This window comes from Cupriavidus alkaliphilus, assembly GCF_900094595.1.
In the GTDB taxonomy this organism is placed as follows: domain Bacteria; phylum Pseudomonadota; class Gammaproteobacteria; order Burkholderiales; family Burkholderiaceae; genus Cupriavidus; species Cupriavidus alkaliphilus.
The window spans coordinates 1-112,481 of record NZ_FMAD01000015.1; the positions used below are offsets into that span (position 1 = coordinate 1).

Sequence of the window (112,481 nt, forward strand, 5' to 3'; positions counted from 1 at the left end):
TCGAGTCGCCGCCGAGTTCGAAGAAGTTGTCGGCGCGACCGACGCGCGGCAGGCCAAGGACTTCGGACCAGATCGCGGCGAGCGCGGTTTCGGCGTCGCCCTCGGGCGCAACGAAGTCGTGCGCACTGTCGAAAGCCGGCGCGGGCAGCGCGCGGCGGTCGAGCTTGCCGTTGGGGGTCAGCGGCAGGGTGTCGAGCACGACGAACGCGGACGGCACCATGTAGTCGGGCAGTTCGGCGGCCAGCGCGGTGCGCAGCGTGGCACCATCGACCGGCGTCCCCGCAGCGGGCACCACATACGCCACCAGCCGCGCACCCGACGGTCCCTCGGCGGCGATCACCGCCGCATTGCCAACATCGGGCTGCGCCAGGATGCGCGCCTCGATCTCGCCCGGTTCGATGCGGAAGCCGCGGATCTTCAGTTGCTGGTCGATGCGCCCCAGGTATTCGAGCTGACCGTCAGGCAGCCAGCGCGCCAGGTCGCCGGTGCGGTAGAGCCGCGCGCCATCGCCGGCGAACGGATCCGGCACGAAGCGCTCGGCGGTAAGCCCTGGACGATTCAGGTAGCCGCGCGCCAGCCCGGCGCCCGCAATGTAGAGTTCACCGGCCACGCCGGGTGCGACCGGGTTCAGCCCCGGATCCAGCACCCGCACGCCCAGGTCCGGAATGCGTTCGCCGATCGGGCTGCGCGCGCGGCTGGACGGGTCCAGGTCGGCGCGCGTGATCGGGCGGTAGGTCACATGCACCGTGGTTTCGGTGATGCCATACATATTGACCAGCCGCGGCGAAGCATCGCCGAAGTGGTCGATCCAGGGCCGCAGCGCCTGCGGATCGAGCGCCTCGCCGCCGAAGATCACATGGCGCAACGCCAGCGGCGCGCCGTACAGCTCGGGCTGGGCCAGCAGCGCGCGGAAAGCCGACGGGGTCTGGTTCAGCACGGTGACGCGTTCGCGCTGCAGCAGCGCGATGAATTCCTGCGGCGCGCGGCTGACGTGGAACGGCACGATCACCAGTTGCCCGCCATGGCACAGCGCGCCAAAGATCTCCCAGACCGAGAAATCGAACGCATACGAATGGAACAGCGTCCAGACGTCCGCGGGGCCGAAGCCAAACCAGTGCTGCGTCGCCGCCAACAGGCGCGACAGGTTGCCGTGCTGCAGCTGGGCGCCCTTGGGCCGGCCGGTGGAGCCGGAGGTGTAGATCACGTAGGCGAGGTGCTCGGGACGGACCTCGACCGTGGGCGCATGGTCGGGCCAGCCGCCGCCGTCCTGTGCGTCGAGCACCAGCACCGGCAGCCCATCACGCTGCGGCAGCAATCCGCGCAGCGCGGGCTGGGTCAGCAAGGCGGCAATGCCGCTGTCCTCAAACAGGTAGGCCAGGCGCTCGGCGGGGTAGGCCGGGTCGAACGGCACGTAGGCGCCGCCGGCCTTCAGGATCGCCAGCAAGCCGACGACCATCTCCGGCGAACGCTCCATGGCAATGCCGACGCGCACTTCCGGGCGGACGCCGAGCGCGATCAGCCGGTGCGCCAGCCGGTTGGCGCGGCGCTCCAGTTCGCCGTAGGTCAGCGTGGTATCGCCATGGCGCAGGGCAATGGCGTGCGGCTGTTGTTCGGCATGACGCTGGATGCGGCGATGGGCGGGCTCGGCGGCAACGTGCCGCGCCGGCTGGCCGGCAGCGTGCTGGTGCGCCAGCGTGGCGGCGTCGTCGCCGCCGAGCAGGGGCGTGGCCGCCAGCGGCAGTTCGGGGTGGTGCAGCAGCCCGCCCAGCTGGGCCAGGTAGTGGCGCAGCATGCGCTGCGCCGTGGCGGCATCGAACAGCGCACAGTCGTACTCCAGGCTCAGGGCAAGGCTGTCGCCACGGTCCTCGGCGTCGAGGATCAGGTCGAACTTGGCGCCGGTCTGGCGCGCTTCCACGGCCTGCACCTGCAGCCCCGGCAGCGCCAGCGCGGCGGGTGCCGTTGCCGTGCGCAGGTTGAACATGACCTGGAACAGCGGGCTGCGGCCGGCGTCGCGCGGCACCTGCATGCCGTCGAGCAGCACTTCGAACGGCAGCTCGGCGTGGCTGAGCGCCCCCAGCGCGTCAGCGCGCAGCTGCTCGCACAGCGCGCGGCCGGTGCTGCCGGGTGCGGTGCGCGAGCGGTAGACATGGGTGTTGGCAAAGAATCCGACCACATCGTCCAGGCCGTCGCCGTCCCGCCCCGCGTGGGGCACGCCGACCGCGAAATCGTCCTGCCCGGCATAGCGGCTGAGCAGCGCCTGCCACGCGGCGAGCAGCGCCACGAACGGCGTGCAGCGCTGCGATGCGCAGAAGCGGCGCAATGCGCCGAGCCGTGGCAGGTCCAGCGCCGCATCGATGCGCCGGGCAACGCGCGTGGCCGCGTTACCGTAAGGGCGGTCGGTGGGCAACTGCAGGGCCGGCACGTGATTGCCCAGCTGGCGCTGCCACCATGCGCGCTGCGCGTCCAGGTCGCCGCTGGCCAGGCGCTCGCGCTGGCGGCTGGCATGGACGGCGAAGGTCGTGGCAGGCGCCGGCAGCGCGATCTCGCCGTCGTCCGCGAGCGCCTGCGCATAGGCCGTGCCCAGGTCGCGCGCGATCACCGCGTTGGAAACCGCATCGGAAACGATATGGTGCAGCGACAGCAGCAGCACGTGGTCGTCGTGGCCACGCGTGAGCAGCGTGGCGCGCAGCAGCGGCGCGTGCCCGAGGTCGAACGGCCGCGCGGCCTCGGCGTCGAGGCACGCCTGCAGCGCATCCGGTCCGGCGGGGAGCGTTGCTTCGGCCAGCGCAAAGGACGGTGCGGACTCGACCACCTGCCGGGGCAGGCTGCCGGGCGCGGCGTCGTCCGCGACGAAACGGGTGCGCAGCGCGGGATGGCGGGCGATCACGGCGCGCAGCGCGGCCTGCAGCGCACGGCGCTCGAGCGCGCCGCGCAGCACGAAGGCGCGGGTCTGGTTGTAGGCCGTGCTGCCGGGCTCGTATTGCAGCAGGAACCAGAGGCGCTGCTGCGAGAAGGACAGCGGCGCCGCGGCGGGGGCGGGGCTGGCCGGCGTGGCCGCCGGCTCCGCGTCCTGCTCCAGCAGCAGCGCCAGCAGCGCTGCCTGCCGGGCAGGGGTCGGGGATTGCGTCATGGATGCGTTCCAGGGAAAAGACGTTATGCGGTGGCGCTGGCCGTGGCGGAGGCCCGCAGCGCTGCGCGCGCTTCGGGCGACATGGCCGCCAGCTGGCGCTGCAGGCCGGCCAGTGTTTCCAGGCCGTCGGAGTCGGGGCTGGCGCGTCGCAGCGCCCCCGCCAGCGCGGCCGCGTCGGGCGCGTCGAAGACCATGGCCGGGGCGATTTCCAGCTTCAGCAGCTTGCGGATGCGTGCCACCAGCTTGATCACCAGCAGCGAATGGCCCCCGGCCTCGAACAGGTCCTGGTCAACCGCCAGGCCGGGCGCACCGAGCAGGTCGCGCAGATGGTCCAGCAGCAGCGCTTCCAGTTCGCTTGCCGGTTCGCGCGCGGAGGCGGCAGGCGCCGGGCTTGCCGCTGCTGCCTGCGCCAGCGCGCGGCGGTCCACCTTGCCGTTCGGCAGCCGGGGCAGCGTCGGCACGGCGAACCACAGTGCGGGGACCATCGCTTCGGGCAGGCGCTCGGCCAGCGCGTGGCGCAGGGCATTGCGCAGGGCGGCGGCGTCCGTGGCCGTGGCATCGTCGGGGACGATCCACGTGGCGAGCTGGGGCACGCCACCGGCCGGAGCGGCCAGCATGACCACCGCCTGCCGTACGCCGGGCAGCGCCGCCAGCGCCTGCTCAACCTCGCCGCATTCGATACGGAAGCCGCGCACCTTGACCTGATGGTCGGCGCGCCCGACCAGCTCGATGCCGCCGCGCGGCAGGTAGCGGGCAAGGTCGCCGCTGCGGTACAGGCGCTGGCCCGGACGTTCCGGGTGCGCGACGAAAGCCGTCCCGGACACATCGCCGCCCAGATAGCCTGCGCATAATTGCGCGCCGCCGAGATAGAGTTCGCCGGTTTCGCCCACGGCGGCCAGGTGGCCCGTGGCGGTGCGCACGTAGGCCTCGCAGTTGGCCAGCACCTGCGTCAGCGGCAGCGGCGCGTGCACTGCGCCCGCCGCGTCCGCCGCGCGGCCGGCATCGTGGACCAGGATGCCCACCGTGGTTTCGGTCGGCCCGTAGTGGTTGCACAGGCGGGCCTGCGGCATGCGCGCGCGCAGCCGCTGCAGCAGCGCCGCGGATGCGGCTTCGCCGCCCAGCACGATGGTGGCATGCGGCGGCAGCGGCAGCGGTGCGGTGTCGCCTTCGAGCAAGGCATCCAGGTGCGAGGGCACGATCTTCAGGCAATCGACATGCTCGCGCGCCAGGAAGGCGGTGAAGGCGGCGGCGTGCTGCATGTCGGCCTCGTCGGCGACGCACAGGCAGGCGCCATGCCACAGCGCGCCGAACAGGGTGGTGTTGCCCAGGTCGGCGGCGACGGTGGAGGTCAGCCCGAAACGCTGGCAGCGGTCGAGGCGCAGCGCTTGCCCGGAGGCCGCCGCGTAGTTCAGCAACTGGCCATGGTCAATGGCGACGCCCTTGGGCGTGCCGGTCGAGCCAGAGGTGTAGAGCACGTAGGCGGGCTGCGCGGCCTCCACCACCGGCAGCGCCTTGGCATTGCCCGCGTCGCTGTCCGCCGCCAGCAGCGCGGCGATCTCGGCATGCGGGAGCGGCCCGGCGCAAGGCGCATGGGCCGCGTCGGTCAGCACCAGCGTGGCACCGGCGTCGGCCAGGATCTGCGCGCGCCGCTGCGGCGGCCACGCCGGATCGAGCGGCAGGTACGGCGCACCGGCATGCATCACCGCCAGCAATGCCACCACCAGCTCGCCCGAGCGCGGCAGCAGCAGGCCGACCGGCCGGCCCGGGCGCAAGCCTAGAGCGGGCAGCTGCCGCGCCACTGCGTCCACGGCGCGAGCGAGACCGGCGTAGTCCAGCTGCAGGCCCGGGGCCGACAAGGCCGGCGCATGCGGGCGCTCGCTGGCCCAGTGGGCCAGCCGTTGCGGCAGCATCTGCGCGCCGACATGCAGCGCCGGCGCATGCATGGCGTCGGCGCGCGCGCGCTCGGCGGCGGTAGCCAGCGGCAATGCGCCGACGGCGGTGTCCGGAGTTGCGCGCAGCGTGTGCAACAGCGCGCGGTACTGGTCAAGCAGGCACGCCATCGCATCCGAGCCATGGACGCTGTCGGCATGGTGCAATACCAGCTGGCGCGGCATGCCATCTTCCAGGTGGACCTGCAACGCCAGCGCCAGGCCTGGCAGCAGCGCCCGCGGTGCGTCGGCGCGCCAATGCAGCTCGCCATGCCGCCATTGCAGGCTGGAAGGGCCGCTGCAGCAGAAGCCGACCTGCGCAGGCGCGCCCGCGCCGGCGTCCGCCGGGCAATGCTCGCGCCAGTCGAGGTGCTGCTGCAACTGCGCGCCGAAGGCGGCAAGCCAGTCGGCAAACGGCGCAGCCATGTCCGGCTGCACCGCGACCGGCAGCAGCGCTTCATAACGGCCCACCGCGCCGGCCAGTTCGTCGAAGTCATCGCGGCAGTCGTGCTGCCAGCCGGCGCAGAACGCCGCGGCCGGATCGAGACGCGCCAGCAGCAGCCACCACGCCGCCTGCAGCACGTGCGCCAGCGGCTGGCCCAGCGCGGCAGCCCATTCGGCCACCGCAACGGCTTCGGTCGCGGAAAGCCCGACACACCGCGCGGCCAGCGGTTCGCCTGCATGGCCTGGGCGTTGCCAGGGCAGCCTCGGTGCATCGAGGCCGGCCAGCCGTTCGCGCACGGCTTGCCAATAGCCCGCGCCGGCTTCGGTGTTGTCCTGCGCCAGCCCGTCGGTCCAGTCGAGGTAGTCCGCATAGGGCAGCGGCGCTTCGCCACTAAGGGCGGTTTCGTCGGCGTAGGCCTGGACCAGTTCGCGCAGCAGCGTCACCAGGCTGGTGCCGTCGGCCGCAAGCGGGTGGGCGGTCAGCGTCAGCTGTGCGCGGTTGTCGCCGAGCACCTGCAGTGCAGCCTGCAGGGCTGTTGCGGGCGTGCCCTGGTCCGGGCCCGCCGACGACCATGCCGGCGCTGCACCGGCGAAGTGCTGGCGCAAGCCGCGCAGGCCCTCGACCCGGCCGAACACCAGGCCAGTGGCTGGATGGCGTGCGGCGACCCGGCACAGCGCTTTGTGCAGGCGCTGGGGGTCCAGCAGCCCCTCGATGGTTGCCGACAGCGTAACCGGCGCGGCTGCGTGCGCTGACAGCGCGCGCTGTTCGCGCCCGAGCGCGCGGGCGTGCCGCGCGAAATCCTGGGTGTTGGCGTCCATCGGTTCAGCCCTCCAGCGCGGTGTCGGTCGCCACCGTGGCGTCCTGCGCGTCGGTGCGTGCCGCCAGCGGCGGCAGGTCCTTGCGCTCGAACATGTCGCCCATCGCCACCACGATCTTGCGCGGGCCCTGGTAGGGGTCGCGCGCATGGGCGGCCAGCATGTTGTCCAGCATCACCACGTCGCCCTGGCGCCAGGCAAAGCGCACGGCGCAGGCTTCATACAGCTCGCCGATCAGGGCCATGACGTCGTCACCGATCGGGCTGCCGTCGCCGAAGGTCACCTGGCGCGGCATCCGCTGCGGGCCGACGATGTCCAGCAGGTCGCGCCGCACCTCCGGGTCCAGGCAGGCGGTGTGGTGCAGCTGGACCTGGTTGAAGAAGCTGCGTTCGCCGGTGACCGGGTGCGCGATCACCGCCGGGCAGTGCTCGCGCGTCTGCAGTGTGTCGGCGTCCAGCCAGGAAAAGTCGGTGCCGGAGGCGCGCAGCCGCGCTTCGACCTCGTCGCTCGAATCGGTCTTGAAGAAGTCGCGCCAGCTCACGTCGAGCTTGTCGTTGAAGGTGCGCACATAGCGCAGCCCCTTGCGCTCGAAGCGTTCGGCCAGTTCGCGCGGCAGCCGGCGGTACATCTCGCGGCAATCGACGATGGGCGTGGCGCCGCCGACTGGCGACGGCAGCTCGCAGAAGAACCATTGCTTGCGCGGCCAGCGCGGCAGGTGCGCGCTTTCGTTGTGGAACAGGATCATTTCGCGCTCGGGGTACGGCGTGGAACGGTAGGTGTTGCGGCCGCCTTCCTTCTTCGGCAGGTCGCCGTAGGCGCCGTACAGGCCGGGCTCGATCGATTCGGCGAACTGCTCGAATTCCTGCGGCGTGCGCAGGCCGAAGCCGCGCAGCAGGATGCCGCCGTGGCGGCACAGCGTGGCCTCGATCTGCTCGCGGTGCGCCAGCGCCCATGCCACCGGATCGAGATCGGGCGAGGCGGGCTCCATCACGATCGGGAAGGTCTGGCCAGGTGCCAGGAACGAGGTCCGCACCAGCGGTGCGGCGGGCGCGGCAGGAGTTGCCTCGGCGGCGCGCCGGGGCAGGCTGGCGAGCTTGCCGAGTTTGTCGAGCTTGCTGGGACGAGGCGCGGTGGCAGTCATGGCGGGCAGTTCTGGAGCGGATTCGCAAAGGCCGGCCGGCACCTGGAAGCCGGCCAGTGGAGCGTCGGGGGCGGCCAGCGCCTGCGCCAGCACGGCACCGTAGGCATCGGCGAGGCGTTGCATGGCGGCGCGCGGGAACAGCGCGGTGGCATAGACCCATTCGGCGCGCAGGCCGTCCTCGCACGGTTCGAGAAACACGGCCAGGTCGAACTTGGCCGCGTGCACCGGCGTGGGCAGGCGCGCGGCGTGCAGGCCGTCGAAGCCGCGCGCCTGGCCGGGGGTGTTCTGCAGCACGAACAGCACCTGCACCAGCGGATGCCAGGCGCGCTCGCGCGGCACGCCGGCGGCTTCGACGATGCGCTCGAACGGCAGGGACTGGTGGTCGAACGCGGCCAGCGTGCGCGTGCGCACCTGCGCCAGCAGTTCGGCAAAGCGCAGCCCGCCGTGGCATTGCGCGCGCAGCGGCAGCACGTTGACGAAGAAGCCGACCAGTTCCTCCAGCTCGCGGCGCGGGCGGCCGGCCACATCGATGCCGACGAGCTGGTCTTCGGCGCCGCTGATCCGGTGCAGCAAGGCGTGGAAGGCGGCCAGCAGCACCATGTAGCGCGAGGCGCCATGGGCCTGCGCCAGCGCGTCGGCGTGCGCCAGCAGCGCGGCGGGCAGGGTGGTGCAGCATGCGGCACCGTCGCTCGATGCCACCGGCGGGCGCCGGTTGGGCGTGGGCAGGGTCGGCAGCTTCGGCGCGTCCCGCAGCGCGGTGCGCCAGTAGTCGGCCTCGGCCTGCCGTTGGCCGGTGTCGGCGCCGCGCTGGTGCGCCGCGTAGTCGGCGTACTGGATCGGCAGCGGCTCCCAGGCGACCCCGACGCCGGCCCGTGCCGCGTTGTAGGCGGCGGCAAGCGTATCGAGCAGGATGGCGACGGACCAGCCATCGCCAACGATATGGTGGAGCGTGAGCAGCAGCGCGTGGTCGTCGGCGGCCATCCGCACCAGGCGCGCGCGCAGCAATGGCGCCTGCGCCAGGTTGAACGGGTCGCGTGCCTGGCCTTCGGCCAGTTCCTGCAGCGCGGCATCGCGTTGGCCCGGGCTCAGCGCCGAAAGGTCGCTGAGGGGCAGGTCGAGCACCAGTTCGGCTTCGATGTGGGCGTACGGCGCGCCCTGCGCATCGGCGGGATAGCCGGTGCGCAGGATCTCGTGGCGCGCGACCAGCGCGTTCAGGGCGGCGTGCAGCGCCGCAGTGTCCAGTGTGCCGGTGAGGCGCAGGCCGCCGGCCATGTTATAGGTCCAGCGGTCGCCTTCGGCGGCGATGCGGTCGGTGAGCCAGAGGCGCTGCTGCGCCGGCGCCAGCGGCATTTGCGGCAGGCGTGGCACGGGGGCAAGCGGCGCTTCGGCGGCATCGCCTTGCAGCTGGTCGAGCGCGGCGGCGCAGGCTTGCAGCGTGGGATGCTCGAACAGCAGGCGCATCGGCACCGCGGCGCCATATTGCTCGCGCAGCCGCGCCACCAGCCGCGCCGCGCTCAGCGAGTTGCCGCCGCTGGCAAAGAAATGCGCATCGCGGCCGGCCGGCGCGGTGCCCAGCAATTGCTGCCACAGCGCGGCCAGCGCGAGTTCGGTTGCGCCGCGCGGGGCATCGGCTGGCGCGGAGGCCGGGTCGGCGGCAGCGGTGCCGCCGCGCGCAAAGCTGCCGTGCGCCCAGACCGCGCACGCGTCCAGGCTGTCGTCCAGCCAGCCGGCGCGGCACGCGCTGCGCTGCAGCTTGCCGCTGGTGGTCTTGGGCAGGCCGCCGGGATTGAGCAGCAGCGCGACCGCCAGCGGTTCGCCGCAGGCGTTGCCGACCGCCTGCGCCAGCGCCTGCACCAGGGCCACGTGGCCGACGCGCTTCTGCTCCGGACGGGAGATTTCCACGGCGATGCCGATGCCCTCGCCGTCGGGGCCTTCAGCCGCAAACGCTGCCACCCGACCGCGGCGCGCGGCGGGCACCTGCTCCTCGACCGCGCGCTCGATGTCCTGCGGATAGAGATTCTGGCCGCGCACGATGATCAGGTCCTTGCGGCGCCCGGCGATATAGAGCTGCCCGCCATGCCGCAGGCCGAGGTCGCCGGTGCGCAGCCAGCGGTCTGCGCCGGCATCGCCGCCATAGGCCGCGGCACTGGCTTCGGCATTGCGCCAGTAGCCGCCGCACAGGCTGGGCCCGGCGATCTCGATCTCGCCGATCTGACCGTCCGGCAGCGCTTGCCCGTCGGCACCGGCGATGCGGATGGCATGGCCCGCGCGCGGGAAGCCGCATCCGACCAGTTCCATGCCGTCCTGCGCCGGCTCCGCGTTGCCGCGCGCCAGCGCGGCCGCATCGAAGCGCGTGCTGACCATGCCGGCGCCGCGTTCGGAGCCCGTGGCGAACAGGGTGGCCTCGGCCAGGCCGTAGCACGGATACAGCGCCTGCTGGCGGAAGCCGGCCGCGGCAAAGCGCTCGACAAAGGCGCGCAGGGTGTCGGCCCGCACCGGCTCGGCGCCGGAGTAGGCCACCGCCCAGCTCGACAGGTCGAGCCCGGCCAGATGGCTGTCGCGCACGCGTTCGACGCACAGCCGGAAGGCAAAGTCCGGGCCGCCGGACAGCGTGCCGCGATGCTGGCTGATCGCCTGCAGCCAGCGCACCGGGCGCTCCAGGAAGAACTGCGGCGACATCAGCACCACCGGAATGCCGCTGTGGATGGGCTGCAGCAGCCCGCCGATCAGGCCCATGTCGTGATAGAGCGGCAGCCAGCTGACCATCACGTCGCCGGGCCCCACGCGCATGCCTTCGGCAATCGCCACCTCGTTCGCCATGACGTTGCCATGGCTGACCATGACGCCCTTCGGCGAGGCCGTGGAGCCCGAGGTGTACTGCAGGAAGGCCAGCGTCTCGGCACGGACGGGGTAGGGCTGCCAGGCTTGCGCCGCGGCGGGCAGCGTGGCATCGGCAGCTACCACCGCCGCGCCGGGCGCAATCTCGGCCAGCGACTCGGCGTGGTCGCGGGCCTGCGCGCCGGTGGTCAGCACCAGCGCCGGCTCGGCGTCGGCGGCAATCGCGCGCAGCCGCGCCACCTGCGCGGAGCGCACCGCGCCCGGCTCGAACGCGGGCACCGCGACCAGCCCGGCGTACAGGCAGGCGAAGAACGCGGTGACATAGTCGATGCCGCTGTCCATCAGCAAGAGCGCACGCGCGCCCGGCTCGGCCTGCGCGGCCAGGTGCGCCGCCAGCGCCCGCACGCGCGTGTCCAGCGCGGCGTAGCTGTAGCGGGTTTCGCCGGCGGCGTCGACGATGACCAGCGCCGTGTCGGCGCCGCGCTGCGCGGCCAGAAGGCTGAGATGGGCCACCAGCGTGGCCGGTAGATTCGGATCGGACTGCATGCTTGGATCGGCTCTTCGGGAAGACGGTTGGCGTTGGGTCCTGCGTGGCGGGGCGGGTCAGGCGGGCAATAGCGGGGCGGATGTCGCGGGCAGGGTTGACCCCGTGCCGGCGGCGGGCGCTGCGTCCAGGCAGGCAATGAGCCGGCCGACCACCTCGGCCTGGCTGTCGTGCAGGAAGAAGTGGCCGCCGGCGAACCAGTCGAGGGTGTGCCCGGCGCGGGTCTCGATGGCCCAGGCGTGGAGGTCGGCCGGTGCAATCGGGTCGTCAAGGCCGGCAAACACATGCACGGGCAAGGGCAGGGGCGGCACTGCGCCGCACCGGAAGCTTTCACACACGCGATAGTCGGCGTCGAGCACATCGAGCGTCAGGCGCAGCAGCTCGGCATCGGCAAACACCGCCTCCGGTGTGCCGCCGTGCTTGCGCAGGTCGGCGCTCAGCGCGGCGTCGCCGCGCAGTGCCGCCAGCCGGCCCGGATCGCGCCGGGTCGGGGCGGCGCAGCCGGACACCACCAGCCGCTGCGGCAGCGCGTGGCCGCGCTCGCGCAGCAGGTGGCAGAGGCGCCAGGCCAGCAGCCCGCCCATGCTGTGGCCGAACAGGACGTACGGACCGGCGCGGCGCTCGAGCTGCCGGCACAGCACGTCGGCCATGTCAGCCGCGAGCGCCTCGAAATCGCGCAGCAGCGGCTGGTCGAGCCGCGCACCGCGGCCCGGCGGCTCCAGCGGGACCAGCTCGACCTGCGCCGGCAGCAGGCGCCGCCAGCGCAGGTACGCCGTGGCGCTGGCTCCCGCGTAAGGCAGGCAGTACAGCTGCAGGGGCGCCATGGTCAGGCGCCCGCCTGCGCTTGCGCCTCCATGAAGCGGCGCAGGCTGAGCGGACGCATGTCCACCCAGATGCGCTCGATATAGTCCAGGCAGGCCTGCCGGTTGCCGCTGAACCCCGCCTCGCGCCACCCGCCGGGCACGGCCTTGTAGTCCGGCCAGATCGAATACTGTTCTTCGTGGTTGACGAGGACCAGGAAAGTGGCGTCGTCGCGGTCGAAACTCATGGCGGGCTCCCGTTCAGTGCAAAGTGTGTGGCGCCATCTGGCGCATCACCCTGTTGGACGAAGGCGGAACGGGAATATTTAGGCGGGAACGGGCCGGGGCGGCGGCCCGACGGGCATGGCCGGGTCCTGGCGGGAGAACCGGGCGGAAACCGGATGGTGTCGCGGCCTGCCGGCCAGGCCGCGACCGCGCTGGTCACGACGACGCCGTCATGCCCGCGCCTCGATGAACTCCTTGAAGCGCTTGAGGTCGCCCTCGACCTTGCGTTTGAGCACGCCGGCGGCATCTCCGACCGCCTCGACCACGCCCTCGGTTTCGTAATTCATGCGCACCGACACCCGGGTCGCACCCGCATCCAGCGGAGAAAAATTCACCTGGCCCGAGTTCTCCGCCCCCGCCACGCTGCGCCACGCGATGCACTGGTCGGCGACATTCTGCGTTATCTCGGCATCCCACTCCTTCTGCTTCCCGCCGACCTCGGCGCGCCAGTGCAGACGGCGGTCATCGAGCTGCCTCACCTCTTCGACACCCTCCATGAACCGCGGAAATTCCTCGAACCGGCACCATTGCTGATACGCGACCTGCACCGGCACCCGGACGTCGATCGACTCTTCGATGGTTGACATAGCACCTCCTTTTTTAAAAAGGCGGGCGAACCGGTGCAAATCTCGTTCCAGAGGCGTGGCGCGGCGCCGGCACCCGCCAGGGCGATGGGGGCACGAGCGGTGCAGAAATTACGCGCAGCACTGGCAGAACAGGCCGGGAATGCCGGACACTGGGGGAATCGCGGCGTGCGGATGCCGCCACACAGGGGTACCGGCGGGGATCAGGCGTCTTGCCGGTATCCGGGAAGAGGGCAGGGATGCCGCCCCGCTGCCCGACTCATTCCCCTTCCCCACCCGGCGACGCATGCCCTGGCGCACGCCGCAGCAACTGCGTGCGCCGGTCGGCGGCCAGCGACAGATAGCGCTCATAGTGGCGCAGGATGTCCGCGATGATCTCTTCCTGCCGCAGATACTGGATGTCGTAGCCTTCGCGGCCATCCTCGAAGAACGTCACCGGCGCATAGGCGTGCTGGCGCCGCGCCTCCGGCTCGGCCGCCTCGCGTACCAGGAACGAGGGCAGCGGCTGGCGCCGGCAATGCACGCCGTAGACGAAGTCGCGCATGTCGGCCACCGGGATGGTCAGTCGCGCGCCTGGGCCGCCCGGCTCGCCCGGCTCGGTATCGTCAGCGTGCAGCCGCACCGTGCTGGCGACGCCGCGCCGCTCCAGCTCGGCCGACACGTCGCGCATCGCCGGCACCACCGCGCCTTCGATAAACTGCCGCACATCGGTCTCGCTGGGCTGGTGGACGATCTGCGCCAGCCGGCGGCGCCAGTGCTGGCCGCTCCAGAAGCTGGTGGCCGGCGCCAGCTCCTGCGATGAATGCGCGAGATCCGCCTGCAGTCCCTGCCATAGTCCGTAGCACAGCGCCAGCATCACCAGCGCCACCGGCAGCGCCGCCACCAGGGTCATGGCCTGCAATGCCTTGAGGCCGCCGGCCACCATCAGGATGGCCGCGGTCGCGCCCAGGACCGCGGCCCAGAACAGGCGCTGCCATACCGGCGAGCCGCTCGCGCCCTGCGAGGCGATGGTGTCGATGACAAAGGCGCCGGAATCCGCCGAGGTCACGAAGAACACCGCGATCAGCACGATCGCCAGCCATGACAGCACCGTGCTGAACGGGAAATAGCCGAAGAAGCGGAACAGCAGCGCGTCGACATTGCCGGCCGCCTGACCCAGCGCGCCCGCGGCGGCATGCATGTCGAGCCAGATCGCGGTATTGCCGAAGGCCGTCATCCACACCAGGTTGAACGCGGTCGGCACCAGCAGCACACCGATCACGAACTGGCGGATCGTCCGTCCGCGCGAAATGCGCGCGATAAACATGCCGACGAACGGCGACCACGAGATCCACCAGGCCCAGTACAGGATGGTCCAGTCGCCGAACCAGCCGGCATCGCGCGTGGGGGCATAGGCATAGGTCCGCAGCGACAGGCCCACCACGCTGGACAGGTAGTTGCCGATATTGTCGCTGAGCGCGCGCAACAGCGTCACGGTCGGCCCCTCGACAATGATGAAGGCCAGCAGCACGAAGGCGAGCGTAAGGTTCAGCTCGGACAGGCGCCGCACGCCCTTGTCGAGTCCCGTTGCCGCGGAGATGCCGGCCAGCGCCACCACGGCGGCCACCAGCCCGACGCGGAAACCCGCGCCGCCGGTATCCCAGCCGACCACCTGCTCCAGCCCCGCGCCCAGCTGCAGCACGCCGTAGCCCAGCGTGGTGGCAATGCCGGCGATGGTGCCGACCAGCGCAAAGGCATCGACGGCATGGCCGGCAACGCCGTTGATGCGCTGATGCAGCACCGGATACAGCCCGGAGCGCATGGTCAGCGGCAGGTTATAGCGAAAGCCGAAGTACGCCAGCACCAGCCCCATCACGCCATACACCGCCCAGGCATGGAAGCCCCAGTGGAAGAACGTCATCAGCATGGCCTCGCGCGCGGCCCCGGGCGTGCCGCCGGCGGCGGTCGGCGGCTTCAGGTAGTGCTGCATGGGCTCGCCCACGCCGAAGTACATCAGCCCGATGCCCATGCCGGCGGCGAAAAGCATGGCGGTCCACGAGACAAAACTGAACTCGGGCCGGGCATCGTCGGGCCCCAGCCGGATGTCGCCGAATCGGCTGCCCGCGACCAGCACCAGGAACAGCAGGAAGATGGTGACGGTGAGGGTGTAGAACCAGTCGAAATGGCTCGTGACCCAGGCCTGTGCTTCGGAGAACATGGCATCGGCCTGGCGCGGGTACGCGGCGCAGAACCCCAGCAGCAGGCCCACCGCCAGCAATGCCGGCACGACCACCTGGGGCTTGAGCGTGGTGCGCGGGCGCGCGGGGGCCGGGCCGGAGGTGCCAGGCGCGGCGGCGTGCGGGTCGTTCATGCAAGCTCCTGTCGCGTTGTGCCAGCTTGCATGATGCCAGAGGGATGGGTATTAACGGGGCGACGAGATTGCCGCCACTGATGGTTCGCTCCCCTCCGCCGCGTGCGGCAAAGGGAGAACCCCGGGCGGCGGGTAGCGCATAGCGGCTGTCGCCGTGTGCGGCCCGGTCGGAGATTTAGCTTGGGCGCTCACGCCGGTACCCCGCCACCAGTTGCTTCATCGCGCGGAAGGCGGTGGCGCGATCGTCCCCCAGCAGGAAGGCGTGCACGCCTTGCTCGCGCCATTGCTCGCATTGTCCGGCCGCGCGCGGAATGGCGCAGAAGGGCACCCCGCGGGCCTGGCAGGCCTGCGCGATGCGGCGGATCGCAGCCTGCACGGATGGATGCTGCGCGTCGGCGGGAACGCCCAGGCTTTGCGACAGGTCGATCGCGCCCTCCAGCACCATGTCGATGCCCGGCACCGCCACGATCTCGTCGATGGCGTCGACGCCGGCGCGGTCCTCAATCATCGCCACCACCATCAGCTCGCGATTGGCCCGCTCCATGTACTCGGGCAGTGCCAGCGTACCGAAGCCAGTGGTCCGGCCGCCGGCGATGCCGCGCTTGCCGAGCGGGTGGTAGCGCGCGCTGTGGACCGCCAGTTCGGCGGTCGCGCGGCTGCATACGTGCGGCACCACGATGCCCTGCGCGCCGGCATCCAGCACCCGCAGGATGATGTCCGGCGCTGCCCATGGCACCCGGACCAGTGCCGTGGTGCCGGCGCATTCCGCGGCGCGGATCATGTTCTCCAGCGTCTGCGGGTTCACGCCGACATGCTCGAGGTCCAGGATCACGAAATCGAAGCCGGCGTAGCCGATCATCTCTGTCATCAGCGGCAACGGCAGCGAGTTGATCAGACCGAACACATCGCGCCCGTCCGCGAGCGCGGCCTTGAGACGGTTAGGCTGCAGCATGGGCATCCTCCACCGGCAGGTAGCAGTGCCGCGGGTGCGGGTGGCGCAGGAAGTCGTGGTGCGAGATATGCCAGGCATAGGCGCCGGCATACGGAAACACCACCAGGTCGCCGGCGCGCACGCTGTCGACGTACGCGTCGTGCGCGAGGATGTCCTTGGGCGTGCACAGCTGACCGACCACGCTGACGCGCGCCTCGCGCACGCCGGGGCGGGCGAACGGATAGCGCCAGGACGCCACCGGCAGCACCCGGAACGGGTGGCTGTGCCCCTGCGCATAGGGCGTGCGGAAGTGGTGCGTACCGCCGCTGGCCACGGCGAAGGCACGGTCGAAGGCGTGCTTGACGTCGATCACCTCCATGGCGTAGTAGCCGCAGAACGCGGTGATATAGCGTCCGCATTCGAAGCGCACGGTCAGCCCGTCGCGCTGCTCCGACAGCGCCGGCAGGCCTTCGGCAAAGCGGGCCCAGTCGAACTGCCGTTCGGGCTCGCGGTAATTGACGCCGATGCCGCCGCCGACGTTGACCTGGTCGAGCATGTCGAGCCCGTATTCTGCGCGCCAGCGCCTGACCTGCTGCAGGTAAGCATCGAGCAGGCGCAGGTGGGCGGCGGCGTCGAGCTGGTGGGACATCAGGTGGAAATGGAAGCCGCGCAGGCGGATTTCAGGGTGCGCGCGCAGCCATGCCAGGCATGCGGGCAGCTGGTCCCCGGCGATGCCGAACGGCGTGGGCTTGCCGCCCATCATCAGCGTGGTGGCCTGCAGCCCTTCGAGCGCCAGGTTGACGCGCAGCAGCACCGGGGCCGTGGTGCCGCGCTCTCGCGCGAGCCAGGCCAGGCGTTCCAGTTCATGCAGGCTTTCCACATGCAGCGCCTCGACCCCGAGTTCCAGCGCGCCGGCCAGTTCCGCATCGGTCTTGCCGGGGCCGCTGAAGATCAGCGGCACCTCGGCAAAGTGCTCGCGCACCCAGGCCAGCTCGCCGCCAGAGGAAATCTCGAAGCCATGCGCCAGCGGCGCCAGGGTCTGCAGGATCGGCAGGTCGGAGTTGGCCTTGATGGCGTAGAACAGCTCGAAGCCCGGCGGCAGGCTGCCCGCAATGGTGGCGGCGTGCGCCCGCAGCGCCTCGAGGTCGTAGACGTAGGCGCTGAGCGGGGCGCCAGCGTCGGCGAGCGCCCGGTGCAGGTGGTCGGCGACGTGCGACCAGCGCAGTACGGGGGCGGTCATTGCCATGCCGCCTCCATGCCGGCGAAGGGAATCGGGTTGGCGACGGGCACGTAGGTCGAGGCGCGGTCGGCGCGCTGGAAGAAGCGGTTGCTGAAATTGGTCTTGGCCGGGAACGGGCGGCCGGCCAGCAGGCCGTTGATGCGCCGCGCCGACGCCGCATTGCCGTGGCGATGCTGGTAGGTGTGCAGGTGATGGCGCACCACCGCCCACAGCCGCGCCGTCAGGGCCTGCCTGCCGGCACCGAGCTGTGCGATCACTTCGCACAGGTTGTTGACGAACACGCAATAGGCGACGCGGTTCCAGCCCTGCTCCTCGTCATACCATAGCGACGACCGGGCGCGTTCGCTGATGCCGGCCATGGACGAGGCGGGATGGCGCGCAGGCGTCAGCTTGACCCCCTCGAAGTCGCGCAGGAACAGCTGCGCCGGCATGTCCTGGCGCAGGCCCAGCACCACGTTCTGCAGGTGCGGCTCGAAGATGATGCCGTGCGCGAAGAAAAGGTGGAACACCGGGTAAACCAACTGTTCCACATAGGCGGAGAACCAGCGCTCGGTCATGGCATCGACCGTGGTCCTTTCCTGCGCGGCGAGCGCCGTGAGCAGGCGCTGCATGCGCGCATCGCCGTAATAGTGGTTGCCGAACAGCGAGCCGGCCAGCAGCGGCACGCAGTCGGGCGCGCGCAGCGTATCCACGCTCTGGCGCAGGATCAGGCCGAAGCCTTCGATGACCTGGCGGTTCTGCTCGATGTCGGCGTGCCCGAGATCGACCGACAGGAACGCCGGCTCTTCCATCAGCGCCAGGCCAGGGAACTCGCGCGCCAGTTCCGGCAGCAGCGGACGCAGCACGCGGTTGACGTGCATGGCGCTTTCCAGCTCATACCATGCGTTCTTGCGCACACAGTTGGTAATGCGGATATTCAGCGACAGCTTGTAGAAGTACGGATTGCCAGGCTGGTACAGGGTCCGGATCGACGAAGTGGGAAAGAAGTCCGCGCCCTGCGTGCCCAGGTCTTGCAGGCGTCCGCTTGCCAGCGCATCGCGCACGAGCGGATGCTCGCGCAAGTAGCCCGCCTGCCACGGATGGACCGGCACCGCGACGCGATCGGCGGCTACGGCCGGGGCATTCGCTGCGATCAGCTGGTCGCAGCTGGCGTCGAGCAACGACTGCTGCGCGATGTCATCGCGCGGCACCGCGAACCATGCCAGCGCAAAGCGCGTGCGCAACTCAGGCGAGTAGCGCAGCAGGTCCTCGTCGGAAAAGCCCTGGCGGCTTTTCGGCGTGGGATGGAAGGGGTGGCCAAAGGTCAGCGATTGTTCGGAATCGATATAGGCGTCGACCGGATCGGCCGGGATCGTCGCGGATACCGGCACCGACAGCACTTCGGTGCTGACGGCGACGCTGTTGCGGATCTGCTCCATCAGCTCGGTGTTGGGGGGCAGTTCATGCTGTTGCGCCATCTCGCGCAACAGCAGCGCGGCCAGCGCTTCCCAGTCGAGCAGCGCCCACGGCTTGTTCTCGGCCTTGTGGAAGACCGGCGACAGGTAGCGGTAGTTGCCGGTCAGCCAGGCACCGCCGACCACGGCCAGCAAGCGGTCGTGGATATGCGGCAGCTGCACTTGCAGCACCTGGGCCGGTTCGCGCTGCAGGGTCATGGCGATGGTCGCGGGCCAGTCGTTTTGCCCGGCCGGCGGGCCGACGCGCAACTGGCCGGCCGGGGCCGCGACCTCACGGCAGTAGCAGTTCAGCAGCGTTTCCTGGCAGCGCCGCGCGGCGGCCAGTCCGGCCAGTTCCGCCATGTCAGCCAAGGGGCGGCGCGTGCCGGCAGGTTCCATCTTGCTTTGCGTTTGCATTGTCTTGTGACCTCGTTCTCGGGAGGGATCAGAGCGGGCTCATCCGCTGTCGGGCGGTAAGAAGGTAGGCGACGGCCGGCACCAGCAACGCCGCGCCAAGCAGGTAGGGCGCACGCTGGCCGGCCAGGCTGACAGCGGCGCCGGCGCCAAGCCCGGCCGCGACGCCGCCCCATTTCGAACTGCTTTCGAACCAGCCGAAGGTGCGGCCGGCGTTGCCCGCGTGCACCACGCTGGCCACCAGCGCATGCAGCGCGATAAAGCCGACCGTCATGGCGATGCCCATCAGCACCCGCCAGGCCACCAGCGCGGGCAGCTCCAGCGGCGCGGCCTGGGCCAGCAGCGCGACCGCCAGCGTGCCGTAGGCGGTGGCAAGCAGCGTCAGCGATGGGGCCAGCCCCAGCCGCCGCGAAAGCAACGGTGCCGCCGCCAGGTACACCAGGTGCGGCAGGCCGAACAGCAGCCCGGCGGCGGCCGTGGAGAGGGCGGGCATGCGGTGCTGCAGGTCCGGGATGAAGTAGGGGAACGTCGCCACGGTGGCAAGCACGAACGCGAACTGCAGCACATAGATTTGCCGCGGCGTCGCCGGCGCCGCCACGCCGGCGCCGGTGGAGCGTGCCGCCGGCCGCTGCGCCGCGCCGGTGGCGTCGCCCGCCGGAAGCCAGGCGATCAGCGCCGCGGCGGCCAGCGGCAGCAGCGCCAGCCAGCGGTACAGTTCGATCGGCGATCCGGCCCCCATCCACAGGCCGAGGCAGGCCGGCGCCGCCACCAGCGCGGCGCGCGCCGACCATTGCATCGCCGTCAGGCTGCGGGTGAGGGTGGTGCCGCTGGCGACCGTGGCCAGGTAGGCGTTGGAGGCGGAGAACGTTCCGCCCAGCACGCCCTGCAGCACCAGCGCCGCCAGGAACGCAGACGAGCTGGTCGCGTAGCTGGCGAGCAGGAAGCTTGCCGCCAGCCCCAGTTGCGCGCGCATCAGCAGCGGCTTCTTGCCGAAGCGGTCCGCGAGCCGGCCCCACCATGGCGCCGAGATCGCCGCCAGCAGCGTTGGCACCACGTAGAACGCGCCCGCGAGCCACGGCACATCGTTGTGCAGCGAGCGCTGCAGGATCAGGGCGAAGAACGGCGGCATGCCCAGCGCCGCAAACGCGGCGATGAAATGGCACAGCATCACCACCGCGACCACCCGGCGCGTGCCGGCGCTCATGCGGCCTCCCTGAGGAAATTGGGGGCACGCTTGCCGTAGAACTTGTTGACGTCGGTCGCGCCGGTCTGGGCCTTTTCCGCCAGCGACGCGGCGGTCAGCAGGTACTTCAAATGCAGCCGTTCGTCGTCGAGCAGCACCTGGCGCGCGCAGGCGGTGTCTTCACCCGCGGCGGCCAGGTCGGCAAGGACGGCCTCCACGTGGCGCCGCACGCGCGCGTAGCCGGCGGCCGGGTCGGTGCCGCGACGCTGCGCCAGGCCTTCCACCAGCGCCGCGATGTTCAGTTGCAGCGTGATGGTGACGAACATCTGCGCCAGCGGCAACGCCGCGTCGACGCCGATGCGCTGGTCTTCCAGGCCGTCCAGGCGCGCCGCCAGTGCCGGCCAGCGGCGCGCGAGCATGGCGCGGTCGATGCGCGCGGCATCGTTGTCCTTGAGCATCAGGCGCAGGCCGTCGTCGCCGTAGACCAGCATCGAGTTCTGCTGGTTCGATTCCAGCGCCACGCCATAACGCAACCACAGCGTCAGGTGCAGCTGCAGGGTCAGCGCCAGGTAGGCGTCGAGCCAGGCCTCGAGATCGCCGCCGTGATAGCGGCCAGCGAGTTCCTCGGCCACGCACTGGCCACTGGCGGTTTCGGCCAGCAGGCCCGCCACCGGGACCACCGTCTTGTCCGCCAGTTGCGGCTCGGGATAGCGGCGCAGGATATAGCCCAGGAACGGGCGCTGGTCGACATGGGCGCCGTTGGCCTCGTCGGTCAGCAGCACCTGCCCGTGCAGGGCGGGTTCCTGCCGGACAATGTCGCCAAGCAGGGTCTGGATGCGATGGCCATCGCCGATGGTGCTGGGCTTGATGGTGCGGATGTTCTTGGCGCCCAGGGTGCGGATCGTCAGCGGCAGCTTGATATGCCAGGCGGGAGCGTCGAGCACGACCAGCGAGCGCACCGACAAGGTGGGCGACACGCGCAGGCAGGCGCGCGGTGCGCGGATGACCTGCCCGTCAAGCCCGGCATCGGCGAGGAAGCCATCGAGGTGATGCTGCCAGACGAAGGGATGCACCGGCACCAGCGCATGCGAACGGGCCAGCGCGGGATCCAGGCCGACCTCGGCGAACTCCGGCCAGCAGGGTGGCAGCGCGTCGCCGCTGGCATGATGGCACTCGCGCGGGACCGCAAGCCAGTTCAGCGCGAATGCCGGCTGGAACTCGGGCGCGTAGCGGGGCAGGTCGGTGGCGGCAAAGCCCAGCTTGGCGCGCGCGGTGGGGTAGTAGGGGTGGTCGAGAAAGCCCGCGACGCGATCGTAGTGCAGCATGCGCTGGTTCCAGGCGGGCAGCGCGTGGCCGCCAGCGCTGCCCGCCTGCGCGAACCAGCGTGCGCGCTCGGCCATCGAGACGGTGCGATGCTCCGCCGCGGCACGGCATTCGTCGAGGTAGGCGGTGAACAGGCGCGCATCTTCCCCGGGCAGGCCGTCCGCGAATGCGGCCAGGATGGCGTCGACCTCATGCAGCGCGGAGAACGCGCCGGCCGCCTCGCGCAGCACGGGCAGGCGAGTCAGGCGCCATTCCTGCATATAGCGCGTCGGGGTGACCGGGATCCACAGGGTGCCGGCGCCGAGGTGCGGGACGCGCAGCCACTGCTGGCTCGCATCGAAACCGCGGGCATCGGCGGCGGGTAGCGCTTCAGCGCCGCGGATTTCGCCCCGGCTGACGCAGGCGCGCACGTCTTCGCGCAGCAGGGTGTCGACCACGCGGACGCAGATATAGGCCGCATCGGCATGGGTCGCCGTGGCGGACTCGCTCGTCTGACCAGGCAGGCGGGCGGTCATTGTGCGATCTCCCAGGCCAGCTTGCTGCTGGCCAGTTCGACCGCCGCGGCAAGACCCGCGCTGTCGGGACCGCTGCCGCGCAGCACGCCCAGGTAATCCTTGTTGGAGTGGGTCAGCTGGATCGCGTCGCCGACCTTGCGCAGCGGCTGGTAGGTCAGGCGAACGCCTTCGCCTTCATGCTGGCTATGGGCGGGCGCGTGCCGCAGCGTGCCTTCCGCCTGCGCGGTGAAATAGCGGATCCACGCCGCCCGCCTCGGCACCTCGAGTGCTGGCAGCGCCTCGCCCAGGTGCAGGCGCAGGACCTGCTCGAACAGCGGGAACTGCAGGGTGTCGGACAGCAGGAACTCGCGGTAGTCGCCGATGCTGCGGTAGTTGATCTCGATCAGCCGCGGGCCCTTCGCGGTCAGCACGTATTCGGTATGGCAGGCGCCGAAGCCGATGCCGAAGCGGCGGATGGTGTCCAGCACCTCGGCTTCGACCGAGGCGGGCAGGCCGGTGCCCCATACCGCTTCCAGCTCGACGAAGTACGGCGGCGGCGACAGCGTCACGCGAAAACCGCCCAGCGCGCGCAGCTCCTTGCCATCGCCCAGCGTTTCGAGCGTATACAACGGGCCCTCCAGGTATTCCTCGAGCAGCAATACCTGGCCCGGGTGCCGCGCCCAGATCGCGCCGCAATGCCCGGCCAGCTCGGCGTGGCTGCGCGCCAGGCTGACCTGCTGGCTGGCGACGCCTTCGCGCGGCTTGACGATGCACGGCATCGGCACGTCGGCCAGCGCGGCCAGGCTGGCGCTGTCGCAAACGACCGCGTGCCAGAGCGTGTCGATGCCCGACTCTGCCAGGCGCCGCCGCATCTCTGCCTTGTTCTTGGCGGCGTAGGCGGTGCGCCAGTCCTTGCCTGGCAGGCCAAAATAAGCCGCGGCGATCGCCGTGGCGGCCTGCAGGTGATCGCTATTGGAAAACACGGCCGCGGGCTTGCCACCGCGGCGCGTGATGGCATCGATCACCGCCAGCGGGTTGAAGACATCGCACGGGACGATGTCATCCGGGTAGGCGGGCAGGCCGGTGCCGGCAAAGTGTGCGCGATGGGCATCGGCACAATCCGTCAACAAGACGACGGAGTGCCCGAGCGCGCGCGCCGCCGGCAGGAATCCCTCGTTGACGGCGGGGGTCGGTACGTGTGCGAGTACGAAAATCTCTTGCATGAGTCGGGCCTCAGGTGGAGTGCGGGGGAGCGCAATGTGCAACGCAGGGGGTACGCAGCAGCCGAATCATGCTAATGCGACTCATTCTCACGCTCAACGCAATCGAGGCCTGGAAGCGGCATTTGCCATGGCCCTTCGGGCCGTTTGTTCCGTACTCGGGTGCCATCCAAAGCACACCATCCGGGCCCGGTACATATGTCCGGTAGGAACTTTGTGCTAGCCAGGCCACTTGTGCGGGCGGTTTTGCCGCTACGGGTCTTGGCCTGTTATTGAGAATCAGTTACATTACGCGTCCGCCGTGATGCGCGTTTCCCGCAGCCGGCACTGTCATGGTTGGCCCGAGACCGAACGCCTATGCCCCCAAAGTTCTTGCTCATGCTTGCCGTCTTCCCGCTTTATCAGGCATGGGACCTGTACCAGCTTGTCAGCAGCGGGCCGTCGTTCCACTTTTACGCCGAAACCGCGGCGACGCTTGCGTTCCTGGTGATCCTCGGGATCGTGATCGGAGAGCGTCGGCGCGCCTTGCGCGCGTTCGAAACGCTCAAGCATTCGGCCGATGCCGCAGTGCGCGCGGCGGCCGAACGCGACGCGGCCGCACAGCGGTCCACGCGCGACTTCCTGCAGTCGATGCAGGAGCAGTTCGAGCGCTGGGGCCTGACCCCGGCCGAAAGGGACGTCGCATTACTGCTGGTCAAGGGCCTGTCGCTGGAAGAAATCGCCGGCGTGCGCGAGACCGGGGCCAAGACCGTGCGGCAGCACGCCGCCAACCTTTATGCCAAAGCCAAGGTCAGCGGACGGCATCAGTTGGCGGCATTCTTCTTCGAAGACCTGCTGGCGCCGCGTCCTGGTAGTGGAACATAGGTCGGCCAGCCCGGCGCGCGTCTTGACGCCGCCATCCCTTGGCTACACCGCGGCCAGCAAGTCGTCGGTATGCACCATGAGTTCACGGACCTGCCGCAACACCGCATACTGATTGAGCACGGCACGCCAGCCGGGCGCTTCCAGCAGGGCATGCCAGACCGGCTCGAGCGCGCGCGCGTCGACTGGCGTGCCCGCCATCAGGGCGGCGGCGAAGTCCAGCGTCGGCGTTGCCGACAGCAACTGCATCCGGGCGGCGGCGCTAAGCAAGCGTGGCGCCGGCTCGGGAGGCGCATCGCAGCAATAGAGCACCGTGCGGGCCAGCGCCGTGGCTGCCGAGGGCAGGGCGCACAGCGCAGCGCCTCGCAGCGGCACCGTGCCTTCGCGGGTCGCAAACGGATAGACGGCGTCCTTGTCCGCATGCGCGAGCAGGCGCAAGCCGCGCAGCAGCCGCGGAAAATCCGTGGTCGCAGCATCGACGGAGGCCTTGACCTCGACCAGCAGGCACACGTCCCAGGCCGGTGTGCCGCCCGCGGTGTCGCCGGTCGCCGCAACTTGCCTGAGCAGCACCACATCCCATTCGCTCTTGGCGTGCTGGTGCGCCGCCGGGATCGCTGCCGGTACGCGCATCGACGTCACCACGCGGTAGGGTGACGGTGCGCCCACCGCAGCGTTAAGCCGCTGCGCCAGCGCCTGGAGCGCCTGCGCGGCCAGCGCCTCGGCGGCTTCGCCACGCTGCCGTGCCGACAGCCCCTGCGCGACGGCGGAGGCGCTGCCCGAGCGCGGACCGTACCGCTCCCACAGCGTCCGGTATTCCACGACGAGCGCGTCCGACGCCAGCGCATCCAGGCGCCGCAGGCGTGCCAGAGCCGGATGTTCCAGCAGCTGGATCACGCCGCGCGCCGCCGGCGCTTCGCCCGCCGACGCAGGCGTCTGCGATATCTCCAGCAGGTGCTGCGCGGCATCGTGCAGTTCGTTCCAGGCGCCAGCGCCGGCGCATGCATGCAGCCGCGCCAGCGCCTCGCGTTGCGGGCCGGGGCCGAGGCGTTGCTGTTTGCCGGGATGGGCGAGCGCATTGACGGCGGCGTGGACGAGGCGGCGATCCTGGTCCGCACGCACGGACAGCGACGCGTACTCCCGCACCGGCGCGGCCCGATGCCGCAGCACCATGGCCTGGAACACCGGATCCCCACCATCCGCGCGCGTCGCTTCGCGCACCATGCGCGCCAGCGCGCCAGTGAAGCGGTCCTGGCACGCCACATCCGGCGTCTCGCCCCGCGCCAGCGCGGCGCGGGCCTGTTCGATCACGAGCGCGAGCGTCGTTGCCGGACTGGCATCGAGGGCGGGCTCGCAGGCACTGTCGAGCTCTGGCAGGCGATAGCGGCGCGGAACGTCGTTCAGCATCGCGTCGAGCAAGGGGTGTGGTGGCAGAGGGGGCTTGTCCATGTCGGGGGCGCATCGCGCAAATCAGGCGCGAGGGCGACGCTTGGCGAAACATTGTGCAAACCGTGCCAGGTGCCGGGCAGCGGGTCAACACGTGGAGGTCGAGTCCTTCCTGACGGTGCCCGGTGTGAAAGCACGCCGTGGCCGGATGTTGCGGTCCACTCTCTCGACAGGAAAGCCGTCCGTCACGGATGCCAGGTCGAAGGCCGCTCCATGCGTGCCACTGGCCACTGACTCCCGGCCATGGCGTAGGACAGGCGATTTGCCGCCTCCACCACCGTCTGGGCCAATTCGAGCAGACGTTCCTCTCCGAGGCGAGCGGTTGGACCCGATATGCACATCGAACCCAGCAAGCGCCAGTGCAGCCCAAAAATAGGCGCTGCGACGCTCGAGACTTCAGGCTCGCGCTCGCCCATGGACAGATGGAAGCCGCGTCGGCGGATCAGTTCGTACGGTTCTCCCGACGCCCCCGAAAAAGCCAGGATGACGCGCCCGGGCGCGCCGCAGTCCAGCGGCAGCGTCGCCCCGATCCGCACATGATGACGGATGGCTTGCGGGCCTTCGACGCGCAGCAGGCACGTCCGCTCCTGGCCTTCGCGCACGTAGAACGACGCGCTTTCCCCGGTCTTGATGGAAAGCTCGCGCAAGGTGGGTTCGACAACTTCTTGCACGTTGAACGTTGCCTGATAGCAGGCACCCAGCCAGCCTGCGGCCCGTCCTAGCCGCCAGGTCCCGTCCTCCTTCTGCACCAGGTAGTTGAACGTCGCCAGCGTCCGCGCAAGACGAAGCACCGTGGTCTTGTGGATGCCAGTGCGCCGGCTGATGTCCGCGAGGGACAACTCTGGGTCGGTCACGTCAAAGGCGCCCAGGACCTGCAGCGCCCTTTTCACTGCAATGACGCCGCCGGCACTTTCTTCGGAGTTTTGCGTTCCTTCCTGGTTCATGTGGCGAAACATGTTGCATGCTATGAAACGGCATTGTATGCCTTGAAACGATGGAGAACAATTGGCGCACACATAACACCACGGAGACGAGCGTGAATTCCCTGTGCCGTTTGATCGCCATTGCCTGTATGGCGACTGCCTCTCTGGCCTCTGCCGCGGCCCCATATCCCGGCAAGCCCATCCGCGTCGTGGTCCCGTTTCCCGCCGGGGGCGGCACCGACATCATTGCCCGGGAAATCACCAATCGTGTGGCGTTGTCTACGGGCTGGACCTTTGTCATCGAGAACAAGCCGGGTTCGGGCGGCAATCTCGGTATCGACGCGGTCGCAAAGGCGCCCCACGACGGTTACACCATCGGCATGGGACAGACCAGCAACCTGGCCATCAATCCCACGCTGTATCCCCGTTTGCCGTACGACCCCCTCAAGGACCTCGTGCCCATCGGCATGGTGGCAAGCGCGCCGCTGGTCCTGGCGACGTCGATGTCGTCGCCGTACAAATCCCTCGCTGACGTCATGACCGCCAGCCGCACCAAGCCCGGCGCCGTGAACTTCGCCTCGCCGGGGAACGGCACCGTCGCACACCTGGCCGGCGAGCAGTTTCAGCGGAATGCCGGCCTCAAGCTGACACACATTCCCTACAAAGGCGCCGCGCAGGCGGTGAATGACCTTATCGGAGGCCAGGTCGATCTGTATATGGCCTCTGTCCCGAGCCTGCTCGGCCATATCCGCAACGGCAAGCTACGGCCGCTCGCTGTGTCCTCCGCCGCCAGGGTTGGGGACCTGCCTCAGGTGCCCACGTTCGCCGAGTCCGGTGTCAAGGGCTTCGACGCCGCGACCTGGTTCGGTTTTGTCGCGCCCGCCGGCACACCAAAAGACATCGTGATTCGCCTGAACGCTGAGTTCAACAAGGCCTTGAAGCTGCCGGAACTCGCCAAAAAACTTAACGACCAGGGTGCCACCGTACTGTCGGGTACGCCGGAGCAATTCGGCGCACTGATCCGGCAGGACATCACGCGCTGGTCGGCGGTCATCAAGGCGTCTGGCACCACGCTGGACTGACACCGCCTCAATTCCCTCCCATCTTTCCGAGCCCCATCATGAGCTTGCCCAATATCGTCAAATCTTTCGAGCGTGTGCCCGCTGACATCGTCTCCCGCGCCGCCAAATTCCAGCCCGCCATCCTGGCAGACGTTGCCGGGCGTCGCGGCGCCTTGCACGGCCGCATCAAGGCGCTGCGGCCGGACATGAAACTGGCTGGGCCGGCCTTCACCGTGGAAGTCCGCCCGGGCGACAACCTGATGATCCATGCCGCGCTGGCACTGGCGCAGCCTGGAGATGTGCTGGTCATCGATGGGAAGGGCGATCAGACCTCCGCTCTGATGGGCGCCATCATGATGAATGCGGCGCGACAGCGTGGCCTGGCCGGCGTGGTGATGGACGGCGCCGTGCGCGACAGCCTCGAGATTGAAGAACTTGGCTTTCCGGTGTTCTCGGTCGGCACCAATCCGAATGGTCCCACCAAGGAAGTGGGCGGCCGCCTCGGCCATCCCGTTTCGGTAGGCGGCGTGACGATCAACCCAGGCGACTATATCTGCGGCGACGCTGACGGCCTCGTCGCGGTCGAGCGCGAGAAGATCGAGGCGCTGTTGCCGCTGGCCGCCCACAAGGAAGAGGCCGAAGCGCGGCGCATCGCGCAGATTCGAGAGGGCAATACCAACGCGCCGTGGCTGTTTGCTTCACTCGTCACTGCCGGCGTGATCAAAGAAGGTGAGGTGCTCTGATGTCCCGGCCGAGCATTCTCGTTACGGCCGCCGACCTGGCGCCCGAGGCAGTGGCGCTGCTGCATGACTATGAAGTGATCTTCGCCGGCAAGGCGCCCCAGCCGGATGAACTCATTGCATTGGCAAAGCAACACGATCCGGTGGGCATCATTGTTCGATACGGCAAGGTTGGCGAGCCAATCATGGATGCAGCCCCGGCGCTGAAGGTGATCTCCAAACACGGCAGCGGTATCGATGTGATCGACCAGAAGGCCGCCGCGGCGCGTGGCATCGCGGTCAAGGCGGCGGTGGGCGCCAATGCGGCGGCTGTCGCGGAGCACGCATGGGCCCTGATCCTGGCCTGCGCAAAATCTGTCCCGCAGCTGAACGATCGCATGCGGGCCGGCCATTGGGACAAGGCAACGCACAAGACCATCGAACTGTCAGGCCGCACCTTGGGCGTCGTCGGCCTCGGTGAGATCGGGCGGCGCGTCGTCGCCATCGGCCGGGCAATGGGCATGCGCGTGTTGGGCTTTGACCCGTTTGCCAGCACTGCCCCCGAGGGCGTCCAGTTGGTGGAACTGGCGCAACTGTTCCGCGAGTCGGATGTGGTGTCCCTGCATTGTCCGCTGACCGAGGAGAACCGGCGTCTGCTGAACCGAGACACGCTTGCGTCTTTCAAGGACGGTGCCATCCTGGTGAATACAGCGCGCGGCGGCCTCATCGACGAGCCCGCTCTCGTCGACGCCATGCGCAGCGGCAAGCTGTACGCGGCTGGCCTGGACAGCTTCGAGACCGAACCGCTGCCGTCGCCGCACCCGTTCCGCGACGTGCCGAATCTGATCCTGTCGCCGCACATTGGCGGCGTCAGTGATGCGGCCTACGTGAACATGGGCCTGGGCGCCGCCAGAAACGTCCTGGCCGTGCTGGAGGGAAGCAGCGTCGCCTGACGCCGCCCTCCTGATATGCGCGCCTTTGCTGTCCATAGGCGCGCTTCCGACTTGCCTTCCAAACAATCGCCGCGGCGAGCCTGCTGCCTCCACCCTGGGGCAGGGCAGTGCGCCGACCGCTGCGCAAGGAGACCGAAGTGAACCCTGTTCAATCCCTTGTTGCCGCCATGGTTGGCGCACTGGCCTTTGCGTTGTCAAGCCACTCTGCCGTTGCCGCCTACCCAGACAAACCGGTCCGCATCGTCGTGCCGAACCCTCCGGGCGGCGCGGTAGACGTCGTGACGCGCAAGATCGCGCAACAGTTGTCTGTCCAGCTGGGCCAGAGCTTCGTCGTCGAGAACAAGCCCGGTGCGTCCGGGACCATTGGCACCAGCATGGTCGTCAATGCGCCAGCCGACGGTTACACGCTGCTTGCGAACGACAATTCCTACACGACGCTCCCTTATGTCTTCAAGAAGCTGAGCTGGGACCACGCCTCAGCCCTGGTTCCGATCGCTCCCTTCGCCTTCTCACCGGTTGTGTTGGGGGTCAAGGCCGACTCCCGTTTCAAGGACCTGGCATCGCTCGTTGCTTACGCCAAGGCGAATCCCGGCAAGGTCACGTTCGGCACCGGCGGTCCCGGCAGCGCGCCGCACTTCGCCACGGAGGCGTTCCAGCAGGCAGCCGGCATCGAGTTGATGCATGTTCCATACAAGGGAGCGGGGGATGCCATTGTGGGCTTGCTGTCAGGCAGCGTCGATCTGTTGGTCCTGTCGACGCCAAGTGTGCTGTCCCAGGTAAAGGGAAAGCAGATGCGCCTGCTAGGCATCAGCGGCAAGGAGCGGGTTGCGGCGCTGCCTGAAGCGCCAACCTTCGCTGAAGCTGGTGTTCCCAACTTCAATCTCTTCAACTGGTCCGGACTCGCGGCGCCGAAAGGAACGCCAGCCGACGTGGTCCGGCGGCTCCAGCAAGCCGTCAGCAAGGCGTTGGAAGTGCCAGATGTCAGAGCCTTCCTCGACAACATGGGCTCCCGGCCCGGCAAGCTCGACAGCAATGGCTTTGCACAGCTGATTCAACGTGAGACGGCCCAGTGGGCATCGGTGGCACAGAAAGCCAACATCGAGAAGCAATAGCGAACGCAGGGCAGACCCGTCCAAACGAGGATCCATTCCATGTATCTCTTGCAACCGCCCGCTGTGCGGAACGCCGACGTGTTCACGACGATGCCGAATGCCTTGCGCCGCCGCGATGTGGACACGGACTGGTCGCGCGCCAACCGCGGTGGCGCGCGTATCGACGCCTTTCTCGAGGGGCCGGTCTGGGCAAATGGTTACCTGTGGGTGACCGACATCCCTTTCGGACGCATATTCCGGATCTCCACCGCGGGAGATTGGGAACTGGTCGCCGAGTATGACGGCGAGCCCAACGGCATGAAGCGACTGTCGGGCGACCAATTCCTGATTACCGACTACCGCAACGGGTTGATGGTGCTGGACGCATCGACGGGCACGGTGCGCCCCTGGCTTGAACGCCGGAACAGCGAGAGATTTCGCGGACTCAACGACCTGGTTTTCGACTCCCGCGGCAATCTGTACTTTACCGATCAGGGGCAGACCGGCATGCACGACCCCACCGGGCGGGTGTACCGGCTAGCAGCGGACGGGCGCCTGGATGTGCTGATAGCAAACGCGCCGAGTCCGAACGGACTGGTGCTGTCGTCCGACGAGAAGGTGCTCTTCGTCGCCATGACGCGGGGCAACTGCGTGTGGCGGGTTCCGCTACAGGGCGATGGCTCCGTCAGCAAGGTAGGCCAGTTCTTTACGAGCTACGGCCCAAGCGGGCCTGACGGCCTGGCCATGCGCGCGGACGGTCACCTTCTCGTTGCCAACCCGGGCCTGGGTTACGTCTGGGTGCTGAATCCGCGCGCCGAACCGGTCGAGGTCATTCGTGGCCCCGCCGGCGCCTCTCTGACCAACCTCTGTTTTGGCGGGGAGGAGGGCAGGACGCTGTTCATGACGGAATCCACCGGCAGCAGCGTATTGCGCGTCGACATGCCCGTGCCAGGCGCTCCGGTTCATGGGGGCGCGGCGGGGAAATACCATGCGTGAGCCGGACCCGTTGTTTGCCGATGCGTGTGACTGCCATATGCATGTCTATGACAGCCGCTATCCGGCAGCGCCGGGCGCGACGCTGCTCCCGCCCAACGCGACCCTATCGGCGTACCGTGCGGTCCAGCGGCGCCAGGGGACCACGCGCACCGTTGTGGTCACGCCGTCCACCTACGGACGCGACAACGCCTGCACGCTCGATGCCATCGCGCAACTGGGCAGGGATGCGCGTGGCGTTGCGGTAGTTGGACCAGATATTGGCGAAGCCGAGCTCGAGGCACTGCATCGCGCCGGCATTCGCGGGATTCGCTTCAACCTCACCATGCCCGGGCCACTCGATCTTGCTGCGCTACCCGGTCTTGCTGCCCGTATCGCTCCGCTGGGCTGGCACATTCAACTCAATATCCCCGCGGGATGGCTTACTGACATCGCGGCCACCCTCCGCGCGCTTCCCGTTGCCGTGGTCTTCGATCACTACGGGCATCTGCCATTCGGCCGGCCCGAAGGTGAGAAGGGGTATGCCGTGATCGCTGACCTCGTTCAGTCGGGCAGGGCATGGGTCAAGCTGTCCGCACCATATATCGAAACGGTTGAAGGGCCGCCCACGTACCGGGACGTGGCAGGGCTGGCGTCGCGGTACACGCGCCTGGCGCCCGATCGCATGGTGTGGGGATCCGACTGGCCGCATCCCACCGTTCAGGCGGCCGGCGGCGATCCCATCGACGACGCGAGCATGCTCGCACTCTTTCGGGAATGGTGCGGCAGCGATGCAGTGGTCCGAAAGGTGCTGGTGACCAACCCCGAAACGCTCTACGGCTTCGGCGACTGACAGACATTCCGCGTTCGCACTGTGGTTCTACGAGCCACGGGCAGTTCGCGCAACGAAAACATAGGGAGACTCCCATGCAACAACTTAGCCGCTTCCGTGGCCACGCCCGGCTGGCCCTGATCCTGGCGCTGACCGTCGCCACCGCCGGTGCGCCTTTGACCACGGCTGCGCAATCGGACTGGCCGAGCAAGCCCATCACTTACGTGGTCCCGTACCCACCGGGGGGCACCACGGATATCCTGGCGCGGCTTATCGCCCAGAAGCTGGGTCAAGCCTTGCACACAACGGTTGTCGTCGAAAACAAGCCGGGCGCTACCGGCGCCATAGGCTCCGCGTTCGTCGCCCGGGCTGCTCCGGATGGGTACACCATCCTCGGCGCATCCACCGCCTCCCACGCCATCAATCCTGCATTGAATCCCAGGCCGACCTACGACGCAGTCAAATCCTTCGCGCCGGTGGCCCTGGTTGGAACCATTCCGAGTGTTCTGGTCGTCGGGGCAAACAGCCCCTATCGGGACGTCCGTGGTCTGCTGGCGGCGGCAAAGCGTGAACCGGGAAGACTGAGCTACGGTTCGGGCGGTACCGGAACCATCCTTCAGATGTCAGCCGAATTGCTCAAGCAGCAGCAAGGCGTGCGCATGACTCACGTGCCTTACAAGGGCGACGTTCCCGCGATCCAGGACGTCATGGCCGGCCATGTCGATTTCATGTTTGCGCCTACCGCGCCCATTCTGCCCCTTGTCAAGGCCGGCAAGCTGCGGGCGCTTGCCGTCGCCACGAAGGCACGCGCCGCCAGTCTTCCGAACGTTCCGACCATGGCCGAGGCAGGTGTGGCCGGTTTCAAGGCCGAACAATGGCAGGGCATCTTCGCACCTGCGGGCACTCCGGCAGCTGTAGTGCAGAAACTGAACGCCGAAATCAACCGAGCGCTAAAAGATCCCGAGGTGCGGGCTCAACTCGATGGCCTGGGCATTAATCCAGCGAGTGGTTCGCCCCAGGCGCTCGCCGACTTCCAGAAAGAAGACATTGCGAAGTGGACGCGTGTCGGCAAGGCCGGCGGCATTGTACTGGAGTAGTGCGAAGAAGGCTTTCGTGCTCTCGCGTCCCGTGAACGAGTCCAATGCGCGCAAGAAGATGATGGAGACAACGATGCAACCCAAGACCTCGCACGTTATCAACTCCGAAAGCGCGAACTAGGCGGTGGTAATTCGCGAGAGTGGTGTCCGCCTGGACTAAAGGAGACTGACGTGTACATCGGATCGATCATGAGCGGGAACGGATGCCGCGGCAAAACGAATCCTCGTGCAGAACGCCGAGACGCTCTATGGCTTCGAGCCGCTTTAGCTCCAGGGGTTGATCCCCGCATGCCGGTGGCATAGCGGGGAGTGAGCTTGATGTACGGGCACTGGGGAGTGGGCGAGTTGCATCCCTCAGGTTCACGTTCAATTTGACATAACACTTATTATGCGAAGAAAGGATGTAGCGGCTAGGTTGTAATGTCTGGTTCTGGCTAAGTTCAAATGTCCGAGTTTGGCAGGCGCAAGCTTGACAGCTTCCACCTTGGGAGCCCGTCATGCCAGCAGGAGCCATTACCGCGACGATGCGGCAGATCGAACGGCTTAAGTTTGTTCAAGCGCTGGCCCGCTTGGCCGATCGACACATTGCAAATTTGCCGCCTGGAAATCCCGCATGCCTGGCAGGAAATGTCCGGCGCTCCTCGCGTGGAGTACTTGGCAGCGATGTAGCCGACAACGCCTATCCTCCCCGCGCGCGCCCCGCCTGCCGGGTGCTACCATTGCGCGGCATTCTGTACAGAAAGACAGATAGCCAGTCACCCGTCGCTGCGGCGACCGCGTGGTGCGATGCCATCAGATATTCCATGGAACTGCGTCAACTCCGCTATTTCGCCAAGGTGTGTGAGCTCGGCAGCTTCGGCAAGGCAGCGCTCGAACTGGGACTTGCGACCTCCGCACTCAGCCAGCAGGTCAGCAGGCTCGAACGCGAACTGTCCACGCGCCTGCTGCAGCGCCAATCCACAGGCGTGGTGCCAACCGATGCCGGACTGGCATTCCTGCGGCAGGCCCAGCTGACGCTGCGCCACGCCGACAATGCGGTACGGGCCGCGCAGCAGGCGCGGCTGTCCGGCCATGTCAGCATCGGCCTGGCGTCGACTACCGCCGCGGTGCTGGGCGTGCCCCTGCTGCGTGCAATGGCTACGCGTTATCCCGACGTACGGGTCCACGTGGTCGAGGCCCTGTCCGGGCATCTGAGCGAGATGCTCAACGCGCGCAGGCTGGATCTGGCCATCGTGTTCCGTACCGAGACCGCGCGCCGCTGGAGCGTGACGCCGCTCCTCGATGAAAAGCTCTATGTGCTCGGCGCCGCGGGCCTGCCGGGCCTGCCGGTCAGCCAGCGTGCCCGGCTCGCGCAACTGGGGGAGCTGCCGCTGATCCTGCCGAGCGTTACCCACGGTCTGCGCGCTCTGCTCGATGCGGCCTTTGCGCGGGTGCGCGTGACGCCGAACGTGGTGGTGGAGATCGACGGCCTGTCGATGCTGATGGACGCGGTGCGCGCGGGCTTTGGTGCCACCATCCAGCCGGGCGCAGCAACCGCGCGCCTCAATGATCCGACGCTGGTCCGCTCGCTGGTGGTCGACGCCCAGCTTGGACGGCACAACCTGCTGGCCAGCCTTTCCGATGATGAACTTTCGCCCGCGGCACTGGCCGCGCGGGTCGTGCTGGCCGACACCGCGCGCGGCCTGGTTCGCGACGGCGCGTGGTTCGGCGCGACGCTCCACAAGGATTGAGATCTGGACGACCGCGCCGCAATCAGCCGCCGTTCACACGCGCCGGCGCGATGGTCCGATGGCCGGCCTCAATCGACCGTAATCTTCCGCTCCCTGACGATCGCGCCCCACTTTGCGCTCTCCTTCTTCATGAAGGCAAGCAGTTCCGGCCGCGTGGTCGGCTGCGGTGTCAGGCCATGCTTGTTCAGCGCATCTTTCACCTGCGCATCGTTCAGCACCTTGACGACCTCCTGGTTCCAGCGATCGAGGATGGGCGCCGGCGTCGTGCCCGGGGCCACGAAGGCGTACCAGTTCAGCGCCTCGAAGCCGGGGTAGCCGGATTCGGCCACGGTGGGGACGTTCGGCAAGTACGCCGGCCGTACCGGACCGGTGGTGGCCAGCGGCACCAGCTTGCCGGCCTCGACTTGCGGCATCGCGGTCGGCGGGGCCGCAAAGTATGACGTCACGCGCTGGCCAAGCAGATCCTGGAGTGCTGGTGCACCACCCTTGTATGGAATGTGGACCATCTCGATACCGGCACGCTGGTTGAACAGTTCTCCCGCCAGATGGGAAGCAGAGCCAGCGCCGGTCGACGCATAGTCCACGGCGCCGGGCTTCTTCTTTGCCAGCGCGACCAACTCGGTCAGGTTGTTCACGCCGGCCCCCTTGTGCACCACCAGCATATTGGGGAAGTTCACGCCGCCCGATACCGGCGCCAGATCCTTGAACGGATCGTAGGGCAGCTTCATGAGATGTGGCGCGATGGTCAGCGGCCCGATCGAGCCGAACAGCAACATGCTGCCATCCGCGGGACCGCGGGCCACCAGTTGGTGGGCAATATTGCCGCCAGCGCCGCCACGGTTGTCGACGACTACCGGCTGGCCGAGGTTGTCCGCCAGCTTCTTGGCGATCAGCCGCGCGGCGGCATCGGCGGCGCCGCCGGCGGCGAAGCCCACCACCAGCGTAACCGGCTTGCCGCCGGCAATGGGCTGCGCTTGCGCAACACCCGATGACAGGGAAAAGCAGAGCGCGGCCAGCAAGGTTGCGCGCAGGGTCGGTCGACGGTCCATCGAATCGGTCTCCGTATTGTCGTTCTGGAAAGGGTTATTCTGGAAAAGCTTGGGGACTGGCCAGCTGCCGGGCAGCCGCTCAGTCCGCCCCGAGCCCGACCGGGTTCGGCCGGCGCTTCTCCACCGCATGGCGCAGCAGCGCGGCACTGCGGAACACGCCGTGGGCGAACTTGCCGTAAGGCATGGTGGCGAACAGCGCCATCACCGCGCCCAGGTGCAGGCACAAGAGGATGGCCATCGCCGGCGTGCCGCGGCCCAGCCACAGCGCCAGGCCGCTGGTGGCGGTAAGGAACAGCAAGGCGATGAAGCCGAGGTCCATTGGCCGCTGGCCGTGCGCCAGGTGCAGGCGGTGGCGTTGCAGGTTGAGCCAGCCGAGACCCGCGGTGCCGATCGCGAGACCGACACCACCGATGGCACCGAGCAGCTTGGGCAGGCTCGGCAGCTCATATGGCGCGTGCCAGCCGAAGGCATAGTGATAGACCGTCGCCACTGCAGTCGCGGCAAAGCACAGCAGGAAGCCATAGAACGTCAGGTGATGGAAACGCCGGCGTGACAGCGTGAAGGCGTCGTCGGCATTGTTGCAGCCGGCACCATGCCCGCCGTCGAGGTATTTCAGCCGCAGCACGGCGGCACCGGCTTCCGCCGCCGCCGGGGCGCTTACCGCGGCACCACTGGTCGCGGGGGTGATTTCGCGCCAGAACCTGCGTATCCCCATTGCCAGTGCAAGCACCACGAACCCGAACACCGGCGCAAACATCGACACCAGCAGGTTATGCGGGAACAGCGCATAGAAATTGCCAGTGGCCGGACCGGGCCACAAGGTGCCGTTGAGCGCCACGGCCAACAGCAGGAACAGCGTCAGGCCGAGTGCCAGGGCCAGCGACAAGGTGAGGCCATTGCGCCGGTACAGCGCGCCGAGCCTTGGCGGCCACGCATAGTCCTGGTAGGTCTGGCCACGGACCTCCGCCATCGCCACCGGGATGTTGACGGCAAACTCGTGCGGCGGCGCGTACTGGCAGGCATGCAGGCATGCCCCGCAGTTGTGGCACAAATTGGCCATATAGTGCACGTCGGCACGGCCAAACTCGAGCCGCCGCGTCATGGCGGGAAACACCGCGCAGAAGCCTTCGCAATAGCGGCAGGCATTGCAGATCTGCAGGATGCGCGCGACCTCGCCTTCTGCAGCCGTCAGCGGCAATACGGGATGGATCGGAATCACGCGTCGGTCAGTGCCACCCACGCCTTGCGCGTCGGCATGCGCCTGATCGACCAGTTCAGCTAGCGATGGCATCGGCCTGCTCCATGTCGAAATCGGGATGTCGGTAATCACAGGCACGCGCGGCGTTCACGCCGGCGATGCGGCCAAAGGCTGTGCCGATCGCCATGCCGACGCCCGCGGTATAGCCCTTGCCCAGCACGTTGCCGGCCATCATTTCGCCGGCGACGAACAGGTTCGGGCTAGGCCTGCCATCGAAATGGACCTGCGCCCGCTCGTTGACCCTGAGGCCGAGGTAAGTGAAGGTCACGCCGGGACGCAGCGCGTACCCGATATAGGGAGGCGTGTCGAGCGGCCGCGCCCAGTGCGTCTTGGCCGGTGCGATGCCATCGGTGGCGCAATCGTCCAGCACCGTGTGGTCGAAGGTACCGGGCCGGCAAGCAGCGTTGAAGGCTTCAACGGTCCGCACGAAGGTGGCTTCCGGCACCCCGAGCTTGCGCGCCAGTTCGTCCAGCGTATCGGCGGTCGTACCCGGGAACACCGGCGGCATGAAGCGGCCGATGGCCTTCTGGTCAATGATCGAGAAGCCGATCTGCCCTGGCTGCTGCGCGACCAGGCGTCCCCAGATCGCATATCGCTTGGGCCAGAAGTCCTCGCCCTCATCGTAGAAGCGCTCCCCGTCGCGGTTGACGACCACGCCGAGCGAGACACAGTCGATCCGCGTGCAGATGCCGCCGTCATAAAGCGGCGCGCGTGCGTCGATCGCCACCATATGTGCCTGGGTTGGATCGCCGATCGCATCGGCCCCCGCGTCGATCATATGGCGCAGCAGCACGCCCTGATTGAAGCGCGTGCCGCGGATCAGGAAGTTGTCCGACGGCCATTCGCCGCGTTCGTTCTGGCCCCAGGCTTCGCGCAGCCAGTCCCGGTTCGATTCGAAACCGCCGGCGGCCAGCACGCAGGTCCTGGCCTCGATGCGTTCGCCGGTAGCGGTCACGGCGGCGACGAAACGGTCGCCGTCGCGCTCGATGGCGGCAACCGGGGTGTCGTAGCGGATCTCGACACCGAGTGCCTCGGCGCTGCGGAAATAGGCGTTGACCAGCGCCTTGCCGCCGCCCATGAAGAAGGCATTGGTGCGCGCCACGTGCAGCGCCCCTGACAATGGCGGCTGGAAATGGACGCCGTGTCGGCGCATCCAGCCGCGGCATCGCGACGATGCACGGATCGTCATGCGCGCGAGTGGCTCGTTAGTGATGCCACCCGTCACCTTCAGCAGGTCCTGCCAGTATTCCTCTTCCGGGTAGGCATCGACCAGCACATCCTGTGGGGCCTTATGCATGCAGCGCAGGTTGCGGGTGTGCTGCGAATTGCCCCCGCGCCATTCGCGCGGCGAGCCTTCCAGCAGCAGCACCGAGGCACCCGCTTCGCGCGCCATCAACGCGGCGCACAGCGCGGCATTGCCGCCGCCGATCACCAGCACATCTTTCATGGGGAATCTCCTTGTGGGCTCGACTGTATGCAAGGCCCGACGGAGACGAAAGGTGACGGCGATTAAGACGTGTTAAGTTATTGTGAAGGGTCGGGGGTGGTGACCGGCGCCGCCGGACGACAGGGCAAGATCCACGAACTGGGGATCCCTACTCCTTCGCGTTCACGGCTGATGTCCCCATCCAGCCTGGGCAGATTTCCCCATGCCCGAGCCCCGAGGTCGGCGCTCTTCATCCGCCCGCTCAGCTGAGCGCCTGCGCCACCCCGGCCTGCGCATGGAGCGCCGTGGTATCGAACACCGGCAGCGCTACATCCCCCTGGCCGATCAGCAGCGTGATTTCCGTGCAGCCAAGGATCACGCCTTCGGCGCCTTGCGCCGCGAGACCGGCAATGATGCGCTGGTAGTCAGCCCGGGCGCCGTCGCGCACGATGCCGTGGCAGAGTTCTTCATAGATGATTGCATGAGCCTGTTCGCGCCCGGCCAGGTCCGGCACGACGACGTCGATCCCGTGCATGTCGCGCATCCGCCCGCGGTAGAAGTCCTGCTCCATGGTGAAGCGGGTGCCAAGCAGGCCTACGCGTCGGATACCGGCCGTGCGCAAGGCGTGCGCAGTCGGGTCGACGATATGGAGGAACGGGACGGTAAGCGCCGCTTCGATCGCCGGCGCCACCCGATGCATGGTGTTGGTACAGAGCAGCACGAAATCGGCGCCGCCGGCCTGGACCCGCCGCGCGGCTTGCTGCATCAACTGCGCAAGCTCGTCCCATTGACCGGCGTGCTGCAAGGTCTTGATCTCTTCGAAGCAGACGGTGGCCATCAGGCTGCGGGCGTTGTTGTGGCCACCCAGCCGTGCTTTCATTTCCTGGTTGATCAGTCGGTAGTATTCGGCCGAGGATTCCCAGCTCATGCCGCCGATCAGGCCGATGGTCTTCATGTTCCGCTTCTCCTTGCGCAAGGATCTCGTAATCTTGAAAAAGACTAGCAGCGCAGGGCGATGTCAGACATGAACAGTTTCGCTGAATTCGCCCTGACCAGTGCTGGCTCGAATCGCGATAAAGCGAGATTCATCGGCCCCGGCTCTCGCAAGGCAATGGATGCGGCTTGCGACATTGTAAAGGTGACGCACATCCTGGCTCCGCGCGCGCCCTTGCCACCGCGATGCCATCCCAATGCCAACAGCGGGGACGGCCGAAACCGTACCCCGCTGCCCTCTTCCCCCAAAAAAACTCAGGGCTTGACCGCGATCGCCCCGATCTCCACGGCGACATCGCGCGGCAGGCGCGCGACCTGCACCGTTGCCCGTGCCGGCGCGACGCCGGTGAAGTAGGTCCCGTAGACCTCGTTCATCTTGGCGAAGTCGTTCAGGTCCTTCATGTAGACGGTGGTGGAAACGACGTCGGCCATGGTCATGCCGTCGGCCGCCAGCACGGCCTTCAGGTTATCGAGCACCAGCCGGGTCTGGGCTTCGATGGGGGCATCCTTGAGCAGTTCGCCGGTCTTCGGATGGATCGGGATCTGGCCGGCAAGATACAGCACGTTGCCGGCGCGCACGGCCTGGGAGTATGGGCCGATGGCCTTGGGGGCATCGGCCGAGGCGACGGCGCGCAGCGTGCCGCCGTGCTGGGCGCAGGCCGAGAGCGATGCCACGCCGCACAGCGCCGCGGCCATCAGAGCAATAGATCGTTTCATGGGCTTGACTCTTGTCGTGTTGAAACGGGACCGGTTACGCCATGGCACCGGACAGGGTCCACATCGAATCGACCAGCCGGTCGATGTCGTTCGCGTCGTGCCACAGGTGCGTGGAGATGCGGATGCCATAGTGCTGGGCCGGCGCGCCGATGACCTCGAAGTTCACCGAGCGGATCACGAAACCCGGCGCAAAGTCGCTCAGCATGCGGTTCACGAACAGCGTGGCTTTTTGCTGGTTCATGGCATCGTCGCGATTGCGGAACGGGTTGAAGCAGGTCAGCGCGGACAGCAGCTTCGGATCGTCCTTGGGCGAGTACAGCGACTCGACGCCCCAGCGCTCGACGATCTTCTCCTTCAGGTACGACGACAGCGTCAGGTCGTAGGTCTCGATCTTCTTCCGGCCGATGGTGTCCCACATCTCGCACGCGCGGGCCAGCGCACGGAACATCGGCACATGAAGGCTGCCGCAGGACGTCACCGTGGCGGCGATGTCATAGGCACCGCGCGCCTGCCGGACATAAGAGCTGGTATGGATCGGATACCACTCCGGCAGCGGCAGCGGATTGGACGGGCGCATCTTGTTGCGGATCACCAGGATGCCGGTGGAACCCGGGCCGCACTGCCATTTGTGGCCGGCCCCGGACATAAAGTCCATGCCCAGCGCGCCGTAGTCGTACGCCATCATGCCAGGCAGGTGGGCGCCGTCGACAATGCTGATCAGGCTGTGCGCCTTCACCACCTGCATCAGGTCGGCGATCGGCAGCATGGTGCCGGTCTTGTAGGTCGGCGACGACCACATCATCGCGCGCACCCGCTTGCCCTGCCCCTTGAGCGCACGGATGCGCTCGTCGAACAGCTGGACATAAGTGCTCGCGGTCTGATTGTTGCCGACCGGCAGCGCAATGGTCGAGATCTCGATGCCGTAGCGGTCCACCGCGATATTGAGCGGAGTCAGGCCGCCGCCGTGTTCGTGGTTGGTGGTGACCACCACATCGCCCGGCTCCCACTTGATGCCGAGGATCGCATGGCACATGCCCGACGAGGTATTGCCGGAGAATGCCACTTCGTCGCCGTCGACGCCGAAGCCCTTGGCCACCGCCGCGCGCAGGTCGGCGAGGTTGCCGTAGCCGCTCGATGAATCCGCGGCCTTGGCCAGGTTTTCCTGGCTGAAGACGTCGAGCACCACCTTGGGCATCGAGCCGCCGGTGCCGATGTTCATGTAGACCTTCTCGGGCTTGAGCACGAACATGCCCTGCACCTCGTTCCAGAAGGCTTCGTCCTGCGCCAGCTGCGAACGCAGGTCAGACGATGCCGCCGAGGCGTCGTCCGAACAGGCGCTGATCAGCGGCGCCAGCGCCAGCGAGCCGGCGCCGTAGGCCAGCATGCGCAGGAAATCGCGCCGCTTGGGCGTCCACGTCGCCAGTTCTTCCGGATGCGGTGGCGTCGCGACAGCCGCTCTCTGCTTTTGCTTCAGCTCGTCCATGGTGCTCTCCCGTTGTGTCCTACGTTCGGCGCATCGGCCGGCCAGCATGCCCGCATGCCTGGCGCCTGTTCTGGGGAAAAGTCTATGCAAACAAAGGCGGCGACAGCAGCACGACTTTCCCCTACGCAGTAATACAGAGAGCCCGTTTTGCGCGGCGATGATGGTGCGCACCACCGCCCTGCCGCGGTGCAAGCGCACCAGGCATGAACACATCGCACGGCTAAAGGGCAGTCAGCAGTCCGCGGCCAGCGCGGCGTCGGCCAGCTGGATCGCGTGCAGGTCGGAGAAGTGGACCGCGTACTTCACCAGCTCGGCGCGGCCGCCAACCTGCAGCTTGCGGCGCAGGTGCAGCCGGTGCGTTTCGACGGTGCGCACCGAGGTGCCGAGCCGCTCGGCGATCTCCTTGTTGGAGCGGCCCTCGGCCAGCAGCTTCAGCACCGTGGCTTCCTTCGGCGTGAGCGTGCGGCGCGAGGACGGCGGCGGCTCATCGGTCTGCAGGAAGGCCTGCAGTTCGGCGTTGAGGTAGGTGCCGCCGGCCGCGACGGTGCGGATCGCGGTCACCAACTCATGCGCGGGGGCTTCCTTGAGGACGTAGGCGGCGACGCCGAGGGCAAAGGCGCGCCGCACGTATTCCGGATCCTTGTGCATCGACAGCGCGATCACGCGCACCGACGGGAAGCGTTCGGCGAAGCGCGTGGCAAGCTGCAGGCCGTTGGCATCGGGCATGTGGATGTCGGATACCACCAGGTCCGGGTCGTGCTGTCCGGCCAGGACGACGGCTTCTTCCACGCTCGCCGCCTGGCCCACCACCGTCATTTCCCCGGTGGCCTCCAGGCGCAGGCGGACGCCGTCCAGCACAAACGGATGGTCGTCGACCAGCAGCACACGAAGGATTGGGGTCATGCAGCAGGCCTCCTTGCGGGGGAATGATGGCCCAGGCCGCGTTCTGGCCGGGTCCTGATTGGTACTTCGGGCTCTGGCGGCGGCAAGCGCAGCCGTGCTTCGACACGCGTGCCGTCGGCGCCGCTATGCACCGCAAAGTCGCTGCCTTCCAGGCTTTCGATGCGCTCGCGCATATTGCGCAGGCCGATACCGCCCTTGCCGTCGGCGCGGACCTTGTTGAGGTCGAAGCCATGGCCGTTGTCCTCGATCGTCAGCGCAACATGATGGGCGCCGCCGGCGAGCGTAACCTGTACCCAGCCGGCCTGCGCGTGCGTGAGGGCATTGTTCAGGGCCTCCTGCGCGACCCGGAACAACGCGGTGCGCTGGGCCTGCGACAGCGCCGGCACGGCGCCCTGCTCGGTGAAGCGCAGCTCGACGGCACGCTGCGGCCGCAACTGCTCGACCAGCATGCGCAGCGCGGCGGCCAGTCCCAGGTCGGTCAGCAAGGCCGGATGCAGGCCGTGCGAGACGCGCCGGATTTCGACCAGGGCTTCCTGCAGGCGGCCCAGGCCCTGCGCCAGCAGTGCCTGCGGGGCGTGGCGGCGCGACGGCGGGTGGTCTTTCGCCTGGTTTTGCTCCGGGGCCTTTTCCGTGTCCTGTTCCAGATGAACCTGAGCGGTCTCCAGCAGGTACTTGGACGACACCAGCACCTGCACCACGCCGTCATGCAGCTCGCGTGCCACGCGCGCGCGCTCCTCTTCCTGCGAACTCACCACGCGCCGTGCCAGGCGCCGCAGTTTTTCTCCGGAGATGCGGGAGTTGCGCAGGTTCCAGGCCAGCCCGGCCAGGCTGATCAGCATGACCGAGCCGATCGCGAAGGCCGTAAGCCGTATCTGCGTATCGCGCAGCGTGCGCGCGGCATTGGCATCGAAGGCCGCCAGCTCACGCTCGATGTCGTCCATGTAAAGGCCGGCGCCGATGATCCATCCCCAACTGTCGGCCGTCTTCACATACGACATCTTCGGCGCCTCGGCCCGGGAGGACGGCTTGATCCAGTTGTATCGGACAATGCCGCCGCCGGCGTGCGCCTGGTTGATCAGCATCCTGGCCTGGTCGCTGCCGGTATCGGCCGGATCGCAGAAGTCCACCCCGTCGATTCCCATGCTGCCCGGGTTCAGCAGCACGTTGCCGAAGCGATCGTAGACAAAGAAGTAGCCGTCATTGCCGAAATGCATGCGCGAGAGTGCGGCAAGCACTTGCTGCTGCAGCGCAGCTTCCTCGCCGTTGCCCTGCGCGATGCGCGACAGCGTGGCATGGCCGAGTTCGACGTAGTGGCGCAGCTCCTTTTCCTTGCTGGCCACGTAGACGGCCTGGACCTGTTTGCGGTCCTGCCGGGAATGGCTGACCATCTGGTACGAGACCGCCCAGGTCACCAACAGAAAGACCACCAGCATGAAGGCGGCCGCCAGGGCAACCGTTCTCATGCGGATCGTCACGCTTTGCACGCGCGGGGGCAATTGGATCATCGCGGGGGCCCAGGGGAGCCGGTCATACTCGAGCTGGCGTACCGACTGCAAGGCCGCCGACGAAACACCGAAGCGGCGCTGGCGAGAACGCCGACGCCGCCACGACAAATCGATTCCTCCCAATTCGATTCATCGAAACCGCCCCGTACGCGCGTTCTGGTGCCGCGCTTTGCCGGGTGGTTTCTCGACCCCTGATGCAGCCGGCGAACGGATGGGCTCAACCGATATGCATGAGGAAACCTATGACGTTTTGTGGCAAAAAGCAAGCAGCGTGCCCGAGCACGCGGCCCAGGATGCAAGCGCGACAGAACGTCGATTGGGGCGACTACCGATAACAATGCAGACATGGGCCGCGCGCGCGCAAGGAAATGCACCGGAAATATGTGCTGGCGTACTAAGCCGCGGCCGGAAAGCTGCCAAAGTCCACCGGGCGGATGTTTGCGCCCCACGATTTTCCGTTGCGCCGCATAGAGACTCATGCCTGGAAAACGCTTGCCATCGCCCGACACTGCCACGCGCCGGGCCATGAACCTGACGTTGGCTGCCTGCGCCGTCGTGCTGGCGATGGCCGGCTGCGAACGGGAAGCCGACCGCCGCGCCACGGCGCCGGTGCCGACGGGCACCGCATCGGTGGCGGCGGCGACCAGGCCGGTGCCCGCGCAGGTGCCCACCGAACAGGCGCCGCCCGCACCGCCAGTCCCGGCAGCACCGCCGCGGCCGTGGTTCGACGATATCCTGGACGCCGAAGGCAAGCTGGTGCGGGAAGCCTACGTGGCCATTGCGTCCGATTACAGCAGCGACGAGGCCATCGCCTATCGTTATGGCGCGGCCAATACCAGGCCGGTGGCGACGGCGCCGACCCACTGGCAGCCGGACGACAAGACCTTCTATCCGCACGCCAATCCCTGCTACCAGAAGGAATTCCCGAAGGCGGAGCCGGATTACAACCTGAAGGTCATCTATCAGCTGGGCCAGCTGGATTGCGCGCGCAATGATTACGGCAGCAATATGGGGGATGTCATTTATCGCGCCGATGCGGCGTCGGACCCTGGGGTCACCTCGCTGCTGACGCTGGCCCTGAGTGCCGGGACGATTGCCGAAAAGCCGCAACTGCCGTGGGTTTACGGGCATGTCGCGACCGACCCCCAGCTGAACAATCATGTTGCGGCCAATGGCGGCGTATTGCCCCGGCGCCCGATCGCCATGGGGCGCTGCAGCGAGCACGATTGCGCCCAGGCCCTGATCGCTTTCCAGAACGGCCTGATTGCCTCGGTCGGCAGCAATACCGCCTCGCACTCCGCCGCGGTGAAATTGCCTGCGGGCAAGGTGCCCACGGCGATTGCGATCACGACCAATTCGGAGTTCGCGCTGGTCACGGTATGGGATACCGTGAGCTTCAAGGGCCAGCTGGCCGTGCTGGCGCTGGGCAGCCTGGCCGATGGCAGCAAGGTGGGCGGGCCCTATGACCCCAGCGCAGGCTCGTGGCCAGGCCTTTACCCCGGCCTGCGCAACATATCCAACTTTGTCTTTATCAAGCTGCTGGGCTTTGTCGACCTGCCCGGGATGGTGGCGCCCACGGAGGTATCGGCCGTGACGGATTTTGCCGTGATGCAGGACAACAGCACGCAGGGCTGGCTGATCGACCCGGTCGGCCGCCGCGGCGCCAGCCTGACCATGACCGAGGTAAACCCCGCCACCAGCAGCGTGAACCAGAGGAGCTTCACGCGTGCCGGCATCAACGGCAAGCTGGTGTCACGCGCGGGCGTGGCCGCGGTGATCTCGAAGTCCGAGAAGAAGGTGATTTTCCTGGACCTGAAGCCGCTGTTCGACAAGGTCAACCGGGCCTACTTCGAAGGCAGCCATGCTGCGCTGCAATCGACGCTGGCCAACACCGGCCTTGGCGATGCACAGTGGCCGCCGGTGTTTGCCGTCGACAACTACGCGCCGACCATCGTCAAGTCGGTCCGCCTGCCGCAAAAGCCCACGGCGGTCAGGATCTCGATCCTGCCGGTTCCCGGCCGCGCCTGGGTAGCGACAGAGGAAGGCAAGATCCGCGCGTTCTCCGTGGCGGGGCTGCAGTCCGGCCGCAATCCGGACCCGAGGCTGATCGAGGAGATGCTGAGCGTGCAGGTCGGCAAGAATCCCACCAGCATGAAGCACCATGTCAACGTGGGGCTGGGCAATTCCAACACCCGGCTGTGGGTGGTCTCGCGCGGCGCGCAGAAGATCCAGCTGGTCGACATGGTCGGCCTGACCGTGGAAAAGACGCTGCAGGACTCGCGCATCGTCGATCCCATCGCGGTGGACGAGACGCAGCAGAACCCCTTGCTGACCAGCGTGATCACCATTACGGACTACACCGGCAGGCAGGTGATGAACTACCGCTACGCGCCGATCTCATTGCAAGGCGGCAATACGCCGCTGCAAATGGGCGTCGGCAAGTCGGGCAATGCGCCGTTCGAGTTTGGCGGCGCCTATGACGTGCCCGGCAAGCCGTTCGATTTCACCCAGAGCAATGTTCCCTGAGCGCCCTGCCCGGCTGCCGGCAGGCGGCGCAGTGCCGCCTGCCGTTACGGCGCGCTGAGCAGCACCGCCGCGGCCGGGTCCGGCGGCGCGTTGCCCTCCATCACCATCAGTTGCACCGGTGACGGCGCCTGTGGCGACAGCGTCGATACCACCTCGCGCAGCGGACCGATGGCAGTGCCATTGGCCATGCCGGCCGGGTTGGTCCTGAAGCTGGCCACCGGCGCCTTCTGCGCGCCCACATAGACGCTGTAGCTGGTTTGCGGCTTCAGCTTGAACAGCGAAACTTCCAGCGCGTCGACCACGCCCAGGTTACGCGCCACCACGAAACCCTTGGCCTCGCCGCGGGGCGGCCTGAGCGCGACGTTGACCGGTTCGCTGTTTGCCCGCGGCACAAGGTTGTCGGTGCCGGCTCCGGCGGGCACCGCATTACTGACATAGACCAGCGCCTGTGGCGCCTGGCCCACCGGCACGCGCGCCGCGACGCGGTTGGAGGCGGTGTCGATCACATCCACCGCGTCGCCGTTCTCGAGGCCGACATAGATCCGCGAGCCGTCATCGGCGGCCCAGATGCCATGCGGCAGCGCGCCGACCGGGATGGTCCCGGCCAGCGTGGGCGTGGCGTCGGTGGTGAACACCTTTACCACGTTCTCGCCGCCCACCGTCACGTAGGCGAGCGTGCCGCGGGCGGTGCGGGCAAAGGCCACGTGGTTGGTGATGAAGCCGGTGTCGAACACGCCCTTGACGGTCAGCTTGTCGGTGTCGATGCACGTGACCTTGCCCACGTCCTTGTGCGTCATCCAGACCTCCTTGAAGTCCGGCGTGAATTGCAGGAACGGCGAGAACGGGCTGGCCACGTCCAGCCGCTTCACCACCTTGCGGGCCCTGACGTCGATCACGTCGACCACCGGATTGAAGCTGGACACGACGAACGCAAGCTTGCCCGCCGGATGGAACAGCACCATGCCCGGCCCCGCCGTGGTCGGGATGCGGCGGGTTTCACGGAACGTGGCGGGATCGATGACCGAGATGTAGTCCTCGCCGCGCACCACCACCCATACCTCCTTGCCGTCGGCGGTAAAGAAGCCCTCATGCGGAGAGCGGCCGATATACGCGATGCCCTTGACCCGGTTGGTGGCGGTATCGATGAACGCGACCGAGTTGGAGCCATTGGAGATGGCGATCAGCGTCCGGTGGTCAGGGGAAAAACCCAGGCCGTGTACGTTGAGTTCGCCCTTGTACAGCGGCGACAGCACGTCGGGCCGTGCATTGCCCAGCCGGATCTGGCCCAGCAACCGGTTGCCGGCGGGGTCGATCACCGACACGGTGTTGCTGTTCTGGTCCGCGGTGTACACGCGGTCCTGGGGTTGCGGGGCGGCGCCCGCCAGCGGCGCGCCGAGCGAGATGGCCAGGGCGACAAGTGTTTTCTTCTTCATGGCGGTCATGGAACTGGATGCGGTTGGCTCGGGTGGCGGGATTGGCCTGGTCAGCGCGGCGTGGCCTGGGGCGGCTGCGCCTGGTGGCGCTGCAACCACGCCTGCATCAGCCGTATCTCGTTCTGCTGCTCGGTAATGATGGCCTGGGCCAGGTTGCGCAGCGCCGGATCCTTGCCGTACAGCAGCAACGCCTTGGCCATGTCGATGGCGCCCTGGTGGTGGGGGATCATCATGGCCACGAAGTCATGGTCCGGCACGCCATTGGTCGGCGCCTGGGTCATGCCGTGGTGCATCACGCCCATGGCGTCATCGATCAGGCCCGCGTAGGGCTTTGCGGTGCTGGCCACAAAGGGCGGCGGTGCCGCCGCGTGGGCAGGGTGCTGGTGGGCATTCTCGGCCGGCACGGCAAAGCTGGCGGCCGACAGGCACAGCGCCGCCAGGGCGCGTGCCGCGGTGGCGGCACCATGGCGTGAGGAACTCCGTTGCATCGCGGGTCTCCGGTTGGCCCGGCCTGGCGTGTGCCTGGGCCGGGATGGTTACCTGCGTATACACGCGGGACGCCGGGACTATTCCGTCACGGACGAAAAAAATCTTGGTCAGGGTTCGGAGTTTGATTTGTTTGTCGTGTTTGGCGGGCGTGGCTGTTTCGCCGGCGTAGCCGGCGACTTACTCTTTTGTCCGAGCGACAAAAGAGTAAGCAGAAAAGCGCGTCGCCTAAGCGGCTGGCTAAGGCGGCGTTGGTCGCTCCAGTGGTGGTGACTTGCGGTCAGGTGTGCGGTGGTTCGACTCTGCTGACGCTACCTGGAGGTGCCTGGCGTTCGAGGGCGGATGGACGAACCCGACTTTAGGTCGGTGGCAGCCTGCTGACGACGTTATTGGTGGGACGCCTACGGCTGCGCTGCGCGCGCCCCCAATCTCAGGTCGCGGGCTCGGGCACGGAGTGCGTCGCTGCGCTCGTACCCGTTGTCGCGGAAGAGCCCAAAAGGCATATTTCTCCCGCTGGCTTGCTCCCCTCTCCCGCTTGCGGGAGAGGGGCGGGGGTGAGGGCCGGCGCCCCCACGAAGTCGGCCGCATCAATTCTTGCGTACCTGCATCATCCACGGAATTCGGCGATGAACCAAATTTTTGGCGTCGCGGAGCCTGGGCCGCTACTGGCAAGACCCTGTCATGGCTTCCGCTCCCCCGCGGCCTGGCCCTCCAGGTATGTCAGCACCTGGAACGCCGCCTTCACCCGCTCCGCGACCGGGTAGTTCTTGTTCGCCAGCATCACGATGCCGATGCGTTGCGATGGCACGTAGGCGACATAGGCGCCAAAGCCATTGGTAGATCCGGTCTTGTTGACCAGCATGCCGCTGCGCGCGGCCTGCGGCGGCTCCAGCCGCGCCACCGGGTTGGCCTCGAACACCACCTGCTGCGAACTGCCGGCCAGCACGCTGTCGCGCTGCGCCGGCCAGGCGTACATTTCCCAGGCCAGCCCCTGCACCATGTCGCCGACCTGGAAGTAGCCGGTGCGGGTCGCCGCCAGCGCGCGCCGCAGGGTCTCGTCGAGCCCGGTGCTGTCGATGTTGGCCCTGACGAAGCGCATCATGTCGGCCGACGTGGTCTTCACACCGTAGGCCTCGGCATCCAGCACGCCGGGCGTCACGCGGGTCGGCTTGCCGTCCCTGGCGTAGCCATAGGCATAGTCACCCATGCGCGCTTTCGGCACCGTGATGTAGGTGCTGCGCAGCCCCAGCGCGGGGAACAGGGTCTTCTCCATCAGTACGTCGAACGGCTGCCCCATGCTGCGCGCGGCCAGGAAGCCGAACAGGCCGATGCTGGGATTCGAATATTGCCGGTAGGTCCCCGGGGCGTAGCGGGGGCGCCAGTTGCGGAAATAGTCGACCATCTTGCCGGTATCGGTGACGGCCGCCGGAAACTGCAGCGGCAGCCCGCCGGCCGCATAGGTGCCCAGGTGCAGCAGGCTGGTCGCGCCCACGCTGCTGCCGGCGAGTTCCGGCAGGTACTTCGCCGCATTGTCGGCCAGCGACAGGTCGCCGCGGGCCTGCGCATAAGCGGCCAGCGTCGCGGTGAAGGTCTTGCTGACCGAGCCGATCTCGAACAGCGTGTCGGCGTCGACCTTGCGGCCATCGGATTTGTCGGCCACGCCGTAGTGGAAGTCGTACTGCTTGCCGCCAACCGTAACGGCCACGGCCATGCCCGGCACGTCGTGCGCCTGCATCACCGGCTGGACCGCAGCATCGACGACGCGCTTGAGCGCACCGGCATCGACGCCGGCATGGGCACTGGCGCCGCAAAGCAGCGCCGCAGCGGCGGCAATGCCCTGCATTGCCCTTTGAAGAATTTTGTTCATATCAGATCGTCGAGACCGTGGTGTGCCGGAAAATCAGCGTAGCCGGCGCAGCGAAATAAACGAGACTTTACCGGGTCCCTGGCCTGGCCCCGGGGAAATCGGTGTCCGATGACCGCTCCCGATCGGTCCGCCAGTCATCGTTCTGTCATCCACCCCCGCCAGAATGCGCAGGTCATTCAAGTCAGGGGAGTCGACATGACGCACGCAATTGAAGTCCGCGGGCTGAGCAAATCGTTCCGTGCGGACCGCAAGGCGCTTGACGATGTCACGCTGCAGGTCGCACCGGGCGAGATGGTCGCCCTGCTGGGCGCATCCGGATCCGGCAAGTCTACGCTGCTGCGCCACGTGGCCGGCTTCGTCACCGGCGACGCCGGCGCCGGCGAGATCCTGGTCAACGGCCGCCACGTGCAGCGCAACGGCCGGCTGGCGGGCAACGTACGCCAGGTGCGGCGCGAGATCGGTTTCGTGTTCCAGCAGTTCAACCTGGTGGGCCGCCTGCCGGTGATCACCAATGTGCTGGTCGGCATGCTGTCGCGCGTACCGAAGTGGCGCGGCCTGCTGCGCGTGTTCAAGGCCGATGAAATCCGCAGCGGGCTCGATGCCCTTGCGCAAGTTGGTATAGACGACTATGCCTTTCAGCGGGCTTCGACGCTGTCGGGCGGCCAGCAGCAGCGCGCCGCGATTGCGCGCACGCTGGTGCAGAACGCCAGCGTGATCCTGGCCGACGAGCCGATCGCCTCGCTCGACCCGGAATCGTCGCGCCGCGTGATGTCGCTGCTCAGGCAGATCAACCGCACCCGCAAGGTGGCGGTGGTGGTGTCGCTGCACCAGGTGGACGTGGCCATGCGCTACTGCCCGCGGGTGGTCGCGCTGCGCCACGGCAAGGTGGTCTATGACGGCCCGTCGGCGGCGCTGACGCCGGCCATGCTGCGCGACCTCTACGGCACCGAAGCCGACGAACTGCTGCGCGATGCCGTGCCTGAAGACGACGACGCCACCGCGCCCATGCCGGCGCCGGCGCTGGTCACGATGAACCTGGCCGCCGCCTGAGCGGTTGCCGCAGACCCATTCACCCCAAACCGCATTCCACCGGAGTTGCCCATGCTTCGCAGAACCTTCATCGCCGTCGCGGCCTCGGCCGCGGTTGCCCTGCCCGCCCTGCCCGCCTTTGCCCAGGAGGCCAGGAGCCTGAGCATCGGCTTTATCTCGACCGAATCGTCGTCGAACCTGAAGACCGCGTGGCAGCCGCTGATCGACGACCTGAGCAAGACCCTGGGCGTGCCCGTCAAGCCGTTCTTCGCCTCCGACTATGCCGGCATCATCGAAGGCATGCGCTTCAACAAGGTGCAGATCGCCTGGTTCGGCAACAAGTCGGCCATGGAGGCGGTGGACCGTGCCAGCGGCGAAGTATTTGCGTCGGTGATCGACAAGGACGGCAACCCGGGCTACTGGTCGGTGCTGGTGGTCAACAAGGACAGCGACCTGAAGAGCGTCGAGGACGTGATCAAGCGCGGCAAGGACCTGACCTATGGCGCCGGCGACCCGAACTCCACCTCGGGTACGGCGGTGCCGGGCTTCTACCTGTGGAACGCCAACAAGGTCGAGCCGAAGACGCTGTTCAAGGCCGTGCGCATCGGCAACCATGAGACCAACCTGCTGTCGGTGCTGAACAAGCAGGTCGACGTGGCCGTCAACAACACCGAGAACATGGAGCGCTACCGCATCAACACGGGCAAGAACGCCTATGACCAGGTGCGCGTGCTGTGGAAGTCGCCGCTGATCCCGGCCGACCCGATGGTTTACCGCAAGGACCTGGCGCCCGAACTGAAGAAGAAGATCCAGACCTTCTTCGTCAGCTACGGCAAGGGCACCGACGCGGCGCGCGAGAAGCAGGTGCTGGCGGGCCTGACTTACCAGGGCTTCCGCGCCTCGAACGATGCGCAGCTGGTGCCGATCCGCCAGATCGAGCTGGCGCGCGAAAAGGCCAAGATCGAATCGGATACCACGCTGGCCGCCGCCGACAAGGAAAAGCGCCTGTCCGACGTGACCCGCCGCCTGGCTGAGCTGGACAAGGCCGCCGGCAGCGCCAGCAGCACGCAGTAATCCGATCGCCACTGCCACACTGTTCATCCTGTCTCACCGAGGCCGGCGGTCCGTCGCCGCCCGCCTCGCCCCGCATTCCCATTCCCCGTTGCATCCGGACCGTTCCATGACAGTCACCGCCACGCCTGGCCTGCCTCCCTCGCCCCAAAGCCATGTGCGCCCGCCGCGCACATCCCTTGCCGTGCCGCTGACCTGGGCAGTGCTGCTGGCCATGCTGGCCCTCTCGTGGCAAGGCGCCGACATGCGCCCGCTCGACCTGCTGCGCGATTCCGACAACATGGCCAGGTTCGCGGCGGATTTCTTCCCGCCCGGTTTCCGCGACTGGCGCCATTACCTGGACGAGATGCTGGTCACCGTGCAGATCGCGCTATGGGGCACGGCACTGGCCGTGGTGATGGCGGTGCCGCTGGGGCTGCTGTGCTCGGCCAACATCGTGCCAGCCTGGGTCTACCAGCCCGCGCGCCGCGTCATGGACGCGTGCCGCGCCATCAATGAAATGGTGTTCGCCATGCTGTTCATCGTCGCCGTCGGACTGGGCCCGTTCGCCGGCGTGCTGGCGATCTGGATCCATACCACCGGCGTGCTGGCCAAGCTGTTTGCCGAAGCCGTCGAAGCCATCGACCCGCGCCCGGTCGAAGGCGTGCGCGCCACCGGCGCCGGCCCGGTCGCGGAGATCGTCTACGGCGTGATTCCGCAGGTGCTGCCGCTGTGGCTGTCGTTCGCGCTGTACCGCTTCGAATCCAACGTGCGCTCGGCGTCGGTGGTGGGCATCGTCGGCGCCGGCGGCATCGGCACCGTGCTGTGGGAAATCATCCGCAGCTTCCAGTACGGGCAGACCTGTGCCGTGATGATCATCATCATCGTGTTCGTCTCGGCCATCGACATCTTGTCGGCCCAGATCCGCAAGGTGCTGGTCTGAACACCATGCCGACCGCCGAAGTTTCGCTGGCGCTGCGCGAAGTGCGCGGCTCCGACGCGGAGCTGCTGCACCTGTCCGCGCTGCTGGCCGCGATGGACGGCGAGGCGCCGCTGCCGCTCGCCACCATGCGCGAGCGCTATGCGACCATGCGACGCTACCCGGACTACCGCTGCTACATGATGGTGGGCGCCGATGAGGTGCCACTGGGCACCTTCAGCCTGCTGGTGTTCCCGGTGATGGTCCACGACGGGCGCCCCGAGGCGATTGTCGAAGCGGTGGTGGTGGCGCCGGCCGCGCGCGGCATGGGCATCGGCAAGGCCATGATGCGCGAGGCGATGCGCCTGGCGCGCGAGGCCGGTGCGGCCAAGCTGGCGCTGTCATCCAATGCGCGACGCCTGCGCGCCCACCAGTTCTATCGCCGGCTCGGCTTTACCGAGCACGGCATCAGCTTCAGCATCGAGCTCTGAACTCAGGCCTGGCGTGCCGCTGCAGGTGAGGCGCCCGGCGCCGCACCCACCAGTTGCGCCAGCGCCGCCACCGCGCTCTCCAGCCCGCCGCTGTTGTCGATCTCGACCAGCCGGCATCCCGCCGGCACGGCGAACGCCTGCCGTGCGCGGGCCAGCCGCCTGGCAATCGCGTCTTCCGCTTCGCGTCCGCGCTGGCGCAGCCGCGCGGCCAGCACCTCGGGCTGCACCCGTACGTGCACCGCGCACAGCCTGGGGTAGCGTGCCACCGCCTGGGGCAGGTACTCGCGCGAGCCGTTGACGATCACCGTCAGGCCGCGCGCCAGCCACTGCTCGATCTCGATGCCGATGCCGTAGTGCAGGCCGTGGCTGTGCCAGTCCAGCGCCAGGCAGCCCAGCGCCCGGCGGCGGTGGAATTCCTCGGGCGTCAGCGCCACCGAGGCCTCGTTGGCGTCGGCGGCGCGGGTGATGTAGCGATGCGCGATGACGATGCGGTGATCGGCGCCCAGGCGCTCGCGCAGCGCGCGCAGCAGCGAGTCCTTGCCGCTGCCGGACGGTCCCATCAGGTAAAACAGGCCGTCTCCGTCGGCCACGGTCGCGGCGCTCATGTGCTCAGGTACGCCGCGCCGGCGCCGTCCGCGGTGCTGCCGTCGAAGCCGTAATGGCGGGCGACGACAAAATCCTCGCCCGCGGCGGGCTGCACGAAGACGCTGATGCGGTCCACATGCAACGGCGATTGCAGCAGCTTGCCGCTGGCTGCTTCCAGTTGCGCGATCGCGGCGCGCTGGCTGGCGACGTCGAGCATGCCAGTCAGGGTGATATGGAACACGAAGGTGCCGAACACATACGGATAGCCCCACGCGTCGAGCATGCGGCGCTCTTCATTGCTCAACTGGTCCGGCGCGCGCCTGGCCAGGTCTTGTGCCGAAGGCGGCGCGCGCAAGGGGTCGAAAGCCTGCACGCAGGCATCGGCCAGCGCCTGCATCGGCGGCGAGCCGCCATCCGCGAGCGTCCACGCGATAAAACCCCGCAGCGCGCGCAGCGCCAGCGCTGCATCGAACGGCGTTTGCCGGCGCGCAAGAGCCCGCGCGGCGGCATCGACCATCGCCCCACTGGCGCCATCGGCAAGCCTGAACGGCGGCTTCAGGGTGGCATGCAGGCCGTAGTGGGCCGACGCCTTGATCCAATCCGCCGGCGCGGGGGGCATGTCGCCGGGCGGAGGCAGCGTGGCGCCGGTGTCGGCGTCGCGCCCCAGCCAATGTTTGCCGAAGGTGCCTAGCGGGCCGGATGGCGACAGGTAGATGGCGTAGCGGTACGCGGCTTGAGTCATGCGGCAAGGTTACCAGCGGCATCACGCGCGCGCAGGCGCAGGCTGCCCCGGTTTGGTGGGGTTGACCGCAGACAGTAGCGCAGGCAGATGACAGCCGGATGTCTAGACCAATCCCGCGCGGCCGCCTCAGTCACGGTCGGACACCGTCAGCTGCACCCAGTCGCCGGCGAAGCGCACCACGCTGTACTGCACCGGGTTGCCGTCGATATCGACGTTCAGCGCCTCGACCTGCAGCACCGGGCGCGTCTTGGGCTGGTTCAGCATCCGCGCCACCGGCGCGCTCGGCATCGTCGCGGTAATGCGCGACCACTTGCGCGTGTAATCGGCAATGCCGTAGTGCGCCAGCGCGCGCGATACGGATTGCCTGGCGCGCAGCACCTCGTCGATGCCGGGAAAGCGCTTGAGGTCGAAGTAGTGCTCGGCCACGTCGATGGTGCGGTCCTCGGCCTTGCCGATCATCTGCGCATGGAGCAGCTCGGCGGTGCGTGCCAGCCCCAGCTGCCTGGCCACGTCCGGCGCGCGCACCACCTGGCTGGCGACCACTTCGGTATGGCCGCGCACGCCCTGCGCCGCCAGGTTCTGCGAGAAGCGCGTGCGGCGCCCGATGGCGTAGTCGATCGCGTGCTCCTGCACGAAGGTGCCGCGGCCCTGCTCGATGCGCACCAGCCCGCTCAGTTCCAGCTCGCCCATGGCGCGGCGGATGGTGTGGCGGTTCACGGCGAAGCGGTTGGCGAGCTCCGGCTCCGGCGGCAATTGCTCGCCCGGCAGGTACAGCTTCTTGCGGATGTCGTCCGCCAGCGCCTCGCCAATCTGGCGCCACACCGCGACGCCCGAACCCCGTTCCACTTCTCGATCAGACATCTTGCGCTGTCCTCTTGTCATCAAGCGTTAACCCATGTCGTGCGATTGTGCCTGAGTCATGCCGCGCTGGCAGCGTGCCCGAGCAATCCCCTGCCCCGTCATGAAACGTTCATTTGGCTGTGGTCTAGTAGCTGCGTGTTCCAGCAACGACATCTAAACGTATAGACGTATAGGGGTGATGATGCAAAGCGAAACCGCGCGGCCCGAGGCGCCCGCAGCCCATGCTGCCCGCGCCGCCTGGCTGCGGATCCTGGCGACCGCGCCAGACGAAGCGCTCGACGGCGCCTACCAACGGCTTGCGCAAGCGCAGGCCCTGCCCCCCTACCGGCTGCTGCGCAAGCCCGAGGCCGGCATGGCCATGGTGCGGGGCCGTGCCGGCGGCACCGGGGCCCAGTTCAATCTTGGGGAAATCACGGTGACGCGCTGCGCGGTCGTGCTCGAGGCTGACGGCGCCGATGTTGCCGGAGCTGCTGCCGCGGGCATCGCCTATGTCCAGGGCCGCAGCGAGCGCCATGCCGAGCAGGCCGCGGTGCTGGACGCGCTGCTGCAGCGTCCGGCCTGGCACCAGCGCGTGCAGGACCTGGTGCTCGCGCCGCTGGCCGAGGCCCACGCCCGCCGCGTCGCGCACGCCGCGGCCACGGCCGCGCAGACGCGCGTCGAGTTCTTCACCATGGTCCGCGGAGAAGACTGAGATGGACACCACCCAAACGATGCTATCCACGCCGGCCGCCGCGCTGCTGCCCGGCTTCGACGATCCGGTCGACGATGCCCAGCAGGTGTTCCGCGCCGCGCTGCAGGCGTTTGCCCACCCGGGCCAGCTGCAGGCGCTGCCGGCCCGCAGCGGCTTGCCCGAGGGTATGTCGCCGGCGCTGGCCGCGCTGCTGCTGACGCTGGCCGATGCCGATACGCCGGTCTGGCTGCCCGCCGCCGTGCCGGCCGCGGCGCGTGCCTTCCTGCGCTTTCACTGCGGCTGCCGGCTGACGGATGATCCCGGCGCCGCCGCCTTCGTCTGCGTGCCGGCCGGCCATGCCATGCCGGCGCTCACGGACTGCGCGCAGGGCGACCCGGCCTTCCCTGACCGCTCGGCCACGGTGCTGATGGAAGTGGCCTCGCTCGCCGACGGCGACACCCTGACGCTGCGCGGTCCCGGCATCGAGCACACCCAAGTGCTGCGCGTTACCGGCCTGCCCGCGGACTTTCGCGCGGCCTGGCGCGCCAACAACGCCGGCTTACCGCTCGGCGTGGACCTGCTGCTGTGCAGCGGCGACCGGTTCTGCGCGCTGACGCGCACCACCATCGTGGAGGACTGACATGTACGTAGCCGTCAAAGGAGGCGAACGCGCCATCCTCAATTCCTACCGGATGCTCGACGCCTATCGCCGCGGCGACACCGCGGTGCCGGAACTCACGCTGGCACAGATCCGCGAGCAGATGCCGCTGGCGGTGGCGCGCGTGATGGCCGAGGGCTCGCTGTACGACCCGCACCTGGCGGCGCTGGCGCTCAAGCAGGCCGCCGGCGACCAGATCGAGGCGATCTTCCTGCTGCGCGCGTACCGCACCACGCTGGCGCGCTTCGGCTATACGCAGCCGCTCGATACCGGCGCGATGCGCCTGCAGCGCCGGATCTCGTCGACCTTCAAGGACGTGCCCGGCGGCCAGGTGCTGGGGCCCACCTACGACTACACCCAGCGGCTGCTGGACTTCTCGCTCGACGCCGGCCGCGCGCCCCAGCCGCTGCCCCCTGAGCTGGAACCGCTGTCCGACACCATGCCGCGCGTGACCAGCCTGCTGGAAGCGGACGAACTGGTCGAGGCCGACGAGATTCCCGCTGGCGACCCCGCGCCGCCCGACCTGACGCGCGAGCCGCTGACCTTCCCCGCCGGCCGCGCCGCGCGCCTGCAGAACCTGGCGCGTGCCGACGAGGGCTTCCTGCTGTCGATGGGCTACTCGACCCAGCGCGGCTACGGCAATTCGCACCCGTTCGCGGCCGAGATCCGCTACGGCACGGCCGAGGTCGAGCTGTTCGTCGAAGAGCTTGGCTTTGCCGTCACCATCGGCGAGATCGAGCTGACCGAATGCCAGATGGTGAGCCAGTTTGCCGGCAATGCCGACGAGGCGCCGCGCTTTACGCGCGGCTATGGCCTGGTGTTCGGCTACAACGAGCGCAAGGCGATGTCGATGGCACTGGCCGACCGCGCCATGCGCGCCGAAGCGCTCGGCGAGGCCGCCGACGCGCCGGCCAACGACATCGAATTCATGCTCTACCACAGCGACAACGTCGAGGCCTCGGGCTTCGTGCAGCACCTGAAGCTGCCGCACTACGTGGACTTCCAGGCCAACCTGGAGCTGCTGCGCCGGCTGCGCGCCGAAGGCGCCGCCCATGCGCCGGATAGCGCCATGCCTGCGACCGCGGCGCCACCTCCGCAGCCGCAACCCCAGCCACAGCCACAGCCGCAAGAGGAGACGCTGGCATGAGCGCCGCCGACACCACCCTGGCCGCGGGCATCGCCCGCGACGAGCACTACAACTTCGGCTATCTCGACGAATCGACCAAGCGCATGCTGCGCCGCGCCTTGCTCAAGGCGGTGGCGATCCCGGGCTACCAGGTCCCGTTCGGCAGCCGCGAGATGCCCCTGCCGTACGGATGGGGCACCGGCGGCATCCAGGTGACCGCCGCGATCATCGGCAAGGACGATGTGCTCAAGGTGATCGACCAGGGCTCGGACGACACCACCAACGCCATCAATATCCGGCGCTTCTTCGCCCGCGTCACCGGCGTGCCGACCACCGAGCGCACCACCGAGGCCAGCATTATCCAGACCCGCCACCGGATCCCGGAGACCCCGCTGCGCGCGGGGCAGACGGTGGTGTTCCAGGTGCCGATTCCCGAGCCGCTGCGCTGGCTGGAGCCGAGCGAGGGCGAGACCCGCACCATGCACGCGCTGGCGGAATACGGCGCGATGCACGTCAAGCTGTACGAGGACATCGCCCGCCACGGCCACATCGCCACCACCTACGACTACCCCGTGATCGTCAACCAGCGCTACATGATGCGGCCTTCGCCGATCCCCAAGTTCGACAACCCCAAGCTGGACCGCAGCCCGGCGCTGATGCTGTTCGGCGCGGGCCGGGAAAAGCGCGTCTATGCGGTGCCGCCATACACCGCCGTCAAGAGCCTGGACTTTGCCGACCATCCGTTCACGGTGGAGTCATGGTCCAACTGCTGCGCGCAGTGCGGCGCCACCGACAGCTACCTGGACGAGATCATCACCGACGACGCCGGCACGCGCCGGTTCGTGTGCTCGGATACCGAGTACTGCGCCGGCCGCCAGGCCGCGCAAGCCGTCGAGAGCGCTGCCGGAGGTGCGCAATGAGCGCCGCCCCGCTGCTGTCGGTGCGCAACCTGACGCGCACCTGGGACGGCCTGCACGGCTGCCATGACGTCAGCTTCGACCTCTATCCAGGCGAAGTGCTGTGCGTGGTGGGCGAATCGGGCTCGGGTAAGAGCACGCTGCTGCAGGCACTGTCGATGCAGGCGCCGGCGCAGCGCGGCACGGTCAGCTACGCCATGCGCGAGTCCGGCGTGACCGACCTCGCCACCTTGTCCAGCGCGCGCCTGCGGCTGCTGGCGCGCACCGACTGGGGCTTCGTGCGCCAGCACGCGCGCGACGGCCTGCGCATGCAGGTCAGCGCCGGCGCCAATATCGCCGAACGGCTGATGGCCGTGGGCGAGCGCCACTACGGCAACCTGCGCGAACTCGCCGGCAGCTGGCTGGAGAAGATGGAGATCGACCTGGCGCGGCTGGACGACGTGCCCGGCACCTTTTCCGGCGGCATGCAGCAGCGGCTGCAGATTGCGCGCAACCTGGTCACGCACCCGCGCCTGGTGTTCATGGACGAGCCCACGGCGTCGCTCGATGTGTCGGTGCAGGCCCGCCTGCTGGATCTGCTGCGCCGCCTGGTAGCGGACCTGGACCTGGCCGCGGTGCTGGTCACGCACGACCTGGCCGTCGCCAGGCTGCTGGCGCACCGCACCCTGGTAATGCAGGGCGGGCGCGTGGTCGAGCAGGGCCTGACCGACCAGATCCTCGACGATCCCCAGCATCCATACACGCAGTTGCTGGTTTCTTCCATCCTGCAGGGCTGAGCACGATGCACGCAGAACAACCACAGAAGCTGGTCGAGGTGCGCGGCCTCGGCAAGATGTTTACGCTGCACAACCAGGGCGGCATCCGCCTGCCGGTCTTGCGCGCGATCGATTTCGATGCCGCGCGCGGCGAATGCCTGGTCCTGTCCGGGCCGTCCGGCACCGGCAAGAGCACGCTGCTGCGCTGCCTGTACGGCAATTACCTTGCCACCGAAGGCAGCATCCGGCTGCGCGATACCAGCGCCGACGGCGCGCCGTGGGTCGAGCTGGGCCACGCCAGCGAGCAGCGCGTGCTGCAGCTGCGCCGCGACGTGATCGGCTATGTCAGCCAGTTCCTGCGCGCCATCCCGCGCGTGGGCGCGCTCGACGTGGTGGCCGATCCGCTGCGCCAGCGCGGCGCCGGCGAGGGCGAGGCGCGCGCCCGCGCGGCTGAACTGCTGGCGCGGCTGAACCTGCCGCGCCGGCTGTGGGACCTGCCGCCCGCCACCTTTTCGGGCGGCGAGCAACAGCGCGTCAATATCGCGCGCGGACTGATCGGCGGCCATCCCGTCCTGCTGCTGGACGAGCCCACCGCCTCGCTGGACCCTGAAAACCGCGCCGTGGTGGTCGCGCTGATCCGCGAAGCGCTGGCCGAGGGCCGCGCGCTGATCGGCATTTTCCACGACGAAGCCGTGCGCGATGCGGTGGCCACGCGCCTGCTGCCGCTGCACCCCGCTACCGCCCTCGCCTGAACCGAACCGCCCAGAACGGAGCCAGACATGCCTGCGACCTACCTGACCCACGCCACCCTGGTGCTGCCGGACCGCGTGCTGCATGACAGCGCGCTGCTGATCGAGGATGGCCGCATCGTGGCGATCGAGCCGGCACCCGCGGCCGTGCCCGCGCATGCCGCCGTGGTCGAACTGCATGGCCACACCGTGATGCCCGGCCTGGTGGACGTGCATTGCGACGCCATCGAGAAAGAGGTGGAGCCGCGCGCCAGCGTGCTGTTCCCGCTGGACTTCGCGGTGGCGCAGGTCGACCGCCGCAACGCCGCGGCCGGCATCACCACCCCTTATCACGCGCTTTCGTTCGCCGGCAACCAGTTCGGCGTGCGCAACGTCGACACCGCAGCCACCGTGGTGCGCACGATCGCCGCCTACCGGCAGCACAGCCTGGTCGACAACCGCATCCATTGCCGCTACGAGGTCACCGACGCCGGTGCCGTGCCGGTGCTGGAAGCGCTGATGGCCGAAGGCGTGGTCGACCTGCTCTCAGTGATGGACCACTCGCCCGGCCAGGGCCAGTTCAAGACCATGGACGCCTACCTGGCCTACATGATGGGCAACCACGGCATGAGCCGCGACGCCGCCGCCGATGCCGCGCGCCAGAAGGCCGCCGCGCTGGAGGGCGCGCATGAGCGCATCGACCGGCTGGTGGCCGCGGCGCACGCGCTGGGCATTCCCACCGCCAGCCACGACGACGATTCGCCGCAGCGCATCGCCGCCATGCACGCGCTGGGCGTGCGCATGAGCGAGTTCCCGATCAACCTGGAGACCGCGCAGGCCGCCTGCGCCCGTGCGCTGCCGACCATCCTGGGCGCGCCCAACGTGCTGCGCGGCAAGAGCCAGAGCGGATCGATGCGCGCCATCGACGCGATCCGGGCCGGCGCCGGCACCATCCTGTGCTCGGACTACCAGCCCTCCACCCTGATCGCCGCCGCGTATGCCGCCGGTCGCCAGGCCGGGCTGCCGCTGAACCAGGCGCTGGCGCTGGTCACCGCCCACCCCGCCGATGCCTGCCAGCTGGCCGACCGCGGTCGCCTGGCGCCGGGCCTGCGCGCCGACGTGATTGCGGTGTCCGAGGTGGCGGGCCAGCCGATGGTCACGCACACGTGGTCGCGCGGGCGGCTGGTGTTTGCGGCGGGTTATCCGTCGCTGCGGCCCGCTGGCGATGCAGCCGTGCCGCGCCGGACGGTGCTGCGCGAGGTGGCATGACCGACCGGGTGCGGCCATCGAGCTTGCCTCGTATTGCGAATCATTATCATTTGAGCATACAATGCGAGGCTGTTTGTCCGTGCCCGAGTTTTCCGCGCCATGCCCGCCGCCGAGCCTACGCTCAACGATGAAGTCCGCACGCTGTACCTAGACCATCACGGCTGGCTCCACGGCTGGCTGCGCCGGCGCCTGGCGAGCGCGGGGCAAGCGGGGCACGCGGCCGACCTGGCGCACGACACCTTCGTGCGGCTGCTGGCGCGCGAAGCGCCGATCGCCGCGCGTGAGCCGCGCGCTTTCCTGGCCACGGTGGCGCGCGGGCTGGTGGCGAATTTCCACCGCCGCCAGGCGCTGGAGGCCGCCTACCAGCAGGCACTGGCGGCGCTGCCCGAAGCCGAGGCCCCGGACCCGGAAACGCGTGCGCTGCTGCTCGAGACCCTGGCCGAGCTCGACCGGCGCCTGAACACCCTGCCCGCGGCGGTGCGCCGCGCCTTCCTGCTGTTCCAGCTCGACGGCATGCCGCAAGCGGCCATCGCCGGCGAACTGAGCGTGTCGGTGGCCACGGTGCAGCGCTATATCGTCAAGGCGCTGCACCAGTGCTGTTTTTCCGCCTGAGCCGCGCCGCATGTCGTTACCCGGTGCACCCTACCCGCCGATCGATGCCGCCATCACGCTGCGCGCCACGCAGTGGTGGCTAACGCTGCAGTCGCCCGAGGCCTCGCCGGCCAGCCGCGCCGGCTGCGCCCGCTGGCGTGCCGAGCATCCCGACCATGAGCGCGCCTGGCAACACCTGCACGACTGCAGCGCCGCCCTGGCTTCGATGCCGCGCGGCGTGGCGCGGGCAGCGCTGGCAAGCCCGCCGCCGCGGCGCGGCCGGCGCCGTGCCATCGCGCTGATGGCCGCCACCGCGGTTGCCGCCGGCTCCTGGCAATGGCAGCGCGGCGGTACGCTGCTGGCATGGCGGGCCGACCATGCCACCGGCATCGGCGAGCGCCGGCGCGTGACGCTGCAGGACGGCACGGAGATCGACCTGGATACCGACAGTGCCATCGCCGTGCACTACGGCGCTGCCGAGCGCCGGGTCACGCTGCTGCGCGGCGCCATCGCCGTGGCAACCGGGACGGACGTGCTGGCCAGGCCTTTCCGCATCGGCACCGCGCAGGGAACGTTGCGCGCGCTGGGCACCCGCTTCACCGTGCAGATGCACGACGATGCGACCGCCGTCGCGGTGCAGGCGGGCGCCGTCGAAATTCGCCCGGCCGATCCGGCCGCGGCGCCGCGCGTGCTGCAGGCCGGCGAGCGCACCCGCTTCAGCCGCGCGCGGATCGATCCGCCCGAGGCCGGCGACGTTGCCGATACCGCCTGGACCCAGGGCATGCTGGCCGTGCACGACATGCGCCTGGACCGGTTCCTGGCGCAACTGGCGCGCTACCGCCATGGCCGGCTGGGCTGCAGCGGCGATGCGGCGGACCTGCGCGTGTCGGGCATCTTCCCGCTGGACGACACCGACCGCGTGCTCGATGCCCTGCCCCACCTGCTGCCGGTGAGCGTCGAGCGCTGGACGCGCTACTGGGTCAGCGTGCGGCGCAGGGCGTGAGTCCAGGCCGGACATCTATCAGCCGGCATCGCCAATAGAAATTTTTGTTGCGCTGAACTGAGGGGTTTGCCTGTTTCAAGTGGCCTGACAGAGGAAAGGCTGATTTCCGGCCGCAATCTGAAAGGACTGTTTCATGGGCAAGCTTCATCTGCCATCCCCGCCCGCCGGCACGCGCCGGCACCCTGCGCTGCGCATCCGCCGCAGCGTGCTGGCCGTGGGCCAGGCGCTGGCCCTGTCGGCCGCCGCGGCCCCGCTCGCTGCCTTTGCCGCGGAACCGGTGCCGGCACCGGCGGCCGCGGCACGCAGCTACACGATCCCGGCCGGCGCGCTGCAGCCGGCGCTGACGCGCTTCGGCCTGGAATCCGGCGTGCTGGTGTCTTACGACGCCGCCGACCTGGCGGACCGGCGCACCGAGGGGCTGCAGGGCCGCTACGCGCCCGAGGACGCACTGGCCGCCCTGCTGCGCAACACCGGCCTGCACGCGGTGCGCGTGCCCAACGGCTTTGCCGTCAAAGCCATGCGCGCCGCTGCCCCGGAAGCCGGCGGCGCCACCCTGCCCGCGGTGACCGTGACCGCCGCCCGCCACGACGCCGAAGCGCTGACGCCGGCCTACGCGGGCGGACAGGTGGCGCGCGGGGCGCGGCTGGGGCTGCTGGGCAATGCCGATGCCATGGACTCGCCCTACAGCAGCGCGGCCTATACCGCGCAGGCCATCGAGGACCAGCAGGCCCGCACCATCGGCGACGTGCTGGCCAACGACCCCACGGTGCGCTTTACCACCTCGGCCGGACACCTGTACGAGAACTACACCGTGCGCGGCTTCGATATCTCGTCCAGCGACCTGGCCCTGAACGGCATGTACGGGCTGGCGCCGTACGGGCATGCGCCCACGGAATTCGTCGAGCGCGTCGAACTGCTGCGCGGCCCCACCGCCATGCTGACCGGCATGGCACCCAGCGGCGCGGTCGGCGGCGTCATCAACCTGGTGCCCAAGCGCGCCGCGGATACGCCGCTGACGCGGCTGTCGGCCAACTATCTGTCCGAGGGCCATGCCGGCGCCAGCGTCGATATCGGCCGCCGCTTCGGCCCGGACAATGCCTTCGGCGTGCGCGTGAACGGCGCCTATGGCAATGGCCGCACCGGCATCGACGGGCAAGCCAGGCGCCGCGCACTGGGCGCGGTGGCATTGGACTATGCCGGCGAGCGCGTGCGGGCCTCGCTCGACGCCTACGCCAGTGAAGAGGAAGTGCGCAACGGCAGCGCTTGGATGGCCTCGTTCGCCAGCACCGTGCCGGCTCCGCCCAAGGCCGGCACCAATATCCTGCCAGGCACGCATGGCCGGCTCGACAACAACGCCGTGGTCGCGCGCGGCGAGGTCGACCTCGCGCGCGACTGGACCGCGTACGCGGGCCTGGGCACGCTGCACTACAAGTACAGCGGTTTTATCAACGGCACGCGCGCCAACAATGTCCGGCCCAACGGAGACTACACCGGCATCACCTACAACCAGAAGGGCTACACCGATACCGTCTCGGCCGAGGCCGGCGTGCGCGGCACCGTGCGTGCCGGACCGGTAGAGCACCGCCTGGTGCTGGGCTACACCTACCTGGGCCTGCGCAGCGGCACGGTCAACGTGGCCAGCCGGTCGTTCCTGTCCAACATCTACGCCCCGGTCACGCCGATCCTGGCGGCATCCCCCGGCAACGTGCCCAGGACCGCCGACACCACGCTGACCAGCCTGGCGCTGGCCGACACGCTCGCCTTTGCCGACGACAAGGTGCAGCTGACCCTGGGCCTGCGCCACCAGCGCGTGCAGGCGCAGAGCTTCAGCGCGACCACCGGCGCGCGCACCGCGGACTACGACGAAAGCGCCGTCACGCCCTCGGTGGGCCTGGTGCTCAAGCCGTGGGGGCCGCAGCTGGCGCTCTACGGCAACTACGTCGAAGGGCTGAGCCAGGGCGATACCGTGACCGACGTGACCGCGCGCAACTACCAGCAGGTGTTCGCGCCCTACAAGACCCGCCAGGGCGAGCTGGGCGTGAAGTGGGACAGCGGGCGACTGACGCAGACCCTCAGCGTGTTCCAGATCACGCGTCCGACGCTGATCAAGGATGGCGCCACCAATACCTACGGCCCGGACGGCGAGCGCCGGCATCGCGGCGTGGAGTGGAACGTCTACGGCGAAGCCGGCCGCGGCGTGCGCGTGCTGGGCGGCATCGCCTATACCCGTGCGGTGCTGACGCGAACGGCCAACGGCGCCTATGACGGCAACACCGCGTTCGGCAGTCCCACCTGGTCCGGCAACCTGGGGGCGGAGTGGGACCTGCCCTGGGTTCCGGGGCTGACCGTCAGCGGCCGCGTGACCTACACCGGCTCGCAGTACGTCAACACCGCCAACACGCAGAAGATCGACAGCTGGACCCGCTACGACATCGGTGCCCGCTACGTGACCAAAATCCAGGGCAAGCGCGTGGGCTTCTACGCCAGCGTCGAGAACCTCTTCAACCAGAGCTACTGGGCGGGCTCGTTCAACGACGGCTACGTCACGCAGAACGCGCCGCGCCTGTTCAAGTTCACAACCTCGGTGGATTTCTGATGCGCTTCCCTGTCCTGATCCTGCGCCGCGCCGCCTGGCTGTCGGCGTCCCTGATGCTGTCGCTTGCCGCCATCGCCACGCCGGCTGCCGCATCCGCTCCCGCCCTGGCCGTGGGCCAGCCTGCGCACGGCGTCTGGCAACCCGGCGCACCGCTGCACTACACGCTGTCCCTGCAGGCAGGCGACGTGGTGCGGGGACTGCTCGACGGACCGGCGGCAACGCTCGACCTTGCCGATGCCGGCGGCAAGCCGGTGCGCCGGCTGCTGGGGCCGACCACGCTGTCGCGCAGCTTCCTGTTCGTGGCCCCCGGCAGCGGCGCGTACCGGCTCACCGTCAGCGGCGACCACGCCGACGTGCCCGGCGCGGTCGGCGGACGGCCCTTTCCCGGCGCGCCTTACGTGCTGCGCATCGACGAGATCGTGCCGCGGGCCGCCCAGCACGCGCCCGCTGACCTGCCCGACAGCCTCGCCCTGCGCGAGCTGGCGCAGACCCTCGCCAACGGTGGCAACACTGAGGCGTTCTGGCAGGACATGGCCCGGCGCGGCACGCCCCTGGTGGAGTCCCTGCCCGCAACCGGCAGCGGGCAGGAAGCGATGGTGCGCGTGACTTTCCTGTGGCGCGGCGCGCGCGACAACGTGCGCCTGCTCGGCAGTCCCGCCGGCGACCATGATGCGCTGCTGCGCCTGGCCGACAGCGACGTCTGGTACCGCAGCTACCGCGTGCCGGCAACCACCCGCATGAGCTACCAGCTGGCGCCGGACGTGCCCGTGCTCGACCAGCCGGCCCCGCAGCGCCGGCGCGCCATCCTGGCCACGGTGCAGCGCGATCCGCTCAATCCGCGCACGTTCCCGGACCAGGGCGCGGATCCGTTCCAGCTCAAGTCCGTGCTGGAACTGCCGGCCGCCCCGCCACAGCCGTGGCTGGCGCCGCGCGCGGGAGTGCCCGCCGGCACGGTCACGCCCTACCGCATCGACAGCCGCATCCTCGGCGAGGCGCGCGACATCTACGTCTACCGCCCGGCCCGCGCCCGGCCCACGGCCACGCTGGTGCTGTTCGACGCCCACGCCTACCTGTCGCTGGTGCCCACCCCCACCCTGCTCGACAACCTGATCGACGCGGGCCTGCTGCCGCCCGTCGCCGCGCTGATCGTGGCCAATCCGAGCGCCGCGGCGCGGGCCGCGCAACTGCCGCCCAACCCGGCCTTCGCCGACTTCCTCGCCAACGAGCTGATGCCCTGGGCCGCCACCCTCGGGCTGTCGGCACCGGCGGAGCGCACCGTGGTCGCCGGTTCCAGCTACGGCGGGCTGGCGGCGGCGTACGCGGGGCTGCGCCATCCGGAGCGTTTCGGGCTGGTGCTGAGCCAGTCCGGCTCATTCTGGTGGGGACCCGGCGGCGCGCCCGACCAGCCGCCGCGCCAGCCGCAATGGCTGATCCGGGAATACGCCGCCAGCCCGCGGCTGCCGCTGCGCTTCTACCTGGAAGCCGGGCGTTTCGAGGACGGCCGCGGTGCCGTCAACATCCTGACCACCACGCGGCACATGCGCGACGTGCTGGCCGCCAAGGGCTATCCGGTGGCGCATGCCGAGCATGCCAGCGGGCACGACTACCTGCAGTGGCGCGGCACGCTGGCGTGCGGCCTGATCGCGCTGCTGGGCCGGCCGGAACGCGTCGACGCGGAGGTGGCAAGCGCCTGCCCGGCGTTGCGCGCGGGTACCTCTGCGGCAATCCCGGATGCAGACAAGCGTCCGGCGCCCGGCGTCACGCCGCGGGGTTGAACCCCAGCGCCGTGCTGACCGCGCGCGCCTCGCGCCGCACGGCGCTGCCGATGGGTCCGTCGATGGCGGGGTCGAAGCCGCCGGTGGCGCCCAGCGCGGTCAGCACCGCGCACACCCGCCCGGTGTAGTCGCGCACCGGCGCCGCCACCGCGCTGATGCCGGTCAGGTTGGTGTCGCGCACCCAGGCGCAGTCATCGGCCTGCACCGCGCGGCGCAACGCGCCGATGGGGTCGCTGCCATCGAGCTGCGCCAGCCGCGCCGGGCTGGCGGCCGCAAGCTCTTCCCTGGCCTGCGCCAGGACCCCTTTTTCATCGAGCAGGCCCAGGAACACGCGCCCGGTGGCCGACCACAGCAGCGGCATCACCGAGCCCGCGCGCACGTTCACCGTCACCGGCAGGCCCGGCTCCTCGAAGCGCATGATGGTCGGCCCCTTGTTGCCCATCACCGCGATGAAGCAGGTCACCTCCAGAGTCTCGCGCAGGCGCACCAGCGACGCCTCGGCCAGCCGGATCGGGTCGGCCTGGCGCATCGCCGCCATGCCGATCTGCAGGGCCTCGAAGCCAAGGTGGTACTGCTGCGTGCCCGGCTCCTGCGCCACCAGGTCTTCTTCCACCAGGCTGACCAGGTAGCGGTGGACCTTGGCCGGGCTTTCGTCGATATGCGCGGCCAGCGCGGTCAGGCTGGCACGCCCGCCCAGGCGCGCCAGGCCCTTCAATACGGCCATGCCGGTGACGGCCGACTGCACGCGCTGGCGCCGTTCGCGGGCGCGGGCCGGGGTGGCTTCAAGGATGGGTTCAGGAGCTTTGGATCGGGGCATGGCGGAACGGAGCTGCGCGACGGGGTACGGGTCTTCACGGCGACAGCGGACGATGCCACGCCGTGACGCGGGGCCGGTTCAAGGTTAACCCGCATTCAATCGTTACGCAATGCGTATATGATTTACGCAAAACAGAAAACGCCGGTGCCAGGACACCGGTCCACCCATCAGGAGACAAAGACCCATGCCCCGCCCCCGCCTTGCCCTTTCCGTGCGCCTGGCCCTTGGCGCGCTGACCCTGCCGGTGCTGGCCGCCGGCCCAGCCCACGCCGCCGATGCCTATCCCGCCAAACCGATCCGCTGGATCGTCCCGTACGCCGCGGGCGGCGGTTCGGATTTCCTGGCACGCACCATCGGCCAGGGCCTGTCGGCCAAGGTGGGGCAACCGGTGGTGGTGGACAACAAGCCCGGCGGCAATACCGCCATCGGCGCGGCCGAGACCGCGCGCGCGGCTGCCGACGGCTATACGGTGCTGTCGGCCGACAACGGCACGCTGGTGTTCAATCCCGTGCTGTACAAGTCGCTGTCCTACCATCCCGCCAGGGATCTGGCCCCAGTGACGCTGCTGGGCCGCTTCCCGATGATCCTGGTGGTGGGCGCCGCCAGCCCGGCCAAGACCGCCAAGGAATTCATCGCGCAGGCCAAGGCTACGCAGGGCGGCATCAACTACGGCTCGGCCGGCGCGGGCAGCCCGCACCACCTGGCGATGGAACTGCTGAAGGTGGAAGCCGGGCTGCCGATGACCCATGCGCCATACCGCGGCGCCGCGCCGGCGCTGTCCGACGTGGCCGCCGGCCAGGTCGGCGCGATGATGGTGGACTACGCCGCCGGCGCCGGCTTCATCAAGGGCGGCAAGGTGCGCCCGCTGGCCGTGGCCAATGCCACCCGCCTGCCGCAGCTGCCCGACGTGCCGACCTTCGCCGAGCTGGGCTATCCGCGCGTCGAAGCCGCCGCGCTGGTGGGCATGGTGGTGCCGGCCGGCACGCCGCCGGAGGTGATCAACACGCTGAACAAGGACGTGGTCGCGGCCATCCGCGAGCCGGCGGTCAACAAGCGGCTGGTGGACTTTGGCGTAGAGCCCGTGGGCAACACGCCGGCGCAGTTCAGCGAGCTGCTGCGCAGCGAGTCCGGCCGCTGGACCAGGCTGATCCGCGACCTGAAGATCACGCTGGACAACTGAGTCCGGCCGCAACACCGCGGGCCGTCCGGCGCGCCCGGACGGCAGCGCTTTTTGCCAGGCATCGATGTCTGCCAGGAGTACGTAGCATGACCATCCCCTTCCCCGGCGCCGCGCGCGGCGGCTGCCCGATCGACCACAACACGCTGAGCGCGCCCAACGGCTGCCCGGTCAGCCACAACGCGGCGCAGTTCGATCCCTTCGGCGACGGCTACCAGCAGGACCCGCCCGAATACGTGCGCTGGTCGCGCGAGCAGGAGCCGGTGTTCTACAGCCCGCAGTTGGGCTATTGGGTGGTCACGCGCTACGACGACATCAAGGCCATCTTCCGCGACAACCTGACCTTCAGCCCGTCGATCGCGCTGGAAAAGATCACCCCCACCGGCGACGAAGCCAACGCCGTGCTGGCCAGCTACGGCTACGCCATGAACCGCACGCTGGTCAACGAGGACGAGCCCGCCCACATGCCGCGCCGTCGTGCGCTGATGGCACCGTTCACGCCCGCCGAACTGGCGCACCACGAGCCGCTGGTGCGGCGCCTGACGCGCGAGTATGTCGACCGCTTTATCGACGATGGCCGCGCCGACCTGGTCGACCAGATGCTGTGGGAGGTGCCGCTGACGGTGGCGCTGCATTTCCTGGGCGTGCCCGAGGAGGACATGGACCTGCTGCGCCAGTACTCCATTGCCCATACCGTCAACACCTGGGGCCGGCCGAAGCCGGAGGAACAGGTGGCGGTGGCGCACGCCGTCGGCAATTTCTGGCAGCTGGCCGGCCGCATCCTCGACAAGATGCGCGAAGACCCGTCCGGTCCCGGCTGGATGCAGTACGGGCTGCGCAAGCAGAAGGAGCTGCCCGAGGTGGTAACCGACTCCTACCTGCATTCGATGATGATGGCCGGCATCGTCGCCGCGCACGAAACCACTGCCAACGCCTCGGCCAACGCCATCAAGCTGTTGCTGCAGCATCCCGACGCGTGGCGCGAGCTCTGCGAAGACCCCGCGCTGATCCCCAACGCGGTCGAGGAATGCCTGCGCCATAACGGCTCGGTGGCGGCGTGGCGCCGGCTGGTCACGCGCGACACCGAAGTGGGCGGCATCCGCCTGCCGGCGGGCAGCAAGCTGCTGATCGTGACCTCGTCGGCCAATCATGACGAGCGCCATTTCGCCGATGCCGACCTGTTCGACATCCGCCGCGACAACGCCAGCGAGCAGCTGACCTTCGGCTACGGCTCGCACCAGTGCATGGGCAAGAACCTGGCGCGCATGGAGATGCAGGTCTTCCTGGAAGAGCTGACGCGCCGGCTGCCGCATATGCGCCTGGCCGCGCAGACCTTTACCTACGTGCCCAACACCTCGTTCCGCGGGCCGGAGCACCTGCTGGTGGAATGGGATCCCGCCGAGAACCCCGAGCGCCGCGACCCGGCCCTGCTGGCGGTGCGCCAGCCGGTGCGCATCGGCGAGCCGTCGGCGCACACCATCGCCCGCACGGTGGTGGTCGAGCGCGCCACGGCGGCCGCCGACGGCGTGCTCCGGCTGCGGCTGGTGGCGCCCGACGGCAAGCCGCTGCCGCGCTGGGCGCCGGGCTCGCATATCGACGTGGAATGCGGCGACACCGGGCTGTCGCGCCAGTATTCGCTGTGCGGCGACCCAGACGACGCGGCCGCGCTGGAGATCGCGGTGCTGCGCGATCCCGCCAGCCGCGGCGGCTCGGCCTGGGTCCATGGCAGCGTCAGCGCCGGCGACCGCCTGCGCATCCGCGGCCCGCGCAACCATTTCCGCTTCGACGAGCAATGCCGGCGGGCCATCTTTATCGCCGGCGGCATCGGCGTCACGCCGGTGAGCGCGATGGCGCGGCGCGCCCGCGCGCTTGGCATCGACTACACCTTCCACTACTGCGGGCGCTCGCGCCAGGCCATGGCCATGCTGGACGAACTGCAGGCGCTGCACGGCGCGCGGCTGCACTTCCACGCCAGCGACGAAGGCCGGCGCGCCGACTTCGGCAAGCTGCTGGGGCAGCCTGACGCGGATACCCAGATCTATGCCTGCGGGCCCCAGCGCCTGCTCGATGCGCTGGCCGGATGCTGCGCCGCGTGGCCGGCCGACGCGCTGCGTGTCGAGCATTTCGTCTCCAGGCTGGGCACCCTGGATGCGTCGAAGGAGCAGCCCTTTACCGTGGAGCTGAAGGACTCCGGCCTGGTGCTGGACGTGCCGGCGGGGCAGACCCTGCTGGGCGCGCTGCGCGGCGCCAATATCGACGTGCAGAGCGACTGCGAGGAAGGCCTGTGCGGCTCGTGCGAGGTGCGCGTGCTGGCCGGCCAGGTCGATCACCGCGACGTGGTGCTCACGCGCGCCGAGCGCGACGCCAACCACCGCATGATGGCGTGTTGCTCGCGCGCCTGCGGCGGCGGCCGGCTGGTGCTGGAGCTTTAAGCGCGCCAGCCTCTGGCCGTGGCGTTGAGGGCAGGTACCCGGGGACGGATCTGCAGGGACATGGCGAGGCGTTGCGGCGAGCGCTTCGGGCAAGCCGCGATGCTGCCGCTGGCATACCGGCACCGGCACGGCAAGCGCGCCGTTGCAACGTAGGACAAAACCTGACAACGGCCGCAAGGACACAGGGCTAAAGTAGCAGCGCAACCGCCGCCCCCGCCCTGTTTGCCTCATGCCCCCTGATCCCGCCGCCGTCCACGCCGTTCCCACCGCTGATCATCGCCGCTGGCGCCGTACCGCTGTGCTTTTGACTTTGTCGCTGGTGGCCACGACACTTGCCGTTCCCGCCACGCAGGCAGCCACCATGTCCGCGCCGCCGTTGTCCGAGCTTGCCACATTGCTGCTGGGCACGGTGCGCGGCAAGCCGACCGGCATGCACGGGGTCACGCGCCTGACCACCGGCGACGCCGACCGGCAGCTGCGCCTGGCCTGCCAGGAGCTGATGCGCGCGGGACCGGTCGACCTCGACGACACCACGCGCTTCGACGGCTGCGTGGCGCGACCCGGCAAGATCGTCGACTTTCACCTGAAAGTCTCCGGCATCGATGCCAGCCGCGACGACACCCGTGATTTCATGGCCACGGCCAAGCCGATTCTGGAGCGCGGCATCTGCCGCAATCCGGACGTGCCGGTGCTGGGCAAGCTGGGGATCCGGCTGCGCTATCACTATGCGGCCGGACAGAAGCCGCTGGTGCTGCTCGACATCCCGCCCGAGCAGTGCCGCGGCAAGTGAGGCGACGGATTCAGCCCGCCCGCCCGTTCCCGTTGCCCAGCACCTCTTCGCACACCGCCAGCCACGCCCGCGCCGCGTGCGACAGGTAGCGCCCCGGCGACCAGATATGGGCCATGGTCCAGTCCACCGCGGGTTCGGTCAGGCGCGCCATGGCCAGTGTGTCCTGCGCCTGCAGGCGCTCGGCCAGCGGCTGGGGCAGGAAGGTGGTGCCCAGCCCCGCCGCCGCCATCGACGCCAGGAAGTCCCAGTGCCCGCTGCGCGCCACCACGCGCGGCTCGATGCGGGCTTCCAGGAAGGCCTGCCGCAGCTTGCGCGTCAGCGAGAAATCCTCGGTCAGCATCACCAGCGGCTCGTCGCGCAGCGCCCCCAGCGACACGGTGCGCCCGCGCGCCCAGGCCGCCTTGCGCGGCCCCACCGCCCAGATCGGATAGCGGCCGAACTGGCGCGTTTCCAGCGCCAGGCCGCTGTCGCCCGGCAGCACCGTCGCTCCCACCTCCAGCTCGCCGCTGGCCACCAGTTGCTCCACCACCTGCCCGCCGTGTTCGTCCAGCGTCAGTGACAGATTGGGATAGCGCTGCCGGAACGCGCTGACCGCCGGCGAGAAGAACAGGTTGACCATCGGCGGGATGCCGACCGTCAACTGCCCCCGTCCCAGCGAAGACAGGTCGGAGACCTCCAGCGTCAGCCGGTGCACCACGCCCAGCGCCTCCTGGCCGCGCTCGTAGACCACGCGGCCGACGTCGGTCAGGCGCACGCTCTTGCCTTCGCGGATCAGCAGCGGCTGGCCGACTTCGTCCTCGAGCTGGCGCACCATCTTGCTGATGGTCGACTGGGTCACGAACAGCGACGAGGCGGCCTGGGTAAAGCTGCGCAGCCGCGCAGTCTCGACGAAATAGCGCAGCGCGCGGATATCGATGGGCATGGTGGCGTGGACGGAGCGTGCGCCGGCGATGACGACCGGGGGTGCTAGCGACTCCATGAATAACACGAATGGAAAAGCCAATATTAAATCATGAATGGAATGCGAAAGGTGCGGCTACACTTCGCTCCCAACATGTCGCCCCTGCCCAAACCGCGCCCCCGATGAAGCGCGGAGCGGCGGGCGGCGGCAAGCGCCCCCAACCTTCCCTTCAAGACCCCGCTCCATGGCTAGCTGGCCGAATGCACGACAGTGGCTGTTCTCGCTGAAGGCATTCGCCGCCGCGATGCTCGCGCTCTACATCGCGCTGGCGCTGGGGCTGGCGCGGCCGTACTGGGCCATGGCAACGGTGTATTTCGTCTCGCATCCGCTCACCGGCGCGACCCGCTCCAAGGCGGCGTATCGCGTTGCCGGCACGGTGCTGGGCGCCACCGCGGCGGTGGCGACGGTGCCGCAACTGGTCAACATGCCGATCGTGCTGATGGGCGCGATCGCGCTGTGGATCAGCGTGCTGGTGTACCTGTCACTGCTGCAGCGCACGCCGCGCAGCTACGTGTGCCTGCTGGCGGCCTACACGCTGCCGATCGTGGCCTTGCCGGCGGTCAGCCAGCCGGCGCAGATCTTCGACATCGCCGTGGCACGGATCGAGGAGATCGTGATCGGCATCGTCTGCGCCGGGCTGGTGGGCTCGGTGGTGTTCCCGGCAAAGGTCGCGCCGGCGCTGCGCGCGCGTGCCGATTCGTGGCTGGCCGACGCCGCGGCGTGGGCCTCGGACATCCTGCTGGGCAGCCCGCGCGCCGACCACAGCCGCCACCGGCTTGCCGCCGACATCCTGCAACTGGACCAGCTCATCAGCCAGCTCGCCTACGACACCGAAGGCAGCCACACACTGCACCACGCGCGCGCGCTGCGCCGCCGCATGACCATGCTGATGCCGCTGCTGTCGTCGCTGGAGAGCGTGCTGCAGGCGCTGCGTTGCCACGCAGGCGGCATCCCGCCGGGCCTGCGCGCAGCGCTGGGGGCCACGGCTGCATGGCTCGACGACAAGGCGGCCACGGCACCATCCGCGGCCCCCGAAGGCTGGGCGGTCACGCCCGCAGCCGACTCGAGCGGCTGGCATGACCGGCTTGCCGCCACCGCGGCCGACCAGTTGCAGCGCCTGTGCGCCCTGTACGGCGAATGCCGCGCGCTGCAGCAAGGCATCGGCGACCACCGTGCCGCCACGCCACTGCTACGCGGCGAACGCGGGGCGCAAGCCGCCGGCCATCACCACGACCACGGCATGCTGCTGTTCGGCGCGGTGTCCAGCGGACTGGCGGTGTTCTGCGCCGGGCTGCTGTGGATCTTCTCGGGCTGGGAGGACGGCGCCGGCGCGGTGGTGGTGGCTTCGATCGCGTGCTGCTTCTTTGCCGCCGTCGACGAGCCGCGGCGCATGGCCGGGGCCTTCGTGCGCTGGAGCGCGATCTGCCTGCTGATTTCGTCCGGCTACCTGTTCCTGGTGGTGCCGCATGCGCACACCTTCGAAGCGCTGGCCGCGCTGCTGGCGCTGCCCTATCTCGGCATCGGCCTGCTGGTGGCGCGGCCGGGATTCCAGCTGATCGCGATGCTGCTGTCGGTCAACACCGCCGCGTTTGCCAACGTGCAGGCCGTCTTCGACGCGGATTTCCTCGCCCTCTTCAATACCTGCCTGGCCAGCGCCGCGGCCATGGTGTTCGCACCGCTGTGGTCAGTGGCGGCACGCCCGTTCGGCGCGCGCGTGGCGGCACGGCGGCTGGTGCGCGCCAGCTGGCACGACCTGGCGCAGGCTGCCACGCTGCGCGCCAGCGATGGCGATGCGCGGCTGGGCGCGCGCATGCTGGACCGGCTGGGCCAACTGGTGCCGCGCCTTGGCGCCGCCGGCGATCCCTTGTCCACGGACGGCTTCCATGCGTTGCAGGTCGGCTATTGCGCGCTGGCGCTGCACAAGGCGCTGCCGGACTTGCCGCCGCCGGCGCGCAAGCCGGTGCGCCGGGTGCTGGCCGCGGTGGCGCGGCATTTCCGCGCGCAAGGGCGCGCGGGCCGGCGCGTACCGGTACCGGCGCGCCTGGCAGCCGCCGTGGGCGAGGCCATGGCCGCGGTGGCGGCCAGTGGCCGCGCCGGCCAGCGCGGCACGCTGGGCGCGCTGGTGGTGCTGCAGGTCACGCTGCTGCCGGCTCCGGCCTCGTCCCTGTCCCGCTGATCCACGTCCTCTGCGCTGCGCCTCATGCTTAGTGAAATCGACCTCTACGGCGTGTTCGTGCCCGGCGTGCTGGTGCTGGCCGTGCTCGCCTTTGCCGTGGCCGCGGCAATCCGCATGGTGCTGGCGGCACTGGGCGCCTACCGCCATATCTGGCACCGCTCGCTGTTCAACCTTTTCCTCTATGTGATCGTCCTGGGCGCCGTGGCTGCCGTATTTGCCGTAGTGCCCGGACTGCCGTCATGACCTTGCGACTCCGCTCCTTGCTTCCCGTGCTGCCGACGTTGCTGGCCGCCATTGCCGCGCTGCTGGTGCTGCGCCACCTGTGGGACTACTACACCGCCGCGCCCTGGACCCGCGACGGCCACGTACGTGCCGACATCGTCCAGGTGGCGCCCGACGTATCCGGCCTGGTCACGCGCGTGGTGGCGCGCGACAACCAGTACGTACAGGCCGGCGCAGTCCTGTTCGAGATCGACCGCGACCGCTACGCGCTCGCGCTGGAACAGGCACTGGCGACGCTGGCGACGCAGCGTGCCGCGCTGGCGCAGGCGCGGCGCGAAGCCGCGCGCAACCGCAGCCTGGACGGCGTGGTCGCCGCCGAAGTCGCCGAGCAAGGGCGTGCGCGCGTCGAGCAAGGCCAGGCCGCGCTGGCGCAGGCCGAAGCCGCGGTGCGGCTGGCCCGGCTGAACCTGCAACGCACCAGCGTGCGCAGCCCGGTGGCGGGCTACCTCAACGACCGGCTGCCGCGCCTGGGCGACTACGTGTCGACCGGGCGACCGGTGCTGTCGATGGTCGACGCCGGCTCCTTCCACGTCGAAGGCTATTTCGAGGAAACCAAGCTGCACCGCATCCACATCGGCAGCCCGGTCGACGTGCATATCATGGGCGAGCCCCGCCACTTGCGCGGCCACGTGCACAGCATCGCCGCCGGCATCGAGGACCGCGACCGCAGCGCGGGTTCCAACCTGTTGCCCAACGTCAATCCCACCTTCAACTGGGTGCGGCTGGCGCAGCGCGTGCCGGTGCGCATCGTGCTGGAAGACGTGCCGGCCGATGTGCGCCTGGTTTCGGGGCGCACCGCCACGGTGGCGGTGCGCGAGCTGGCCGCGGACCAGGGCGCCGCGCGCCGCGCGGGGCCGGGATCGTGAGGCCGCGCCGTACGTGGGCGGCGTGGCTGTGTGCATGCCTGAGTGCCTGCACGACGGTGGGACCGGACTATCGCGTGCCAGATCAAGCGGCGCTACGCGCGACCGCGGCAAACGGCCCATTGCAGTCCGCACAGGCGCCGGACGTGGCGATCGCGCCCGTGCCCGACGACTGGTGGCGCCTCTATGACGACGAACGGCTCGACCGGCTCGTCACCAAGGCGCTGGCGGCAAACAACGACATCCGCGCCGCCAGCGCCAACCTGCGTCGCGCGCAGGCGCTGCTGCACGAAGTGGAAGCCGAAAACCTGCCGCAGGGCAGCGCCGGCGCCGGCGTGTCGCGCGCGCAGCTGTCGGGGGAGAGCTTCTTGCAGCAGGCCCGGCCACCGGTGTTCAACCTGGGCGACGTGGGCCTGGGCGCGTCCTACCTGATCGACTTCTTCGGCAAGCTGGCGCGCGCCGACGAGGCCGCGCTGGCCGGTGCGCAGGCCAGCCAGGCGACACTGGACATGGTGCGCGTCACCGTGGCGGCGCAGACCGTGCGCGCCTACCTGCAAGGGTGCGCCGCCACGCATGACCTGCACGCCGCCACGCAGCAATTGGCGGTGCAGCAGCGCACGCTCGATGCCACCCGCCGCGTGCACGCCGCGGGCCGCGCCGGGCCCGCCGAGGTGGCGCGCGAACGTGCCCGCAGCGAAACGCTGCGCGCCACGTTGCCCCCGCTGCAAGCCGCGCGCAGTGCGGCGCGATACCGGCTGGCGATGTTGCTGGGCCAGGCGCCAGCGGCGCTGCCGGAGGCCGATGTGGCCTGCGAGGCCGAGCCCGCGCTGCGCGCGCCGCTGCCGGTCGGCGACGGCGCCGCGCTGCTACGCCGGCGGCCCGATGTCCGCCAGGCCGAGCGCGAACTCGCCGCCGCTACCGCGCGCATCGGCGTGGCCACGGCCGATCTGTATCCGTCGATCCGCATCGGCGCCAGCGCCGGATTGACCGGCGTGCTGAGCCACCTTGGCAGCGGGCCCACGGCGCGCTGGAGCCTGGGGCCGCTGCTGAGCTGGACCTGGCCCACCAACGGCGTGCGGCATCGCATCCATGGCCTGGAAGCCGACGCGGATGCCGCCCTGGCGCGCTTCGACGCCGTGGTGCTGCGCGCGCTGCAGGAAACCGAGACCGCGCTGTCGGCCTACACGCGCGAACTGGAACGCCACGCGGCCCTGCATGCCGCCGGCGAACACGCCGCGCAAGCCGCGCGGCAGCAGCGCCGGCTATGGGAGGCCGGGCGCCTGCCCTATCTGGCGCATCTCGATGCCGAGCGCGATCTCGCCGCCGCGCAAGCCGCGCTGGCGGCGTCCGCGGGCCAGGTTGCCACGCGGCAGGTCGACCTGTTCCTGGCCCTCGGCGGCGGCTGGCAGACCGCGCGCAAGCTGGCCGCCGTAGCCGGATCGATGAATGAAAAATACGACTGAATGATGGAAAGTTAAATCATCACAGGAATAGTGCTGCATGGCTACACTTCGTCCCGTGCCGTGCAGACACCCAGGCGCGGCACCGCCCAAAAGGCGAATCCGGACGGCGCAGGCGGCAAACCCGCCGGACTTGCACGGCCCTGCACGGGCCAGCCGTCCTCCTATCGAAAAAATCAGCAGACATGCATAAAAACGCTCTCAAAGCCCTTCTTGCCACGACTCTCTCCCTCGCAGCAATCAGCGCCGCCACCCCCGCCATGGCACAAGGCCTGAACGATCGCGGCGTTACCAGTGACCGCTACGGGTACGCCCTGCACAACGGCAAGCGCGATCCGTTCACCGACGGCGCGCGTGTCCACGACAAGCGCGACCCCTTCACCGATGGCGCGCGCGTCAACGACCAGCGTGACCCGTTCACCGACGGCGCCAACCGCGCCACCGGCCTGGAAGTTGCAGGCCTGGACCGCAGCGGTGTCTCCGCGGCGCCGGCCCATCGCGGCGCACGCGCCGCCGCCGCGGCCTGATCTGGCGGCGACACCACGCTGCGTGCTACTGATGTGCGCGCTCCGGTGCTAGATTGAGAAGGCGTGCCGCCGCCCGGCGACGGCGCGCCTGACTAGACACCCCACCAGACGCGAGGAGCCGCGCATGTCCCTTCCCCATCTAGCTTCCGGACAGATCGCCAGCGTGCTGCCCCTGGGCGTGCGGCTGGACCAGACCGCCACCCAGGCCCTGTTCAAGGAAGGTCCCCTCGAAGTGATGCGGCTGGTGCTGAAGGCCGGCAAGCATGTGCCCCCTCATGCGGTGGACGGACCCATGACCGTGCAATGCCTCGAAGGCGAGGTCCGCGTGCGCGTGGACGGCTCCGAACGCCAGCTGCACCAGGGCGACCTGCTGTACCTGGGGCCTTGCGTGCGCTACGACGTGACGGCGGTGTCGGATGCCTCGGTGCTGGTGACGATGGTGTTGCCAGGCAGCCTCTGAACCTTCCCTAAACCTCGCCCGGCTGCCAGCGCGCGCTCGCCGCCACGAAGGCGTCGATCAGCGCCGCCACCGGCGCGCGGCGCAGCGCCGCCTCACGCACCAGCACGCCGACCTCGCGATAGAGCGGCCCGCCCGGCAGCGGCACCTGCACCACGCCGGCCGTCTCGCGCAGCGGCACCAGCTCGGCCGGAATGATGGCGCAGCCCAGGCCCGCCGCCACCATCTGCAGGATCACCGCCGGCTCATCCAATTCCATCCCTTCCCTGACCCAGAGCCGCTGCCGCTTCAGGTAGCGGTCCACCAGCTGGCCGCCGGTACTGTGGCGGTTGTAGCGGATAAACGGCAGCGCCTCCACCAGCGCGCGCAGCTCCTGCGGCGAGCCGGCCGGCCCGATGCCGACGAAGCGCTCGCGCACCAGCGGCACCCACTTCAGGTCCGGCGGCAAACCCAGGCGCGGCCGGATCAGCACGGCCACGTCGAGCTCGCGCGCATCGACCTGCGTCAGCAACTGGGTCGACATGCCGGGCACCACGTTGACGTGCGAATCCGGGAAGCGCTGGCGGAAGTGCCGCATCGCCTCGGCCAGCAAGGTGGCCTGCACCGTAGACACCGCGCCTAGCTCCACCGGCGCGGCCTCCGCGTGCGGGCCGGCGCGATCCTTCATCGCGGCGTAGAGCTCGACAAAGCGACGCGCCTCCGGCAGCAAACGCTGCCCGGCTTCGCTGAGCGCAACCGACTTGCCGGTGCGCTCGAACAGGCGGCAGTCCAGGTCCTCTTCAAGGCGCCGGATCTGCGTGCTGACGGCCGACTGGGTCAGCGCCAGCCGTGCCGCCGCGGCCGAAAACGATCCTGTTTCGGCAGCCGTCAGGAAGGTCTGGAAATAGCGGATCATCTATCGAAATCTTTGATGCTCAGGACAAAAATGATTCGCTTCATATTACGGGTTGTGCTGACTACAATCAACGCGCAGGCCAGTCCCCGGCCCGGTCAGAACCTTCCACTCCATAAGAAGCCCCATGAGCACGACTTTCACCATCCCCTTGTTCCACCTGGCGTTTCCCGTGCGCGACCTGGCCGAGGCGCGGCGTTTCTATGGCGGGTTGCTGGGCTGCCCGGAAGGCCGCAGTTCCGAGGCGTGGGTGGATTTCAACTTCTATGGCCACCAGGTGGTGGCACACCTGTCGCCCGAGGAATGCGGCCACCGTGCCACCAGCGCCGTCGACGGCGACGACGTGCCGGTGCGCCATTTCGGCGCGATCCTGCCGATGGACCAATGGGAGGCGCTGGCCGCACGCCTGCGCGCGGCCGGCACCCAGTTCGTGATCGAGCCGCACGTGCGCTTCAAGGGCCAGGTCGGCGAACAGGCCACCATGTTCTTCCTCGACCCGTCCGGCAACGCGCTCGAGTTCAAGGCCTTTGCCGACCTGAACCAGGTGTTCGCGAAATAAGCCGGCGCCAGTCAGCGGCGGTCAGGCGATGCGGCGCATCGCTTCGCGGATGGGCTCCGCTTCCGTCGGGCGCACCAGCCTGGCCACTTCCTGGCCGTCGCGCAGGAATACCAGCGTCGGCCACAGCTTGATGCGGAACGACCGGCCCAGCGGCCGTCCGCTGCCGTCTTCGATCTTCAGGTGGCGCAAGTCGGGATGTACGGCAAATGCCTCGGCCAGCGCCGGCTGGGCCCGCTGGCAGTAGCCGCACCAGGGCGCGCCGAACTCGAGCACGGTGGCGCCGGACAGCGTATCCACTTCGGTGCGGGTCGGTTCGGTGGCGGCGTAGTGTTGGGTCATCGGCATGGTCTTTCCTTTCAATGGGCGCGTCTCGTCTGCCTGCCAGATTCGTTCCAGGCGGACAGCGCGAGGCCAGCGTGAAGCCAGCCATGGCCGCAGCATGCCGCACTTGCGGCGCCAGCGTGTAATTTCTACGCCGCCGGCGCGATTTCCCACCATGAGGGCAGCAAGCCGCGCACCTCCGCCGCGGCAAAGCGGTCATCGATCAGATACAGCACGCCCTGGTCCTGCTGCGTGCGAATCACCCGGCCAGCCGCCTGCACCACCTTGCGCAGCCCGGGATACAGGTAGGCATAGGCGTAGCCCCGGCCGAACGCCTGCTCCATGCGTAGGCGGAACTGTTCGTTGACGGCGTTGAACTGCGGCAGCCCCAGCGTCGCGACGAAGGCGCCGATCAGGCGCTCGCCCGGCAGGTCGACGCCCTCGGCAAAGGCGCCACCGAGCACCGCGAAACCGATGCCCGCCCCGCCTTCCGTAAAAGCCTCGAGGAACGCCGCCTGTGCGGCTTCGTCCATGCCCCGCGCCTGCACCCAATGCGGGATGTCCGGATGCGACCCGGCGAAGCGGGCGACGGCCTGCTGCAGGTATTCGTGGCTGCTGAAGAAAGCCAGGTAGTTGCCGCGGCGCGCGCGGAACTGGTCCGCCATCAGCGCCACGATGGCCGGCAGCGACTGCTCGCGCCGCGCATAGCGGGTGGAGATGCGCGAGGCAATCCGCACCGACAGCTGCGCGGCGCTAAACGGCGATGGCACTTGCACGCGCGCGCAATCGGCCGGCAGGCCCAGCGTGTCCAGGTAATAGTCCGCGGGATCGAGGGTCGCGGAAAACAGCGTGACCGAATGCGCGGCGGCAAGCCGCGGGCGCAGGAACGGGGCCGGGATGACGTTGCGAAGGCAAAGCCGGGCGTGGTGGCCGCGCCGGCGCGGCGTGCGCTGGATATCGAACAGCGAATGCGCATCGAGCTGTTCGGCCAGGCGGGCGAAATGCAGCGCGTCAAAGTAGAATCGCTGCAGCGCCGGATCGTGCGCGCCCGGATGCTCGGTCATGTAGGCCAGTGCCGCCGCACAGCATTCGTCCAGCGCGCGGCGAAAGGCCGCCGGCACTTCGGCCAGGACCTCGTAGGCATCGTCACCCTGGCGCGCGAGGGCACTCCACTGCCGCGCCAGCCGGGCCAGCGGCCGGGATAGCTGCGCCGGCGCACCGCGGCGCAGCTCGCGCAGCGCCTGCGGATCCAGTTCCGCCGTGTACATCGCGCGGCCACGCTCGACCAGGTTGTGGGCCTCGTCCACCAGCACGCTGGCGCGCCAGCCATTGGCCACGGTCAGCGCATACAGCATCGCGCTGCGGTCGAAGTAATAGTTGTAGTCGGCCACCACCACATCGCTCCAGCGCACCAGCTCCTGGGCCAGGTAGTAAGGGCAGATGCCATGATCCCGCGCTAGTTCACGCACCGCGGCGCGGTCGCGCACCGGCACGGCGCGTGCCGCTTCGCGCGCGGCCGGCAGTCGGTCATAGAAGCCGCGCGCCAGCGGACACGATTCGCCATGGCAGGCCAGCTCCGGATGCTCGCAGGCCTTGTCGCGCGCAGTCAGTTCGAGCACGCGCAGCGGCTGCGCGCCGTGGCTGCGCAAGGCTTCGGCGGCGTGCAGCGCCACCCCGCGCCCGGTGGAACGCGCCGACAGGAAGAACACCTTGTCGAGCTGCTGGCCCGGCATGGCCTTGAGCACCGGGAACAGCGTCCCGACCGACTTGCCGATGCCGGTGGGTGCTTGCGCCAGCAGGTGGCGCCCGGCGCGGTTGGCGTTGTAGACCGCGTGCGCCAGTTCGCGCTGGCCCGGGCGAAAGCCCTGGTGCGGAAACGCCAGCCGCGCCAGCGCGGCATCGCGCGCCTGCCGGTGCGCCAGTTCGGCCCGGGCCCAGTGCAGGAAGCGCTCGCAGGACTGGACAAAAAACGCCTCGAGCGCCGGCGCGTCGAAGTGCGCCACCACCGGGTGCTCGCGCTGGCTGACGATGTCGAAATAGACCACCGCGATTTCGAGCCCGGGCAGCCCCAGCTTGCGGCACAGCAGGCAGCCATAGATCCTGGCCTGGGCCCAATGCAGGTGGCGGTGGTTGTCCGGCACGGCGGCGTCGCCGCGAACCGTCTTGATTTCCTCGAGCCGGTTGGCAGCGGGATCGTAGCCGTCGGCACGGCCCCGGACATGGAGCGGACCGAAATCCGCGGACAGCGCCACTTCTGCCTGATAGCCCGCCCCCCGCCGGCCGGTCACGACGCCGTGGCCGGCCACGCCTTCCTGCGCCGACGGCGTCGGCACAAAACGCAGGTCCAGGTCGCCCGCCTTGGCGGTGAACTCGCACAGCGCGCGCACGGCGACGACGTACTTCGGCTGCGCTGGCGCAGTGGGCGGTGCGGGCATGACGGGAGGGGGCGCGATGACGGCGGACACAGGCAATGGGTACAGCGAAAACTGTATAAATATACAGTAGCACCCCGGCCGGGGAACGCTCTTACCGCCCAACGGGCATAAAGAAAGAGCAAATCGTTATTTCCATGTGCCCCACGCGCCGCTCTATATTGTCCGGCTGACAAGACAACAAGTGTCCGCCTGCCCGGCAGCGGACACGACCGGAGCCCGACCTTGACCTGCAGCATCACCCTTGGCGCCACCCTGACCTGGCCCGCGCGCAACCTGCCGCACAAGACCGCGCTGGTCAGCGGCATCGGCACCGGGCGGCGCGCGTGGACCTTTGCGCAGCTGGATGCCGAGGTCAACCGCCACGCGCATGCCTTGCAGTCGCTCGGCATCGGCAAGGGCGACGTGGTGGCGGCCTTTCTCTACAACACGCCGGCCTTCGTCTTTGCGCTGCTGGCCACGGCCCGCCTGGGCGCGGTCTTCAACCCGGTCAACTATCGCCTGGCGGCACAGGAGCTGGCCTACATCCTGAACGACGGCGGGGCCAGGGCGCTGCTGTTCGAACGGGAAGGCGCGGCCGTCGTGGAAAAGGCCGCCGAACTGGCGCCCGGCACCGCGTTGCGCCTCTATGCCGACGCCGACCCGGCGCCCGCCTGCGCCACGCACCGGCTCGACACGCTGGCGGCGGAGCAGCCCGACTCGCCGCCGACGGTGACGGTCGACGAGAACGATCCCTGCATCCTGATGTACACCAGCGGCACCACCGGCCGGCCCAAGGGCGTCATGCACACCCATCGCAGCAAGCTGCAGCACAACGCGATGATGCACCAGGCCATGATGCTGTCGCGCGAGGATGTGGGCCTGTCGATCGCGCCGCTGAACCACACCGCCGAGCTGCACACCAGCTTCCTGCCGCGCCTGCAGGTCGGCGCTACCCAGGTGCTGCAGCGCCGCTTCGATGCGGGCGAGGCCTGGCAACTGGTCGAAGCCGAGGGCGTCACGCATTTCTTCGCCGCGCCGACCATGGTCGGCATGCTGCTCGACCATCCGGACGCAGCAACCCGTGACCTGTCCTCGCTGCGGCTGGTGGAGTACGGCGGCGCATCGATGGCGCCGCACCTGATCCGCGAATGGGACCGCAAGGTCGGCGCCGGGCTGGTGCAGGTCTACGGCACCACGGAAATGGGACCGTGCATGTCGGTGCTCTACCCGCACGAACAACTGAGCCGCGCCGGCTCGGCCGGCCTGCCCGCGCTTGGCCACGAGCTGGTGGTGGCAAGGCTGCGCGAAGACGGCGCACCGACCGACCCGTCGCAGCCGTGCGCGCCGGGCGAGGTCGGCGAAGTGCTGGTGCGCGGACCGTGCATGATGCAGGGCTACCTGAACCGCCCGGACGCCAACGCGCGCGCGCTGGCGCACGGCTGGTACCACACCGGCGACCTTGGCTGCGTGGATGCCGACGGCTACCTGTGGATCCGCGACCGCATCGACTACATGATCAATTCCGGCGCCGAGAACGTCTATCCGCGCGAGGTGGAAGACGCCCTGATCGAACATCCCGGCGTGCTGGAAGTCGCGGTGCTGGGCGAGCCCGATCCCACCTGGGGCCAGGTGGTCAGCGCCTACGTGGTGGCGCGCGGCGAGGCCGCACTGAGCGCGGAACAGCTCGATGCCTTCGTGCTGCAAGGCGACCGGCTTGCCGCCTACAAGCGCCCGCGCCGCTACCATTTCGTCGAAGCGCTGCCCAAGACGACCAGCGGCAAGATCCAGAAACACCTGCTGCGCGCGGGCTGCGCGGCCTGATCGTGACTCAGGCCAGGCGGGCGTCGTACTGCCAGCGGCGTACCTTGGTATAGGCCAGCCGCCGGGCAGCCGCGTGCAAGGGATTGACCAGCACGTTGAACTCTTCAGGAATCACGATCGAGGGCACCAGCAGCAAGGCGCCGGTGCCCTCGCGAACCCAGGCCTCGCCGGTGTCGAGACTGGTCTTGCCGGCGGGAATGGCATCCCAGCCGACCGGCGCGCTGGCGGCCGTCAGGTGCCGTGCCGCGGCCCACAGGTCATCAGGGATATCGATCCGGACCAGGTAGCGGTTCAGCGGCAGACCGGCCGAGCCCAGGTGGACCAGCGTTTCCAGGCAAGCCAGCGCGATGCTGGACGCGGCATAGATCAGCGGCGTTCCCTGCCGGTTCCAGCGTCCTCCGGTGGCCCTGCCACCGGCGCCGCTGGCATCGTCCGCGGTGTAGAGGGGCGTGTCGGTGGCGATGCGCCAGGCCGGCTTCAAGCGTAGGCCCCGCTCTGCATCCTCGCCACCAGGTCGGAGACGATGCGCTGGCCCGCGACGGTATCCATCAACTCCGCGGGACGTTGCCCGCCCAGCGCCGGAGACGGCTGCTCCAGCCACTGCGCCACCCATTGTGGCGCATTGAAGCCGCGCGGATCGCCCGAGCTTTCCACCAGCGCCTGCACCTGGCCCATCAGCCGCACCATGCCCAGCACGCGCTCGCTCTGCTCGCTCGACAGGTTCTGGTGCGCCCGCGCCTTGCGGTCAACGGTGGCGCGCGGCAAGTCCAGCGTCTTGATCAGCTGTTCCTTGCTCGTACCCATGGATTCGGCCAGCCGGCTGAGGTCGGAAGCCGGCACGCCCTCGCGGATGGCGTGGATCACCGCCATGGCCCCTTCTGTCGACAGCGTGGCCTCGTAGACCGCAAGGTAGCTATTGACGCTGAGCTCGCGAGCGGGCCGGCGTTCGGGTGCGAGCGGATAATGGCCTTTGGGCGTGAGCATGCGTGGCATGGCAGATCTCATCAAATGAGCTTCTATTTTAGCTCAATTGATTTACGCCGAACGTGAACTACACTGCGCTTTCGCCGGAAGGCACAAAGGATTGCGCCTACAGTCCGCGGCCACGCCGTCGCCCCTTGCCGACGGACAATGCAACGCGGGCCGGCCGGCTCCGCCGTGGCGGCGTCCCGGCGGCGGCCGTGGATTCAGCAGGTGCCGCGCCGGCCTGCTCCCGATACTCAGCGAGCAGGCTTTCCCGCTGGCGTACCCGTTCTTCGAGCACCGCAATCGCCTGGCCGAGCCGGCTCATCTCGCTGCCCTGGCGCGACGCCGCCTCCGCGGCCCGGCTCAGGCGCTCGACCGCCGCCTTGCGTTCGGCCTCGACCAGCTTTTGCGCTTCCCTGGCGGCCACGCGTGCCGCATCCAGTTCCAGCGCCATGCGGCGCTCGTTGGCGGCGGTGCGCTGCATCAGCGTTTCGCGCTCCTGATCCCATGCCGCGCGCCGGGCATCGAAATCGTTCTGCATGGCCTGGCGCGCGGCCAGCGCGGCGGCATGCTCGGCGCGCAGCGCTTCGGCTTGCTGCTGCCACGCGGCCGCAGCGGTTTCGGCACGCGCCGCGCGCTCGGCCGCGTCGTCGCGGGCCCGCGTCAGTTCCGCCATGGCAGCCTCCGCGCCTTCGAGCCGCGCCTGCATGACCTGTCGTTCCTGCGCCAGCGCTTCTCGCTCCTGCTGCAGCGCCTTGCTGGCTTCCGCCAGTGCGGCTTCCCGCTGCGCCAACGCGGCCTCGGCCGAGGCACTGGCGCTTTGCAGCGCCGCCTCCCACAGGTAGCGCGCGGCTTCCGTGACGGGCTCCGGGCAGCCTGGCGCGGGTGCGAAACCCTGCGGATCCTGGATTCGCCCGCCCAGCGCAGCAAACCAGGCATCCAGGTGCGGGCTGACCGTGTTCGGCGAGCCTCGCCCCAGATGCAGGCGGATACGTTCGATGGTCGGCCGCTGGCCGGCCTTGAGCAGGCTGTCGGCGGCTTGCCAGACGTCGTCGCGGGTGATGCCTCGGCTGCGGAGCGTTTCCATGGGTGTGGTCCAGCGGTTCCTGAAAAATCACTAAATAAGGTTCGATAATTAAGACTTATCGGTTGTTATTCCTTATTTACGTATGATATATTACAGGATACATCATATTTAATATGATCAGAATCCGAGACGCCCACGAGGCCTACTTCCCACCGATTCCTTCCGATGTCGAATTACCGGCCCCGCTCCGCACGTCCCAACTGGATCCTCTCGCCGAGCAGGCGGCCAACGCGTTGCGCCAGGAAGGCGAATCCCGAAACACGGTGGCAAGCTACCGGTCCGCACTGCGCTACTGGTCTGCCTGGTATGCCCTGCGCTACCGGCAGCCGGTGCGGCTACCGCTTGCGCCCGCCGTCGTTATCCAGTTCATCGTCGACCACGCCACGCGCCAGACGCCGCAAGGCCCTGTCTGCGAGATGCCCGCGGCGATCGACCAGGCGCTGGTCGCTGACGGATGCAAGGCACGACCCGGCCCGCCCGCGCTGTCAACGCTGACCCACCGGCTCGCGGTCATCGCCAAGGCCCACCAGCTGCAAGGCCTGCCCAACCCATGCGCCGATGCCGGCGTGCGCGAACTGATGGCCAGCATCCGGCGCGCCTACGCGCGCCGCGGCCACCGCCAGGCACGCAAGGCCGCCCTGACGAGGGCGCCGCTGCTGCGCCTGCTCGATACCTGCGATGGCTCGCTGGCCGGGTTGCGCGACCGCGCGCTGCTGCTGTTCGCGTGGGCCAGCGGCGGGCGTCGCCGTTCCGAAGTCGCGCGTGCCACCATGGCCAACCTTGCACGCGTGGGGCCTGGGGACTTTGTCTATGTGCTGGGCTGGTCGAAGACCAACCAGTCAGGCAGCGATCACGCCGATAACGCCAAGCCCGTCACCGGCGCCGCCGGGCAGGCGCTGGAGGCGTGGCTGGCCGCCGCGGGGATCGAACACGGTCCGCTGTTTCGCCGCATCCGGCGCGGTGGGCATGTGGGAGAAGGCTTGTCGGATGCGGCGGTCAGCCGCATCGTCAAGGCGCGTTGCGCGCTGGCGGGGCTGGACGGCGATTATTCCGCGCATTCGCTGCGTTCGGGCTTTGTCACGGAAGCGGCGGCACAGCAAGTGCCGCTGGCTGAAACCATGGCCATGACCGGCCATGCCAGCGTATCGACGGTGGTCCGCTATTTCCGCGCTGCCGATGCACGGCGCTCGCGCGCCGCCGACCTGTTGGCACCGGATGCCACCGACAGCCCCTGAGCGACTCGCCATGTCCGCCAACCATGCGCCGGGGCCGGCGCAAATACGGGTATTTCGCTAGCCGGCGCCTCTGGCTCGCCTTGCGGGGCCTGCCTATACTGGCAGGCGCGCGGGACAGTGCCGGCACAGGCCGGACGCCGCGAACGGAACATCCGGCAGACAGTCACCGCCGCGCAAGCGCTGGCGGTACAGGCGCGCGACGACGCGCCGCTGCCCGGACCCGATCAAGTGGAAACGCGGAGATGGGCATGCCCAACGAACAATTCCTCGCCACGCAGGAAACGCGCCGCTCAGGGCTGAAGGCCCTGCGCGCGGCCCTGCTGCAGGTTCACAAGGAAGTCATCGGCTATGACCGGGCACAGTATGAACGCCTGAACGGTCCGATTCCGGCCGGCCTGTTTGTCCAGCTGGTGACTGAAGACAACTACTTCCGCTGGCTCGACCCGCTGTCGCGCCTGATCATCGAGATCGACGAAGAGCTCGAAGCCAAGGAACACCACGACGATACCTGCCGTGCCGTCGGGCGCGCCGCCGAAAAACTCTTCAGCGACGGAGCCGACCCCGCGTTCCGCAAGCGCTACCAGGAAGCGCTGCAGGACGAGTCCGGCGTCATCGTCGCGCACGGGCGGCTGATGTCCGTCATCGGGCAACTGCGCCAGCTGCCCTAGCGCGCCCGCGCTTCCGGACGCGTGAGTCCGGACGCCTTATTTCCCTGCGCTTTACTTCCCAGTGCTTTACTTGCCCGGCTTCGACTTGCCGGGCCGGCGCAGCACGTCGGTGTCGACCGCGACCGGGTCGCTGGCGGGGAAAGTTTCCTTCAGCGCCTCATCCAGTTCGCGCTCGATCAGTTCGTCTCTGGATGGCTGCTGCGCTGGCTTCGTCGGTTGGGGCGGGTGCTTCTGTGCGGGCTTGCTCATGTCGATAAGGCTCCTTGGCGACCGTGAACCGATGGTAACCCTGGCGGCCCGGCATTGCCATGCGGACGCTTACCGCTCAGTGGCCTCTGCCGCCACCTCCTCTGCCACCCCCGCGCCCACCGCCATGCCAGCCACCCCGCCCGCGGTGGCCATTGCCGTGCCAGTGATGACCACCGCGTCCGCCGCCGCCATAAATGAAGGCGAAGCTGCCATAGGCCGGCCACGGGCGGTAGTACGGATACCCGTATGCCGGATAGGCGGGATAGGCGGGATAGGCCGGGTAGGTCTGGTAGTAGGGCGTCGACACCGTGTAGGCGGGATATGCCGGATACGGGTCGCCGGCATACGGGTACGCCACGCACCCTGCCAGCGCGGTCGCGACCAGGATCACTCCGATTCCGTATTGCATGATGCCCCTCCCCACCGTCAGCGCTCAGCCTGCCGGACCTGGCAGGCACGCAAGTTAGACCGCGCGGCCGGCCCGGCATTCCGGTGAACCGCACCCGCCCGACGCGCCCGGCCAAGCCATGGGCGTGCGGGTGCCTATATCGGGACAAAACAAAGACATATTTAAGAAGTGTCCGATATTCAGATGAGAATCAACGGAATACATTGTTCTTGCACCCGACCCTGGGTGCCCGATAGAGCCAGGTTGCCCCCCTTCCTGGCTCCTTACCTTGCCACGATGGTCCCCGCCATCGTGGCATTTTTTTGTGCCGCGGTTACGGGCTACAGGCCCTTCTCGACCATCTCGAGCACGCGCTGCCCCAGGATCTCCGCCTGCTCGCTGGCGCGGCTGCGCAGGGGACCGTCGATCAGCAGGATCGCCAGCCCGTGCACGGCCGACCACGCCAGGTATTCGGCGCCCGGGCGGCGCTCGGCCGGCAGGACCCCCGCCTCCACCAGCTGGTCCAGCGCCGCGCCCAGCAACTGGAACGGATTCAGGCCGCTGTTGCCCGCCTTGGCCGGGTCGGCGTCGTCCTCGACTTCGTCCGGCACCGAGAATGCCGTGCGGAACAGGCCGGTTTCCGTGAGGGCAAAACGGAGGTAGCCCGTGCCGACCGCGCGCAGGCAGGCGCGCGCATGCGCGGCTGCGCCACGGCCCGGGCGCAGCCCGCCGATTTCGGCCTCCATGGCGATTGCCAGCGAAGACAGGGCCGAGGCGCGCACCGCCTGCAGCAAGTCTTGCCGGCTGGCGAAATGGCGGTACGCGGCATTGGGCACCACGCCCGCGCGCCGCGTCGCTTCGCGCAGCACGATGGCGTCGGGGCCACCCTCGCGTGCCAGGTCGATGCCGGCGTCGAGCAGCGCGCGGCGCAGGTCGCCATGGCGGTAGGTCGCCCGTGCGGGCGGTGCGGAGGCTTCCCGGTTCATGCGGGCCTCCCGGAAAACGAATGACAGTTCATGATGTGCAGAGTCTTATAGTGAACAGTGTACACAATCAAACTGTCACAAGCTTGTAGCGCCTACGATGGCAGGGGCGCCGGCAGGCCGCGGCTCAGAGGATCGGCGCGAACAGCGTGGCGACGTGCATCGCCACGCGCAGAGGAGCCGGCGCGGCGAGGAACTCGTCCAGCCCGACCCGACGGGCCTGCGCGAAATCGGCCTCGAGCATTGCCGCCACCTGCGCGGCAAAGCCCTCGTCGGCAGTCATCACCATCAGCTCGAAATTGAGCCGGAACGAGCGGTTGTCGAGGTTCGCGGTGCCGATGGCGGCGGCCTCGTCGTCGATCAGGATCACCTTCTGGTGCAGGAAGCCGGGCTGGTAGCGGTAGATCTTGATGCCCGCGGCAATGGCCTTGTGGGCGTACAGCGTGGAGGCGGCATAGACCACCAGGTGGTCCGGCCGCGCCGGGATCAGGATGCGCACATCCACCCCGCGCAGCACCGCCAGTCGCAGCACCGCGAACACGGCCTCGTCCGGGACGAAATACGGCGACGTGATCCACAGCCGGTGGCGCGCCGACTGGATCGCCTCGACAAAGAACAGCGAGCAGGTTTCCTGCGCATCGGCCGGCCCCGACGGCACCACCTGGCAGGTCATGCTGCCGCCCGCCTCCGGCGGCGGCATGAGCAGATGCGGCACCTCGCGCGCGGCCCAGTACCAGTCTTCGGCAAAGGCCATCTGCAAGTCCAGCACGGCGCTGCCACGCAGCGCGATATGGGTGTCGCGCCAGGGCGCCAGCGGCGGACGCTGGCCCAGGTATTCGACACCGACATTGTGGCCGCCGATGAACGCTTCGCAGCCGTCGACGACCACCAGCTTGCGGTGGTTGCGGAAATTGAGCTGGAACCGGTTGACGAAACCGCGATGCGTGGAAAACGCCCGCGCCTCGACCCCCGCATCGAGCAGCGTGCGTACGTAGCGGCGCGACATGGCGTGGCAGCCGATGCGGTCGAACAGGAAGTACACCTTGACGCCAGCCTGCGCGCGCTCGCACATGAGCGCCTGCAGGCGCTGGCCCAGTGCATCGTCGTGGACGATGAAGAACTGCACGATCAACACCTGCCTGGCGCGCGCCATCGCCGCGAAGATCGCCTCGAAAGTCTCCTCGCCGTCGATGAGCAGGCGCACATCGTTGTTGGCCAGGCACGGCATGCCGGTCAGGCGCGGCAGCGCGCGCATGCAGGCCTGCACCGGCGCGTGGACCACGCAGGCGCTGCGGGCCTCGCGCTCGCGCGGGGTCATGCCGTGGCGGATTTCGCGCAGCCGGTCGTCGTTGAAGCGGCGCGCGTCGACATAGCCGGCGAAGGTGCTGCGCCCGAAGATCAGGTAAGGCACCAGGGTGAAGTACGGCATCATCAGCAGCGATCCGGCCCAGGCAATCGCGCCCGGCGCGGTGCGCACCGTCATGACGGCATGCAGCGCGGCCACCACGCCTACGGCGTGAAAGGCCAGCACGATGATGGCGATGACACTCGGGCTCTGCAGCATCGGTGGGCTTGTGTCCGCTGACCGGGTCGCGATGCGCGCTATTTTGGCACAGCACGTTGCCGATGTTGGCGCCCGGCTGTGCGCCGCCAGCCAGAGCTGCCTGCTTTTTTGGCACGCCGATGGCATGACGGTGCCAGGCCGCTGTCAGGGCAGCATGCCCCCGTTTGTCCACAGGAGCTGTGGACAACTTTCCGTAGCGACCGGCAGCTGCCGCAGCTTCACGAGCGAATCCGCTTCGATCACGGCGAACCGCAAAAATCGACAGAGATTTCAGCAATGTCTGATTGTTTTTCGGACCGCACTTTTTATACGCTTTCTGGCTAGGCAACGCGGTGCCATCACGGTCCCGTGGCCGGGGCTGTCCGACCGCGGCCCGGGCGTTCATTGCCGGCTTTCGCCTTACGGTTCGTATCCTGCCCTGTGGTCCGCCTCCGATGAATATTGCGCTGCTCATGGGCTTTTCGCCCCAACTCCGTACCGTGGCCGAGCTGCTGGAGGGCGCCGGCTTCCGTTGCCGCGTGTTCGAGACCGGCCGCGAGCTGATCCACCGCGTCAGCCAGGAGCTGTACGACATGCTGCTGATCGACGATGCCTTGCCCGACCTGCCGGCACTGGAAGTGGTGCGCGCGGTGCGCAGCGCGCGCTCGCGCGATGTGCCGATCATCCTGCTGGCTGCCGACAACAGCGAAGACAAGCTGGTCGATGCGCTCGATGCTGGCGCCGACGACTACGTGTGCCGCCCGCTCAATGGGCGCGTGCTGATGGCGCGCATCACGGCATTGCGCCGGCGCGTGACCGGCGAACGCGTGCGCCAGGGCCTGGTGGTGCAGGCCGGCCCCTACCAGCTCAACAGCATGGGGCGCTTCGCCACGCTGCACGGCGAGCGCATCGCCATGACGCCGAAGGAATTCGACCTGGCCATGATGCTGTTCTCCAACGTCGGCCGCGTGCTGGCCGCCGAGCGCATCCAGCAGGCAATCTGGCGGCATGAACTGCCACCGCTGTCGCGGGCGCTGGCGGGCCTGATCTCGCGGCTGCGCAAGACCCTGCGCATCGGCGTGGCCAACGGCATCGTGATCACGGTGGTCTACGCGCATGGCTACCGGCTTGACGTGCTGGAAGAGAGCATCGCGCCCCGGCTGCCGAAGGCGGCGAGCCGGACCACCGTGCCCGGGCCCTCGGGCAACTGAGCGCGCTACGCCGGCAGCGTCGCCGACAGCGCCAGGAAATCGAGCACGGCCATGCCGTCGGCCGAGCGCTTGGCCTCGCGCTTGGCCGCTGCCGCCGCGGCGCCGATCTGCTGGCTGCCCACGCGCTGCAGGCCGGCGACGCCCTCGCCGCTGACGCACACCACGCCCACCGCCATCGATACCGGAGGAAAGAACACCGGCCGCCCGTGCCGGTCTTCGCCATGCATGCCGCCAGCGGCGCGGTCGGGCGGCGCATACATGGCGCGTGCCGCATCGTTGAAGCGCAGGATCGCGGCACGCATGCGCTCGGCCCAGTCGGCGCTCTGGTACAGCACCAGGAAATCGTCGCCGCCCACATGGCCCAGAAAGTCCCGGGCCGGGTCGCACGCCTCGGCCAGGATCGCCGCTGCGCCCTTGAGCATCTCGTCGCCTTTCCAGTAGCCGTATTTGTCGTTGAACGGCTTGAAGTGGTTCAGGTCGACATAGCAGGCATGGAACTCGCTGGCGGCCTCGATCAGCCGCTCGATATGCTGGTTCAGCGGGATATTGCCCGGCAGGAAGGTCAGCGGATTGGCGTAGCGCGCCGCTTCCATGCGCACCTCGGTGATCGCCCGGATCAGGTCGGCGCCGGTGCCCAGCCCGATATAGCGGCCCTGGTCGGTGATCACGAAGCCGTCGGCGAGCGAGCGCGTGTTCTCGCCCGACAGGATCTGCGCCATGTCCTCCAGGCTGGCGCGCTGGTCGAAGCAGGCCGGGTCGCGGCTGGCCATGGCGATGCAGGCCTTCTTGCCATAGAGCTCGCGATGGAACGGCGCCGCGTAGCGGTCGATAAACGCCTGGCGGCCGATGATGGCCAGGGGCCGCCCTTCGTCATTGACCACCGCCACGGCCTGAAGCTCGGGCTGGTCCTGGAAGGTGCGCAGCACCGCATCGTTGCTGGCCGAGGGCGATACCGGCGGCGCCGGCCGCAGCAGCCGTCCCGCGGTGATGCCTGACCAGCCCGAACGCACCATCTGCGGAAACACCGCAATGCGGCGCGACGCCAACGCCTGCCGTACATGCAGCGCGGCCTGCGCCGCCGGTTGCGCCACTGGCCGTCCCACGTAATAGCCCTGGGCGCCGGTCACGCCCAGGTCGCGCACCACGGCCAGTTCATCTTCGTCTTCGATGCCTTCGGCGATCACGCGCCCGCCAAAGGCACTCATCATGCGCAGCAGCGCGCGCAGGATCTCCAGCCGGCGCGAGCAGGACGCGATGCCGCGCACCAGCGACTTGTCGATCTTGACGAAGTGGGGCGACAGGTGCGCGAGCAAGTCCAGGTTGGCGTGCCCGGTGCCGAAATCGTCCAGCGCGTACTGCATGCCGAGCTCGCGCAACACCGCCATGGCCACGCCAAAGCTCGCGGCGTCGCCGATCGGGGTCTGTTCGGTGACCTCGATCACCAGCCGCGACGGTGCAATGCCGGCTTCCAGCAGGGCCGCCATCAGCCGCCCCCGGTCCGCCAGCAAGTGCCGCAAGGTCTGCGGGCTGAAATTGAGGAAGAGCTTGCCGGGCAGGTCGAAGCCGCGCCAGGCAACCAGCGCGGTGCGCGCCGCCTCGACCTCCAGCGCGATGGTGGCGGGGACGCCCTGCGCCAGCCGGAACAGCGCGTCCGGTGCCGCCCACGGCGAACCCACGGGCCCGCGGATCAGGGCTTCGTAGCCGAGGATGGCGCCGCTGTCCGCCTGCACGATGGGCTGGAACACGGCATGCAGCGGCGGCAGACGCGCCGGCGCAAGCACGGCCCCGCCCGGGACAACGCTGGCAGCGTGGGGCGCGGGATCGTGCTGGGACGTGGCGACAGTCAGGCCATTCATAGGAAGCAAGCGGGGGATGGTGCAGAAGCGGTCAGAGGCGCAGCGCGGCCCACATTGCATGACATCCACATGACAGCACGATGACAGTCCATATTTGAAGCATGTCACGTTGGCGTCACGTTGATCGACGACGATCCCTGCGCCGCAGCGACTGTCCCGTACCGAGGACAGCGCCAGCGGCGAATCGGGTCAAGCCCGGGCTGCGCAGGCCGCTCACGCCGGCGCGCCCGTCTGGAGTCATCTCCGTGTTGCAAGTTTTCAAGACATCCCTGCCCGGCCACCGTCGGGCAGTTGCCCCCGCGCGCTGGCTGGTGCGGCTGGGCCGCCTGCCGCTGGTGGCGCGCCTGTGCGCCGCCTTTGCCCTGGTCTACCTGTTCGGCGCCGCGGTCGGCCTGACGGGCATCGCCAACCTGGTCTCGATCAAGGCCCGCACCGATACCCTGTACCAGCACGACATGCACGGCGCCATCTCGGCGGAGCGGGCGCAATCAGCACTGGCTGCGCTCGGGCGCGCCCAGCTGGCGCTGACCATGGCCACCAGCAGCACCGAGCGCGACGGCGCCGCCGACGAGATCGCGGCGGCGCTGTCGCAACTCGATGCGGCACTGGCCGGCGTGCAGCGGGCCGCCCCCGCGCAGGCGGCGCCACTGCTGCGCGAACGCCAGCGCGCCAGCGAACTGGCCCAGGCCTACGTGGCCTTGCTGCGCAAGCAGCCGCTGGATCCGCTGCAATTCGACAGCGCGGTCTCGGTCGACGGCCATTTCGTCACCGAGCAGCTGCAGCGGCTCAGCAGCCAGGTTGAAGCCGTACGCCGCCAGCAGGAGCAGCAGGCCGCCGCCACCGTTGCCAGCGTCGCCGCCAGCCAGTTGCGCGCGCAGGCCTGGATGGCGGCCCTGCTCGGCGCCAGCCTGCTCGCTGCCGTCGCGCTGGCGTGGATTGCCGCGCGCAGCCTGCGCGCCGAACTGGGCGGCGAGCCGCGCGACGCCGCCGACATCGCCCGCCGCATTGCCGCCGGCGACCTGACCGCGCCGATCGCGCTGCGCCCCTCGGACCACAACAGCATGCTGCACCATGTGGCCAGCATGCGCGACCAGCTGGCTGGCGTGCTGGCACGGATCCAGGCCACTGCCCACGAGATCACCGCGGCCAGCCAGCAGATCGCGGCGGGCAACCAGGCCCTGTCGGCACGCACCGAGCAGCAGGCCAGCGCGCTCGACGCCACCACCGACAGCATGCAGGCGCTGGCGGCGCGCGTCGCCGCCGCGCATGCGCAGGCCACCGAATCGAGCGAGATGGCCAGCGCGGCCCGCGCCGCCACCGACGACGGCGCGGCCGTGGTGCAACGCATGCGCGGCGCCATGGACGCCCTGCACGGCCATTCGCGCCATATCGCCGAGATTGTCGGCGTGATCGAAAGCATCGCGTTCCAGACCAATATCCTGGCGCTGAACGCCGCCGTGGAAGCGGCGCGTGCGGGCCCGGCGGGCCGCGGCTTTGCCGTGGTGGCGCAGGAAGTGCGCGCGCTGGCACAGCGCAGCGCCGATGCGGCGCGGGAGATCGGCGGCATTGTCGGCAATGCCACCCATGAGATCCAGCAAGGCGCCAGCCTGAGCGGCAGCGTGGTGGCGGCGATGGATCGCATCGCCGCCACGGTGGGCCACAGCCACGCGCTGGCCGAGGGGCTGCGCACGCTCGCGGACGAGCAGGCCGACAGCGTGCAGGGCGCCACGCAGGCGGCGGCGCAACTGCGCCAGACGGCGCAGCAGAATGCTGCGCTGGTCGATGAACTGGCCGGCCAGGCGGCGCGGCTCGACCAGCAGGCCGCGGCGCTGGCCAGCGACGTGGCGCGCTTTCGCTTCCGGCAGCCGTGACCGGGCAGTCGCGGCAAAGATGTGTCGGGTCGAAACATTTGTCATGACGACGTAACCGGCATTTACGTCTTCCGCGACGAAGTTACAGATATGTTTCAACTGAACCAGCCCCGGTAACGTGACAGCCCGGTTGCGGCGAGTAACCTTGCTTCACACCAACTGAACTGGCACCCGCACAGGAAACCATGGCTGAACGACTCATCATGCTGGACGTACCCGGCGTCCTGTACTCCGACCGCTCCCGCGCCCGCCTCGGCGGCATTCCGGATTCGGGCACGCCGCGCGACGTCAGGTTCTTCGACCCGGTCGCGCTGGGGTTCCTCCGCAGGCTGTTCGGGGTGGCGGGCGCCCGTGTGGTGGTAGCCGATGCCTGGCGCCGGGGCACGCCCGCCGCCATCCTGCAACAACTGGACTTGCAGGTCGAAGCCATGACGCCGCCGGTCGCGGGCGGCCACGGCGCCGAGATCGAAGCGTTCTTCGCCCAGGGCGCGCGCCCGGTCCATTACGTGATCCTGTCCTGCGCCGCGGCCGAGTCGATGCCCGAGGCACTGCGCGAGCATCTGGTCACGGTCGACCCGGCCGTGGGCCTGACGCTGGAAAATTTCCAGCAGGCGCTGGATATCCTGGGCGTGGCCTGTCCGTCGACGGTCATGCCGGCGCCGAAGCTGGACGCGGGGCTCAAGGCCAAGCTGGCGCAACTGCAGCAACTGGCACGGGACAACCCTGCCCGCTTCGGCAGCGCGTTGGCACCGGCACGCGAAGTGACCGCCGTCCACGCCTGAGCCGCCGCTGCCATGCAGTTCCCGACGGGGCGCCCACGGGCGCCCTGTTTTGCATCCGGCGATCCTGAACGCGCGATACAAAGGGCCCGGCCTTCTCGCTCCGGCGCATCCCTGTCGCAGCGATCCCGTATCATGCTCGCTGTCGCCGGCCCCATGCCGGAGCTTTTTGCCTGGACCCGCCATGCCTCACCTCGTCATCGAACTCACGGAAAACACACGCCTGAACTGCTCGCAGGAAGAACTGCTGGATGAGGCCAATGCCGCCCTGCTGGCTTCCGGCCAGTTCCAGGAGGCGGATATCAAGTCGCGCTGCATCACGCTGTCGACCTACCGCCAGGGCATCGATGCCGTCGAGCGGGCCTTTGTCCATGCGCGCCTGTCGATCCTGGACGGGCGCGATACCGCCGTGCGCCAGGCGCTGGCGCAGGCGGTCTGCGATGTGATTGCCGAAGCCGTGCGCTCGGGCGGCGGCACCGGCCAGAACGTGCAGGTGTCAGTGGAAGTCTGCGAGATGGCGCGCGCTACCTACGCCAAGCAATTGGTGGCCTGATCCGCCGCGCCGTCGGGCGGCCGCCCAATAAAAAACCCGCGGCCGTTGCGGCCGCGGGCGGAAGCTTCAGGAAGACTCCGGAAGCTCTGTCATGGGGAGCGCCCCCGCACCCATGACGTAGTCGATTCTAGGTGGGCGACATGGCCACCGACTTGACCTGGATTAAACGCTGCCGGATTGGTGCCGGCGGCCATAAAAAAGGAGCCGGCAAGCGGCTCCTTTTCTTTCTGGACAACTGGCGCAGGTCAGGCTGCGGCGTCCTTCAGCTTCTTCAGCGGACGGACCTTGACCTTGACGCTGGCCGGCTTGGCCGGGAACCAACGCTCTTCACCGGTGAACGGGTCCTTGCCGAAGCGCTTCTTCTTGGCCGGCACTTGCTGCGCCGTGACCTTCAGCAGGCCGGGCAGCGTGAACTCGCCCGCGCCCTTCTTGTTCAGCGCGCTGACGATGGTGTTTTCCAGGTGGGCCAGCACCGTCTTCACGGTCTTGGCTTCCAGTTCCGTCTGGGCTACCAGGTGAGCGACCAGGCTCGACTTGTTGAAGGTGTCCTTCAGCGGGCGCGCAACGGGCGCAGCGGCGGGAGCAGCCTTCTTGGCCGGCGTGGCCTTCTTGGCGGCAGCCTTCACGGGTGCCTTGGTTGCCGCAGCCTTCTTGGCGGCGGGCTTGGTTGCAGTCTTCGCGGTCGGTTTCGCTTTGGTCGCCATATCGATATTCGTAAGTTGAACAGATGGATGCCGGCAGGTGTTATGCATTGCTGCTGAGCGTTGCGCAATCGCCTGATCGACGCCCACTGAATCATAGCGGAAAGTGCCGTAAGTCAAGGGGTTTTCATGCATGCGACACGCAAAACCCGGTGAAAACCCCGGGTTTTGTCGCGGCTTTGCCTCAGTGCAAGCGCGAAAACGGCCTACGTCCCCCCGTTTTGGCGTGCGCGGCCGCAGCGCCAAGTCCCGCGCGCAACGCTGCGCGCGCCTCCGCACGCTACCGTTCGCGCTCGCGCGGAGCGTTCCGTTCAGCCCGCATTCAGCTGTTTTGATGCAAACTCCGAGCCATGACCCCTTGTTTCCAGGCCCTTCTGCGCCCGCGCGCGCTGGTGGCCGCCGCGCTGCTGGCACTGGCGGCGGTCCCCGCCGCGCACGCCGACAAGGATGCCGATCGCGCGCGCGCCGCGGTGCAGTCCGGTGAAATCCTGCCGTTGTCGCGCATCCTCGAGACCGTCTCGCGCCAGTACGCCGGCGACGTCATCGGCGTCGAACTCGATCACGACGACGGCATCTGGCAGTACGAGGTCAAGCTGCTGCTGCCCGGCGGCTCGGTGGCCAAGCTCGAATACGATGCGCGCACCGCCGTCCTGCTCAAGGCCAAGGGGCGGGGGCTGGAAGGCGCGCGCCGCAAACCCTGACCCGGCAAAGACAACCATGCGCATCCTGCTGGTCGAAGATGAAACCGCCCTTGCCGCGCAGGTCCGTGCAAGCCTGGCCGACGCCGGCTATGCCGTCGACACGGCCGCCGATGGCCTGGACGCCTGGCACCTGGGCGCCGAAGAACCTTACGACGCGGTCATCCTTGATCTGGGCCTGCCGCGGCTGGACGGACTCTCGGTGCTGCGCCGCTGGCGCGCAGCGCAGGTCAGCGCGCCGGTGCTGATCCTGACCGCGCGCGACAGTTGGACCGAGAAGGTCGAAGGCATCGATGCCGGCGCCGACGACTACCTGGCCAAGCCCTTCCGCATGGAAGAGCTGCTGGCGCGCATCCGGGCGCTGATCCGGCGCGCCCATGGCATGCCCGCGCCGGAACTGCAGTGCGGCCCGGTGCGGATGAATCCCCGCGCCGGCACGGTCAGCGTGGACGGCGCGCCGGTGGTGCTGACCGCCCATGAATTCCGTGTGCTTGACTACCTGATGCACCACCCCGGCGCGATCGTCAGCAAGACCGCGCTGACCGAGCACATCTACGCACAGGACTTCGACCGCGACAGCAATACCATCGAGGTCTTTGTCGGCCGCCTGCGGCGCAAGCTCGGCGTCGATGTCATCGAAACCGTGCGCGGCCAGGGCTATCGGCTGCGCCCGCCGGCGCAGGCTAGCACCTAGATGCCGGTGCGCCTGCGTCGCTCGCTTGCACTGCGCCTGCTGGCGGTGGCGGCGATCTGGCTCGCCGCGGCGTTGGGGGTCAGCGGCTGGCTGCTGTCGGCCCTGTTCGAGCGCCACGTCAACCAGACCTATGTGCGCCAGCTCGAGCACCAGCTCGCCAGCCTGGCCGCGGCGCTGGAATGGAACGCCGAGGGCAGGCTGGTCCTCCACCGCAGTCCCGCCGATCCCCGCTACGAACTGCCCTATTCCGGCGCCTACTGGCAGGCGCTGGCCCCCGGCGCGCTGCTGCGCTCGCGCTCGCTGTGGGATACGGAGATGCCGGCGACGGCGCTGCGCCGTCTGCCCGCTGCCGCGGACGCATCGGATGGAATCGCCGAGGTGCGCTCCGGTCCCAACCAGCAGTCGCTGCTGGTGGTGTCGCGGCAACTGGTGCTGGCCTCGGCCGATACCCCGGTGGAAATCTCGGTGGCGCTGGACCGCACCGAACTGCGCGCCGCGCGCCGCAGTTTCAACCAGACGCTGGCGTGGTCACTGACGGCGCTGGGACTGGGGCTGATGCTCGCGGTGGCGGCGCAGGTGCGGTTCGGGCTGGCGCCGCTGGCACGGCTGCGGCGCGCGCTCGGCACCATGCAGGCGCGGCGCGAGGCGAGCCTGGGCGGCGCCTGGCCCGCCGAGGTCGAACCGCTGGTGACCGAGATCAATGCCCTGCTGGCACGCAATGCGCAAGCGCTGGAACGCTCGCGCCGCCAGGCCGCCGACCTGGCCCATGCGGTCAAGACCCCGCTGGCGGTGCTGGCTAACGAGGCAGCGGCGTTGCCCGGCACCGCGGCGCAGGCCGTCTCGGGCCAGGTCGAAGCGATGCGGCGCCAGGTGGACCGCCACCTCGCGCGGGCCCGTGCCGCCGGCGCGGCCGCGGCCCGCGGCGAGCGCATCGACGCCGCCCCCGCGGTGCGCGAGCTGACCCGCGCGCTGGCGCGGCTGCATCGTGAGCGGGCGCTGGAGCTGACGGTCCGCGGCGGCGGGCATTTCGCCGGCGACCGCCAGGACCTGGTCGAGATGCTGGGCAACCTGCTCGACAACGCCTGCCAATGGGCGCGCACGCGCGTGCGCGTCACGCTGCGCGAGGACGCTGGCGTGCTGGAAATCCGGGTCGAGGACGATGGCGCGGGCATGCCGCCCGAGGCGCAGGCGCTGGCGACCGCGCGCTATGGCCGGCTCGACGAGGCCGCCGCGGGCAGCGGCCTGGGCCTGGCCATCGTCACGGAAATCGCTGCCTTGTATGACGGCAGCCTGGCACTGGCGTCGAGCCAGCTGGGCGGTCTGGCGGCCCGTTTGCGGCTGCCGGCGGGGCAGCCCTGATCAGTGCGCGCGGGCGGCCATGGCGTCGCGCGTATCGCGCGCCAGGCCCAGTGCAAAGGCCGTTTCGGCGACCAGGAACAGCGGGCCGATCAGCAGCCCGACCAGGTCGTCGACGAAGGCGGGCTTGCGCCCCTCGTAATAGTGGCCGATGAACTGGATCACCCATCCCACCACGAACAGGCCTATGCCGATCGCGAGCCACCAGGCCGTCGGCATCGCAGCGATATGCGCGCCAGCGTAGAGGAACACCGCGAGGATCAGCGCCATGGCCACGCCGAAGCCCAGCGACAGGCGCAGGTAGAACAGGCACGACAGGATATACAGCAGCATGGCCGGCGTCAGCACGGCGTTGCCGTCGCCCAGTGCCAGCGCCGGCCGCGCCAGCAGCGTGGTCACGGCCAGCACGATCATCGGGATGCCGATGAAATGGGTGAAGACGTTGCGCGGATCGCGATGGTAGGCGGCGTAGTTGGCGAGATGTTCGATCAGGGTTTTCACGGGGGCGTCTCCTGGACTGCGCTATGGTGCGCGCGCGGCGGGCGCGAGGTGGATTTATAGTAGTGGGCGCGCACCGGCCGGTCTGTCAGGTTTTTGACATTCCGCCAGGTGCCCGGACATGGAGAGCGGCATGCGGCTGGCGAGCCCGCCACAACCCGCTCTCCTCGCCCCACACGACCCCGAAACGCAGCCCCCAGACCCAATGTCCAGCCAGATGTTGCCATGCAGCGATCCGCTCGCCGCGGTGCGCGCGGGTGCGTGGTTCAGCCAGTTGACGCCGGCGCTGCGGCAGGCGTTGCTGGACGACGGCAGCCTGCGCCGGCTGGTCGCCGGCGAGACCCTGTTTGCGCGCGGCGACCGCTTCGATGGCCTGTATTGTGTCGCCAGCGGCACCATGCAGATCCACGCCAGCGGCGAATCCGGCAAGGCTGCGGTGCTGGGCCTGCTCGAACCCGGCACCTGGTTCGGCGAGATCTGCCTGTTCGACGGCCTGCCGCGCACCCATGACGCGCGTGCCGCCAGCGCCGCCACGCTGTGGCATGTGCCGCGCACCGCCCTGGCGCAGCGCCTCGCGCAGCAGCCGGCATGGTGGCAGGCGTTCGGGCAACTGCTGGCGGCCAAGACCCGCGAGGCCTTCCACTACGTCGAGGAAGCGCAGCTGCTGCCGCCGCCGGCACGCGTCGCGCGCCGGCTGGCGGCGATCGCGCATGGCTACGGCAACCTGCCGGACGGCAGTGCCACGCGGCGTGTGCGCATTGCGCAAGAGCAGCTGGCGCAGATGCTGGGCCTGTCGCGCCAGACCGTAAACCACGCGCTGCGCGAGCTGGAAGCGCACGGCCTGCTGCGCCTTCAATATGGCGGCATCGAACTGCTCGACCTGCCCGCGCTGGAAACGCTCAACTGACCGCACCGTACCGGAGCCCCATACACCATGACTATCCTGGACGCCGCCCAACTGGACGCCTGGCTGGCGCGCCTCGGCATCGCCGCGCCACCCTCGCCGACGCTGCAGGCGCTGGACGCGGTGCTGGCCGCGCACCTGGCCAGCATTCCGTTCGAGAACGTCGACCCGCTGCTGCGCCGCCCGGTGCGCATCGACCTCGATGCCGTGTTCGACAAGCTGGTCACGCGCCGGCGCGGCGGCTACTGCTTTGAACTCAATACGCTGCTCAGCGCCGGGCTGGGTGCGCTGGGCTACGAGGTAACGCCGCTGGCCGCGCGGGTGCGCTGGGGCGTGCCGGACGACGTGCCGACCATGACCTCGCACATGCTGCTGCGCGTGGAGGTGGCGCACCGCAGCTATCTGGTCGATGTGGGCTTCGGCGGCCCCACGCCATTCCGTGCGATGCCGCTGTCCGAACCGGCCGACGATGGCTTTCCCTACCGGCTTGCGCCCTCCCCGGCGCAAGCCGCCGCCAGCGCATTCCACAGCTACGACCTGCAGGCACGCGGCGATGCGGGCTGTATCCCGGTCTACCGGTTCGACCTGACGCCGCAGCCGCCGATCGATTTCGTTGCGCGCAACTGGTATGTCTCGACGCACCCCGACAGCGTCTTCCTCCAGCGCCTGATGGCCGCGCGCACCGATGGCGGTACGCGCGTGACGCTGGCCAATGGGGAACTGGCCGAGCGCGCCCCGGACGGCAGCGTGCGCCGCACGCACCTGCAGCATGCCGACGCCGTGGTTCAGGCCCTGTCGGCGCGCTTCGGCATCGTGCTGGACGACGAGTTGCGCCAGGGCCTGATGGCTGCGCTGCCTGGCTTGCTGGCGCCTGCGATGGCATCCGCCGGCAGCTGAATCGCAGCGGCTTCGCCCTGCAGCATCGGCTCCATGCACCGCGCGCATTGCCGGCAGAAAGATTGCTGATAAGGCCTGTAACCGCCACCCGGCGCTGTGGACGCGGCCATGGCCGCGCCACATAATGTCCCGGCGATGCCGCCTGCGGGCGCGTCCGCAGGACAACAGCGCGGCACCCCGCCGCCAGCACAAGCCGGCCAGCATCGCTGACGCCGGCGCAGCCATACAGGAGACTCCATGTCATTGTTCGATCTGACGGGCAAGGTTGCCATCGTCACGGGCTCTTCGCGCGGCATCGGCCGCGCCATCGCCGAGCAGATGGCCGTACAGGGCGCCAAGGTCGTGATTTCCTCGCGCAAGGCCGAGGCCTGCCAGGAAGTGGTGGATGCGATCAACGCCCGCCACGGCGCCGGCACCGCGATCGCAGTCGCGGCCAACATCTCTTCGAAGGACGACCTGCAGCGCCTGGTCGACGAGACCAACCGCGCCTTCGGCAAGATCGACGTGCTGGTCTGCAATGCCGCGTCCAACCCCTACTACGGGCCGATGAGCGGCGTGTCGGACGACCAGTTCCGCAAGGTGCTGGACAACAACGTCATCTCCAACCACTGGCTGATCCAGATGGTGGCGCCGCAGATGATCGACCGCAAGGATGGCTCGATCATCATCGTGTCGTCGATCGGCGGCCTGCGCGGCTCGCCCACCATCGGCGTCTACAACATTTCCAAGGCCGCCGACTTCCAGTTGGCGCGCAACCTCGCGGTCGAGTTCGGGCCGCACAATGTGCGCGTGAACTGCATCGCGCCGGGGCTGATCAAGACCGACTTCGCGCGCGCGCTGTGGGAGGATCCCGAGCGCTACAAGCAGTCCACCCAGGGCGCCCCGCTGCGCCGCATCGGCGAACCCATCGAGATCGCCGGCGCCGCCGTGTTCCTGGCCTCCGCGGCCAGCACCTTCATGACCGGCCAGGCCATGGTGGTGGACGGCGGCGTGACCATCTGAGCCTTTGACGCAAGCGTTGCCAGGCGGCCGGCGCTGATTGCGCCGGCCGCCTTCCTGCATTTCCCTCAACCTGCAGTGCAGTTCCGGGAGGCAGTCCATGTCGAGCAATCCGCAGTCGGCCGGCACCTGGCCGGTCATGTCGCTGGCCGAGGCTCACGCCCGCCTGACCGCGCCGGGTGCGCCGTTCGAAACCGAGACGCGCGTGATCCGCGGCATCCCCACCACGGTCTGGAAGAACGCGCCGCCCACACTGCGTGAGCTGCTGCTGGCCACGCGCGCGTTTGCCGAACGCACCTTCGTGGTGTACGAGGACGAGCGCGTCACCTACGATGCGTTCCTGCGCGCCGCCATCGCCATGGCCCACGCGCTGGTGCGCGACGGCGTGCGCAAGGGCGACCGCGTGGCGCTGGCCATGCGCAACCTGCCCGAATGGCCGGTGGCGTTCTACGGCGCGCTGCTGACCGGCGCCATCGTGACCCCGCTCAATGCGTGGTGGACCGGCCAGGAGCTGGAATATGGCCTCGCCGATTCCGGCAGCCGCATCGCCATCGTCGATGCGGAGCGGCTCGACCGCATCCTCGAACACCTGCCCGGCTGCCCGGCGCTGGAACGTATCTACGTCTCGCGCGCTGGCACCGCACCGGCCGACCCGCGCGTGACGGCGCTGGAAAGCGTGATCGGCCCTTCGGCGAACTGGGCGGCGCTGCCGGAGCAGGCGCCGCCTGCGGTCGACATCGACCCCGACGACGACGCCACCATCTTCTACACCTCCGGCACCACCGGCAAGCCCAAGGGCGCGCTCGGCACGCACCGCAACTCCACCTCGGTGGCGGTGGCCGGCGGCTTCAGTCCGCTGCGCAACCTGCTGCGCCGCGGCGAGCCGATCCCTGCGCCGGATCCGGCCGCGCCGCAGAAATCGATGCTGCTGGCGGTGCCGTTCTTCCACGTCACCGGCTGCATGGCGGTGCTCAACGGCGCCATCGCCACCGGCGGCAAGATCGTGCTGCTGCACCGCTGGGATGCGCTGCGCGGCATGGAGCTGATCGAACGCGAGCGCTGCTCCGCGGCCGGCGGCGTGCCGACCATCGCGTGGCAGATCCTCGAGCATCCCGAGCGCGCCCGCTTCGACCTCTCGTCGCTCGAGAACATCAACTACGGCGGCGCGCCGGCCTCGCCCGAGCTGGTGCGGCGCATTCGCGAAGTCTTCCCCATGGCCGCGCCGGGCATAGGCTGGGGCATGACCGAAACCTCCTCCACCTTCACCAGCCACAGCGCCGAAGAGTACGTGATGCGCCCGGACAGCAGCGGCCCGGCGCTGCCGATCGGCGAGATGAAAGTAGTCGATGGCCGCGGGCAGGCGCTGCCGCCGGGAGAAACCGGCGAACTGATGGCGCGCGGCGCCAATGTCGTGCGCGGCTACTGGAACAAGCCCGAGGCCACCGCCCAGACCTTTGTCGATGGCTGGCTGCGCACCGGCGACATTGCCCGACTGGATAACGAGGGCTACGTCTACATCGTCGACCGGATGAAGGACATGCTGATCCGCGGCGGCGAGAACATTTACTGCATCGAAGTGGAAAGCGCGCTGTACGAGCATCCCGCGGTCATGGACGCCTCGGTGGTAGGGCTGCCGCACCGGACCCTGGGCGAGGAGCCGGCCGCCGTGGTCAGCCTGAAGCCGGGCATGCACGCGAGCGAAGCCGAGCTGCAGGATTTCGTGCGCGAGCGACTGGCAGCATTCAAGGTGCCGGTGCGTATCCTGATTTACCACGAGATGCTGCCGCGCAATGCCAATGGCAAGATCATGAAATCGAACCTGCGCAAGCTGTTCGACGCCGCCGCGTAAGCCAGTGCGGCGCGACCGCCTCGATCCGATCCCTCACCAGGAAAACAAATTGACGGACCAAGCCAAGCCGGATTTCTCCCTTTCCCACCCCATGCGGATGCTTGGCGCGGCAGCGCTGGCCGCGCTGCTGGCCGGCTGCGCCGCCGGTGGCACCAACCTGGCCGCGGTGCCGGAACTGCGTCCCGGGGTGCCGGCCGGCTACCTCGCCGCCGATGCGCGTCCCGACAGCCTGAAGCTGCTGCCCGCGCCACCGGCGCCGGGCTCGGCCGCGCTGGCGCTGGACGAAGACTCCGCGCGCCAGGCCGGTCCGCTGCGCGGTTCGCCACGCTGGCAACTGGCATCCGACGATGCCGTGCTGACGTTCCCGCAGGCCGCCAGCACCTTCTCCTGCGCGCTGGGGGTGCCCGTCAGCGAGAAAGACACGCCTTACCTGAACATGCTGCTGCGCCGCAGCCTGGTCGATGCCGGCCTGTCCACGTACAAGGCCAAGGACCATTACAAGCGCACCCGCCCGTTCGTGGCCACCAAGACCGCGATGTGCACGCAGGCCGAGGCCGCCAAGCTGGAGAAGGATGGTTCCTACCCGTCCGGCCACAGCGCCATCGGCTGGGCCTGGGCGCTGATCCTGACCGAGATCGAGCCGGCGCGCGCCAATGAACTGCTGGCGCGCGGCCAGGCCTTCGGGCAAAGCCGCGTGGTGTGCAACGTGCACTGGCAGAGCGATGTCAACGCGGGCCGCACCATGGCGGCGGCCACGGTGGCACGGCTGCATGCCGATCCCGCCTTCCGTGCCGACCTGGAACGGGCCCGCAGTGAAGTGGCTGCCGCGCGCGCCGCGGGTGCGCGGCCATCGCGCGATTGCCAGGCGGAGACCGCGGCGCTGGCGCCCTGATTCCGAGGTGTAAGGCCGACCCGGGTTATTTCACCGGAATCACCGTGCCGGCCGGCACCGGCACGGCGGTCACGCTGTTCTGCGGGCTGCCGCTGACGATGCGGTCCGAATACGTCAGGTAGACCAGCGTATTGCGCTTGCGGTCGACCGCGCGCACCACGTGCAGCGCCTTGAACAGGATCGACATGCGCTCGGAGAACACATTGTCCTGCTGCTTGATCGGCGCCTTGAAGCCGATCGGACCGACCTGCCGGCACGCGATCGAGGCCTCGGGCGGGTCTTCCGCCATGCCAAGCTGGCCCTTGATGCCGCCGGTGCGGGCGCGCGACACGTAGCAGGTAATGCCGTCCACCTGCGGGTCGTCATAGGCTTCGATCACGACCTTGTCGGAGCCGGTCATGCGGAAATTGGTGCTGACGCTGCCGATCTCCTCGGCACCGGCACCCGCGGCGGCGGCCACGCAGCTGGCGGCGAGCAGGGTGCGAACGATTCGGTGGTAGCACTTCATGGTATCGCTGGGCATCGGCAGTCAGTTCACCGACGACTTGATATCGCCGTGGCGCTTTTCCATTTCCTGGCGCAGCGCGCGGCGCTGCTGCGCGGCGGCAAAGCGCTGGCGCTCGACCTCGTCGCGCGGCTCCAGCGGCGGCACCTCGGCGGGAGTGCCGTTGTCGTCCACCGCCACCATGGTGAAGTAGCAGCTGTTGGTATGGCGCACCAGCTTGCTGCGGATGTTCTCGGTCACCACCTTGATGCCGATCTCCATCGAACTGCGGCCGGTGTAGTTGACCGATGCCAGGAAGGTCACCAGCTCGCCCACGTGGATGGGCTGGCGGAACACCACCTGGTCGACCGACAGCGTGACCACGTAGCGGCCGGCGTAGCGGCTGGCGCAGGCATACGCCACCATGTCCAGGTACTTGAGGATGGTGCCGCCGTGGACGTTGCCGGAGAAGTTGGCCATGTCCGGCGTCATCAGCACGGTCATGGAAAGCTGGTGGGACAGGTCATTCATGATGCGGGATACGAAGATTGCGGGGGCGGGATTGCCGGCTGCGGGCGCCGGCAGTTTAACCCGGATCGCCGCGCCGTTGCCGGCGGGCGCGGCGCATAAAAAAAGCGGCCTGCCAGGCCGCTTCTTTCGCTATGGACGCAAACTGCTTACTTTTTCTTGTTCACGGCGTCCTTGAAACCCTGGCCTGCCGAGAACTTGACCGTCTTGGCGGCCGGAATCTTGATGGTTTCGCCGGTGCGCGGATTGCGGCCGGTACGGGCAGCGCGCTTGCCGGCGCTGAAGCTGCCAAAACCCACCAGCGTTACAGAATCGCCCTTTGCCACTGCCTTCTTGATACTGTCCAGCGCTGCGTTGAGCGCACGCTCGGCGGCGGCATTGCTCAATTCTGCTTCCGCGGCGATGGCCGATACCAGTTCACCTTTATTCATGGCTGATTTCCCTTGTTGGTCGTCGTCACCGATGTGCGTGCCTCGCGGCAGGCCATCGATCGGCGCAGTCTAATCTGCCCGTCGCGCGTTGAGCAATCCCCAGTGGCACCAATGCGACAAAAAAACCCGCAAATCCTTGCTTGAGGCCGGTTAGCGGGCAATTTCCACTGCTGTTCGCGCTTGCCAGGCGCCGCATTTTACCGGGCCGCAGCCGCGCCGGGACCGGGCGCCAGAAATCGCGCCCTCAAAGCTAAACAGCATAGGACAGATTCCCTCAAATGGGGCGACGCACCATAACGGATCGTCCGACGCACCTTGCCGGCTCCATTCTGGCGCAGGGCGCCCCGCTGCCGGCAGCGTCCCGACGGCAGCGGCTCCCACGGAATCGGGCCGCGTGCGGCATGCCGGTGCGGGTTTTTACCCGGCACGGTGCAAGCGGCACCAGGATGCAGCCGTTTGTGGAACGCTTTTTGCATACTGGTGCGCCCATTTTGAGCATGAGGTCACTATGGACAACTGGAAGACCGGCACCGACGCGCTGTTTATCCTGCTCGGCGCCATCATGGTGCTGGCCATGCACGCCGGCTTTGCGTTCCTCGAACTCGGCACGGTGCGCAAGAAGAACCAGGTCAATGCGCTGGTAAAGATCCTGGTGGATTTCGCGGTCTCCACCATCGCTTATTTCTTTATCGGCTACACCATTGCCTATGGGGTGCAGTTCTTTTCCGGCGCCGAAACGCTGGCCCAGAAGAACGGTTATGAACTGGTCAAGTTCTTTTTCCTGACGACCTTTGCCGCGGCGATTCCGGCGATTATCTCCGGCGGTATTGCCGAACGCTCGCGTTTCAATCCGCAGCTGGTCGCCACCTTCGTGCTGGTGGGTTTTGTCTATCCGTTTTTCGAGGGCATGGTGTGGAACCAGCGCTACGGTGTGCAAGACTGGATCGCGCGCGTGGCCGGCGCGCCGTTCCACGACTTTGCCGGTTCGGTGGTGGTGCATGCGCTGGGCGGCTGGATTGCACTGCCGGCGGTGCTGCTGCTGGGCGCGCGCCGCAGCCGCTACCAGAAGGATGGCCGCATCAGCGCGCATCCGCCCTCGAACATCCCGTTCCTGGCGCTGGGCGCCTGGATTCTGGCGGTGGGCTGGTTCGGCTTCAACGTGATGAGCGCGCAGACCGTCGACAAGATCAGCGGCCTGGTGGCGATCAATTCGCTGATGGCAATGGCCGGCGGCACGCTGGCCGCCTGGCTGGCCGGACGCAACGATCCGGGCTTCGTCTACAACGGGCCGCTGGCCGGCCTGGTGGCGATATGCGCGGGCTCGGACCTGATGCATCCGTTGGGCGCGCTGGTCACCGGCGCCGTGGCGGGCGCGCTGTTCGTCTATATGTTCACGCTGGCGCAAAACAAATGGCATATCGACGACGTGCTGGGCGTGTGGCCGCTGCACGGGCTGTGCGGCGCCTGGGGCGGCATCGCCGCGGGCATCTTCGGCGCGAAGGCGCTGGGAGGCCTTGGCGGCGTGTCGCTCGGCGCGCAGTTGCTCGGCACCTTGCTGGGCATCGTGGTGGCGCTGGCCGGCGGCACGCTGGTCTATGGCACGCTGAAGCGGCTGGTGGGCATCCGCCTCGACGCCGAGAGCGAGTTCAACGGCGCCGACCTGACGCTGCACCGGATTTCCGCCACCCCCGAGCGCGAAACCAACTGGTAATACCCGCCAGCGCCTTTCCGATCTAAACAGACGGGCCGTGCAAGGCGGCTTGTCTTAACAATTATTTGCTTGCACTTCCGCGCACGGCCTCTCAATAATTGCCGTGCCCGGGAATTGCGCGCAACGCGCAGGGGCTCGCACGCCGCAGCCGGCTGGTTCGGGGGATGTTGGGCCGGCGGCTGGCCGGTTACACCAACACGAAAGGAATACGCCGATGGACGCCTCTACCTTCGACAACCTCAAGACCCTGGTGGTCTCCTACGCCACCGAATTCGGCGTCAAGATCCTGGCGGCCCTCGCCTTCTGGGTC

99 protein-coding genes (1 of these 99 running past the window's edge) are annotated in these 112,481 nt (G+C 68.8%); 52 read left to right on the forward strand and 47 right to left on the reverse strand.

The annotated features are described in order from the left end of the window. The 13 genes from GA0116996_RS24615 to GA0116996_RS24675 all read right to left on the reverse strand — a co-directional run. Positions 1 to 3,130, reverse strand: a 3,130-nt coding sequence (locus GA0116996_RS24615) for an amino acid adenylation domain-containing protein (RefSeq protein ID WP_141693764.1), incomplete at its 3' end; no start/stop codon positions are given. A gap of 23 nt (positions 3,131 to 3,153) precedes the next feature. Further along, entirely contained in the window at positions 3,154 to 6,321 is a 3,168-nt protein-coding gene (locus tag GA0116996_RS24620) for a non-ribosomal peptide synthetase (RefSeq protein ID WP_092316807.1), read from the reverse strand. Positions 6,322 to 6,325: 4 nt separating this feature from the next. After that, positions 6,326 to 10,843, reverse strand: a complete 4,518-nt coding sequence (locus GA0116996_RS24625) for a condensation domain-containing protein (protein WP_092316809.1) — start codon at positions 10,841 to 10,843, stop codon at positions 6,326 to 6,328. Between the two features lie 57 nt (positions 10,844 to 10,900). Next, positions 10,901 to 11,665: a thioesterase II family protein gene (locus tag GA0116996_RS24630; RefSeq protein WP_092316812.1), complete on the reverse strand. Its 765-nt coding sequence runs from the start codon at positions 11,663 to 11,665 to the stop codon at positions 10,901 to 10,903. Positions 11,666 to 11,667: 2 nt separating this feature from the next. Continuing rightward, entirely contained in the window at positions 11,668 to 11,889 is a 222-nt protein-coding gene (locus GA0116996_RS24635) for an MbtH family protein (RefSeq protein WP_092316815.1), read from the reverse strand. 207 nt (positions 11,890 to 12,096) lie between these two features. Further along, positions 12,097 to 12,513, reverse strand: a complete 417-nt coding sequence (locus GA0116996_RS24640) for an SRPBCC family protein (protein WP_092316818.1) — start codon at positions 12,511 to 12,513, stop codon at positions 12,097 to 12,099. 256 nt (positions 12,514 to 12,769) lie between these two features. Then, on the reverse strand, positions 12,770 to 14,860 hold the full coding sequence (locus tag GA0116996_RS24645) for a BCCT family transporter (protein WP_092316821.1): 2,091 nt from the start codon (positions 14,858 to 14,860) through the stop codon (positions 12,770 to 12,772). 175 nt (positions 14,861 to 15,035) lie between these two features. Continuing rightward, positions 15,036 to 15,812, reverse strand: a complete 777-nt coding sequence (locus GA0116996_RS24650) for an HpcH/HpaI aldolase family protein (protein ID WP_092316824.1) — start codon at positions 15,810 to 15,812, stop codon at positions 15,036 to 15,038. Then, on the reverse strand, positions 15,799 to 17,031 hold the full coding sequence (locus GA0116996_RS24655; protein WP_092316827.1) for a type III PLP-dependent enzyme: 1,233 nt from the start codon (positions 17,029 to 17,031) through the stop codon (positions 15,799 to 15,801). Before GA0116996_RS24655 ends, GA0116996_RS24650 begins: the two co-directional genes overlap by 14 nt. Next, a complete protein-coding gene (locus GA0116996_RS24660) occupies positions 17,028 to 18,881 on the reverse strand; it encodes an IucA/IucC family protein (RefSeq protein ID WP_244159976.1) in 1,854 nt (617 codons plus the stop codon). Before GA0116996_RS24660 ends, GA0116996_RS24655 begins: the two co-directional genes overlap by 4 nt. A 28-nt stretch (positions 18,882 to 18,909) precedes the next feature. Then, on the reverse strand, positions 18,910 to 20,082 hold the full coding sequence (locus tag GA0116996_RS24665) for an MFS transporter (RefSeq protein ID WP_092316833.1): 1,173 nt from the start codon (positions 20,080 to 20,082) through the stop codon (positions 18,910 to 18,912). Next, the gene (locus GA0116996_RS24670; RefSeq protein WP_092316837.1) at positions 20,079 to 21,899 is read right to left on the reverse strand and encodes an IucA/IucC family protein; all 1,821 of its coding nucleotides are present in this window, start codon (positions 21,897 to 21,899) and stop codon (positions 20,079 to 20,081) included. The genes GA0116996_RS24665 and GA0116996_RS24670 overlap by 4 nt, the downstream gene beginning before the upstream one ends. Then, entirely contained in the window at positions 21,896 to 23,101 is a 1,206-nt protein-coding gene (locus GA0116996_RS24675; RefSeq protein ID WP_092316839.1) for an ATP-grasp domain-containing protein, read from the reverse strand. Before GA0116996_RS24675 ends, GA0116996_RS24670 begins: the two co-directional genes overlap by 4 nt. Before the next feature lie 375 nt (positions 23,102 to 23,476). On the opposite strand from GA0116996_RS24675, the gene GA0116996_RS24680 reads away from it, so the two are divergent. After that, positions 23,477 to 23,962: a helix-turn-helix transcriptional regulator gene (locus tag GA0116996_RS24680; protein ID WP_244159977.1), complete on the forward strand. Its 486-nt coding sequence runs from the start codon at positions 23,477 to 23,479 to the stop codon at positions 23,960 to 23,962. A gap of 42 nt (positions 23,963 to 24,004) precedes the next feature. Here GA0116996_RS24680 and GA0116996_RS24685 read toward each other — a convergent pair whose 3' ends face one another. Both GA0116996_RS24685 and GA0116996_RS24690 read right to left on the reverse strand, forming a co-directional pair. Next, positions 24,005 to 25,405, reverse strand: coding sequence for a 3-deoxy-D-arabino-heptulosonate 7-phosphate synthase (locus GA0116996_RS24685; protein WP_092316845.1), 1,401 nt, complete (start codon positions 25,403 to 25,405; stop codon positions 24,005 to 24,007). 182 nt (positions 25,406 to 25,587) lie between these two features. Continuing rightward, entirely contained in the window at positions 25,588 to 26,358 is a 771-nt protein-coding gene (locus GA0116996_RS24690) for an IclR family transcriptional regulator (RefSeq protein ID WP_092316848.1), read from the reverse strand. Positions 26,359 to 26,474: 116 nt separating this feature from the next. Between GA0116996_RS24690 and GA0116996_RS24695 the strand changes: the two genes are divergently transcribed. From GA0116996_RS24695 to GA0116996_RS24730, 8 genes are all read left to right on the forward strand, one after another. Further along, positions 26,475 to 27,407, forward strand: a complete 933-nt coding sequence (locus GA0116996_RS24695) for a Bug family tripartite tricarboxylate transporter substrate binding protein (RefSeq protein ID WP_092317140.1) — start codon at positions 26,475 to 26,477, stop codon at positions 27,405 to 27,407. A gap of 38 nt (positions 27,408 to 27,445) precedes the next feature. Next, positions 27,446 to 28,129, forward strand: coding sequence for an RraA family protein (locus GA0116996_RS24700; RefSeq protein WP_092316851.1), 684 nt, complete (start codon positions 27,446 to 27,448; stop codon positions 28,127 to 28,129). After that, positions 28,129 to 29,058 (forward strand): hydroxyacid dehydrogenase, encoded by a 930-nt coding sequence (locus GA0116996_RS24705; RefSeq protein ID WP_092316854.1) that lies wholly within the window; start codon positions 28,129 to 28,131, stop codon positions 29,056 to 29,058. Before GA0116996_RS24700 ends, GA0116996_RS24705 begins: the two co-directional genes overlap by 1 nt. 167 nt (positions 29,059 to 29,225) lie before the next feature. Beyond that, positions 29,226 to 30,170, forward strand: a complete 945-nt coding sequence (locus GA0116996_RS24710) for a Bug family tripartite tricarboxylate transporter substrate binding protein (RefSeq protein WP_092317143.1) — start codon at positions 29,226 to 29,228, stop codon at positions 30,168 to 30,170. 39 nt (positions 30,171 to 30,209) lie between these two features. Further along, positions 30,210 to 31,145 (forward strand): SMP-30/gluconolactonase/LRE family protein, encoded by a 936-nt coding sequence (locus GA0116996_RS24715; RefSeq protein WP_092316856.1) that lies wholly within the window; start codon positions 30,210 to 30,212, stop codon positions 31,143 to 31,145. Then, positions 31,138 to 31,974, forward strand: a complete 837-nt coding sequence (locus GA0116996_RS24720; RefSeq protein ID WP_244159979.1) for an amidohydrolase family protein — start codon at positions 31,138 to 31,140, stop codon at positions 31,972 to 31,974. The genes GA0116996_RS24715 and GA0116996_RS24720 overlap by 8 nt, the downstream gene beginning before the upstream one ends. A gap of 74 nt (positions 31,975 to 32,048) precedes the next feature. Then, positions 32,049 to 33,050 (forward strand): Bug family tripartite tricarboxylate transporter substrate binding protein, encoded by a 1,002-nt coding sequence (locus GA0116996_RS24725; RefSeq protein WP_092316859.1) that lies wholly within the window; start codon positions 32,049 to 32,051, stop codon positions 33,048 to 33,050. Between the two features lie 803 nt (positions 33,051 to 33,853). Continuing rightward, positions 33,854 to 34,780, forward strand: a complete 927-nt coding sequence (locus GA0116996_RS24730; RefSeq protein WP_092316862.1) for a LysR family transcriptional regulator — start codon at positions 33,854 to 33,856, stop codon at positions 34,778 to 34,780. Positions 34,781 to 34,848: 68 nt separating this feature from the next. Here the strand turns inward: GA0116996_RS24730 and GA0116996_RS24735 are convergent, their stop codons facing one another. From GA0116996_RS24735 to GA0116996_RS24770, 8 genes are all read right to left on the reverse strand, one after another. After that, entirely contained in the window at positions 34,849 to 35,829 is a 981-nt protein-coding gene (locus tag GA0116996_RS24735; protein ID WP_092316865.1) for a Bug family tripartite tricarboxylate transporter substrate binding protein, read from the reverse strand. Between the two features lie 79 nt (positions 35,830 to 35,908). Then, the gene (gene tcuB, locus GA0116996_RS24740) at positions 35,909 to 37,120 is read right to left on the reverse strand and encodes a tricarballylate utilization 4Fe-4S protein TcuB (protein WP_141693765.1); all 1,212 of its coding nucleotides are present in this window, start codon (positions 37,118 to 37,120) and stop codon (positions 35,909 to 35,911) included. After that, positions 37,104 to 38,534 carry an FAD-dependent tricarballylate dehydrogenase TcuA gene (gene tcuA, locus GA0116996_RS24745; protein ID WP_092316868.1) on the reverse strand — a complete coding sequence of 477 codons (1,431 nt, stop codon included), beginning with the start codon at positions 38,532 to 38,534 and terminating at the stop codon, positions 37,104 to 37,106. Before tcuA ends, tcuB begins: the two co-directional genes overlap by 17 nt. Before the next feature lie 241 nt (positions 38,535 to 38,775). Continuing rightward, on the reverse strand, positions 38,776 to 39,468 hold the full coding sequence (locus GA0116996_RS24750; RefSeq protein WP_092316871.1) for an aspartate/glutamate racemase family protein: 693 nt from the start codon (positions 39,466 to 39,468) through the stop codon (positions 38,776 to 38,778). Between the two features lie 293 nt (positions 39,469 to 39,761). Further along, positions 39,762 to 40,223 (reverse strand): RidA family protein, encoded by a 462-nt coding sequence (locus tag GA0116996_RS24755; RefSeq protein WP_092316874.1) that lies wholly within the window; start codon positions 40,221 to 40,223, stop codon positions 39,762 to 39,764. A gap of 34 nt (positions 40,224 to 40,257) precedes the next feature. Continuing rightward, positions 40,258 to 41,706, reverse strand: coding sequence for an aminotransferase class V-fold PLP-dependent enzyme (locus GA0116996_RS24760; RefSeq protein WP_092316877.1), 1,449 nt, complete (start codon positions 41,704 to 41,706; stop codon positions 40,258 to 40,260). Positions 41,707 to 41,937: 231 nt separating this feature from the next. Further along, complete coding sequence (locus GA0116996_RS24765) at positions 41,938 to 42,609, reverse strand: response regulator (RefSeq protein ID WP_092316880.1); 672 nt, start codon at positions 42,607 to 42,609, stop codon at positions 41,938 to 41,940. Continuing rightward, a complete protein-coding gene (locus tag GA0116996_RS24770; RefSeq protein WP_244159980.1) occupies positions 42,606 to 44,072 on the reverse strand; it encodes a cache domain-containing protein in 1,467 nt (488 codons plus the stop codon). The genes GA0116996_RS24765 and GA0116996_RS24770 overlap by 4 nt, the downstream gene beginning before the upstream one ends. Before the next feature lie 567 nt (positions 44,073 to 44,639). On the opposite strand from GA0116996_RS24770, the gene GA0116996_RS24775 reads away from it, so the two are divergent. Then, the gene (locus GA0116996_RS24775; protein WP_244159982.1) at positions 44,640 to 46,640 is read left to right on the forward strand and encodes a hypothetical protein; all 2,001 of its coding nucleotides are present in this window, start codon (positions 44,640 to 44,642) and stop codon (positions 46,638 to 46,640) included. A gap of 44 nt (positions 46,641 to 46,684) precedes the next feature. Here GA0116996_RS24775 and GA0116996_RS24780 read toward each other — a convergent pair whose 3' ends face one another. The 3 genes from GA0116996_RS24780 to ampC all read right to left on the reverse strand — a co-directional run bounded on the left by GA0116996_RS24780 (position 46,685) and on the right by ampC (position 50,426). Then, positions 46,685 to 48,073, reverse strand: coding sequence for a YncE family protein (locus GA0116996_RS24780; protein WP_092317151.1), 1,389 nt, complete (start codon positions 48,071 to 48,073; stop codon positions 46,685 to 46,687). 50 nt (positions 48,074 to 48,123) lie between these two features. Continuing rightward, a complete protein-coding gene (gene copM / locus GA0116996_RS24785; protein ID WP_092316891.1) occupies positions 48,124 to 48,561 on the reverse strand; it encodes a CopM family metallochaperone in 438 nt (145 codons plus the stop codon). A gap of 677 nt (positions 48,562 to 49,238) precedes the next feature. Next, complete coding sequence (ampC, locus tag GA0116996_RS24795) at positions 49,239 to 50,426, reverse strand: class C beta-lactamase (RefSeq protein WP_092316894.1); 1,188 nt, start codon at positions 50,424 to 50,426, stop codon at positions 49,239 to 49,241. 195 nt (positions 50,427 to 50,621) lie between these two features. Here ampC and phnC point away from each other — a divergent pair, with 195 nt between their 5' ends. The 4 genes from phnC to GA0116996_RS24815 all read left to right on the forward strand — a co-directional run bounded on the left by phnC (position 50,622) and on the right by GA0116996_RS24815 (position 53,915). Continuing rightward, positions 50,622 to 51,476 (forward strand): phosphonate ABC transporter ATP-binding protein, encoded by an 855-nt coding sequence (gene phnC, locus GA0116996_RS24800; protein ID WP_092316897.1) that lies wholly within the window; start codon positions 50,622 to 50,624, stop codon positions 51,474 to 51,476. Between the two features lie 51 nt (positions 51,477 to 51,527). Next, entirely contained in the window at positions 51,528 to 52,529 is a 1,002-nt protein-coding gene (gene phnD / locus GA0116996_RS24805; RefSeq protein ID WP_092316899.1) for a phosphonate ABC transporter substrate-binding protein, read from the forward strand. A 106-nt stretch (positions 52,530 to 52,635) separates the two neighbouring features. Next, positions 52,636 to 53,448, forward strand: coding sequence for a phosphonate ABC transporter, permease protein PhnE (phnE, locus tag GA0116996_RS24810; protein WP_092316902.1), 813 nt, complete (start codon positions 52,636 to 52,638; stop codon positions 53,446 to 53,448). A 5-nt stretch (positions 53,449 to 53,453) separates the two neighbouring features. Continuing rightward, a complete protein-coding gene (locus tag GA0116996_RS24815) occupies positions 53,454 to 53,915 on the forward strand; it encodes a GNAT family N-acetyltransferase (protein ID WP_092316905.1) in 462 nt (153 codons plus the stop codon). Between the two features lie 2 nt (positions 53,916 to 53,917). On the opposite strand, the gene phnN is transcribed toward GA0116996_RS24815, so the two are convergent. The 3 genes from phnN to phnF all read right to left on the reverse strand — a co-directional run bounded on the left by phnN (position 53,918) and on the right by phnF (position 56,103). Then, positions 53,918 to 54,520: a phosphonate metabolism protein/1,5-bisphosphokinase (PRPP-forming) PhnN gene (gene phnN, locus GA0116996_RS24820; protein ID WP_092316908.1), complete on the reverse strand. Its 603-nt coding sequence runs from the start codon at positions 54,518 to 54,520 to the stop codon at positions 53,918 to 53,920. Next, positions 54,517 to 55,242, reverse strand: coding sequence for a DUF1045 domain-containing protein (locus GA0116996_RS24825; RefSeq protein ID WP_092316911.1), 726 nt, complete (start codon positions 55,240 to 55,242; stop codon positions 54,517 to 54,519). Before GA0116996_RS24825 ends, phnN begins: the two co-directional genes overlap by 4 nt. Before the next feature lie 126 nt (positions 55,243 to 55,368). Beyond that, complete coding sequence (phnF, locus tag GA0116996_RS24830) at positions 55,369 to 56,103, reverse strand: phosphonate metabolism transcriptional regulator PhnF (protein ID WP_092316914.1); 735 nt, start codon at positions 56,101 to 56,103, stop codon at positions 55,369 to 55,371. Between the two features lie 178 nt (positions 56,104 to 56,281). On the opposite strand from phnF, the gene phnG reads away from it, so the two are divergent. From phnG to GA0116996_RS24885, 11 genes are all read left to right on the forward strand, one after another. Next, the gene (gene phnG / locus GA0116996_RS24835; protein ID WP_092316917.1) at positions 56,282 to 56,794 is read left to right on the forward strand and encodes a phosphonate C-P lyase system protein PhnG; all 513 of its coding nucleotides are present in this window, start codon (positions 56,282 to 56,284) and stop codon (positions 56,792 to 56,794) included. Position 56,795: 1 nt separating this feature from the next. Beyond that, complete coding sequence (phnH, locus tag GA0116996_RS24840) at positions 56,796 to 57,413, forward strand: phosphonate C-P lyase system protein PhnH (protein WP_092316920.1); 618 nt, start codon at positions 56,796 to 56,798, stop codon at positions 57,411 to 57,413. 1 nt (position 57,414) lies between these two features. Beyond that, positions 57,415 to 58,578 carry a carbon-phosphorus lyase complex subunit gene (locus GA0116996_RS24845; protein WP_092316923.1) on the forward strand — a complete coding sequence of 388 codons (1,164 nt, stop codon included), beginning with the start codon at positions 57,415 to 57,417 and terminating at the stop codon, positions 58,576 to 58,578. Then, positions 58,575 to 59,477 (forward strand): alpha-D-ribose 1-methylphosphonate 5-phosphate C-P-lyase PhnJ, encoded by a 903-nt coding sequence (locus GA0116996_RS24850; protein ID WP_092316926.1) that lies wholly within the window; start codon positions 58,575 to 58,577, stop codon positions 59,475 to 59,477. Before GA0116996_RS24845 ends, GA0116996_RS24850 begins: the two co-directional genes overlap by 4 nt. Further along, on the forward strand, positions 59,474 to 60,250 hold the full coding sequence (phnK, locus tag GA0116996_RS24855; RefSeq protein WP_092316928.1) for a phosphonate C-P lyase system protein PhnK: 777 nt from the start codon (positions 59,474 to 59,476) through the stop codon (positions 60,248 to 60,250). The genes GA0116996_RS24850 and phnK overlap by 4 nt, the downstream gene beginning before the upstream one ends. Before the next feature lie 5 nt (positions 60,251 to 60,255). Continuing rightward, the gene (gene phnL, locus GA0116996_RS24860; RefSeq protein ID WP_092316931.1) at positions 60,256 to 60,981 is read left to right on the forward strand and encodes a phosphonate C-P lyase system protein PhnL; all 726 of its coding nucleotides are present in this window, start codon (positions 60,256 to 60,258) and stop codon (positions 60,979 to 60,981) included. A 27-nt stretch (positions 60,982 to 61,008) separates the two neighbouring features. Next, on the forward strand, positions 61,009 to 62,226 hold the full coding sequence (locus GA0116996_RS24865; RefSeq protein WP_092316934.1) for an alpha-D-ribose 1-methylphosphonate 5-triphosphate diphosphatase: 1,218 nt from the start codon (positions 61,009 to 61,011) through the stop codon (positions 62,224 to 62,226). A 99-nt stretch (positions 62,227 to 62,325) separates the two neighbouring features. Continuing rightward, the gene (locus GA0116996_RS24870; RefSeq protein ID WP_092316937.1) at positions 62,326 to 62,838 is read left to right on the forward strand and encodes a sigma-70 family RNA polymerase sigma factor; all 513 of its coding nucleotides are present in this window, start codon (positions 62,326 to 62,328) and stop codon (positions 62,836 to 62,838) included. 10 nt (positions 62,839 to 62,848) lie between these two features. Next, positions 62,849 to 63,820, forward strand: a complete 972-nt coding sequence (locus tag GA0116996_RS24875; protein ID WP_092316940.1) for a FecR domain-containing protein — start codon at positions 62,849 to 62,851, stop codon at positions 63,818 to 63,820. A 133-nt stretch (positions 63,821 to 63,953) separates the two neighbouring features. Next, on the forward strand, positions 63,954 to 66,416 hold the full coding sequence (locus tag GA0116996_RS24880; protein ID WP_092316943.1) for a TonB-dependent receptor: 2,463 nt from the start codon (positions 63,954 to 63,956) through the stop codon (positions 66,414 to 66,416). Beyond that, positions 66,416 to 68,191 (forward strand): enterochelin esterase domain-containing protein, encoded by a 1,776-nt coding sequence (locus GA0116996_RS24885; protein ID WP_244159984.1) that lies wholly within the window; start codon positions 66,416 to 66,418, stop codon positions 68,189 to 68,191. The genes GA0116996_RS24880 and GA0116996_RS24885 overlap by 1 nt, the downstream gene beginning before the upstream one ends. On the opposite strand, the gene GA0116996_RS24890 is transcribed toward GA0116996_RS24885, so the two are convergent. Next, positions 68,175 to 69,008, reverse strand: coding sequence for an IclR family transcriptional regulator (locus GA0116996_RS24890; RefSeq protein WP_092316946.1), 834 nt, complete (start codon positions 69,006 to 69,008; stop codon positions 68,175 to 68,177). The genes GA0116996_RS24885 and GA0116996_RS24890 overlap by 17 nt on opposite strands. Before the next feature lie 184 nt (positions 69,009 to 69,192). On the opposite strand from GA0116996_RS24890, the gene GA0116996_RS24895 reads away from it, so the two are divergent. The 3 genes from GA0116996_RS24895 (at position 69,193) to GA0116996_RS24905 (ending at position 73,407) form a co-directional block, all read left to right on the forward strand. Further along, a complete protein-coding gene (locus GA0116996_RS24895; RefSeq protein ID WP_092316949.1) occupies positions 69,193 to 70,188 on the forward strand; it encodes a Bug family tripartite tricarboxylate transporter substrate binding protein in 996 nt (331 codons plus the stop codon). An 86-nt stretch (positions 70,189 to 70,274) separates the two neighbouring features. After that, positions 70,275 to 72,617, forward strand: a complete 2,343-nt coding sequence (locus GA0116996_RS24900) for a cytochrome P450/oxidoreductase (protein ID WP_092316952.1) — start codon at positions 70,275 to 70,277, stop codon at positions 72,615 to 72,617. Positions 72,618 to 72,978: 361 nt separating this feature from the next. Beyond that, positions 72,979 to 73,407, forward strand: a complete 429-nt coding sequence (locus tag GA0116996_RS24905) for a hypothetical protein (protein WP_243419767.1) — start codon at positions 72,979 to 72,981, stop codon at positions 73,405 to 73,407. A gap of 10 nt (positions 73,408 to 73,417) precedes the next feature. Here GA0116996_RS24905 and GA0116996_RS24910 read toward each other — a convergent pair whose 3' ends face one another. Further along, positions 73,418 to 74,329: a LysR family transcriptional regulator gene (locus GA0116996_RS24910; RefSeq protein ID WP_092316958.1), complete on the reverse strand. Its 912-nt coding sequence runs from the start codon at positions 74,327 to 74,329 to the stop codon at positions 73,418 to 73,420. A 223-nt stretch (positions 74,330 to 74,552) separates the two neighbouring features. On the opposite strand from GA0116996_RS24910, the gene GA0116996_RS24915 reads away from it, so the two are divergent. The 6 genes from GA0116996_RS24915 to GA0116996_RS24940 all read left to right on the forward strand — a co-directional run bounded on the left by GA0116996_RS24915 (position 74,553) and on the right by GA0116996_RS24940 (position 80,136). After that, positions 74,553 to 76,544, forward strand: coding sequence for an FUSC family protein (locus GA0116996_RS24915; protein WP_092316961.1), 1,992 nt, complete (start codon positions 74,553 to 74,555; stop codon positions 76,542 to 76,544). 24 nt (positions 76,545 to 76,568) lie between these two features. Continuing rightward, positions 76,569 to 76,787, forward strand: a complete 219-nt coding sequence (locus tag GA0116996_RS24920) for a DUF1656 domain-containing protein (RefSeq protein ID WP_092316964.1) — start codon at positions 76,569 to 76,571, stop codon at positions 76,785 to 76,787. Continuing rightward, positions 76,784 to 77,692 carry an efflux RND transporter periplasmic adaptor subunit gene (locus GA0116996_RS24925; protein WP_092316967.1) on the forward strand — a complete coding sequence of 303 codons (909 nt, stop codon included), beginning with the start codon at positions 76,784 to 76,786 and terminating at the stop codon, positions 77,690 to 77,692. Before GA0116996_RS24920 ends, GA0116996_RS24925 begins: the two co-directional genes overlap by 4 nt. Beyond that, positions 77,689 to 79,152 carry an efflux transporter outer membrane subunit gene (locus GA0116996_RS24930; protein ID WP_092316970.1) on the forward strand — a complete coding sequence of 488 codons (1,464 nt, stop codon included), beginning with the start codon at positions 77,689 to 77,691 and terminating at the stop codon, positions 79,150 to 79,152. The genes GA0116996_RS24925 and GA0116996_RS24930 overlap by 4 nt, the downstream gene beginning before the upstream one ends. A 182-nt stretch (positions 79,153 to 79,334) precedes the next feature. After that, on the forward strand, positions 79,335 to 79,676 hold the full coding sequence (locus tag GA0116996_RS24935; RefSeq protein WP_092316973.1) for a hypothetical protein: 342 nt from the start codon (positions 79,335 to 79,337) through the stop codon (positions 79,674 to 79,676). Positions 79,677 to 79,800: 124 nt separating this feature from the next. Next, the gene (locus GA0116996_RS24940) at positions 79,801 to 80,136 is read left to right on the forward strand and encodes a cupin domain-containing protein (RefSeq protein ID WP_062803137.1); all 336 of its coding nucleotides are present in this window, start codon (positions 79,801 to 79,803) and stop codon (positions 80,134 to 80,136) included. Between the two features lie 7 nt (positions 80,137 to 80,143). On the opposite strand, the gene GA0116996_RS24945 is transcribed toward GA0116996_RS24940, so the two are convergent. Beyond that, positions 80,144 to 81,028, reverse strand: coding sequence for a LysR family transcriptional regulator (locus GA0116996_RS24945; protein ID WP_092316976.1), 885 nt, complete (start codon positions 81,026 to 81,028; stop codon positions 80,144 to 80,146). A 124-nt stretch (positions 81,029 to 81,152) separates the two neighbouring features. On the opposite strand from GA0116996_RS24945, the gene GA0116996_RS24950 reads away from it, so the two are divergent. Further along, positions 81,153 to 81,584 carry a VOC family protein gene (locus GA0116996_RS24950; protein WP_092316979.1) on the forward strand — a complete coding sequence of 144 codons (432 nt, stop codon included), beginning with the start codon at positions 81,153 to 81,155 and terminating at the stop codon, positions 81,582 to 81,584. A 21-nt stretch (positions 81,585 to 81,605) separates the two neighbouring features. Here the strand turns inward: GA0116996_RS24950 and GA0116996_RS24955 are convergent, their stop codons facing one another. Both GA0116996_RS24955 and GA0116996_RS24960 read right to left on the reverse strand, forming a co-directional pair. Further along, on the reverse strand, positions 81,606 to 81,929 hold the full coding sequence (locus GA0116996_RS24955; protein WP_062803140.1) for a thioredoxin family protein: 324 nt from the start codon (positions 81,927 to 81,929) through the stop codon (positions 81,606 to 81,608). A 125-nt stretch (positions 81,930 to 82,054) separates the two neighbouring features. Then, on the reverse strand, positions 82,055 to 84,340 hold the full coding sequence (locus GA0116996_RS24960; RefSeq protein WP_092316982.1) for an ATP-dependent DNA helicase: 2,286 nt from the start codon (positions 84,338 to 84,340) through the stop codon (positions 82,055 to 82,057). Positions 84,341 to 84,562: 222 nt separating this feature from the next. Here GA0116996_RS24960 and GA0116996_RS24965 point away from each other — a divergent pair, with 222 nt between their 5' ends. Continuing rightward, positions 84,563 to 86,140 (forward strand): fatty acid--CoA ligase, encoded by a 1,578-nt coding sequence (locus GA0116996_RS24965; RefSeq protein ID WP_092316985.1) that lies wholly within the window; start codon positions 84,563 to 84,565, stop codon positions 86,138 to 86,140. Positions 86,141 to 86,147: 7 nt separating this feature from the next. Here the strand turns inward: GA0116996_RS24965 and GA0116996_RS24970 are convergent, their stop codons facing one another. The 3 genes from GA0116996_RS24970 to GA0116996_RS24980 all read right to left on the reverse strand — a co-directional run bounded on the left by GA0116996_RS24970 (position 86,148) and on the right by GA0116996_RS24980 (position 88,193). Further along, positions 86,148 to 86,621, reverse strand: a complete 474-nt coding sequence (locus GA0116996_RS24970; RefSeq protein WP_092316987.1) for an RES family NAD+ phosphorylase — start codon at positions 86,619 to 86,621, stop codon at positions 86,148 to 86,150. Beyond that, positions 86,618 to 87,133 carry a type II RES/Xre toxin-antitoxin system antitoxin gene (gene parS, locus GA0116996_RS24975; protein WP_092316990.1) on the reverse strand — a complete coding sequence of 172 codons (516 nt, stop codon included), beginning with the start codon at positions 87,131 to 87,133 and terminating at the stop codon, positions 86,618 to 86,620. Before parS ends, GA0116996_RS24970 begins: the two co-directional genes overlap by 4 nt. Positions 87,134 to 87,230: 97 nt before the next feature. Continuing rightward, positions 87,231 to 88,193, reverse strand: a complete 963-nt coding sequence (locus GA0116996_RS24980; protein ID WP_092316993.1) for a DNA-binding protein — start codon at positions 88,191 to 88,193, stop codon at positions 87,231 to 87,233. Between the two features lie 113 nt (positions 88,194 to 88,306). On the opposite strand from GA0116996_RS24980, the gene GA0116996_RS24985 reads away from it, so the two are divergent. Together GA0116996_RS24985 and GA0116996_RS24990 are read left to right on the forward strand one after the other, a co-directional pair. Then, positions 88,307 to 89,428 (forward strand): site-specific integrase, encoded by a 1,122-nt coding sequence (locus GA0116996_RS24985; RefSeq protein ID WP_092316995.1) that lies wholly within the window; start codon positions 88,307 to 88,309, stop codon positions 89,426 to 89,428. A gap of 242 nt (positions 89,429 to 89,670) precedes the next feature. Further along, the gene (locus tag GA0116996_RS24990) at positions 89,671 to 90,096 is read left to right on the forward strand and encodes a hypothetical protein (RefSeq protein WP_092316998.1); all 426 of its coding nucleotides are present in this window, start codon (positions 89,671 to 89,673) and stop codon (positions 90,094 to 90,096) included. A 66-nt stretch (positions 90,097 to 90,162) separates the two neighbouring features. Here GA0116996_RS24990 and GA0116996_RS24995 read toward each other — a convergent pair whose 3' ends face one another. The 4 genes from GA0116996_RS24995 to cls form a co-directional block, all read right to left on the reverse strand. Further along, complete coding sequence (locus GA0116996_RS24995) at positions 90,163 to 90,345, reverse strand: hypothetical protein (protein WP_092317000.1); 183 nt, start codon at positions 90,343 to 90,345, stop codon at positions 90,163 to 90,165. A gap of 76 nt (positions 90,346 to 90,421) precedes the next feature. Then, the gene (locus GA0116996_RS25000; protein WP_092317003.1) at positions 90,422 to 90,754 is read right to left on the reverse strand and encodes a hypothetical protein; all 333 of its coding nucleotides are present in this window, start codon (positions 90,752 to 90,754) and stop codon (positions 90,422 to 90,424) included. A gap of 320 nt (positions 90,755 to 91,074) precedes the next feature. After that, complete coding sequence (locus tag GA0116996_RS25005) at positions 91,075 to 91,719, reverse strand: TetR/AcrR family transcriptional regulator (protein ID WP_062803149.1); 645 nt, start codon at positions 91,717 to 91,719, stop codon at positions 91,075 to 91,077. A 124-nt stretch (positions 91,720 to 91,843) separates the two neighbouring features. Then, the gene (gene cls / locus GA0116996_RS25010; protein ID WP_092317006.1) at positions 91,844 to 93,280 is read right to left on the reverse strand and encodes a cardiolipin synthase; all 1,437 of its coding nucleotides are present in this window, start codon (positions 93,278 to 93,280) and stop codon (positions 91,844 to 91,846) included. Between the two features lie 434 nt (positions 93,281 to 93,714). Here cls and GA0116996_RS25015 point away from each other — a divergent pair, with 434 nt between their 5' ends. Next, complete coding sequence (locus GA0116996_RS25015; protein WP_092317009.1) at positions 93,715 to 94,470, forward strand: response regulator transcription factor; 756 nt, start codon at positions 93,715 to 93,717, stop codon at positions 94,468 to 94,470. A gap of 5 nt (positions 94,471 to 94,475) precedes the next feature. On the opposite strand, the gene GA0116996_RS25020 is transcribed toward GA0116996_RS25015, so the two are convergent. Beyond that, a complete protein-coding gene (locus tag GA0116996_RS25020; RefSeq protein WP_092317012.1) occupies positions 94,476 to 96,326 on the reverse strand; it encodes an EAL domain-containing protein in 1,851 nt (616 codons plus the stop codon). Between the two features lie 245 nt (positions 96,327 to 96,571). Between GA0116996_RS25020 and GA0116996_RS25025 the strand changes: the two genes are divergently transcribed. The 3 genes from GA0116996_RS25025 (at position 96,572) to GA0116996_RS25035 (ending at position 99,529) form a co-directional block, all read left to right on the forward strand. Beyond that, positions 96,572 to 98,197 carry a methyl-accepting chemotaxis protein gene (locus GA0116996_RS25025; protein WP_092317015.1) on the forward strand — a complete coding sequence of 542 codons (1,626 nt, stop codon included), beginning with the start codon at positions 96,572 to 96,574 and terminating at the stop codon, positions 98,195 to 98,197. 185 nt (positions 98,198 to 98,382) lie between these two features. Then, on the forward strand, positions 98,383 to 98,979 hold the full coding sequence (locus GA0116996_RS25030) for an HAD domain-containing protein (protein WP_092317018.1): 597 nt from the start codon (positions 98,383 to 98,385) through the stop codon (positions 98,977 to 98,979). 181 nt (positions 98,980 to 99,160) lie between these two features. Further along, positions 99,161 to 99,529: a 5-carboxymethyl-2-hydroxymuconate Delta-isomerase gene (locus GA0116996_RS25035; protein WP_026163988.1), complete on the forward strand. Its 369-nt coding sequence runs from the start codon at positions 99,161 to 99,163 to the stop codon at positions 99,527 to 99,529. A gap of 245 nt (positions 99,530 to 99,774) precedes the next feature. On the opposite strand, the gene GA0116996_RS25040 is transcribed toward GA0116996_RS25035, so the two are convergent. Beyond that, positions 99,775 to 100,233 (reverse strand): HU family DNA-binding protein, encoded by a 459-nt coding sequence (locus GA0116996_RS25040; RefSeq protein WP_092317021.1) that lies wholly within the window; start codon positions 100,231 to 100,233, stop codon positions 99,775 to 99,777. A 347-nt stretch (positions 100,234 to 100,580) separates the two neighbouring features. On the opposite strand from GA0116996_RS25040, the gene GA0116996_RS25045 reads away from it, so the two are divergent. Genes GA0116996_RS25045 through GA0116996_RS25055 form a run of 3 tightly spaced genes read left to right on the forward strand, consistent with a single transcriptional unit; the run spans position 100,581 to position 102,981 of the window. Then, on the forward strand, positions 100,581 to 100,931 hold the full coding sequence (locus GA0116996_RS25045; protein ID WP_092317024.1) for a PepSY domain-containing protein: 351 nt from the start codon (positions 100,581 to 100,583) through the stop codon (positions 100,929 to 100,931). A 16-nt stretch (positions 100,932 to 100,947) separates the two neighbouring features. Further along, positions 100,948 to 101,622 (forward strand): response regulator transcription factor, encoded by a 675-nt coding sequence (locus GA0116996_RS25050; RefSeq protein ID WP_092317027.1) that lies wholly within the window; start codon positions 100,948 to 100,950, stop codon positions 101,620 to 101,622. Beyond that, positions 101,623 to 102,981 carry a sensor histidine kinase gene (locus GA0116996_RS25055; RefSeq protein WP_092317030.1) on the forward strand — a complete coding sequence of 453 codons (1,359 nt, stop codon included), beginning with the start codon at positions 101,623 to 101,625 and terminating at the stop codon, positions 102,979 to 102,981. Here GA0116996_RS25055 and GA0116996_RS25060 read toward each other — a convergent pair whose 3' ends face one another. Then, entirely contained in the window at positions 102,982 to 103,479 is a 498-nt protein-coding gene (locus GA0116996_RS25060) for an Mpo1 family 2-hydroxy fatty acid dioxygenase (RefSeq protein ID WP_092317033.1), read from the reverse strand. 214 nt (positions 103,480 to 103,693) lie between these two features. Here GA0116996_RS25060 and GA0116996_RS25065 point away from each other — a divergent pair, with 214 nt between their 5' ends. From GA0116996_RS25065 to GA0116996_RS25085, 5 genes are all read left to right on the forward strand, one after another. Next, positions 103,694 to 104,383: a Crp/Fnr family transcriptional regulator gene (locus tag GA0116996_RS25065; protein ID WP_092317160.1), complete on the forward strand. Its 690-nt coding sequence runs from the start codon at positions 103,694 to 103,696 to the stop codon at positions 104,381 to 104,383. 27 nt (positions 104,384 to 104,410) lie between these two features. Continuing rightward, complete coding sequence (locus tag GA0116996_RS25070) at positions 104,411 to 105,277, forward strand: arylamine N-acetyltransferase family protein (RefSeq protein WP_092317036.1); 867 nt, start codon at positions 104,411 to 104,413, stop codon at positions 105,275 to 105,277. Positions 105,278 to 105,514: 237 nt separating this feature from the next. Further along, positions 105,515 to 106,279 carry an SDR family oxidoreductase gene (locus GA0116996_RS25075; RefSeq protein ID WP_092317039.1) on the forward strand — a complete coding sequence of 255 codons (765 nt, stop codon included), beginning with the start codon at positions 105,515 to 105,517 and terminating at the stop codon, positions 106,277 to 106,279. 97 nt (positions 106,280 to 106,376) lie between these two features. Continuing rightward, on the forward strand, positions 106,377 to 108,125 hold the full coding sequence (locus tag GA0116996_RS25080; RefSeq protein WP_092317042.1) for a class I adenylate-forming enzyme family protein: 1,749 nt from the start codon (positions 106,377 to 106,379) through the stop codon (positions 108,123 to 108,125). Positions 108,126 to 108,174: 49 nt separating this feature from the next. Beyond that, positions 108,175 to 109,017 carry an acid phosphatase gene (locus tag GA0116996_RS25085; protein ID WP_341845127.1) on the forward strand — a complete coding sequence of 281 codons (843 nt, stop codon included), beginning with the start codon at positions 108,175 to 108,177 and terminating at the stop codon, positions 109,015 to 109,017. 25 nt (positions 109,018 to 109,042) lie between these two features. Here the strand turns inward: GA0116996_RS25085 and GA0116996_RS25090 are convergent, their stop codons facing one another. The 3 genes from GA0116996_RS25090 to GA0116996_RS25100 form a co-directional block, all read right to left on the reverse strand. After that, entirely contained in the window at positions 109,043 to 109,525 is a 483-nt protein-coding gene (locus GA0116996_RS25090; protein ID WP_092317163.1) for a CreA family protein, read from the reverse strand. Between the two features lie 21 nt (positions 109,526 to 109,546). Then, positions 109,547 to 110,032: an acyl-CoA thioesterase gene (locus tag GA0116996_RS25095; protein ID WP_012355963.1), complete on the reverse strand. Its 486-nt coding sequence runs from the start codon at positions 110,030 to 110,032 to the stop codon at positions 109,547 to 109,549. Positions 110,033 to 110,178: 146 nt separating this feature from the next. Then, entirely contained in the window at positions 110,179 to 110,460 is a 282-nt protein-coding gene (locus tag GA0116996_RS25100; RefSeq protein WP_010814166.1) for an HU family DNA-binding protein, read from the reverse strand. A 508-nt stretch (positions 110,461 to 110,968) separates the two neighbouring features. On the opposite strand from GA0116996_RS25100, the gene GA0116996_RS25105 reads away from it, so the two are divergent. Together GA0116996_RS25105 and GA0116996_RS25110 are read left to right on the forward strand one after the other, a co-directional pair. Further along, complete coding sequence (locus GA0116996_RS25105; protein ID WP_092317048.1) at positions 110,969 to 112,171, forward strand: ammonium transporter; 1,203 nt, start codon at positions 110,969 to 110,971, stop codon at positions 112,169 to 112,171. 214 nt (positions 112,172 to 112,385) lie between these two features. Then, positions 112,386 to 112,481, forward strand: partial view of a mechanosensitive ion channel family protein gene (locus GA0116996_RS25110; protein WP_092317051.1) — the 5' portion only. 774 nt of this gene lie beyond the right edge of the window; the window shows 96 of its 870 coding nt (coding positions 1-96); the start codon lies at positions 112,386 to 112,388; its stop codon lies off the right edge, out of view.

Excerpts from the sequence above, each read along its gene's own strand:
- GA0116996_RS24620 (WP_092316807.1), bottom strand. The coding sequence starts at position 6,321 with ATGGACGCCAACACCCAGGATTTCGCGCGGCACGCCCGCGCGCTCGGG.
- GA0116996_RS24625 (WP_092316809.1), bottom strand. The coding sequence starts at position 10,843 with ATGCAGTCCGATCCGAATCTACCGGCCACGCTGGTGGCCCATCTCAGC.
- GA0116996_RS24630 (WP_092316812.1), bottom strand. The coding sequence starts at position 11,665 with ATGGCGCCCCTGCAGCTGTACTGCCTGCCTTACGCGGGAGCCAGCGCC.
- GA0116996_RS24635 (WP_092316815.1), bottom strand. The coding sequence starts at position 11,889 with ATGAGTTTCGACCGCGACGACGCCACTTTCCTGGTCCTCGTCAACCAC.
- GA0116996_RS24640 (WP_092316818.1), bottom strand. The coding sequence starts at position 12,513 with ATGTCAACCATCGAAGAGTCGATCGACGTCCGGGTGCCGGTGCAGGTC.
- GA0116996_RS24645 (WP_092316821.1), bottom strand. The coding sequence starts at position 14,860 with ATGAACGACCCGCACGCCGCCGCGCCTGGCACCTCCGGCCCGGCCCCC.
- GA0116996_RS24650 (WP_092316824.1), bottom strand. The coding sequence starts at position 15,812 with ATGCTGCAGCCTAACCGTCTCAAGGCCGCGCTCGCGGACGGGCGCGAT.
- GA0116996_RS24655 (WP_092316827.1), bottom strand. The coding sequence starts at position 17,031 with ATGACCGCCCCCGTACTGCGCTGGTCGCACGTCGCCGACCACCTGCAC.
- GA0116996_RS24660 (WP_244159976.1), bottom strand. The coding sequence starts at position 18,881 with ATGCAAACGCAAAGCAAGATGGAACCTGCCGGCACGCGCCGCCCCTTG.
- GA0116996_RS24665 (WP_092316833.1), bottom strand. The coding sequence starts at position 20,082 with ATGAGCGCCGGCACGCGCCGGGTGGTCGCGGTGGTGATGCTGTGCCAT.
- GA0116996_RS24670 (WP_092316837.1), bottom strand. The coding sequence starts at position 21,899 with ATGACCGCCCGCCTGCCTGGTCAGACGAGCGAGTCCGCCACGGCGACC.
- GA0116996_RS24675 (WP_092316839.1), bottom strand. The coding sequence starts at position 23,101 with ATGCAAGAGATTTTCGTACTCGCACACGTACCGACCCCCGCCGTCAAC.
- GA0116996_RS24680 (WP_244159977.1), top strand. The coding sequence starts at position 23,477 with ATGCTTGCCGTCTTCCCGCTTTATCAGGCATGGGACCTGTACCAGCTT.
- GA0116996_RS24685 (WP_092316845.1), bottom strand. The coding sequence starts at position 25,405 with ATGGACAAGCCCCCTCTGCCACCACACCCCTTGCTCGACGCGATGCTG.
- GA0116996_RS24690 (WP_092316848.1), bottom strand. The coding sequence starts at position 26,358 with ATGTTTCGCCACATGAACCAGGAAGGAACGCAAAACTCCGAAGAAAGT.
- GA0116996_RS24695 (WP_092317140.1), top strand. The coding sequence starts at position 26,475 with ATGGCGACTGCCTCTCTGGCCTCTGCCGCGGCCCCATATCCCGGCAAG.
- GA0116996_RS24700 (WP_092316851.1), top strand. The coding sequence starts at position 27,446 with ATGAGCTTGCCCAATATCGTCAAATCTTTCGAGCGTGTGCCCGCTGAC.
- GA0116996_RS24705 (WP_092316854.1), top strand. The coding sequence starts at position 28,129 with ATGTCCCGGCCGAGCATTCTCGTTACGGCCGCCGACCTGGCGCCCGAG.
- GA0116996_RS24710 (WP_092317143.1), top strand. The coding sequence starts at position 29,226 with ATGGTTGGCGCACTGGCCTTTGCGTTGTCAAGCCACTCTGCCGTTGCC.
- GA0116996_RS24715 (WP_092316856.1), top strand. The coding sequence starts at position 30,210 with ATGTATCTCTTGCAACCGCCCGCTGTGCGGAACGCCGACGTGTTCACG.
- GA0116996_RS24720 (WP_244159979.1), top strand. The coding sequence starts at position 31,138 with ATGCGTGAGCCGGACCCGTTGTTTGCCGATGCGTGTGACTGCCATATG.
- GA0116996_RS24725 (WP_092316859.1), top strand. The coding sequence starts at position 32,049 with ATGCAACAACTTAGCCGCTTCCGTGGCCACGCCCGGCTGGCCCTGATC.
- GA0116996_RS24730 (WP_092316862.1), top strand. The coding sequence starts at position 33,854 with ATGGAACTGCGTCAACTCCGCTATTTCGCCAAGGTGTGTGAGCTCGGC.
- GA0116996_RS24735 (WP_092316865.1), bottom strand. The coding sequence starts at position 35,829 with ATGGACCGTCGACCGACCCTGCGCGCAACCTTGCTGGCCGCGCTCTGC.
- tcuB (WP_141693765.1), bottom strand. The coding sequence starts at position 37,120 with ATGCCATCGCTAGCTGAACTGGTCGATCAGGCGCATGCCGACGCGCAA.
- tcuA (WP_092316868.1), bottom strand. The coding sequence starts at position 38,534 with ATGAAAGATGTGCTGGTGATCGGCGGCGGCAATGCCGCGCTGTGCGCC.
- GA0116996_RS24750 (WP_092316871.1), bottom strand. The coding sequence starts at position 39,468 with ATGAAGACCATCGGCCTGATCGGCGGCATGAGCTGGGAATCCTCGGCC.
- GA0116996_RS24755 (WP_092316874.1), bottom strand. The coding sequence starts at position 40,223 with ATGAAACGATCTATTGCTCTGATGGCCGCGGCGCTGTGCGGCGTGGCA.
- GA0116996_RS24760 (WP_092316877.1), bottom strand. The coding sequence starts at position 41,706 with ATGGACGAGCTGAAGCAAAAGCAGAGAGCGGCTGTCGCGACGCCACCG.
- GA0116996_RS24765 (WP_092316880.1), bottom strand. The coding sequence starts at position 42,609 with ATGACCCCAATCCTTCGTGTGCTGCTGGTCGACGACCATCCGTTTGTG.
- GA0116996_RS24770 (WP_244159980.1), bottom strand. The coding sequence starts at position 44,072 with ATGAGAACGGTTGCCCTGGCGGCCGCCTTCATGCTGGTGGTCTTTCTG.
- GA0116996_RS24775 (WP_244159982.1), top strand. The coding sequence starts at position 44,640 with ATGAACCTGACGTTGGCTGCCTGCGCCGTCGTGCTGGCGATGGCCGGC.
- GA0116996_RS24780 (WP_092317151.1), bottom strand. The coding sequence starts at position 48,073 with ATGAAGAAGAAAACACTTGTCGCCCTGGCCATCTCGCTCGGCGCGCCG.
- copM (WP_092316891.1), bottom strand. The coding sequence starts at position 48,561 with ATGCAACGGAGTTCCTCACGCCATGGTGCCGCCACCGCGGCACGCGCC.
- ampC (WP_092316894.1), bottom strand. The coding sequence starts at position 50,426 with ATGAACAAAATTCTTCAAAGGGCAATGCAGGGCATTGCCGCCGCTGCG.
- phnC (WP_092316897.1), top strand. The coding sequence starts at position 50,622 with ATGACGCACGCAATTGAAGTCCGCGGGCTGAGCAAATCGTTCCGTGCG.
- phnD (WP_092316899.1), top strand. The coding sequence starts at position 51,528 with ATGCTTCGCAGAACCTTCATCGCCGTCGCGGCCTCGGCCGCGGTTGCC.
- phnE (WP_092316902.1), top strand. The coding sequence starts at position 52,636 with ATGACAGTCACCGCCACGCCTGGCCTGCCTCCCTCGCCCCAAAGCCAT.
- GA0116996_RS24815 (WP_092316905.1), top strand. The coding sequence starts at position 53,454 with ATGCCGACCGCCGAAGTTTCGCTGGCGCTGCGCGAAGTGCGCGGCTCC.
- phnN (WP_092316908.1), bottom strand. The coding sequence starts at position 54,520 with ATGAGCGCCGCGACCGTGGCCGACGGAGACGGCCTGTTTTACCTGATG.
- GA0116996_RS24825 (WP_092316911.1), bottom strand. The coding sequence starts at position 55,242 with ATGACTCAAGCCGCGTACCGCTACGCCATCTACCTGTCGCCATCCGGC.
- phnF (WP_092316914.1), bottom strand. The coding sequence starts at position 56,103 with ATGTCTGATCGAGAAGTGGAACGGGGTTCGGGCGTCGCGGTGTGGCGC.
- phnG (WP_092316917.1), top strand. The coding sequence starts at position 56,282 with ATGATGCAAAGCGAAACCGCGCGGCCCGAGGCGCCCGCAGCCCATGCT.
- phnH (WP_092316920.1), top strand. The coding sequence starts at position 56,796 with ATGGACACCACCCAAACGATGCTATCCACGCCGGCCGCCGCGCTGCTG.
- GA0116996_RS24845 (WP_092316923.1), top strand. The coding sequence starts at position 57,415 with ATGTACGTAGCCGTCAAAGGAGGCGAACGCGCCATCCTCAATTCCTAC.
- GA0116996_RS24850 (WP_092316926.1), top strand. The coding sequence starts at position 58,575 with ATGAGCGCCGCCGACACCACCCTGGCCGCGGGCATCGCCCGCGACGAG.
- phnK (WP_092316928.1), top strand. The coding sequence starts at position 59,474 with ATGAGCGCCGCCCCGCTGCTGTCGGTGCGCAACCTGACGCGCACCTGG.
- phnL (WP_092316931.1), top strand. The coding sequence starts at position 60,256 with ATGCACGCAGAACAACCACAGAAGCTGGTCGAGGTGCGCGGCCTCGGC.
- GA0116996_RS24865 (WP_092316934.1), top strand. The coding sequence starts at position 61,009 with ATGCCTGCGACCTACCTGACCCACGCCACCCTGGTGCTGCCGGACCGC.
- GA0116996_RS24870 (WP_092316937.1), top strand. The coding sequence starts at position 62,326 with ATGCCCGCCGCCGAGCCTACGCTCAACGATGAAGTCCGCACGCTGTAC.
- GA0116996_RS24875 (WP_092316940.1), top strand. The coding sequence starts at position 62,849 with ATGTCGTTACCCGGTGCACCCTACCCGCCGATCGATGCCGCCATCACG.
- GA0116996_RS24880 (WP_092316943.1), top strand. The coding sequence starts at position 63,954 with ATGGGCAAGCTTCATCTGCCATCCCCGCCCGCCGGCACGCGCCGGCAC.
- GA0116996_RS24885 (WP_244159984.1), top strand. The coding sequence starts at position 66,416 with ATGCGCTTCCCTGTCCTGATCCTGCGCCGCGCCGCCTGGCTGTCGGCG.
- GA0116996_RS24890 (WP_092316946.1), bottom strand. The coding sequence starts at position 69,008 with ATGCCCCGATCCAAAGCTCCTGAACCCATCCTTGAAGCCACCCCGGCC.
- GA0116996_RS24895 (WP_092316949.1), top strand. The coding sequence starts at position 69,193 with ATGCCCCGCCCCCGCCTTGCCCTTTCCGTGCGCCTGGCCCTTGGCGCG.
- GA0116996_RS24900 (WP_092316952.1), top strand. The coding sequence starts at position 70,275 with ATGACCATCCCCTTCCCCGGCGCCGCGCGCGGCGGCTGCCCGATCGAC.
- GA0116996_RS24905 (WP_243419767.1), top strand. The coding sequence starts at position 72,979 with ATGTCCGCGCCGCCGTTGTCCGAGCTTGCCACATTGCTGCTGGGCACG.
- GA0116996_RS24910 (WP_092316958.1), bottom strand. The coding sequence starts at position 74,329 with ATGCCCATCGATATCCGCGCGCTGCGCTATTTCGTCGAGACTGCGCGG.
- GA0116996_RS24915 (WP_092316961.1), top strand. The coding sequence starts at position 74,553 with ATGGCTAGCTGGCCGAATGCACGACAGTGGCTGTTCTCGCTGAAGGCA.
- GA0116996_RS24920 (WP_092316964.1), top strand. The coding sequence starts at position 76,569 with ATGCTTAGTGAAATCGACCTCTACGGCGTGTTCGTGCCCGGCGTGCTG.
- GA0116996_RS24925 (WP_092316967.1), top strand. The coding sequence starts at position 76,784 with ATGACCTTGCGACTCCGCTCCTTGCTTCCCGTGCTGCCGACGTTGCTG.
- GA0116996_RS24935 (WP_092316973.1), top strand. The coding sequence starts at position 79,335 with ATGCATAAAAACGCTCTCAAAGCCCTTCTTGCCACGACTCTCTCCCTC.
- GA0116996_RS24940 (WP_062803137.1), top strand. The coding sequence starts at position 79,801 with ATGTCCCTTCCCCATCTAGCTTCCGGACAGATCGCCAGCGTGCTGCCC.
- GA0116996_RS24945 (WP_092316976.1), bottom strand. The coding sequence starts at position 81,028 with ATGATCCGCTATTTCCAGACCTTCCTGACGGCTGCCGAAACAGGATCG.
- GA0116996_RS24950 (WP_092316979.1), top strand. The coding sequence starts at position 81,153 with ATGAGCACGACTTTCACCATCCCCTTGTTCCACCTGGCGTTTCCCGTG.
- GA0116996_RS24955 (WP_062803140.1), bottom strand. The coding sequence starts at position 81,929 with ATGCCGATGACCCAACACTACGCCGCCACCGAACCGACCCGCACCGAA.
- GA0116996_RS24960 (WP_092316982.1), bottom strand. The coding sequence starts at position 84,340 with ATGCCCGCACCGCCCACTGCGCCAGCGCAGCCGAAGTACGTCGTCGCC.
- parS (WP_092316990.1), bottom strand. The coding sequence starts at position 87,133 with ATGCCACGCATGCTCACGCCCAAAGGCCATTATCCGCTCGCACCCGAA.
- GA0116996_RS24980 (WP_092316993.1), bottom strand. The coding sequence starts at position 88,193 with ATGGAAACGCTCCGCAGCCGAGGCATCACCCGCGACGACGTCTGGCAA.
- GA0116996_RS24985 (WP_092316995.1), top strand. The coding sequence starts at position 88,307 with ATGATCAGAATCCGAGACGCCCACGAGGCCTACTTCCCACCGATTCCT.
- GA0116996_RS24990 (WP_092316998.1), top strand. The coding sequence starts at position 89,671 with ATGGGCATGCCCAACGAACAATTCCTCGCCACGCAGGAAACGCGCCGC.
- GA0116996_RS24995 (WP_092317000.1), bottom strand. The coding sequence starts at position 90,345 with ATGAGCAAGCCCGCACAGAAGCACCCGCCCCAACCGACGAAGCCAGCG.
- GA0116996_RS25000 (WP_092317003.1), bottom strand. The coding sequence starts at position 90,754 with ATGCAATACGGAATCGGAGTGATCCTGGTCGCGACCGCGCTGGCAGGG.
- GA0116996_RS25005 (WP_062803149.1), bottom strand. The coding sequence starts at position 91,719 with ATGAACCGGGAAGCCTCCGCACCGCCCGCACGGGCGACCTACCGCCAT.
- cls (WP_092317006.1), bottom strand. The coding sequence starts at position 93,280 with ATGCTGCAGAGCCCGAGTGTCATCGCCATCATCGTGCTGGCCTTTCAC.
- GA0116996_RS25015 (WP_092317009.1), top strand. The coding sequence starts at position 93,715 with ATGAATATTGCGCTGCTCATGGGCTTTTCGCCCCAACTCCGTACCGTG.
- GA0116996_RS25020 (WP_092317012.1), bottom strand. The coding sequence starts at position 96,326 with ATGAATGGCCTGACTGTCGCCACGTCCCAGCACGATCCCGCGCCCCAC.
- GA0116996_RS25030 (WP_092317018.1), top strand. The coding sequence starts at position 98,383 with ATGGCTGAACGACTCATCATGCTGGACGTACCCGGCGTCCTGTACTCC.
- GA0116996_RS25035 (WP_026163988.1), top strand. The coding sequence starts at position 99,161 with ATGCCTCACCTCGTCATCGAACTCACGGAAAACACACGCCTGAACTGC.
- GA0116996_RS25040 (WP_092317021.1), bottom strand. The coding sequence starts at position 100,233 with ATGGCGACCAAAGCGAAACCGACCGCGAAGACTGCAACCAAGCCCGCC.
- GA0116996_RS25045 (WP_092317024.1), top strand. The coding sequence starts at position 100,581 with ATGACCCCTTGTTTCCAGGCCCTTCTGCGCCCGCGCGCGCTGGTGGCC.
- GA0116996_RS25050 (WP_092317027.1), top strand. The coding sequence starts at position 100,948 with ATGCGCATCCTGCTGGTCGAAGATGAAACCGCCCTTGCCGCGCAGGTC.
- GA0116996_RS25055 (WP_092317030.1), top strand. The coding sequence starts at position 101,623 with ATGCCGGTGCGCCTGCGTCGCTCGCTTGCACTGCGCCTGCTGGCGGTG.
- GA0116996_RS25065 (WP_092317160.1), top strand. The coding sequence starts at position 103,694 with ATGTTGCCATGCAGCGATCCGCTCGCCGCGGTGCGCGCGGGTGCGTGG.
- GA0116996_RS25070 (WP_092317036.1), top strand. The coding sequence starts at position 104,411 with ATGACTATCCTGGACGCCGCCCAACTGGACGCCTGGCTGGCGCGCCTC.
- GA0116996_RS25075 (WP_092317039.1), top strand. The coding sequence starts at position 105,515 with ATGTCATTGTTCGATCTGACGGGCAAGGTTGCCATCGTCACGGGCTCT.
- GA0116996_RS25080 (WP_092317042.1), top strand. The coding sequence starts at position 106,377 with ATGTCGAGCAATCCGCAGTCGGCCGGCACCTGGCCGGTCATGTCGCTG.
- GA0116996_RS25090 (WP_092317163.1), bottom strand. The coding sequence starts at position 109,525 with ATGAAGTGCTACCACCGAATCGTTCGCACCCTGCTCGCCGCCAGCTGC.
- GA0116996_RS25095 (WP_012355963.1), bottom strand. The coding sequence starts at position 110,032 with ATGAATGACCTGTCCCACCAGCTTTCCATGACCGTGCTGATGACGCCG.
- GA0116996_RS25100 (WP_010814166.1), bottom strand. The coding sequence starts at position 110,460 with ATGAATAAAGGTGAACTGGTATCGGCCATCGCCGCGGAAGCAGAATTG.
- GA0116996_RS25105 (WP_092317048.1), top strand. The coding sequence starts at position 110,969 with ATGGACAACTGGAAGACCGGCACCGACGCGCTGTTTATCCTGCTCGGC.